This window comes from Nitrososphaera sp., assembly GCA_039938515.1.
Taxonomy (GTDB): domain Archaea; phylum Thermoproteota; class Nitrososphaeria; order Nitrososphaerales; family Nitrososphaeraceae; genus Nitrososphaera.
Genome location: JBDUUL010000015.1, coordinates 1 through 114,268 on the forward strand (window position 1 = coordinate 1; position 114,268 = coordinate 114,268).

At 50.3% G+C, this 114,268-nt stretch carries 128 protein-coding genes and 1 tRNA gene (1 of these 129 cut by a window edge); 63 read left to right on the forward strand and 66 right to left on the reverse strand.

Going from position 1 to position 114,268, the window contains the following annotated elements; all coding sequences use genetic code 11:
- Positions 1-199, reverse strand: a 199-nt coding sequence (locus tag ABI361_08000; GenBank protein ID MEO9320597.1) for a hypothetical protein, incomplete at its 3' end; no start/stop codon positions are given.
- A 127-nt stretch (positions 200-326) separates the two neighbouring features.
- Here ABI361_08000 and ABI361_08005 point away from each other — a divergent pair.
- A complete protein-coding gene (locus tag ABI361_08005; protein ID MEO9320598.1) occupies positions 327-2,264 on the forward strand; it encodes a heavy metal translocating P-type ATPase in 1,938 nt (645 codons plus the stop codon).
- Between the two features lie 164 nt (positions 2,265-2,428).
- Here the strand turns inward: ABI361_08005 and ABI361_08010 are convergent, their stop codons facing one another.
- Entirely contained in the window at positions 2,429-2,863 is a 435-nt protein-coding gene (locus tag ABI361_08010) for a DUF6328 family protein (protein ID MEO9320599.1), read from the reverse strand.
- Between the two features lie 134 nt (positions 2,864-2,997).
- Between ABI361_08010 and ABI361_08015 the strand changes: the two genes are divergently transcribed.
- Positions 2,998-3,504 carry an Hsp20/alpha crystallin family protein gene (locus ABI361_08015; protein MEO9320600.1) on the forward strand — a complete coding sequence of 169 codons (507 nt, stop codon included), beginning with the start codon at positions 2,998-3,000 and terminating at the stop codon, positions 3,502-3,504.
- A 174-nt stretch (positions 3,505-3,678) separates the two neighbouring features.
- Here the strand turns inward: ABI361_08015 and ABI361_08020 are convergent, their stop codons facing one another.
- Positions 3,679-3,849: a hypothetical protein gene (locus ABI361_08020; protein MEO9320601.1), complete on the reverse strand. Its 171-nt coding sequence runs from the start codon at positions 3,847-3,849 to the stop codon at positions 3,679-3,681.
- 60 nt (positions 3,850-3,909) lie between these two features.
- Between ABI361_08020 and ABI361_08025 the strand changes: the two genes are divergently transcribed.
- The 3 genes from ABI361_08025 (at position 3,910) to ABI361_08035 (ending at position 5,225) form a co-directional block, all read left to right on the forward strand.
- Complete coding sequence (locus ABI361_08025) at positions 3,910-4,113, forward strand: hypothetical protein (GenBank protein ID MEO9320602.1); 204 nt, start codon at positions 3,910-3,912, stop codon at positions 4,111-4,113.
- 99 nt (positions 4,114-4,212) lie between these two features.
- A complete protein-coding gene (locus ABI361_08030; protein MEO9320603.1) occupies positions 4,213-4,722 on the forward strand; it encodes an OsmC family protein in 510 nt (169 codons plus the stop codon).
- Positions 4,719-5,225: a universal stress protein gene (locus ABI361_08035; protein ID MEO9320604.1), complete on the forward strand. Its 507-nt coding sequence runs from the start codon at positions 4,719-4,721 to the stop codon at positions 5,223-5,225. The genes ABI361_08030 and ABI361_08035 overlap by 4 nt, the downstream gene beginning before the upstream one ends.
- Before the next feature lie 63 nt (positions 5,226-5,288).
- On the opposite strand, the gene ABI361_08040 is transcribed toward ABI361_08035, so the two are convergent.
- Positions 5,289-5,699 (reverse strand): hypothetical protein, encoded by a 411-nt coding sequence (locus ABI361_08040; protein MEO9320605.1) that lies wholly within the window; start codon positions 5,697-5,699, stop codon positions 5,289-5,291.
- A 167-nt stretch (positions 5,700-5,866) separates the two neighbouring features.
- Here ABI361_08040 and ABI361_08045 point away from each other — a divergent pair, with 167 nt between their 5' ends.
- Positions 5,867-6,763 carry a hypothetical protein gene (locus tag ABI361_08045; protein MEO9320606.1) on the forward strand — a complete coding sequence of 299 codons (897 nt, stop codon included), beginning with the start codon at positions 5,867-5,869 and terminating at the stop codon, positions 6,761-6,763.
- 133 nt (positions 6,764-6,896) lie between these two features.
- Here the strand turns inward: ABI361_08045 and ABI361_08050 are convergent, their stop codons facing one another.
- Positions 6,897-7,244 (reverse strand): hypothetical protein, encoded by a 348-nt coding sequence (locus ABI361_08050; protein ID MEO9320607.1) that lies wholly within the window; start codon positions 7,242-7,244, stop codon positions 6,897-6,899.
- A 258-nt stretch (positions 7,245-7,502) separates the two neighbouring features.
- On the opposite strand from ABI361_08050, the gene ABI361_08055 reads away from it, so the two are divergent.
- Positions 7,503-8,081, forward strand: coding sequence for a hypothetical protein (locus ABI361_08055; protein MEO9320608.1), 579 nt, complete (start codon positions 7,503-7,505; stop codon positions 8,079-8,081).
- 66 nt (positions 8,082-8,147) lie between these two features.
- On the opposite strand, the gene ABI361_08060 is transcribed toward ABI361_08055, so the two are convergent.
- Positions 8,148-8,723 carry a hypothetical protein gene (locus ABI361_08060; protein MEO9320609.1) on the reverse strand — a complete coding sequence of 192 codons (576 nt, stop codon included), beginning with the start codon at positions 8,721-8,723 and terminating at the stop codon, positions 8,148-8,150.
- A gap of 256 nt (positions 8,724-8,979) precedes the next feature.
- Positions 8,980-9,378 (reverse strand): nuclear transport factor 2 family protein, encoded by a 399-nt coding sequence (locus tag ABI361_08065; protein MEO9320610.1) that lies wholly within the window; start codon positions 9,376-9,378, stop codon positions 8,980-8,982.
- A gap of 117 nt (positions 9,379-9,495) precedes the next feature.
- Here ABI361_08065 and ABI361_08070 point away from each other — a divergent pair, with 117 nt between their 5' ends.
- The 6 genes from ABI361_08070 (at position 9,496) to ABI361_08095 (ending at position 15,465) form a co-directional block, all read left to right on the forward strand.
- Positions 9,496-11,034, forward strand: coding sequence for a carboxyl transferase domain-containing protein (locus ABI361_08070; protein ID MEO9320611.1), 1,539 nt, complete (start codon positions 9,496-9,498; stop codon positions 11,032-11,034).
- A 70-nt stretch (positions 11,035-11,104) separates the two neighbouring features.
- Entirely contained in the window at positions 11,105-12,667 is a 1,563-nt protein-coding gene (locus ABI361_08075; protein MEO9320612.1) for a biotin carboxylase N-terminal domain-containing protein, read from the forward strand.
- On the forward strand, positions 12,649-13,107 hold the full coding sequence (locus tag ABI361_08080) for a biotin/lipoyl-containing protein (GenBank protein ID MEO9320613.1): 459 nt from the start codon (positions 12,649-12,651) through the stop codon (positions 13,105-13,107). The genes ABI361_08075 and ABI361_08080 overlap by 19 nt, the downstream gene beginning before the upstream one ends.
- A gap of 149 nt (positions 13,108-13,256) precedes the next feature.
- A complete protein-coding gene (locus tag ABI361_08085) occupies positions 13,257-13,748 on the forward strand; it encodes a cupredoxin domain-containing protein (protein ID MEO9320614.1) in 492 nt (163 codons plus the stop codon).
- A 136-nt stretch (positions 13,749-13,884) separates the two neighbouring features.
- On the forward strand, positions 13,885-14,691 hold the full coding sequence (locus ABI361_08090; protein MEO9320615.1) for an SDR family NAD(P)-dependent oxidoreductase: 807 nt from the start codon (positions 13,885-13,887) through the stop codon (positions 14,689-14,691).
- Between the two features lie 303 nt (positions 14,692-14,994).
- On the forward strand, positions 14,995-15,465 hold the full coding sequence (locus tag ABI361_08095; protein ID MEO9320616.1) for a CBS domain-containing protein: 471 nt from the start codon (positions 14,995-14,997) through the stop codon (positions 15,463-15,465).
- A gap of 95 nt (positions 15,466-15,560) precedes the next feature.
- Here the strand turns inward: ABI361_08095 and ABI361_08100 are convergent, their stop codons facing one another.
- Entirely contained in the window at positions 15,561-17,258 is a 1,698-nt protein-coding gene (locus ABI361_08100) for a CoA-transferase (protein ID MEO9320617.1), read from the reverse strand.
- Between the two features lie 111 nt (positions 17,259-17,369).
- Positions 17,370-18,719, reverse strand: a complete 1,350-nt coding sequence (locus ABI361_08105) for an alpha/beta fold hydrolase (GenBank protein MEO9320618.1) — start codon at positions 18,717-18,719, stop codon at positions 17,370-17,372.
- Positions 18,720-18,776: 57 nt separating this feature from the next.
- Between ABI361_08105 and ABI361_08110 the strand changes: the two genes are divergently transcribed.
- The 6 genes from ABI361_08110 to ABI361_08135 all read left to right on the forward strand — a co-directional run bounded on the left by ABI361_08110 (position 18,777) and on the right by ABI361_08135 (position 24,746).
- Positions 18,777-19,244 carry a hypothetical protein gene (locus ABI361_08110; GenBank protein MEO9320619.1) on the forward strand — a complete coding sequence of 156 codons (468 nt, stop codon included), beginning with the start codon at positions 18,777-18,779 and terminating at the stop codon, positions 19,242-19,244.
- A 171-nt stretch (positions 19,245-19,415) separates the two neighbouring features.
- Positions 19,416-19,649: a DUF2171 domain-containing protein gene (locus tag ABI361_08115; protein MEO9320620.1), complete on the forward strand. Its 234-nt coding sequence runs from the start codon at positions 19,416-19,418 to the stop codon at positions 19,647-19,649.
- Positions 19,650-19,764: 115 nt separating this feature from the next.
- Positions 19,765-20,604, forward strand: coding sequence for an ABC transporter ATP-binding protein (locus ABI361_08120; GenBank protein MEO9320621.1), 840 nt, complete (start codon positions 19,765-19,767; stop codon positions 20,602-20,604).
- Between the two features lie 146 nt (positions 20,605-20,750).
- Entirely contained in the window at positions 20,751-21,581 is an 831-nt protein-coding gene (locus ABI361_08125; protein ID MEO9320622.1) for a cation transporter dimerization domain-containing protein, read from the forward strand.
- 117 nt (positions 21,582-21,698) lie between these two features.
- Positions 21,699-24,365: a magnesium-translocating P-type ATPase gene (gene mgtA, locus ABI361_08130; GenBank protein MEO9320623.1), complete on the forward strand. Its 2,667-nt coding sequence runs from the start codon at positions 21,699-21,701 to the stop codon at positions 24,363-24,365.
- A gap of 81 nt (positions 24,366-24,446) precedes the next feature.
- Positions 24,447-24,746 carry a hypothetical protein gene (locus tag ABI361_08135; GenBank protein MEO9320624.1) on the forward strand — a complete coding sequence of 100 codons (300 nt, stop codon included), beginning with the start codon at positions 24,447-24,449 and terminating at the stop codon, positions 24,744-24,746.
- A gap of 31 nt (positions 24,747-24,777) precedes the next feature.
- On the opposite strand, the gene ABI361_08140 is transcribed toward ABI361_08135, so the two are convergent.
- On the reverse strand, positions 24,778-25,296 hold the full coding sequence (locus ABI361_08140; protein MEO9320625.1) for a CBS domain-containing protein: 519 nt from the start codon (positions 25,294-25,296) through the stop codon (positions 24,778-24,780).
- A 75-nt stretch (positions 25,297-25,371) separates the two neighbouring features.
- Here ABI361_08140 and ABI361_08145 point away from each other — a divergent pair, with 75 nt between their 5' ends.
- The 3 genes from ABI361_08145 to ABI361_08155 all read left to right on the forward strand — a co-directional run bounded on the left by ABI361_08145 (position 25,372) and on the right by ABI361_08155 (position 27,210).
- Entirely contained in the window at positions 25,372-25,980 is a 609-nt protein-coding gene (locus ABI361_08145) for a CBS domain-containing protein (protein ID MEO9320626.1), read from the forward strand.
- A 111-nt stretch (positions 25,981-26,091) separates the two neighbouring features.
- Positions 26,092-26,709, forward strand: coding sequence for a hypothetical protein (locus ABI361_08150; GenBank protein ID MEO9320627.1), 618 nt, complete (start codon positions 26,092-26,094; stop codon positions 26,707-26,709).
- Positions 26,710-26,754: 45 nt separating this feature from the next.
- Positions 26,755-27,210: a nuclear transport factor 2 family protein gene (locus ABI361_08155; protein MEO9320628.1), complete on the forward strand. Its 456-nt coding sequence runs from the start codon at positions 26,755-26,757 to the stop codon at positions 27,208-27,210.
- Between the two features lie 4 nt (positions 27,211-27,214).
- On the opposite strand, the gene ABI361_08160 is transcribed toward ABI361_08155, so the two are convergent.
- Positions 27,215-27,613, reverse strand: a complete 399-nt coding sequence (locus tag ABI361_08160; GenBank protein MEO9320629.1) for a nuclear transport factor 2 family protein — start codon at positions 27,611-27,613, stop codon at positions 27,215-27,217.
- A gap of 151 nt (positions 27,614-27,764) precedes the next feature.
- On the opposite strand from ABI361_08160, the gene ABI361_08165 reads away from it, so the two are divergent.
- Entirely contained in the window at positions 27,765-28,106 is a 342-nt protein-coding gene (locus ABI361_08165) for a P-II family nitrogen regulator (GenBank protein MEO9320630.1), read from the forward strand.
- A 13-nt stretch (positions 28,107-28,119) separates the two neighbouring features.
- On the opposite strand, the gene ABI361_08170 is transcribed toward ABI361_08165, so the two are convergent.
- Positions 28,120-28,584, reverse strand: a complete 465-nt coding sequence (locus tag ABI361_08170) for a universal stress protein (protein ID MEO9320631.1) — start codon at positions 28,582-28,584, stop codon at positions 28,120-28,122.
- A 103-nt stretch (positions 28,585-28,687) separates the two neighbouring features.
- Between ABI361_08170 and ABI361_08175 the strand changes: the two genes are divergently transcribed.
- The 3 genes from ABI361_08175 (at position 28,688) to ABI361_08185 (ending at position 30,102) form a co-directional block, all read left to right on the forward strand.
- Entirely contained in the window at positions 28,688-28,987 is a 300-nt protein-coding gene (locus ABI361_08175) for a hypothetical protein (GenBank protein MEO9320632.1), read from the forward strand.
- Between the two features lie 60 nt (positions 28,988-29,047).
- Positions 29,048-29,515: a hypothetical protein gene (locus tag ABI361_08180; protein ID MEO9320633.1), complete on the forward strand. Its 468-nt coding sequence runs from the start codon at positions 29,048-29,050 to the stop codon at positions 29,513-29,515.
- 71 nt (positions 29,516-29,586) lie between these two features.
- The gene (locus ABI361_08185) at positions 29,587-30,102 is read left to right on the forward strand and encodes an Hsp20/alpha crystallin family protein (GenBank protein MEO9320634.1); all 516 of its coding nucleotides are present in this window, start codon (positions 29,587-29,589) and stop codon (positions 30,100-30,102) included.
- Positions 30,103-30,343: 241 nt separating this feature from the next.
- Here the strand turns inward: ABI361_08185 and ABI361_08190 are convergent, their stop codons facing one another.
- The 4 genes from ABI361_08190 to ABI361_08205 form a co-directional block, all read right to left on the reverse strand.
- Positions 30,344-31,405, reverse strand: a complete 1,062-nt coding sequence (locus ABI361_08190) for a hypothetical protein (GenBank protein MEO9320635.1) — start codon at positions 31,403-31,405, stop codon at positions 30,344-30,346.
- A gap of 120 nt (positions 31,406-31,525) precedes the next feature.
- Positions 31,526-32,881: a multicopper oxidase domain-containing protein gene (locus ABI361_08195; GenBank protein ID MEO9320636.1), complete on the reverse strand. Its 1,356-nt coding sequence runs from the start codon at positions 32,879-32,881 to the stop codon at positions 31,526-31,528.
- Between the two features lie 279 nt (positions 32,882-33,160).
- Positions 33,161-33,889: a hypothetical protein gene (locus tag ABI361_08200; protein ID MEO9320637.1), complete on the reverse strand. Its 729-nt coding sequence runs from the start codon at positions 33,887-33,889 to the stop codon at positions 33,161-33,163.
- Positions 33,890-33,981: 92 nt separating this feature from the next.
- Positions 33,982-34,578, reverse strand: a complete 597-nt coding sequence (locus tag ABI361_08205) for an NUDIX hydrolase (protein MEO9320638.1) — start codon at positions 34,576-34,578, stop codon at positions 33,982-33,984.
- A gap of 157 nt (positions 34,579-34,735) precedes the next feature.
- Between ABI361_08205 and ABI361_08210 the strand changes: the two genes are divergently transcribed.
- From ABI361_08210 to ABI361_08225, 4 genes are all read left to right on the forward strand, one after another.
- The gene (locus tag ABI361_08210; protein MEO9320639.1) at positions 34,736-34,876 is read left to right on the forward strand and encodes a hypothetical protein; all 141 of its coding nucleotides are present in this window, start codon (positions 34,736-34,738) and stop codon (positions 34,874-34,876) included.
- 175 nt (positions 34,877-35,051) lie between these two features.
- A complete protein-coding gene (locus tag ABI361_08215; GenBank protein MEO9320640.1) occupies positions 35,052-35,978 on the forward strand; it encodes a hypothetical protein in 927 nt (308 codons plus the stop codon).
- A 35-nt stretch (positions 35,979-36,013) separates the two neighbouring features.
- The gene (locus ABI361_08220; protein MEO9320641.1) at positions 36,014-36,364 is read left to right on the forward strand and encodes a hypothetical protein; all 351 of its coding nucleotides are present in this window, start codon (positions 36,014-36,016) and stop codon (positions 36,362-36,364) included.
- A gap of 83 nt (positions 36,365-36,447) precedes the next feature.
- Positions 36,448-36,606, forward strand: a complete 159-nt coding sequence (locus tag ABI361_08225) for a hypothetical protein (GenBank protein MEO9320642.1) — start codon at positions 36,448-36,450, stop codon at positions 36,604-36,606.
- A 28-nt stretch (positions 36,607-36,634) separates the two neighbouring features.
- Here the strand turns inward: ABI361_08225 and ABI361_08230 are convergent, their stop codons facing one another.
- Complete coding sequence (locus ABI361_08230; GenBank protein MEO9320643.1) at positions 36,635-36,892, reverse strand: hypothetical protein; 258 nt, start codon at positions 36,890-36,892, stop codon at positions 36,635-36,637.
- Positions 36,893-37,060: 168 nt separating this feature from the next.
- Here ABI361_08230 and asnS point away from each other — a divergent pair, with 168 nt between their 5' ends.
- On the forward strand, positions 37,061-38,380 hold the full coding sequence (gene asnS / locus ABI361_08235; protein ID MEO9320644.1) for an asparagine--tRNA ligase: 1,320 nt from the start codon (positions 37,061-37,063) through the stop codon (positions 38,378-38,380).
- On the opposite strand, the gene ABI361_08240 is transcribed toward asnS, so the two are convergent.
- The gene (locus tag ABI361_08240; GenBank protein MEO9320645.1) at positions 38,377-38,922 is read right to left on the reverse strand and encodes a hypothetical protein; all 546 of its coding nucleotides are present in this window, start codon (positions 38,920-38,922) and stop codon (positions 38,377-38,379) included. The two genes, asnS and ABI361_08240, sit on opposite strands and share 4 nt — an antisense overlap.
- A gap of 103 nt (positions 38,923-39,025) precedes the next feature.
- Between ABI361_08240 and ABI361_08245 the strand changes: the two genes are divergently transcribed.
- A complete protein-coding gene (locus ABI361_08245) occupies positions 39,026-39,985 on the forward strand; it encodes a homocysteine S-methyltransferase family protein (protein ID MEO9320646.1) in 960 nt (319 codons plus the stop codon).
- On the opposite strand, the gene ABI361_08250 is transcribed toward ABI361_08245, so the two are convergent.
- The gene (locus ABI361_08250; protein MEO9320647.1) at positions 39,982-40,263 is read right to left on the reverse strand and encodes a hypothetical protein; all 282 of its coding nucleotides are present in this window, start codon (positions 40,261-40,263) and stop codon (positions 39,982-39,984) included. The genes ABI361_08245 and ABI361_08250 overlap by 4 nt on opposite strands.
- Before the next feature lie 160 nt (positions 40,264-40,423).
- On the opposite strand from ABI361_08250, the gene ABI361_08255 reads away from it, so the two are divergent.
- Positions 40,424-42,880 carry a dihydropteroate synthase gene (locus ABI361_08255; GenBank protein ID MEO9320648.1) on the forward strand — a complete coding sequence of 819 codons (2,457 nt, stop codon included), beginning with the start codon at positions 40,424-40,426 and terminating at the stop codon, positions 42,878-42,880.
- Between the two features lie 7 nt (positions 42,881-42,887).
- Here the strand turns inward: ABI361_08255 and ABI361_08260 are convergent, their stop codons facing one another.
- Positions 42,888-43,271, reverse strand: a complete 384-nt coding sequence (locus tag ABI361_08260) for a hypothetical protein (GenBank protein ID MEO9320649.1) — start codon at positions 43,269-43,271, stop codon at positions 42,888-42,890.
- A gap of 169 nt (positions 43,272-43,440) precedes the next feature.
- Here ABI361_08260 and ABI361_08265 point away from each other — a divergent pair, with 169 nt between their 5' ends.
- Positions 43,441-43,959: a hypothetical protein gene (locus ABI361_08265; GenBank protein ID MEO9320650.1), complete on the forward strand. Its 519-nt coding sequence runs from the start codon at positions 43,441-43,443 to the stop codon at positions 43,957-43,959.
- Between the two features lie 62 nt (positions 43,960-44,021).
- Positions 44,022-44,753: an ABC transporter ATP-binding protein gene (locus ABI361_08270; protein ID MEO9320651.1), complete on the forward strand. Its 732-nt coding sequence runs from the start codon at positions 44,022-44,024 to the stop codon at positions 44,751-44,753.
- 12 nt (positions 44,754-44,765) lie between these two features.
- Here ABI361_08270 and ABI361_08275 read toward each other — a convergent pair whose 3' ends face one another.
- Entirely contained in the window at positions 44,766-45,545 is a 780-nt protein-coding gene (locus ABI361_08275) for a hypothetical protein (GenBank protein ID MEO9320652.1), read from the reverse strand.
- Between the two features lie 79 nt (positions 45,546-45,624).
- Between ABI361_08275 and ABI361_08280 the strand changes: the two genes are divergently transcribed.
- The 3 genes from ABI361_08280 (at position 45,625) to ABI361_08290 (ending at position 48,594) form a co-directional block, all read left to right on the forward strand.
- Positions 45,625-46,242, forward strand: coding sequence for a CoA pyrophosphatase (locus ABI361_08280; GenBank protein MEO9320653.1), 618 nt, complete (start codon positions 45,625-45,627; stop codon positions 46,240-46,242).
- Between the two features lie 251 nt (positions 46,243-46,493).
- Complete coding sequence (locus ABI361_08285; protein MEO9320654.1) at positions 46,494-47,999, forward strand: MFS transporter; 1,506 nt, start codon at positions 46,494-46,496, stop codon at positions 47,997-47,999.
- A 214-nt stretch (positions 48,000-48,213) separates the two neighbouring features.
- Entirely contained in the window at positions 48,214-48,594 is a 381-nt protein-coding gene (locus ABI361_08290) for a hypothetical protein (protein MEO9320655.1), read from the forward strand.
- Here ABI361_08290 and ABI361_08295 read toward each other — a convergent pair.
- A complete protein-coding gene (locus ABI361_08295) occupies positions 48,591-49,028 on the reverse strand; it encodes a hypothetical protein (GenBank protein MEO9320656.1) in 438 nt (145 codons plus the stop codon). The genes ABI361_08290 and ABI361_08295 overlap by 4 nt on opposite strands.
- Positions 49,029-49,235: 207 nt before the next feature.
- Positions 49,236-49,706: a hypothetical protein gene (locus tag ABI361_08300; GenBank protein MEO9320657.1), complete on the reverse strand. Its 471-nt coding sequence runs from the start codon at positions 49,704-49,706 to the stop codon at positions 49,236-49,238.
- A 253-nt stretch (positions 49,707-49,959) separates the two neighbouring features.
- On the opposite strand from ABI361_08300, the gene ABI361_08305 reads away from it, so the two are divergent.
- Positions 49,960-50,562, forward strand: coding sequence for a hypothetical protein (locus ABI361_08305; GenBank protein MEO9320658.1), 603 nt, complete (start codon positions 49,960-49,962; stop codon positions 50,560-50,562).
- A 144-nt stretch (positions 50,563-50,706) separates the two neighbouring features.
- A complete protein-coding gene (locus tag ABI361_08310) occupies positions 50,707-52,212 on the forward strand; it encodes an NAD(P)-dependent oxidoreductase (GenBank protein MEO9320659.1) in 1,506 nt (501 codons plus the stop codon).
- 177 nt (positions 52,213-52,389) lie between these two features.
- Here the strand turns inward: ABI361_08310 and ABI361_08315 are convergent, their stop codons facing one another.
- Positions 52,390-52,620, reverse strand: coding sequence for a hypothetical protein (locus tag ABI361_08315; protein MEO9320660.1), 231 nt, complete (start codon positions 52,618-52,620; stop codon positions 52,390-52,392).
- Between the two features lie 762 nt (positions 52,621-53,382).
- On the opposite strand from ABI361_08315, the gene ABI361_08320 reads away from it, so the two are divergent.
- Positions 53,383-54,171, forward strand: coding sequence for a hypothetical protein (locus tag ABI361_08320; GenBank protein ID MEO9320661.1), 789 nt, complete (start codon positions 53,383-53,385; stop codon positions 54,169-54,171).
- Between the two features lie 5 nt (positions 54,172-54,176).
- Here the strand turns inward: ABI361_08320 and ABI361_08325 are convergent, their stop codons facing one another.
- Positions 54,177-54,350, reverse strand: a complete 174-nt coding sequence (locus ABI361_08325; GenBank protein ID MEO9320662.1) for a hypothetical protein — start codon at positions 54,348-54,350, stop codon at positions 54,177-54,179.
- A gap of 208 nt (positions 54,351-54,558) precedes the next feature.
- Between ABI361_08325 and ABI361_08330 the strand changes: the two genes are divergently transcribed.
- Positions 54,559-54,720 carry a hypothetical protein gene (locus ABI361_08330; GenBank protein ID MEO9320663.1) on the forward strand — a complete coding sequence of 54 codons (162 nt, stop codon included), beginning with the start codon at positions 54,559-54,561 and terminating at the stop codon, positions 54,718-54,720.
- Between the two features lie 157 nt (positions 54,721-54,877).
- Entirely contained in the window at positions 54,878-55,234 is a 357-nt protein-coding gene (locus ABI361_08335) for a response regulator (protein ID MEO9320664.1), read from the forward strand.
- Between the two features lie 29 nt (positions 55,235-55,263).
- Here ABI361_08335 and ABI361_08340 read toward each other — a convergent pair whose 3' ends face one another.
- The 4 genes from ABI361_08340 to ABI361_08355 form a co-directional block, all read right to left on the reverse strand.
- Positions 55,264-55,638, reverse strand: a complete 375-nt coding sequence (locus ABI361_08340; GenBank protein ID MEO9320665.1) for a hypothetical protein — start codon at positions 55,636-55,638, stop codon at positions 55,264-55,266.
- 30 nt (positions 55,639-55,668) lie between these two features.
- The gene (locus ABI361_08345) at positions 55,669-57,135 is read right to left on the reverse strand and encodes a tetratricopeptide repeat protein (GenBank protein ID MEO9320666.1); all 1,467 of its coding nucleotides are present in this window, start codon (positions 57,133-57,135) and stop codon (positions 55,669-55,671) included.
- 66 nt (positions 57,136-57,201) lie between these two features.
- Complete coding sequence (locus ABI361_08350; protein ID MEO9320667.1) at positions 57,202-58,662, reverse strand: MFS transporter; 1,461 nt, start codon at positions 58,660-58,662, stop codon at positions 57,202-57,204.
- A 175-nt stretch (positions 58,663-58,837) separates the two neighbouring features.
- Positions 58,838-59,677: an SIMPL domain-containing protein gene (locus ABI361_08355; GenBank protein MEO9320668.1), complete on the reverse strand. Its 840-nt coding sequence runs from the start codon at positions 59,675-59,677 to the stop codon at positions 58,838-58,840.
- Positions 59,678-59,821: 144 nt separating this feature from the next.
- Here ABI361_08355 and ABI361_08360 point away from each other — a divergent pair, with 144 nt between their 5' ends.
- Positions 59,822-60,187 carry a hypothetical protein gene (locus ABI361_08360; protein MEO9320669.1) on the forward strand — a complete coding sequence of 122 codons (366 nt, stop codon included), beginning with the start codon at positions 59,822-59,824 and terminating at the stop codon, positions 60,185-60,187.
- 87 nt (positions 60,188-60,274) lie between these two features.
- On the opposite strand, the gene ABI361_08365 is transcribed toward ABI361_08360, so the two are convergent.
- The 4 genes from ABI361_08365 to ABI361_08380 all read right to left on the reverse strand — a co-directional run bounded on the left by ABI361_08365 (position 60,275) and on the right by ABI361_08380 (position 63,544).
- Complete coding sequence (locus ABI361_08365) at positions 60,275-61,366, reverse strand: ABC transporter substrate-binding protein (GenBank protein ID MEO9320670.1); 1,092 nt, start codon at positions 61,364-61,366, stop codon at positions 60,275-60,277.
- A gap of 529 nt (positions 61,367-61,895) precedes the next feature.
- On the reverse strand, positions 61,896-62,270 hold the full coding sequence (locus ABI361_08370; GenBank protein MEO9320671.1) for a hypothetical protein: 375 nt from the start codon (positions 62,268-62,270) through the stop codon (positions 61,896-61,898).
- Positions 62,271-62,648: 378 nt separating this feature from the next.
- The gene (locus tag ABI361_08375; protein MEO9320672.1) at positions 62,649-62,816 is read right to left on the reverse strand and encodes a hypothetical protein; all 168 of its coding nucleotides are present in this window, start codon (positions 62,814-62,816) and stop codon (positions 62,649-62,651) included.
- 509 nt (positions 62,817-63,325) lie between these two features.
- Positions 63,326-63,544: a hypothetical protein gene (locus tag ABI361_08380; GenBank protein MEO9320673.1), complete on the reverse strand. Its 219-nt coding sequence runs from the start codon at positions 63,542-63,544 to the stop codon at positions 63,326-63,328.
- Between the two features lie 397 nt (positions 63,545-63,941).
- On the opposite strand from ABI361_08380, the gene ABI361_08385 reads away from it, so the two are divergent.
- The gene (locus tag ABI361_08385) at positions 63,942-64,712 is read left to right on the forward strand and encodes a hypothetical protein (GenBank protein MEO9320674.1); all 771 of its coding nucleotides are present in this window, start codon (positions 63,942-63,944) and stop codon (positions 64,710-64,712) included.
- Between the two features lie 211 nt (positions 64,713-64,923).
- Positions 64,924-65,520: a rhomboid family intramembrane serine protease gene (locus ABI361_08390; protein ID MEO9320675.1), complete on the forward strand. Its 597-nt coding sequence runs from the start codon at positions 64,924-64,926 to the stop codon at positions 65,518-65,520.
- Positions 65,521-65,599: 79 nt separating this feature from the next.
- On the opposite strand, the gene ABI361_08395 is transcribed toward ABI361_08390, so the two are convergent.
- Positions 65,600-66,736, reverse strand: a complete 1,137-nt coding sequence (locus ABI361_08395) for a hypothetical protein (protein MEO9320676.1) — start codon at positions 66,734-66,736, stop codon at positions 65,600-65,602.
- Between the two features lie 383 nt (positions 66,737-67,119).
- Here ABI361_08395 and ABI361_08400 point away from each other — a divergent pair, with 383 nt between their 5' ends.
- Both ABI361_08400 and ABI361_08405 read left to right on the forward strand, forming a co-directional pair.
- Entirely contained in the window at positions 67,120-67,347 is a 228-nt protein-coding gene (locus ABI361_08400; GenBank protein MEO9320677.1) for a hypothetical protein, read from the forward strand.
- A 137-nt stretch (positions 67,348-67,484) separates the two neighbouring features.
- On the forward strand, positions 67,485-68,846 hold the full coding sequence (locus ABI361_08405) for a radical SAM protein (GenBank protein MEO9320678.1): 1,362 nt from the start codon (positions 67,485-67,487) through the stop codon (positions 68,844-68,846).
- 63 nt (positions 68,847-68,909) lie between these two features.
- On the opposite strand, the gene ABI361_08410 is transcribed toward ABI361_08405, so the two are convergent.
- From ABI361_08410 to ABI361_08425, 4 genes are all read right to left on the reverse strand, one after another.
- Entirely contained in the window at positions 68,910-69,140 is a 231-nt protein-coding gene (locus ABI361_08410) for a hypothetical protein (GenBank protein MEO9320679.1), read from the reverse strand.
- Positions 69,141-69,638: 498 nt separating this feature from the next.
- Complete coding sequence (locus ABI361_08415) at positions 69,639-71,060, reverse strand: ATPase domain-containing protein (GenBank protein MEO9320680.1); 1,422 nt, start codon at positions 71,058-71,060, stop codon at positions 69,639-69,641.
- Between the two features lie 19 nt (positions 71,061-71,079).
- Positions 71,080-71,940: an AAA family ATPase gene (locus tag ABI361_08420; GenBank protein ID MEO9320681.1), complete on the reverse strand. Its 861-nt coding sequence runs from the start codon at positions 71,938-71,940 to the stop codon at positions 71,080-71,082.
- Between the two features lie 51 nt (positions 71,941-71,991).
- Positions 71,992-73,029, reverse strand: a complete 1,038-nt coding sequence (locus ABI361_08425) for a hypothetical protein (GenBank protein ID MEO9320682.1) — start codon at positions 73,027-73,029, stop codon at positions 71,992-71,994.
- 89 nt (positions 73,030-73,118) lie between these two features.
- On the opposite strand from ABI361_08425, the gene ABI361_08430 reads away from it, so the two are divergent.
- The 3 genes from ABI361_08430 to ABI361_08440 all read left to right on the forward strand — a co-directional run bounded on the left by ABI361_08430 (position 73,119) and on the right by ABI361_08440 (position 75,316).
- On the forward strand, positions 73,119-73,382 hold the full coding sequence (locus ABI361_08430; protein MEO9320683.1) for a nickel-binding protein: 264 nt from the start codon (positions 73,119-73,121) through the stop codon (positions 73,380-73,382).
- 81 nt (positions 73,383-73,463) lie between these two features.
- Positions 73,464-74,246, forward strand: coding sequence for an FprA family A-type flavoprotein (locus ABI361_08435; GenBank protein MEO9320684.1), 783 nt, complete (start codon positions 73,464-73,466; stop codon positions 74,244-74,246).
- A 749-nt stretch (positions 74,247-74,995) separates the two neighbouring features.
- The gene (locus ABI361_08440; GenBank protein MEO9320685.1) at positions 74,996-75,316 is read left to right on the forward strand and encodes a DUF2795 domain-containing protein; all 321 of its coding nucleotides are present in this window, start codon (positions 74,996-74,998) and stop codon (positions 75,314-75,316) included.
- 119 nt (positions 75,317-75,435) lie between these two features.
- On the opposite strand, the gene ABI361_08445 is transcribed toward ABI361_08440, so the two are convergent.
- The 3 genes from ABI361_08445 to ABI361_08455 all read right to left on the reverse strand — a co-directional run bounded on the left by ABI361_08445 (position 75,436) and on the right by ABI361_08455 (position 77,381).
- Entirely contained in the window at positions 75,436-76,026 is a 591-nt protein-coding gene (locus ABI361_08445) for a hypothetical protein (protein ID MEO9320686.1), read from the reverse strand.
- Between the two features lie 157 nt (positions 76,027-76,183).
- Entirely contained in the window at positions 76,184-76,819 is a 636-nt protein-coding gene (locus tag ABI361_08450; GenBank protein MEO9320687.1) for a hypothetical protein, read from the reverse strand.
- 253 nt (positions 76,820-77,072) lie between these two features.
- Positions 77,073-77,381, reverse strand: a complete 309-nt coding sequence (locus ABI361_08455; GenBank protein MEO9320688.1) for a hypothetical protein — start codon at positions 77,379-77,381, stop codon at positions 77,073-77,075.
- Positions 77,382-77,684: 303 nt separating this feature from the next.
- Here ABI361_08455 and ABI361_08460 point away from each other — a divergent pair, with 303 nt between their 5' ends.
- On the forward strand, positions 77,685-78,962 hold the full coding sequence (locus ABI361_08460) for a hypothetical protein (GenBank protein MEO9320689.1): 1,278 nt from the start codon (positions 77,685-77,687) through the stop codon (positions 78,960-78,962).
- A gap of 323 nt (positions 78,963-79,285) precedes the next feature.
- Positions 79,286-80,680 carry a PQQ-binding-like beta-propeller repeat protein gene (locus ABI361_08465; protein MEO9320690.1) on the forward strand — a complete coding sequence of 465 codons (1,395 nt, stop codon included), beginning with the start codon at positions 79,286-79,288 and terminating at the stop codon, positions 80,678-80,680.
- Positions 80,681-80,705: 25 nt separating this feature from the next.
- Here the strand turns inward: ABI361_08465 and ABI361_08470 are convergent, their stop codons facing one another.
- The 5 genes from ABI361_08470 to ABI361_08490 form a co-directional block, all read right to left on the reverse strand.
- Positions 80,706-81,443 (reverse strand): DUF2334 domain-containing protein, encoded by a 738-nt coding sequence (locus tag ABI361_08470; protein MEO9320691.1) that lies wholly within the window; start codon positions 81,441-81,443, stop codon positions 80,706-80,708.
- A 142-nt stretch (positions 81,444-81,585) separates the two neighbouring features.
- Entirely contained in the window at positions 81,586-82,254 is a 669-nt protein-coding gene (locus ABI361_08475) for a hypothetical protein (GenBank protein MEO9320692.1), read from the reverse strand.
- Positions 82,255-82,348: 94 nt separating this feature from the next.
- Positions 82,349-82,624: a hypothetical protein gene (locus tag ABI361_08480; protein MEO9320693.1), complete on the reverse strand. Its 276-nt coding sequence runs from the start codon at positions 82,622-82,624 to the stop codon at positions 82,349-82,351.
- Positions 82,625-82,875: 251 nt separating this feature from the next.
- Entirely contained in the window at positions 82,876-83,796 is a 921-nt protein-coding gene (locus ABI361_08485) for a polysaccharide deacetylase family protein (protein MEO9320694.1), read from the reverse strand.
- Positions 83,797-84,063: 267 nt separating this feature from the next.
- The gene (locus tag ABI361_08490; protein MEO9320695.1) at positions 84,064-84,285 is read right to left on the reverse strand and encodes a hypothetical protein; all 222 of its coding nucleotides are present in this window, start codon (positions 84,283-84,285) and stop codon (positions 84,064-84,066) included.
- Positions 84,286-84,490: 205 nt separating this feature from the next.
- Here ABI361_08490 and ABI361_08495 point away from each other — a divergent pair, with 205 nt between their 5' ends.
- Complete coding sequence (locus tag ABI361_08495) at positions 84,491-84,853, forward strand: hypothetical protein (protein MEO9320696.1); 363 nt, start codon at positions 84,491-84,493, stop codon at positions 84,851-84,853.
- A gap of 97 nt (positions 84,854-84,950) precedes the next feature.
- Here the strand turns inward: ABI361_08495 and ABI361_08500 are convergent, their stop codons facing one another.
- Entirely contained in the window at positions 84,951-85,307 is a 357-nt protein-coding gene (locus tag ABI361_08500) for a hypothetical protein (protein MEO9320697.1), read from the reverse strand.
- 198 nt (positions 85,308-85,505) lie between these two features.
- Between ABI361_08500 and ABI361_08505 the strand changes: the two genes are divergently transcribed.
- Positions 85,506-85,646 carry a hypothetical protein gene (locus tag ABI361_08505; GenBank protein ID MEO9320698.1) on the forward strand — a complete coding sequence of 47 codons (141 nt, stop codon included), beginning with the start codon at positions 85,506-85,508 and terminating at the stop codon, positions 85,644-85,646.
- On the opposite strand, the gene ABI361_08510 is transcribed toward ABI361_08505, so the two are convergent.
- A complete protein-coding gene (locus tag ABI361_08510; GenBank protein MEO9320699.1) occupies positions 85,633-86,418 on the reverse strand; it encodes a DUF72 domain-containing protein in 786 nt (261 codons plus the stop codon). The two genes, ABI361_08505 and ABI361_08510, sit on opposite strands and share 14 nt — an antisense overlap.
- Positions 86,419-86,514: 96 nt before the next feature.
- Between ABI361_08510 and ABI361_08515 the strand changes: the two genes are divergently transcribed.
- The gene (locus ABI361_08515) at positions 86,515-86,823 is read left to right on the forward strand and encodes a hypothetical protein (GenBank protein ID MEO9320700.1); all 309 of its coding nucleotides are present in this window, start codon (positions 86,515-86,517) and stop codon (positions 86,821-86,823) included.
- 318 nt (positions 86,824-87,141) lie between these two features.
- Here ABI361_08515 and ABI361_08520 read toward each other — a convergent pair whose 3' ends face one another.
- The gene (locus ABI361_08520) at positions 87,142-87,384 is read right to left on the reverse strand and encodes a hypothetical protein (GenBank protein ID MEO9320701.1); all 243 of its coding nucleotides are present in this window, start codon (positions 87,382-87,384) and stop codon (positions 87,142-87,144) included.
- Between the two features lie 815 nt (positions 87,385-88,199).
- Between ABI361_08520 and ABI361_08525 the strand changes: the two genes are divergently transcribed.
- A complete protein-coding gene (locus tag ABI361_08525; GenBank protein ID MEO9320702.1) occupies positions 88,200-88,850 on the forward strand; it encodes a hypothetical protein in 651 nt (216 codons plus the stop codon).
- 400 nt (positions 88,851-89,250) lie between these two features.
- Here ABI361_08525 and ABI361_08530 read toward each other — a convergent pair whose 3' ends face one another.
- Both ABI361_08530 and ABI361_08535 read right to left on the reverse strand, forming a co-directional pair.
- Positions 89,251-90,486 carry a PAS domain-containing sensor histidine kinase gene (locus ABI361_08530; protein ID MEO9320703.1) on the reverse strand — a complete coding sequence of 412 codons (1,236 nt, stop codon included), beginning with the start codon at positions 90,484-90,486 and terminating at the stop codon, positions 89,251-89,253.
- Between the two features lie 339 nt (positions 90,487-90,825).
- Positions 90,826-91,194 carry a hypothetical protein gene (locus ABI361_08535; protein MEO9320704.1) on the reverse strand — a complete coding sequence of 123 codons (369 nt, stop codon included), beginning with the start codon at positions 91,192-91,194 and terminating at the stop codon, positions 90,826-90,828.
- 1,886 nt (positions 91,195-93,080) lie between these two features.
- Between ABI361_08535 and ABI361_08540 the strand changes: the two genes are divergently transcribed.
- Positions 93,081-93,557, forward strand: coding sequence for a hypothetical protein (locus ABI361_08540; GenBank protein MEO9320705.1), 477 nt, complete (start codon positions 93,081-93,083; stop codon positions 93,555-93,557).
- Positions 93,558-93,978: 421 nt separating this feature from the next.
- Here ABI361_08540 and ABI361_08545 read toward each other — a convergent pair whose 3' ends face one another.
- From ABI361_08545 to ABI361_08555, 3 genes are all read right to left on the reverse strand, one after another.
- Positions 93,979-94,239 (reverse strand): hypothetical protein, encoded by a 261-nt coding sequence (locus ABI361_08545; GenBank protein ID MEO9320706.1) that lies wholly within the window; start codon positions 94,237-94,239, stop codon positions 93,979-93,981.
- Between the two features lie 108 nt (positions 94,240-94,347).
- A complete protein-coding gene (locus ABI361_08550; GenBank protein ID MEO9320707.1) occupies positions 94,348-94,656 on the reverse strand; it encodes a hypothetical protein in 309 nt (102 codons plus the stop codon).
- Between the two features lie 388 nt (positions 94,657-95,044).
- Positions 95,045-95,311 (reverse strand): Lrp/AsnC ligand binding domain-containing protein, encoded by a 267-nt coding sequence (locus tag ABI361_08555; GenBank protein ID MEO9320708.1) that lies wholly within the window; start codon positions 95,309-95,311, stop codon positions 95,045-95,047.
- An 818-nt stretch (positions 95,312-96,129) separates the two neighbouring features.
- On the opposite strand from ABI361_08555, the gene ABI361_08560 reads away from it, so the two are divergent.
- Positions 96,130-98,040, forward strand: a complete 1,911-nt coding sequence (locus ABI361_08560; protein MEO9320709.1) for a sensor histidine kinase — start codon at positions 96,130-96,132, stop codon at positions 98,038-98,040.
- An 811-nt stretch (positions 98,041-98,851) separates the two neighbouring features.
- Here the strand turns inward: ABI361_08560 and ABI361_08565 are convergent.
- The 3 genes from ABI361_08565 to ABI361_08575 form a co-directional block, all read right to left on the reverse strand.
- A complete protein-coding gene (locus tag ABI361_08565) occupies positions 98,852-99,136 on the reverse strand; it encodes an Lrp/AsnC ligand binding domain-containing protein (protein MEO9320710.1) in 285 nt (94 codons plus the stop codon).
- Between the two features lie 334 nt (positions 99,137-99,470).
- A tRNA-Phe gene (locus tag ABI361_08570) sits at positions 99,471-99,586 on the reverse strand.
- Between the two features lie 65 nt (positions 99,587-99,651).
- On the reverse strand, positions 99,652-99,840 hold the full coding sequence (locus ABI361_08575; protein MEO9320711.1) for a hypothetical protein: 189 nt from the start codon (positions 99,838-99,840) through the stop codon (positions 99,652-99,654).
- A gap of 129 nt (positions 99,841-99,969) precedes the next feature.
- On the opposite strand from ABI361_08575, the gene ABI361_08580 reads away from it, so the two are divergent.
- On the forward strand, positions 99,970-101,241 hold the full coding sequence (locus tag ABI361_08580) for a hypothetical protein (protein MEO9320712.1): 1,272 nt from the start codon (positions 99,970-99,972) through the stop codon (positions 101,239-101,241).
- Positions 101,242-102,023: 782 nt separating this feature from the next.
- Here ABI361_08580 and ABI361_08585 read toward each other — a convergent pair.
- The 4 genes from ABI361_08585 to ABI361_08600 all read right to left on the reverse strand — a co-directional run bounded on the left by ABI361_08585 (position 102,024) and on the right by ABI361_08600 (position 105,426).
- Positions 102,024-102,299: a hypothetical protein gene (locus ABI361_08585; GenBank protein MEO9320713.1), complete on the reverse strand. Its 276-nt coding sequence runs from the start codon at positions 102,297-102,299 to the stop codon at positions 102,024-102,026.
- A gap of 98 nt (positions 102,300-102,397) precedes the next feature.
- A complete protein-coding gene (locus tag ABI361_08590) occupies positions 102,398-103,066 on the reverse strand; it encodes a hypothetical protein (protein ID MEO9320714.1) in 669 nt (222 codons plus the stop codon).
- 268 nt (positions 103,067-103,334) lie between these two features.
- Positions 103,335-104,498, reverse strand: coding sequence for a DUF2252 family protein (locus tag ABI361_08595; GenBank protein MEO9320715.1), 1,164 nt, complete (start codon positions 104,496-104,498; stop codon positions 103,335-103,337).
- A 154-nt stretch (positions 104,499-104,652) separates the two neighbouring features.
- Positions 104,653-105,426: a hypothetical protein gene (locus ABI361_08600; protein MEO9320716.1), complete on the reverse strand. Its 774-nt coding sequence runs from the start codon at positions 105,424-105,426 to the stop codon at positions 104,653-104,655.
- 420 nt (positions 105,427-105,846) lie between these two features.
- Between ABI361_08600 and ABI361_08605 the strand changes: the two genes are divergently transcribed.
- The gene (locus tag ABI361_08605; protein ID MEO9320717.1) at positions 105,847-107,088 is read left to right on the forward strand and encodes a glutamate-cysteine ligase family protein; all 1,242 of its coding nucleotides are present in this window, start codon (positions 105,847-105,849) and stop codon (positions 107,086-107,088) included.
- A 31-nt stretch (positions 107,089-107,119) separates the two neighbouring features.
- On the opposite strand, the gene ABI361_08610 is transcribed toward ABI361_08605, so the two are convergent.
- Positions 107,120-110,764, reverse strand: a complete 3,645-nt coding sequence (locus ABI361_08610; protein ID MEO9320718.1) for a hypothetical protein — start codon at positions 110,762-110,764, stop codon at positions 107,120-107,122.
- Between the two features lie 199 nt (positions 110,765-110,963).
- Between ABI361_08610 and dinB the strand changes: the two genes are divergently transcribed.
- Complete coding sequence (dinB, locus tag ABI361_08615) at positions 110,964-112,100, forward strand: DNA polymerase IV (GenBank protein MEO9320719.1); 1,137 nt, start codon at positions 110,964-110,966, stop codon at positions 112,098-112,100.
- A 214-nt stretch (positions 112,101-112,314) separates the two neighbouring features.
- Here dinB and ABI361_08620 read toward each other — a convergent pair whose 3' ends face one another.
- From ABI361_08620 to ABI361_08635, 4 genes are read right to left on the reverse strand one after another with little or no spacing between them, the layout of a single operon-like run.
- Entirely contained in the window at positions 112,315-112,569 is a 255-nt protein-coding gene (locus tag ABI361_08620) for a pirin-like C-terminal cupin domain-containing protein (protein MEO9320720.1), read from the reverse strand.
- A complete protein-coding gene (locus ABI361_08625) occupies positions 112,493-112,822 on the reverse strand; it encodes a hypothetical protein (GenBank protein MEO9320721.1) in 330 nt (109 codons plus the stop codon). The genes ABI361_08620 and ABI361_08625 overlap by 77 nt, the downstream gene beginning before the upstream one ends.
- Positions 112,822-112,998, reverse strand: a complete 177-nt coding sequence (locus ABI361_08630; GenBank protein MEO9320722.1) for a hypothetical protein — start codon at positions 112,996-112,998, stop codon at positions 112,822-112,824. Before ABI361_08630 ends, ABI361_08625 begins: the two co-directional genes overlap by 1 nt.
- A 13-nt stretch (positions 112,999-113,011) precedes the next feature.
- Positions 113,012-113,467: a PIN domain-containing protein gene (locus ABI361_08635; protein ID MEO9320723.1), complete on the reverse strand. Its 456-nt coding sequence runs from the start codon at positions 113,465-113,467 to the stop codon at positions 113,012-113,014.
- A 93-nt stretch (positions 113,468-113,560) separates the two neighbouring features.
- Between ABI361_08635 and ABI361_08640 the strand changes: the two genes are divergently transcribed.
- Positions 113,561-114,268: the 5' portion of a DUF6293 family protein gene (locus ABI361_08640; GenBank protein ID MEO9320724.1), read on the forward strand. Its footprint extends 30 nt past the window's final position; only the first 708 of its 738 coding nucleotides appear in the window; it begins with the start codon at positions 113,561-113,563; the stop codon falls past the right edge of the window.

Here is a 114,268-nt window from a genome sequence, read left to right on the forward strand (position 1 = left end):
CCGGGCTTCCGTCAATTCCCTGGAGAAATGCAAGCGGGGCATAGACTATTGCAAAGAGAACCTCAAATGCCACGGTTACTATGATAAAATCGACAAGCCATGCCCAGAACCTTGTGGACCACCTGGCCAGCACTATTTCCCTTGTTGGCTGTGGTTCCTTTGCTCCTGCAGGATTATTACCTGTTGGTTCAAGTGCCATAAGCGTCAATCTGCGATTACATATTAGAACATGGAGATTTCTTTGCAATGCACTGCACGCGGAAGTATTAAGCACCATTGTCTCCTTGTTTTAAGTATTGGTCAGAGAAGGGTCTGCGTCAACCCGCTTGGATAGGGCTAAGTCTAATCTGAAGTCTTACCTGAACCAGACATCAGAGGTGGAGGCACCGCCGGCCCAAGCAAGCATTACCAAAAAGGTCAGTGCATTTGTGCGCAGGTACCCTATGCCGGTCTTCAGTTTCATTGGTCTTGTCGTCGGCACGGTACTCCAATGGGGACTTGGGCTCTCGGAGCAGGCCCAGTGGATTTGGCTTGCCACCCTTGTTATTGGCGGCGTCCCCGTCGTCTGGGAAACCGCGAAAGGGATTGCCAGTAAGCACTTTGCATCCGACATCGTCGCCACGCTTGCCATAATCGCCGCCCTCCTGCTAAATGACGGCTTTCCAGGGGTAGTCATTGTACTTATGCAGACTGGTGGGAAGGCACTTGAAGACTATGCATTTGGCAGAGCGTCGTCATCGCTTGATGTGCTTCTTGCACGATCGCCAAGGCTGGCCCACAGAAAAGGCAATGGTGCAATTAAAGACATAGCAGTCGAGGATGTTAGGATAGGCGACATCCTGTTAATCAGGCAGGGCGACTTGATCCCAGTCGACGGCCGGATAATCAGCGGGGCAACACTGATAGACGAATCTTCGCTTACAGGAGAGCCGCTTCCTAAAGCAAAAACAGCAGGCGACGGAGTGTTTAGCGGCACTGTCAATACCCAGAGCGTAATAGAAATAGAGGCTGAAAAGCCCAGCAGCGAAAGCCAGTACGCAAAGATCGTAGAGCTTGTTCGGAAGGCTCAGCAAGATAAGGCGCCTCTTCAGAGGCTTGCAAGTAAATACGCCGTTTGGTTCACGCCAATCACCGTAGCAGTCGCGCTTGTCGGGTATCTTGTTACCGGCCGCGTTGAAACAATCCTGTCAGTACTTGTCGTTGCTACGCCCTGCGCGCTGATATTTGCGACACCGGTTGCAATAATCAGCGGCATAAATCGCGCCGCAAAGCACGGAATTATCATAAAACACGGAGCAGCGATAGAGCAGGTTGGCAAGGCCGAATTGGTAGTCTTTGACAAGACCGGCACCATTACTTCCGGCTCTCTTTCAGTTACCGCTGTACTTCCGCTAGGCAAACGAACATCAGACGATCTTCTTTTCAAGGCCTCAAGCGTTGAGCAGCTTTCTTCGCATCCTGCAGCTCGCGTCCTTGCGGCCAAGGGATTTGAGAAATTCAGGACACTGCAGATTCCCTCGGATTTCACTGAAATTCCAGGCGCAGGTGTGCAGGGCAGAGTAAACGGCGAATTCGTGAAGGTAGGTTCAAGGCAGCTATTCGAAGAGAATTTTAATGCGGCTGAGGTCAATCAGCAGCTCAGGACTATTGGCAGGCTGGAATCTGTCCCTGCTGACGGCAGCATGCTGGCCTATGTCAGCATAAACGACAATTTAGAAGGAGCGATTGTCTTTGGCGATACAATAAGACCGGGGGTACGCAAAATGATAAACGATCTGCACCTCATGGGTGTTAGAGAGACGGTGTTGCTTACTGGCGACAATGAGAGAAACGCAGTAACCATAGCGCGCAATGCGGGAATTGAAAGAGCAGAGTGGGACCTGCTTCCGCAGGACAAGGTCTCATCCGTAAAAAAGCTGAAGGAGGTCTATCGCGACATTGTGATGGTCGGCGACGGCATCAATGATGCGCCGGCTCTCGCAACAGCGACTGTTGGCATCGCCATGGGTGCCAAGGGGACCGCGATCTCGGCAGAATCTGCAGACATTGTCCTGCTTGTCGACGACGTGACTAAGGTCGCTGACGTGATGAGGATAAGCCAGAGGACGATTTCAATTGCAAAGCAGAGCATATTCATTGGTCTTGGAGTCAGTATATTTTTGATGGCGGTTGCAAGCACCGGGGCAATCCCGCCCGCGCTGGGCGCGATGCTTCAGGAAATTCTGGATGTGGCTGTTATCCTTAACGCAGTCCGCGCCAGGTGAAAAGGATTAGCAAGCTTGATGGTACTTGCTGCTAAGTGTAAGTTGCTTGTCATCCAACGCAAAGAATGGATTGCAATTGAACTTTCACACATAACCGAAGGAACGCAAAAGTTTTCGCGATCCTGACGCGGGGGCGGTAATTGGGCCCTTTGCTATTAAGCGTCTCACTTACTCTTCAAGTAAAGCAAGTAAACGAGAACAAACGGCACCAAACCGATTGCAAGTGAAGCGTAGCCCAGAAAAGATGAAAGCGCTATTGCCAGACTCATGTACAGGGTAAGGCCTGTTGGAACAAACCCGTAAAGCATGAAGCGATGTGCACGCCTTTTGAATTTCTCGAGGTCTCTGTAGGGATATTCAACATGGTGATAAATTACCGGCAGGATAAAGAGCGAAATTGCAACCGTAATGGAAATTATTGCTATCATTACCAGAATCCTGTCAATGGGCGTGAGTCTATCAGTATAAGCAATAGAGATGTTCAGCAAAAAACCAAAGAGGATTCCGGTGAACGCGATGAGAAGCGAACTTTCCCTAATGATTGCGTTGTAATCAGTCAAAAGCTTGTCTCGTTCGTTCTTCGGCGGATCGGAATCCAACTAGCATCCCGGGTATGGCTGCAACCATTCTTATTCCTAGCCCCGCCTGGTGAGACTGACACAAACTAGCAGAATGCTAGCTAGTGCACTGCATTCCATCTACTTAAATAATCTCTGTCGGATTAGAATTTGATATGTCTGCATCAAGCAGCGAAAGAAAGGACCGAGAAGAGGAAAGCGGCATTACCCCGAGGAGATTTGACACGATGTTCGACAATTTCAGGAAGGACATGGAGAGAATGATGGCAAGGCCCTGGAGCTTTCCCATGGACTGGAGCTTCCCGTCAATGTTCGAGGCAAGGGATATGCGCACTGCGATGTACGAGCTGACGGACAGGGGCGACCGATATGAAGTCCTGGCAGAGCTTCCTGGAATTGACAAGGACAAGGTAGACATCAAGGCAACAAAGTATTCTGTCGAGGTTTCAGCCAAGCATTCCGAGAAGACAGAAGACAAGGGCAAAAAGTACGTATACACCGAGAGAATTTTCAGGTCGTTCTACCGAAATATTCCAGTTCCTGAAGAAATAGTCCCTTCAAAAGTTTCTGCAAAGCTTGAGAACGGCATCTTGAAACTCGACCTGCCAAAGAAGGTTCCAACCAAGGGAGAAACAGAATCAACGAAGGTTGAGGTAAAGTAGTAGAGGGAAGCAGCGCCCTACCTTGTTTGAGGCGAGTGGCCGGCCCGCTACTTTTTTATCAGCTCATTCGAGCAATTTTTTGAAGGATATCATATTCTATTGAAAGTACGCAAAACTGCGAAAACCGGGGGCTCGCAGGAATCAAAATAAATTCAAGGTGGCTTGGAACGAGCTTTATCTCTTCTTTGTGACGCCTTTGAGTCTCTTATGGTTCTGGGAGGTTTCGACCGACGGAAGGCCTGGGCTTCCTAATTTCTTGGTCGGCTTTGGCTGCTCGTCAAGGTCAAGGTTCTTGACCTCTTCTGTATCCAGCGGATGGCGGTCAAGCTGTGATTTGTGTTTCATTGTTGTAGAGATTCACTGCATCCGTTATTATGCTGTCAGATTTCTCTGTAATGCAGTGCGTTGCAAAAGAAGTCCGCCCTGATAAATAGACATGGTGCAAATCCGCAGGTTGGTCCACTTGACACTCAGATCGGAACGTCCATTCTCCAGTCTGGCTGGCAGCCGCATACAACGCTCAAGGCAAACCTTCAGTCCGACTATCTTTCTGATTCAGCCTATAACTCGTATGGCATTCACCTCATGGTCTTTCCACTAACGAGCTGAGCGGGATTTAACCACCACAAAATGCTGAAACATTTCTGGGAATCTCTTTAACGGAGGGCTGTGGTGTTAAATAGCATGACCGAAAATATCCTGAACCATGTGGATTTGCAAAAGACCTCGGCAACGATTGAATCGGGCGTGAAGGACAGATCGACCTTGAGAAGGCCGGTCAAGCTGCACGGCGACTGGATTCTCGACCCATCAACGCCTTTCCAGTTCAGGAGCGAGATGTCGTTTGAGAAGGGCAAGCAGGTAGTCGAAATCGACTCGCCGTCGTTTCTTGGCGGCAATGGCAACAGGCTTGGTCCCATGGCATACTGCGTCGCCGGAATTACTTCTTGTTTTATCAGCACCTTTGCTTCAGTCGCGGCAATGCACGGGATCAAGCTAACGAAATTAAGCGTAAATACGGAATGCAAAATCAATTTCTCCAAGACCTTTGACATCTCTGAAGATCCAATCACTGAGGGCATTAGGTTTGACATAGAGGCAAGCGCAGAGAACGCGGACAAGGGCAGGCTTGAAGAGATTCTCAGAATGGCAGAGGAAAGATGTCCTGCCGTGTATAGTATGACCCATCTCATCCAGGTTAGTGCTAGAATAAAATGACAACAATAGAGAGCAAAAGCGCAGCTCTCGCCGGACAGGATAGGCCTTTGCTGTTCTCAAAGGTATTGGTGCCAGTCGACAGGTCAGACAACGCGGACAGGGCGTTTGATTGTGCATTGAGGCTCGCCAAGGCAATTTCGGCTCAGGTAATCCTTCTGGCAGTTGTTGAGGACATTCCCGCCATGACAGAATCATACTTTCCCAGGTATGAACTCCAGAAGGTGGCAGAGGAGGGCATGGACCAGTACATAGAAGGTTTGCTTCACAAAGCAGAGAAACAATACGGCGTTAGACCAAGAGGTCTTGTCAGAAACGGGCACCCGGTGAAAGTCATTCTGGAGGTGGCTGGGGAAGAGAAGGCGAGTTCGGGAACCCAGAGCCAGTCCGATCTGCTAATCGTAATGGGAAGCAGGGGGCTCGGATCTTTCAAACAAATGCTCCTAGGCAGTGTCTCTCACGGTGTAATCAGCCACGGGGGATTTCCGGTTTTGATTGTAAAGTAGCCGCTATACCAAAGGGGAAAATCAGTTCCAGATGTGGCCTGGGAGCCAGGGAGAATGTAGGTTTCAACCCGGTCCATGCTGAAAGTCTGGCGGAGAAAACGTTTCCGGTCCGACCATCTGGCGAGCCTTGTCAAGTACTTCCCATTCCTGTTCCTCGCCCCTTAGGCTAGAGAGGATGTACCTGCCGAGCTCGGTGAGGCGGACCTTGCTATTAAGGAACTTGAAATAAAGATCGCCTGCGACAAGCATATTCTCGGCAGACGAGTGCGAGCTTGACTCCTCGGCTGCGGGCAGCGTTGACTTGTCAATTTCTATCACACCATTTGCAAGCGCATGGTTGATGTCGGATCTTGAAATTTCGTATTCTAGCAATTCGAGGATCGAGAGGCTGGCGATGTCAAGGATGCTAACCATTCTAATTATCCGGGGGTCTTTTAGCAGGACACTGACGGTAGCCATATCGATCTGAGTCATTCGACCAGGAGTCTCCACAATTACTAGCGCGTCTCCCTATCTAAAACATATTGGCGATATTGCTGCATTTTTGAAAACAGGACCGCGATCGCCGGAGAGTTGCAATGCTTTGCAATGCAGTGCAACGGTCGTCGCTAAATAATACATCCGATTTGTCATTCGCAGCGATGACCTCAACTCCGCTTAGCTTGGGACAGAGGGCAAGCGAGCTAACGATAGGGGACGCGTTTGGGAGCGACTTGACGCGAGTATCATGCGTTAACATCAGCCACCGCAGAGACGCCTGGGTGGCGACCATCATGTGCGCGCAGTACCTAGAGTCTGTAATTGATTCGATAGTTGTACGCGACGATGAATTCGCCCCCGTTGGGATAATTGGTGGATTTGACATCCTCAGCTACCTGCGAAAAAATCCATCCAAGAATGCGCTATACGAGACGAGCGTCTCCGAGATCATGTTTCGTGATCTCTTTAGAATTGAAAACAAAGACTCTACCCTTGGAGGAGTGATCGAGACTTGGCGACGACTGGGTCGCGCCTTTGCCATCGTTCCAAACGAATATGGCGATTTTTCGTCCCTATCGGCGAGGAGGATGCTAGAGGTCGGTACACGGTATAACTTTGATTTCACGGTGGATTCTATTTCCAAAAAGAAGGCGATCACATTTGAGAGGGATTCAAACTTGGGGAATATTCTTGAGGTAATGTTTCAAAACAGGACCCGAAAGCTTTTGCTTGAGGGTACCTCAACTTACCTCAGCGACCGGCTCATACTTGCCTCGATAGCCAAGCTCCTGAACTCTCAGAAGGATATTGACAATTTCTTTGAGATTCCTGTTGACCAGCTTGACCTTGAAACCGTAGAGTCGGTGCAGCCCGAGACCAGTTTTAGCGAGCTCTGCTACATTATGAACTCCATGGAGCACCCCTATGTCAAATGCGGTGACGCAATCATAACGTCTTGGGATGTCTGCACTGCGCTTCTTACTGCGTCGTTCACTGAACACACCCCGTGGGTCGAAGAAGAATCTCCAACTGAGCCCGAAGATAGCTACATTACATAGCTCCCTAAACGGCCTTCATCTGTAGATTCAGATGAAGAGCATTTCTGGCAATCTGATGTTTGTTTCCGGTCGAGATGCATTAAGCGGCTCATGACAGCTTGAACAGCGTAAGGCGAAAAGAGACGGCGTCCGTTCAGGCGGAAATTGGAAATACGTCGCCTGAAACTCGGACAAGGTCGCTGTCGTCGGATAGTGCCAACAGCGTATCGAGAGTACCATCAAAGTCTATTACAAAATGAAAGTGTCCATGATACAATGGGAATCTGCCAACTTGCGAGAAAATCATTGCGCTCTTTTCATCGGTGTTAGTATTCTCTTTGTATTGCAATTCGAGCCAGAAGTGCTGTTTCTTCTCGGTGGGATATTTCCTGGCAAGCATTGCAGATTTGATAAGCAGAAACGGATCGATGTTCTTGTACTCGGAATTCAGGTCAGACACGACCGTATCGTATTCCCTGTAGATTAGTTCCGATGTAGACATCAAAGGCCAAGGGAGCAAGCTGACTCTTAAGCACTAGGTGTACAGTGCATGGCAAAAATACAGCGGCGGAACACACAACCTTTGTTACTTTTCGCTATGGCTCAAGCCATTTCATCCCAAGCGCTCACACGATCGCAAGAACGGCGGCATGAAGTTCAGAACTCTATCCCTGCGACCTAATTTGAAGATGGACGCTGGCTTTTCTGCCAATAAGGGTAATATAGACACGAAGCGAATGAGTATTGGAATAGAAATTGAATGAGCGCTGACGGCGGCATGCCTCTCCGAGACTTTACTTTGGATAAGGAAATCTACCGCGCATTAACGAAAATAAAGTTCGCCAGCGCTGATTCAGAACTTTCAATTTCCAAAATAATCAACGAGATGCTCGCAGAATACCTTCATACATACATCCTATCCAAGCGCATGGGTCACATACTTGTGTCAAGGGACACTATCAGGATTGCGTTTAGCAGGCTGACCGATGAGCAGATAATGCATGCGGCTCATGCAAACGCTGTTCGGTACAAGGATGGTGCGCTGCTTGAATACGGCAAGCCCTCATTGAATGGCTATCTTGAACTCATAAAGTCATTTGCAAAGGCAAACAAGTTTGAATTCGAGATTAGCAAGGAACCGGAAACTGAAAATTACGTGCTGATTATGAGGTTCGGATTTCTCGGCCCGAACTTTACGAAATTCAAGGGTGAAACGTACAAGATGCTTATCCAGGAATATGCAGACATTGTTGGCACGGAATTTTCGGATACTGCTCTCTTTGTCAAGTATGCGCCTCGAAAAGAGCAGGTATCCAAAGAGCAGCAGCCTTTGACGTAGCCACCAGCTCCTAAATACCGAATTCTGGTTCGGTGCTGTTTGGCAACAGGGCGCAAGCCACCGCGGCTAGAGCACAACCTCGGCAACGACAGTGTTCGGCGTGGACATGACATTTGCCCGGACGTTTGCCAGTTCTTCAAAAATCATCTTTATCAACTGCGCCGTAAATTCAGACCAGTTCTGCCCGAGCTCGTGCTGTATGATAAAGACATGTTTGCCGCCAGCCTCAATCTTGTGATCAGAGTTTATGCCGGAGACTTTCATGTACTCTTGCAATACTGCTAACACTGTCCAGAGATTATAGCTTTTTTTCATCAAAAGAACGGAATCTTTCATCAAGTCAAGCGCAGCCTTTGCTGCTTCTTTCGTAAAGAGCTCCCTATATCCTGCAATGTCCTTGTCCTTTAGGCCGTTTTCCTTTGCGACGGAAATTGTCCTGTCAATCAGAGTAGAGAGCATTACCTTCGGCACCGGCATCATGCCAATCTTGTTTTCATACCTGTCCCACTCTGAATAGCGTCGGAGGATTTGGTTTGTCAAGACATTGAGCGAGATTTCTCGCTGATCCGCCTCCTTTTGCAGCTCGCCTAGAACAGAATCATCTAGCCTAAAGGTCAGGCTCTTTGTCTCTCGTGTGGACATGGCGCTAATACCAGCCCTTCATGCGGTCGCTGGTGCAAAGTGTAATACAAAACCCGTCTCTTTGTTGCTTAAAGTTACCATTTGCAGAGGACACTAGATCCAGTGTCAGATCGCTAGGATATTACAATTACGAATCCTAGTTCCTTGATTCCCGGCATAAGCCATCATTCCGAGTGCAGAACGCTCCTGGATGGTCTTATTTCGGAGGCACTCCGCAACCTGCCTAGGTTGCGGTAAGGATATGAGCCCTTGGTGTTTATTCCTTGAATCGTATTCTTAGCTCTCTGATATTCTTGCCTGTCTCGTCGGTAACAAAATGGAAGGCAAATCTGCCGGTTATCTCATCCCCACGCTCAAAAGTTACGACGGCTGTTATAGAGTCATCAGTGTTTTCAGTCAGCTTGATGGTTCTTTTCATGCCCGCATTGGCCATCACCGCGATCCGGAGGAAGTTTTCGATTGCAGTCTTGCCATGCAGACCATCAGGTACATTGCTAAAAGGCTCGTAGAGTACCGCGTCTTCAGAGAACAAATCAAGCAGGCCACGCACATCCTTCTGACTTATGAGCCGAAAGTATTTCTGGACCATCTGCTCGTTGCTAATAGTGATTATGCTCTTTGGCAAATTAGACGTTGAATCTTCATTTCTTGCCATGCACGAATTCCGGCGAACGCCTACTTAAGGCGCGGGTATGCACTGCATTGCAGTGCTACGCACTTTCCGGTGGCGCTTTTGAAAAGTTTTTTTACGCTTGGGACTGCAAGCAGCCCTATGAGCTTTGGCGACCTTGCCCGGAAGAGAGAAGAACACCTGCTTGGAGGGGGACACGAAAAGCAGGAGGAGCAAAGAAAAAAAGGAAAAATGACAGCTCCGGACCGCGCGAACCTGCTGTTTGACCCGGAGACCTTTGTGGAGCTTGACCAGTTCGTGCTTCATGACTGCAGCGACTTTGGGATGGATAAGAAGAAGGTTCTCGGAGACGGGGTGATGACAGGCTATGGCAATATCGACGGCAGGCTCGTCTATTCATTCATACACGACTTTACCGTGTTTGGGGGTTCGCTTGGCTGGGGCTTTGCTTCCAAGGTCTGCAAAGTAATGGACTTGGCCTTAAAGCAAGGCGTGCCGGTTGTCGGCATTAACGACTCAGGAGGCGCCCGAATCCAAGAAGGCATCATGAGCCTTGCAGGCTATGCGGAAATATTTCACCGAAACGTCAGGTCATCCGGTGTCGTGCCGCAGATCTCTCTTATAATGGGACCCTGCGCAGGCGGCGCCGTCTACTCGCCTGCAATCACCGACTTTATCATCATGACCAGGTCAGCTTTCATGTTTGTCACCGGGCCGGAGGTGGTAAAGGAGGTTACAAAGGAAGACGTGAGCTTTACCGAGCTTGGTGGAGCACACGTTCACAACGAGAAAAGCGGCGTGGCGCATTTTATCGCCGAAGACGAACAGGAGTGCTTCAGCATCTGCCGCAAGCTGCTCTCCTTTATTCCTTCAAATAACTTGGAGGAACCGCCGAGGGCCGCGCCAAATGACGATCCGCAGAGGCAGGACGACGAGCTCAATTCAGTCATGCCAGATAGCCCCAACAAGCCGTATGACATGGGGGGTTCGGTCATCCGGCACATAGTTGACAGAGGGGAATTTCTTGAGGTGCAGAAACACTGGGCAAAAAACATAATCGTCGGGTTTGCACGGCTTGACGGATACCCAATAGGCGTCGTCGCGAATAATCCCGAGGCGCTTGCAGGGGTGCTGGACATTGAGTCCTGCGAAAAGGCAGCGCGGTTTGTACGATTCTGCGACTGCTTTAACATTCCGCTGCTGGCAATGGTCGATGTGCCGGGGTTTCTTCCGGGCACGGGACAGGAATGGGGCGGAATAATCAGGCATGGCGCAAAGCTGCTTTACGCGTTCTCGGAGGCGACTGTGCCCAGGCTGACAGTAATTACTCGCAAAGCATATGGCGGAGCCTACTGCGTTATGAACAGCAAGCACATTGGCGCGGACTATAACTTTGCGTGGCCGTCAGCCGAGATTGCGGTAATGGGTCCGGAGGGGGCATCCAATATTATCTTCAAAAAAGAAATAATGCAGGCAAACGACCCGGTTTCAAAGAAGGCAGAACTTGTAAACGAGTTCAGGGACAGGTTCTCAAGTCCATACGTAGCTGCCTCCAGAGGATACATTGACATGGTTATCGAGCCAAGGGAAACACGGCCGCGCCTAATCTCTGCATTAAGGTCAATTTACAGAAAGCGGGAAAGCCTTCCAAAGAGAAAGCACGGCAACATTCCGCTGTAGGGGTCGGGCGACTTTACCTTAAGTTTCTAATTGGTACATAGCCATGACTTTTAAGCCAACTTCCTCTACAGTGAGTCGCTTGACCAAGAAAAGAGTCCTTATTGCAAACAGAGGTGAGATTGTTCTGCGCGTGGCGCGAACTTGCAACAGGCTCGGCTACTCCCCATGCGGCATTTACTCTGAAGCCGACAAGGACTCGCTTCACATCAAGTCCTGCCAGGAGGCGATTAGTATCGGGGGATTCACACCCACCGAGAGCTATCTACGCGTTGACAAGGTGATCGATGCCGCGACAAAGCTTGGCTGCGAGATGATACACCCGGGATACGGCTTTCTTGCGGAAAATTCCAGCTTTGCGGCTTCCTGCGAGCGGTCAGGGTTTACGTTCATTGGGCCGTCCTCATCGACTCTGGAGCTATCAGGCGACAAGGCAAGGGCAAGGGAAGTTGCTTCCTCAATAGCGCCTGTGTTGCCCGGGAAGGAAGTATCGAATGAATCAGAGGCACTCGGGTTTGCGGAAAAGATAGGTTTTCCGATAATAGTAAAGGCAGTAAAAGGGGGCGGCGGGAGGGGCCTGCGGACTGTCTATTCGGCAGAGGAGCTTAAGCAGGCATTTGCCTCATCTCGCGACGAGGCACTGATAAGTTTCGGGTCCGGCCGTGTCTATATCGAGAAGTACCTTGAGAACCCAAGGCACATCGAGGTGCAGATTCTCGGTGATAGCAAAACCGGCGAAAATGGCGGAGCCATCAATCTGGGCGAGCGGGAGTGCTCGGTGCAGCGCAGGCATCAGAAGCTGATAGAGGAGACACCTTCGGCAGCGCTTACCCCGGACAATCGGGCAAAATTGCTTGAAACCGCCACGGCGATTGCAGCAAAAATGAAATACGACAATGCAGGGACCGTCGAGTTTCTGTTCAAGGGCGGTGCGTTCTATTTCATGGAGCTGAACTCAAGGATTCAAGTCGAGCATCCGATTACAGAAATGGTTACTGGTGTAGACATTGTTGAACAACAGCTGCGAATCGCCTCCGGCGACGGAATTGCGTTCAAGCAGGGCGATGTCAGCTTTCACGGGCATGCAATAGAGTGCAGGCTAAACGCAGAGCACCCGATGACCTTTGCCCCGTTTCCGGGTGTTGTTGAAAAGTTTGTTCCACCCTTGTCAGGTACTGCAAGCGGCGACAAGTCTGTGAGGATTGATACGGCGCTTTACAGCGGGTATTCCATTCCGCCATACTATGACTCTCTTATAGCCAAGCTGATATGCCATGCGGCAGACAGAGGACAAGCGATTCAGACAATGAGAGAGGCGTTAATTTCGACTAGAATAACCGGAGTGCCTACAACGATACCATTCCACCTGTCGGCCCTCAACGACAGCCGATTTCTGCAGGGAAATTACGACACGTCCTTCGTTTCGGATCTAAAGCCGTATTCTGTCAAGAGCGGCGAAAAGGCAGCTGCGTTATTTGCTGTGCTTCCAAGGAGATTGCGCAAAGGCAGCGCAGAATCGGCCGCGGCTGGGACGCGGCCAATGCACACAGCCGATGCTTGGCACGGAGCGGCACTCTTTGAGGCAGTGACGGCAAGATCGGATAGCTTTGGGCAGAAATGGAGGTCAGATACCTGAAACTCCAGGTCAATGACACCGATTACGATATTGAGGTACTTTCTGATGGCAGGGCGCGAGTGAACGGCAAGGAAATCACGTTTGAATCAAGCAAGGATGGAGACGCGCTCTTGATCGGTGGCGAGAAGTATTTTCTCGATTTTGCACAGGAAGGCGACCAGCCTTTTCTTATCGTAAATGGCATGGTATACCTTGTCACAAAAACAGACCAGGCGGAAGGAGATGCAGAACGCGAACTGAGGGCTCCGATGAGCGGACAGGTTGTCGAGGTCGCAGTGGCGCAGGGGAGCGAAGTAAAGAAAGGTCAGTTGCTTTTGGTGCTTGAGGCCATGAAGATGGAGAACCAGATAAAGGCACCCTTCAAGGGCCGAGTAGCACAGATAAAGACATCAAAGGGCGAACACGTAAAGCTGGGAGATCTACTCATCACGTTTGAGTGATCGCAAAAACCGGGCAGGGATACCGGCTCTAACTCGACTTGCGCTAACCGGCAGTAGAGCGTAGCGGCAAGCCTTGCGGGGAAGTGAATGCACTGCATTGCAGAACAATCCTACACGATATATCCTAAAGACGGAGAGCATGACTGCAGATGTCGACAAGCAGGACACTTAAAAATTATGGGCTCGTGATTGCAGCTGCAATCTCTGTTGTTTTGGTTCTATCTATCGCAGTAGCTGCGATTTCAAACAAGCCCGCTGACGCAACCAGGTACAAAGGCGTAAACCGGGAATTCTGGATCGCAAACATGGACAACACCAAGATTAACGAAACAAAGGTGCTGCTGCCAGCAGACATGTTCACTACAAGTACACTCGTTGTCAAGAAGGGCGACAACGTTACAATACACTTCTTCAACGTCGAGGATAAGCCAACAGACAGGCATTCATTTTCAATAGACGGCAAACCCTATGCGATGAATGTCGTTCTTAACGGCGGTCAGAACGCAACCATCAACTTTATTGCAAATCAGACAGGAGTGTGGACGTACTATTGCATATACCACGAACCCATGATGAAAGGCCAGTTGGTGGTAGAGGCGCCAACGCTGGATGAGCTTCTGGCTCTGGCGCACCAGAGGTAGCCCCCTCCTTGGATTTTCTTTGGGCAACGGGTAGGCAGGGGTATAGAAGAGGTTTGACAGGATTTCTTATCCGCAGTACGTGGCCGGCTTATCAGTCGACTCTGCTGTCTCTTTGGGCGACCGGTGAACCTTATCCATGCTGCTAAAATCCATAAAGGATCTGATCGACCTCTCAGGCAAGACGGCGATTGTCACTGGCGCTGTCGGAATAGGGTATGGAATTGCTTATCGGCTAGCAGAGGCCGGCGCTAATGTAGTCGTTGCCAGCCTGTTAGGAGACCAAGCGGATGTCACTGCAAATGACTTGACCAAGAGAGGATGGCATGCCAAGTCAGTAGTTGCCGACGTTTCGAAAGAAACGGACGCCAAGAGGATGGTGAGCGAGACTGTCTCAGCATATGGTGGCTTGGACATCCTGGTCAACAATGCTGGGATATATCCGTCGATTCCTGTATTGAAAATGACCAGTGAGGATTTTGAGCGCGTCCTTGCGGTGAACCTAAAGGGCGTTTTCCTTTGCTCCAAGTACGCCGTGGAACAGATGATAAAGCAGGGCAGCGGAGGCAAGATAATCAATATCACTTCCATTGATGCGCTCCATCCCTCTTCAGTCGGGCTTGCACACTATGACGCTTCAAAACACGGAGTCTGGGGCTTTACGAAGAATCTTGCACTGGAAGTTGCACCCCATAACATCACGGTAAATGCGATTGCTCCAGGGGGCATACTGACCCCGGGCGTAAAGGACATGCAACAGTCAATGCCTGCACCGCAAGGAATCGACCCCGGCAAAATGCTTGAAGGCTTTATGTCCAAGATCCCTATGCACAGGCTGGGCGAACCTGACGAGATAGGAAAGGTTGCACTGTTCCTTGCCTCGGAAATGTCTTCGTACATGACCGGAAGTCAGGTGGTGGTTGACGGCGGAGCACTTCTGTCTTGATGTACCAGCCAACAGCGAATTGGCTATCATTGAACTAGGGGCATCAGTTGCTTGGCCGCATCATATGCTCCCGTTTTCCTTGCAGCGATTTGTGAAACCTTGTGGTGAAACGATCGTGTGTCTGGAACAGTATTGAGGCGAGCGGGTAGCGTACGCTCCATAATTGGAAGTACCTGCGCCTTTGCGCCGTTCCTCCTCCTTTCAAGCATCGCTCCGCTAGCCAGATGAAGACAGCATTGTTGGATTGTTCTGCAATGCAGTGCATTCTACGTGGTTATATAGCAAGCCTCCACTTTGTCCGGCATGGAAAATTCAGTAGAAGCTATAATGTCAAGAAATCTGGAAACTATAGACGCAGCAGCTTCTTCACTTGAAGCGGCAAGAAAGATGCGTGATAAGAAAATCAGCTCGCTCCTTGTGGTCAACAAGAAGAACAAGGATGAAATGCCGCTCGGAATCGTTACAGAACGCGATCTCGTTTGCAGGATATGCGCTCAGGGATCAAGCGGAAAGGATGTCTACATAAGAGACATAATGTCCTCTCCAATAGCAACCATCGATCCACAAACCACTGTCGAGGGCGCAGCAGACATTATGCTAAGCAACAAGGTAAGGCACCTCTTGGTGGTTGACCGGAACGCAAAGGCAACCCCGGTTGGAATCGTTGCGCCGACTGACCTCAACAAGTACCTGCAAGCAAACATTGACATGGACGAAGTCCAGGCTAGAATCCTAAAGGCTGTCCAGTACAGCGAGGAGATAGGCTGGGCGTAGCAAGGGCCAGCATGATTGGATTTGTTGCAGCTATAGTTACTCGCATAACCCACGTTGTGTGTAGAACAACGATATCGTAGATCGCTACCTTTCAGCTAAGCGCGAATTGTGCGAAGCACTTCCTCGCGGATATTCGTTTTTTCTTGTTTAAACAGCCTTTTGTCCATCTCAATGGCACGAGAGTCTCTGACCGGGGCAAAATCCATCTTTTGCAAGATGTCCTTGTCCACATCAATCCCGGGCGCAAACTCGAGGAGCGATATGCCGTCCCTGCCCAAGCCAAAAACTGCCCTCTCTGTGACATAGAGTATTTCTTTTCCGAACTTTACGGCCTGGTGTCCGCTAAATACAATCTTGTAAACTGATTCGACAAATTTGCGAATATTACCGTCCTGTTCTATTCTCAGCTCTTTTCCAGCAGCCACCGTTATTTTGCTCTGACCTCCAGTAAAGGCACCGGCAAAGTACGTCTTTGGCGCTCCGCCCGCGATTACGGGAAATCCGCCGGGTCCAAAGGCGCGGTTTGGAAGCATCGATGGGTTGACGTTGCCGAATCTGTCAATTTGCAAAAATCCAAGTGAGGCGGCGTCGATTATCCCTCCTTCAAAATTTGAAAACATGTCCGGAATTGTTGAAAGGGCAAACGGGCTCATTGCCAGACCAAAATCCGGGCCGGACAGCGCCAATCCTCCCCAGGGACCCGACTCAAGAACGGTTATGATAAACTCTGTAACGTGCTCTTCGGCAGCCACCGCCGACACAAAGGCTGGAATGCCTATCCCCAGATTTACCAGCACTGGCTTGCCCTTGTCTTCTAGAACTTTCACCAACTCCAGCAGCACCCTTCTCGCGATTACCTTTTCATAATCAGCTGGAGGTGTCCCTCCGCTGGAGATGTCGCGCACAAGCGCGTCAGTGATCGGCGGCAGAACTGAATAAGAAATCCGGGGATCATATTCGATGCTGCCACCCTGCCAGTGGTGCTGTTTTGGGGAAACCACCACCGAGTCGACAATCGGGCCCGGGACATCCACATCCCAAGGATCGATTGAACCGGCCTGGGTGAGCCAACGGACCTGCGCGATAACCCTTCCCGAGTTCGGTCGGGCTTTTGCCGCCTGTGCAATGCTCAGAGTTGTTCCTCTGATGCCTTCGTCTCTCATTGATAGGTTGCCGTTTTCGTCCGCGACCGAAGCGCGTATGAGCGCATAATCAGGTTTTGGAGCCCGGTAAAGGAGGAACTCTTCGCCTTCGATATTTATAAGACTGACCCTGCAGGACTGGGCATGGTGGCCAGACAGATTGGCCGGTCCTTCCCGGCTTATGCTTTTGCTTGCCTTGTCATTTAGTGCAGCGCCATCCTGACGCGGGTCGAGAAAGGTTTCAAGGCCTATCTTTGTTATGAGGCCCGGTCTCCCGGACGCAACTTCCCTGAACCAGTAGGCAGCTATCCCAAGCGGCCAGCCGTATGATTCAATCCTGTTGTCGGTGACCATTTTTTGGAGCCATGGCGAGAAGCCGAGAAAAGGCATCAGCATGCCGCGCATGAAATTCTGATTTGGGTCGGCATACAATTTCTCTGCCACGAAATCAAGTGCTCGGCCGGGCATGGCCGGCAGAGCGTCAGAAATTATGAACAAGTTGCATGGGTGGCCGGTCTTTGTGTAACTGTCAAAGAGTTGCAGTATCAGATGCTCCGGCGCTGTGGCTAGGTTGAACCCAGATATCGCTACTATGCTCGAGTCCTTTATTGCGGCTGCCTCAGCGGCCCCTTCTGCAACCTTGGAAAGCAACGCGTTGCGATAATTGGCCGCATATTAAATACATTGACCATCAGCAGCTTGCATTGTAACGCGGTTCTTGGTCGAACCGTTCGCGCTGGCTGTTCGTCTTGGCTAGCTACGTCAGCTTCTCTGGGCCAGCCATTTTCCCACTTCTGGCCACAGCTTTTCGTGAGCTTGCTGACTGGTGCACAACCCAACGTGTCCAATTGGAAATTCAATAAGCCTTTTGTCCTTGCTTCCTATTACATCGATAACCGACCTGCTTGACTGTGGAGGTACTAGGTCGTCTGTCTTGCCCACGATGTCAAGTACTGGCATCGCAACCTTTGACAGGTCTATATTCTTGCCGCCAACCTGCATTTTGTTCTTTATCAGGAGGTTTTGCCTGTATACCTGGTCTACGATCTCTCGGTAGACCTCGCCAATGATAGGCGGGCTGTCATATAGCCACGCCTCGATAGAGAAAAATTCCAAGGTTTCTTCAATAGTTCTTGGTCTGCTAAAGTACCTTGGATACTTTAGTGCCGCCTCGACCGGATTTCGAAGGAGGAATGCCGCATTTAAAATCCACCCAGGCACGTTGCCGCAGGCTTTGACCAGATTGTCCGCGTCCAGATGCGAAGTCCAGTGCTCGATTATTGTCGCACCCTTTTGGATGTCTACGGGTGTGGCGTGAAGTATCAGAGCATTGACATTTTCCGGGTGCATTGCGGAATAGACTAGAGTAAAGAGGCCGCCCCAGCAATATCCAAATAGCGATACCTTGTCTGCGCCTGTTATCTCTTTGATCTTTTTTACGGCGTTTCCAACGTACTGTTCAGAATAGTTTTCGAGCGTAAGGTCCTTGTCATACGACATGGGGGTGCCCCAGTCGGTGGCGTATATGTCAAATCCTTGGTTTAAGAGATTATTAATAACGCTATTCTCTGGCAGAAGATCCAGGATATAGTAGCGATTGATAAGCGAGTAAATAACGAGGATTGGAGTCTTGTGCTTCGGTTCCACCTTGGACTTGTAGTGGAGCAGATTGAACCTGCCTTCCATCTCGATCACCTCTGATGGCGTCCTGTTGACAGTGTCGCGAAACGGCTCCAGCTGCCTGCTGAAAAAAGAAAGCAGATCAGAGTAGCTCCGGGAAATTTGATTGTGGTCCATGAGGTTTAGGACATCGGCCCATGAATCCACGGCCGACGCCAAGCTTGTTGTCATGGTTTCGTCATTTAGCCGCTCAGAAAGCTTTGCGCCGTACGCAGCCCTCATGGAACCTTGTATGTCTTCTATAGATTTCTTAGCGCCCGGTGTAAAGGCAGTCTGCAGCGCCTGCATGGTGGCCTCAAAGTTTGCTTCACCGTATTTCTGCGCGAATTCAGACCAGTTACGATAATAGTTGTACCACACCTGCGGAGCGTTTAACAGTTTGCCGGCATCATAACCATTGATTGGCAAGTTTGTTAATTGTATTTCAGTCATTAATTGTCGGCTTTGCTGAGCAGCTCATTTGCTATTAAGCATCTCGGTTGCACTGCAATGCAAAGCGAAGGCTCCGGGCCGGCCAGCTCTATGAAGAGGCCGGAGTCAGGTCAGGCTGCGTCTCGCGTCGACAAACGAAATGTCAAGGCACGTAAAATGGACGCTGCTAAAGATTCGTGCATGCCGTGGAATGCACTGCATTCAATCTCGTTAAATACCGCGGGTAAATCAGCACAACAGACCAAAGCCGTGGAAACTGCAATGAGAAGGTGGAAAACTGAGGGCGAAGAATGTGATCTAGAGGCGCCGGTCATTCTCAATGGTTGCGCTTTTGTCATTTGCGAATCATGCCAATGGACTGCAACAGTGTCTAGGACAAATGAGGGTCGCCTGCTGCTAGACGAGTGCCCGTTATGTAAGGCTGACAGTTTTCTTTCGTTTATCCCGCTCGCAAAGAGCGAGTCGTATCGCTTTACAATAGACCAGACTCGCGGCCTGGATGTCCAGTTTCGCACAATATTCTAGGGCAGGCACGCTTTTTTCGTTGTGAATTCTACTCATGCAACAGCATTGATGCTTCGTAGCAATACGCATCTAATCCGGCCTTATCACATGCCAGTCTGGCAGCCATGGGTTGCATTGTAATGCACTGCATTCCTCATGCTTAACTATCGTCGCGCCTCTTCGACCATTGAAATGTCTGAACCTATACCAAATTGGGAAGCAATAGTTCACAAGAACGTGAGGTCAAGAGACGGCGTCGACATGGGCAATGTTGCAGAAGTGGACGAAAAGAACTTGGTAATAATTCAAGGCGTTGCCTCTGAAAAAGAGTACAACGTTCCCCACTCTGCAGTCGAGGAATTCAATGGCGCCGAAGTAAGACTGAACGTCCCCTACTCGCAGGTAAAACAATTCCTCGTAAAATAAGGCTTAACTGCCTATTTTCGCGGAATTCCATTACCCTTTTTTGTCAATGTTCTTGCATGCACTGCATTGCAAAGCAGTCTGCCTTCTGAAATACTAAAGAAACAAACATCAGGCTATGATGATAGCAGACGCAGTTGATTCTGGACCAGAGCCCAAAGAGGAAATAATAACTGGGCAGCAAAGCGAATTTACTTCTAATGACAGTACTGCAGGTCCAGGGAAATTCCGAAGTGCAGATGCTGTGCTTCAGACTGTCAATCTTTCCAAGGTTTACCGCTCGTCTGCGGGACAAGTTATTGCTCTCAATAATGTCAACCTTGCAATAAGAAAGGGAGAGCTTGTCTCGATAGTTGGACCTTCTGGCAGCGGCAAGTCCACGCTGCTTAGCATTATCGGCGGTCTTGATAGGCCGACCGGAGGAAGGGTCATAATCAGAGGCCAAGACTTGTTTTCTTTAAATGACAACGAACTTGCGACCGTTCGAAACAAGCTGATCGGATTTGTTTTTCAATCATACAATCTCGTAAACAGATCGACTGTTCTAAGAAATGTTGAGCTGCCGGCCATGATTTCAGAGATGGACAGTGATGAGCGCCGCATCCGAGCGATGAAACTGTTAGGAATACTGGGAATAGCGAAACGGGCTCAATATAGGCCCACAACTCTTAGTGGCGGTGAGCAGCAACGGGTTGCAATCGCAAGGGCACTGATGAATAACCCCGCAATAATACTGGCAGACGAGCCCACGGGGAACCTTGATACAAAGACTGGCAACGAAATATTCAACCTCCTAAAGATGCTGTCCGGGAGATATAACAGGACAATAGTGGTAGTGACGCACAATGCCGAGCTGGCATCTGCCACGGACCGGATTGTCTATTTGCGAGACGGGGAGATCGAGCGAGAGGTACTGACAAGCAAGAGGCAGCTGGATAAAGGTTCTGCCGCAGCCTGATAGTTGCGGGCAGGGTATCGATAGTCCTCCACATTTATTCGCCAACAGGCAATTCATCAAGTAATCAACTAGATGATTTGTTAATCGCTAACACGTCATGCTCACTGGGATGTTTATATTTCGAGTAGGCGAAAGCATTCTCGCTATTGCCACTTCCGCTGGTTGAACGGTCAGAGAAGGAGATCCAGCGGCGCATAAAAAGGAGCGTTGAGGCCGTGAAAGCGGTAAGCGACTGCCGTCAGATTTTCATAACATGGTCGAGAAAAAAGCCAAATGTTCATCTCCATCTCTGGCTCCATCAGGCCCTCGCATTCGAGCAACTGCATACCGTTTCCGAAGAAATTGAAAGGGCTGTCAGGGTCGTCCTCCCTAATGCCAGGGTGTCGCTTCGCATAGAACCCAGAGGCGCCGACTACGAATCGATCTGGAAGCTGGTAAAGGATGTCGCTGAGAAACAACCGGGCTCAAGAGGCGCGCACAACATCCACGTAGTAGTGGGCGAAGACGGAAGAATCAGCATTGACTTTCACCTCGAGGTTGGCGCAGGCATGACAGTACAGGAAGCCCATCGCGTTGCCATGCAACTGGAGCAAAAGCTGAAGGAGGCGGATTCTAGCATTTCCGAAGTGATTATCCACGAGGAATCGGTTGTTGATGTCGTCTACAATGAAAAGTCCGGCACGGGAACGCAAACCAAGTCTTACATAGAACACGTCGCAAGACGTTTTCCCGGAATAAAGCTTGTCCGCAGGCCCACAGTGCTGCATTCAGACGAGCGCGGAGGTGGACGCCTGCACGTCATCCTGAAATGTGCTCTCGACCCCGCGCTAAGCGTAGAAAAAGCGAACGAGCTTACGGCCAAGTTTGAACGCGAGCTAAAAATCGGCAACCCGAAAATATCGCGAATAGACATTAGTGAGGAGCCGGACGGAAAAGGACACTCGACAAGGGAGCACGCAAAGTCAGGCAGAGACTAATAGGCTGGCGAGCGCGCATAAGGATCTGAATCCTCTGTCGGGATTCTTAAATACCGAGCATAATTAGCGAATAGCGGGTGCCCTGAAATCAGGGCAATAAGTAAGAGAGAACGGGCCATGACAAAAACCACGCAGGAACTATCTTCTAGAGACACCGACTACTGGTCGCTTCCTGCCTCAGAGGTCTTTTCTGCACTCAAGACAGGTCCGCAGGGCCTAAGCTCAGACGAGGCCAAGTCCCGCCTTGCAGCATACGGGCTCAACAGCCTCCCACAACAACGCTCCAGGATTGCAGGGATTATTTTTCGGCAGCTCAAGAGTCCCATGATAGTAATTCTTGCAGGGGCGACAATCCTTTCCGCACTTTTCGGCCAGCTGGACCAGTCGGCCATAATGATTATCGTAATAGTCTTGAGCGTCGGGATCGGAGTCTATAACGAGTCAAGTTCAGAGAGAATTGTCGAAGATCTACGAAAGCGAGTGTCAATAAGGTCAGTGGTTGTACGAGATCAGGGCAAGGTTTCCGAAACGGATTCCACTCTTCTCGTACCCGGCGACGTAGTTGTCGTCAATATCGGTGACATTGTCTCAGCAGACATGAGAATAGTAGAGTCAAATAACCTCGAGGCCGATCAATCCGTCCTTACGGGCGAGTCATTTCCTGCAGAGAAGAGCTCGGACAAATCCACCTCGAACCCATCGTCAAGCCCCAGTGAGGCAGCCAATTACCTTTTCGCCGGCACCGTCATAGTCCGTGGAACGGGCCGTGCAGTAGTTGTATCGACGGGCAGGAATACGCAGTTTGGCCTGATTTCTGTTCGCCTGGAACGCGCCAGGCCGGCAACGGACTTTCAGAAGGGTGTCAAGAGTTATGGCAACCTGCTCATTACGCTGACTGTCGCCCTTGCCGGCGGCATTTTCATACTAAATGCCGTGGTCGGCCATTCACTGATAAACTCGCTCCTCTTTTCGCTGGCAATAGCCATAGGCTTGGTGCCGGAACTGATGCCAGCGATAGTAACCGTCACCCTTTCAAGGGGAGCGCACAGGATGGCAAAACAGGAAGTCATTGTCAAACGCCTTGTGTCTATGGAAAATTTTGGTAACATTGACATCCTTTGCACGGATAAAACTGGCACCCTCACCGAAGGAAAGGTCGTGTTAAAAGAGTACCTCTATCCAGATGGCCGGGCTGATGGCAGCGCATCTGGGAGCAAGATATCCAAGGTCCTATTGTACGGTCTTTTGTGCAATGATGCAATAGTCGGCGGCTTGGATGACAAGAGCGGAAATGAGGCGTCTGTATCGGGAAATCCGCTTGATGTCGGAATTTGGAAGTATGCAATGGGTCAAGGTTTTAAGGATGTCACAAGGTCTTTTCGAAGAATAGGCGAGGTTCCATTTGATTATCACCGAAGAATTCTTTCAGTCGTGGTGGCGCCTGCAGACGACGTCCCTCCCAGTGACCGGCCAAATACTAATGCGCTTCTAATATCAAAGGGAGCCCCTGAAGCAATCTTGGGCCAGTGCGTCAAGGCCGAGCGGGGGTCCGAAGGCAAGGAAGAGCCGCTCACCACAGAAATAGCAGGTTCGGTCAACGCGCAGCTTGCCGAGCTGTCAAGAGCCGGCTACAGGACTATCGCCGTTGCTTACAAACACCTAGAAGCTGAAAAAGAAGGGTACACAACCGATGACGAGAACGGACTTTCTTTTCTGGGACTCCTGGTTTTCTCTGACCCTCCGAAAGCCGGGGCAAAGGAGGCTATCGATAAACTCAAGGGGCTTGCAGTGGATCTCAAGGTAGTAACCGGCGACAACGAGGCAGTCGCGCTAAAGGTGTGCGAAGACCTTGGGGTGACGGTAAAAAAGTCCGTCATCGGTTCAGACCTCGTGCGAATGAGCCTTGCCGAGCTAAAGGCTACGGTTGAGGAGGCGACGCTCTTTGCTAGGGTCAACCCCGAGCAAAAACTTGACATCATCAAGGCATTGAAGGACAACGGTCATACGGTCGGCTTTATGGGCGATGGGGTGAACGACGCCCCAGCACTCTACGAGGCGGACACCGGCATTTCCGTTGACGAGGCTGTGGACGTAGCAAAGGACGCGGCCGACATCGTGCTTCTGAAAAAAGATCTCCAGGTCATTGCAAACGGCATAGCCGAAGGCCGCAGAACTTTTGGAAACACAATGAAGTACATCCTGATGGCGACAAGCTCAAACTTTGGCAACATGTTCAGCGCAGCCGCGGCGTCGGTGTTTCTGCCCTTCTTGCCAATGCTTCCAATGCAGATCCTTTTCATGAACCTGCTCTACGACCTTGTGAACATGACCATCCCCACGGACAACGTAGACGAGGAATATACCAAGGCTCCCAAGCACTGGGACATTAGTTTTGTGAGAAAGTTTACTCTGTTCTTTGGGCCCTTTAGTTCGCTGTACGACTTTCTCACATTCGGGATTATGCTTTTTATCTTTGGCGCATCGGCAGGACTATTCCAGACAGGATGGTTCATTGAATCGTTCTGGACGGAGGTGCTCGTGATTTTTGTGATAAGAACTAGGCGAATTCCATTCTTTAGCAGCAAGCCCGGCAAGTGGCTGACTATTGTTACTTTAGCAGCTGTGGTATTTGGGACGGTGCTGCCTTTCACCCCCGTTGGCGCTTTCCTCCAGTTCACACCGCCACCAGTGCAGTACTGGGCGCTATTGGTGGTCATGGTTGCGACATATCTGTTGCTGGTTGACGCAGGCAAGGTCTTCTTTTACAGGGTGTGCGGGTTTTGACGGCGACCGGCAGTGCTCTCACTAAGGGGAGCCCTTGGACCGCAGCCGTTGAAAGCCGACAGGAGAGGTGTTAGCAGCACCTTGGCAAATTACAGCGAACTGTTTGGATGGTGGACCGCAATGATAAGCTGGAGCATCGCATTTCTTGTAATGGTTAGCGTCTACCTTTACCACAAGCGAAGGCACGTGGTGACTTCTGGGAGGCAGGGCTTGCAGTCGCTTCTAGAGCGGTTTGATTTTGTCTGGGTTCTCGCAGGCTTGCTTGCGATTTACATAATTTCGATAAAGCTTGCCTCGTCGCTTATTTTTGTAGCAGGAAACGTCGCCGTAGAGCTGCTATTGATAACATACATCATGAGAAATAAAAGCGCCGGCGGATGAGGCTTGGAGAAGAAAAGGTATGAGCCAGCGCTCACTGGTTCTTGTCGGGAAAGAGAATCTCGCTTTGCATGAATTCCCCGAGTTTCTCGTACATCGGCCGGTATTCGACAACGAGCCGCTCGCTCAAAAAGCTAGAGACAAGGGTCTGGCTCTTGACTATTGCCCTGAAAATGTCCTTGTCGGTGATAATGCCGACGAGCCGGTCTCTTTGCATGACAGGTAGCCTCCTGATGTCCTTAAGCTGCATGGTCTGCATGGCATCCTTGAGAGAGCTCTGGGGCTCGATAGTTATCACTGGTTTGCTCATTATTTCTCGGGCTGTCACAGAGTCTTTATTGTGATTGGAAGTTCCGGCTGCCATGTACTTGACCAGGTCCCGCTCTGTGACTATTCCAGCGGGCCTGTTTTCCTCGTCGCTTCCCACAATCACCACGCTTCCTATGCCATTATCCACCATGGTTTTTGCAATGACCTTGATGCTCTGGTTCTCTTTGGCAGTCTTGACATCCCGTATCATGACGCTTGCCACGGGTACGATTTCTATGCTCATTTGCGCGTTTTACCGCTTGGCAGTTCGGTGGCATAGTATATGATTACTATGAATTCGGTGCATTGCACTGCATTCATGGACAATATATCCATCTTGGCGGTTAGCACTTACATCAAGGTGACAAATATGCTGACAGTTGAGAACGATATGCTGGATGAAAACGCAGGCAAGGTTGCAGACAGGAATCTGGTAATGCTCGACGTATCTTCAAGCGTCGCAGATGCAGCGAGACTAATGAAAAAGCGCAACACGACAAGCATGTTTGTCAGTGTTGCCGACTCTGACACTCCCGTGGGCATCGTTACGGAGCGGGACATCCTATACAAGGTCGTCGCCGAGGGCAGGGGGCCGTACAAGGTGACCCTCGGCGAGATAATGAGCTCACCACTCGTGAGTGTGCCTGAAGGCGCGACTGTGCGAGAAGCAGTCGCCCTGATGAGAGCAAGATCGATAAGGAGAATAGCAGTCGTTTCCGATGGCAAAGTTGTCGGCCTGCTTACCCTGATGGCGATTGTGGGCGGCAGCACTGATTCAGGCAGGGTCGAGCTGGCCGAGGTTGAGCTGCCAAAAACCGCATGCCCCTATTGCGGCTCAAAATTTGACGACAGGGATGAAATGTCAAAGCACATCGACAGGTTGCACCTTGGAAGCGGCCTTCTTGAAGGCGACCCAAGACGATGGTAGGATAAGCACATTCATGTACAAGATCCATTGCCCAAATGAACTAATGTGGCACCGGCTCTCAGTCGCATACAGCGTGAAATCCTTTTATTCCCAAAACTTTAATCACGCATGATGGTAGCCGACGAAGGCGAAAAAGGCATGGAAAATGCCTCGCTGCAGCAAACAAAGAAGACGCGCAGCGTGACGTTTAGGATTGATTCTTCCGTCATAGATGAGCTGCAGGCCGAGTCGGACAACCGCGAAGTATCGCTTAACGTCCTTGTCAACCAGATCCTAAAGCGCTACTCTGAATGGGACAGGTATGAAAACAAGATTGGCATGATGCCTGTGCCAAAGATAATGCTCTCAACTCTCATTGACCGGGCGATAGGCGTGGCAAAGACAAGCGGCATAAAGGATGTCGAGCGCTATCGCAGCGAGATAGTCAAAGAGGCCGCCCAAATAGCATTCGGCCTCATTAAAGACTCGGTGCTGTTTATGAAAAAGCAGTACAACCTATGGGTCGTTCTATCGGTTCTTGAGGAGTACATGAAAGTGTCCGGCATCAACGCCGACCATCGACTTGAAGGGTCAAGGAAGCATGTCTTTGTCCTACAGCACGAGCTTGGCGAGAACTGGTCACTGTTCACAAAGGAGCTGTTATCGCTCATTTTCGAAAAGCTGGCCAACGTCAAGGCCGAGATCAGCGTAACGCCGAATACGACTATCGCAGAAGTGGTTCTGCGATAAGGCCGCAACCTGCATTGCACTGCATTCACTGAGCTTATTTACCTCTTGACGATAGAGCAAATGACCGGAAGAAAAATGGCGACGAATGTGGGAGCAAATCGGCAAACCCCGGTTACATCAAATGAACAGGCCGTGTTCCACTATTTCAACTGCATTGGAAGCAAAGACCTTGACGGTCTGCTAAACCTGTTTGCCGAGGATGCAGAGCTTATTGAGCCTTTCAGCAAGGAGAAGGGCCTCAGGGGGCACTCTGCCATCGAGCCCTTTCTCAAGGTCGCCTTTATGGCAAACTCGGAGCTAAAGCGGCAGATTACCATAGAAAGAAATTCTCTTCAAGGCAGGCGCAAGAACACTGTGATGGCGCGCGTTTATTTTGAAAAAGGCGAGTCACTTGAAGGGTCCTTTACCTTTGAATTTGCTGATGAGGTTTCCGCTGCGAGCAGCGGTACCTCAACGCGAGTGTATCCAAAGATCAAAAAGCTGACAATCAAGTTTGACTGAAAACTCAGCTGGCAGGCTCTATCCTAAGCGCCATTATTTTCGGAATTTCCAGGGCATCGTCCGGAGCTTCAAGATCAAATGTGAATCTAAAGTTGGTCTTGCTGCCCTTCAGAAATATCACGTCTGCAAGCACTTTCAACTGGGCGCTGTCCCCAGAGGCAGTGTTATTATTGTCAGGCGCTACTGAGGAAATGTAGTAATCAAGTGAGCTGTTTCCTTCTGTTACAAACCGCAGAAAGGGTGCAATCTCTCTTTTTCCCTTCAGCAACCCCTGCTTGCTGAAAGGTTCGTAGATTATCGCATCGTCATCAAACATTTCAAGTATCCCGGGAACATCCTTGCGGTAAAACCTCCTCATACAGACTTCCACCAGCGAGTTAGCGGCGTCTTTCGTTGACGACAAGTTCGCTCTGTGTACTCGCAGGAGACACTAAAGCACCACGTCTGCAGTGCATGGCAAATTTCAAAGATATTGCAGCCCGATTGCCTATCCTGCAAACCTGCACATTAGCTATATAGAAGGCGGTCTAGGAAAGTAAGCCGCTCGGCCAGACATGAAAAAGATCGAGATAATCATACCGGACCGCTACCTAAACGATGTGAACGAGATACTGAAGGAAATGCACACCGGCGGGATGAGCCACTACCGCGTGGATGGGAGGGGAAAGGTGAAGGCGCAGCCTGTTGCTATCGACAGGGGCACCAGGCAGTTTGTGCCCGAGTTTGTTCCCAGGACAAAGATGGAGGTAGTAGTCCGCGATGACCAGGTCGATGCGATAGTCGCCAGAATCTCGGAAAAGATCAAAGACCCCGCTACGGGTGGCAAGATGTTTATCAGCGACGTTTCAGCCGCGATTGACCTTGGAACCAATGAAAAGGGAGACAGCGCGCTATAACAGCCTCGCTTTTTCAGTGAACTATCATTACAGGGCACGCGGAGATTTCAGAGACCCTTCTCGCTACGCTGCCAAGCGGCGTCAGCTTTTCCTTTCCTATCTGTTTGCTTCCCATCACTATGAGGCCGGCGTGCTCGCCTTTTGCTATCGACACAATCTCATCTGCTGGCGACCCCACCCCCAGAACAAACCGGACAGGCACGCCCTGCTGCCGGACATTTCGGATCTTTTGATCAAGCATCGCCTGCGCGCCTGTCTTTAGTATTCTAATCAATTGGACCTTGGCGTCTTCCAGGCTCGTTGTATCGCTGATAAACCCCAGCGTCGCGCTTGGCGGAACGAATCTGCTGTCGACTATGTGAACAATCAGTATTTCCGACTTCATGGCGCGGGCAAGTTCGGTAGCTTTTTCCAGCGCCCGATCTGACATTTCTGTGCCGTCGTGGGGAACAAGTATGGTGGACATTGTACCTGACATTGTATTGGCAATAGTTGAATCCGTTATTTAGCTCGTCGATTATAGTGCAATGCAGTGCATTCTTGCAGCTTAACTAGCTTTGAGTCGCACTTTCTGTGTAACCATGGGAAAAAAGAGTGCATTTCACGAGTCTCCCGAGAGCTCTGTGAGACCGTATGAGGACCTGAGCACCATGCAGCGGGACATCAGCGGCGAGGCTATTGCCGGCCCTGCACTCGGGATCTGTGATGCCTGTTTCTGGAGCTACACCGCAATCAACCACAAGGGAGTGATGGAGAAGTGTGCATTGTGCGGCGGACGTGTTTCAGTAATTCCGCTGTCAGCAGAAGAGACGACCCGGTTCGAGTATTCGTCAAAGAGAGGCTTGACGCTGCGCTTTGGGCGCAAGCTGCCGCTCAGATAATTTCAGTGCAGTACAGTGCAGACCTACACCTCTTACCTAGCTTCTGATCAATGTCATTAGATGGCTCTAGATTCGAGGAATCAAAAGAGGATAAGTGAAGGCAAGCTTGTTCTAGCCGCGGTCGCGGGAGGACTTGCGACTATTGCTCTTCTTTTCATGTTTGTAAGCGGAGGGATTGTCAGGCAGGCCCAGATATTTCTGCCTGAAAAGGGAGGCGATACTGTGGCGTTTCAGAATGTCGATGGTAAGGTCGCAATAGTTGGGATTACCGGCATAAAGGGCGTCAACCCCACCCTTACCATGAGGACCGGCGAGTATATCCTGGAAATTACCGTGATAAATCAGGACACGGTCCCTCATTCACTCTTTATAGACAGGGCCAATGTCTCCACGGTAGTGCTTCAGCCCGGCGAGAAGGGTGTTATTGATCTGCGGTCGACAGTGCCGGCCATTTTTAACTACTATGAGCAGGGAAACTCGACTCCTCTAGGCCACATCGAGGCATTCAAGGTGGGCGGTTATGACTGATACTGGGCAATAATGCATTGCACTGCACTGCAAACTGACTTTTGATATACGCTTGCAGCAAAATCAGTTGCATGGCATCACGCAAAAACAGAATCACGGTTCACAAAGGCACGCATAAATCTGCAAAGCGGCTCGACGATGTTTTTGAAGACTTTAGGCAGGAAATCGAGAGGATGGTTTCCGGCTCTCTTCCAGCCCTGGCTTTTCCGGCGCCCGGGTTTGCCGGGTCTGCGCTCATTGAAAGAGACCTGCCCAGGCTTCCGCTCTGCGACATGGTCGATAGGGGCAGCAAGTACGAACTGTATGTAGAAGTCCCGGGGATAGACAGAGAGAAAATAAAAGTGCATGGAACGAGGGGTGGAGTAGAGATATCAGGCGAGCAATCAGAAGCAAGCTCGGAGAAGGCAAGGAACTATGTCTACAACGAGAGGTCGTTCAAGTCGTTTTACAGAAACATTGCGACGCCTGAAGAAATAATTCCTTCCAAAATAGCCGCCAGAATGGCAAACGGAATCCTTACGGTTGAAATGCCAAAAAGCCCGTCAGCCGCTGTAAAAGAAAGGGGCGTCAGGGTAGAGATAAAATGACCCGCGTTAGATCTGCACACAACTTTCACGAAGTAAAGGTTCTAAATCCAGAGACTGTATGCGCAAAGTGCGGCAATGCAACGCCGCATGTATGCGAATGGTGTGGGGCATGTAGGACGTGCCACAAAGGGCCTGACGCGGAAAAGCTGTACTGATTCTGGAGGCACCCAACTCTACCACCTGGTGGAGTTGATGCCGAATCTTCGGATAGAACTATGCCGCAAATAGGATATTTAGCAGGTTATCCGGTCCCGCTGCCATTTGACGCGCTGCGACTTCTCACGAAGCCTAACATCACGGCCACAGCGAGCCCCGACAGCATCATTGAGTGGGCGATGGGAAATTCCGGCATGGTAGATGTCGCGACCATGGAAATAGTGTTGACTCCGTACGGAAATACTACATCGACATGCCTGTAAAATCTCCCCGGAGAAAGCTCCGATGATGAGACCGATGCCTTTGTCGTGTTTTGCCCATTCACAAGTACTGTATAGTTAGAGTCAACTATCGAATTTGGGCCAGCAATGAACATCACCGCGACCCATCCTCCGCCGCGAAAGATCCCCTGCGCGTCAAAGTTTATGCTGTGAGTTGCTTTATCGTATGTCACGTTTCTTATTTTGGCGTCGCTTCCTACTTCGATCTGCACAGTCTGGTTGTCCTCTATTGGAAGGGTGAAATTGAGTCCGGATTGTGAGGGCACAAAGCAGCTATAATATCCCACTTGGCCTGCTATCGACTTCATGGGAACCAGGGTAAATGGCGAGGAGGAATTGCCTGGGATACGCGGAATGACTTTGCTTTCCACGACGTCGAGTATTTTTGCATTCTTGTCAATGGCTATGGCACTTACTCTTACGCCGTAGGCATCAACCGGCGATTTATTGTCGAGCATGCCGGAAATGGAATGAGTTTCATTATCCATTACAAGCGTGTCATAATTTACCGCCAAGAGGGATTTGTCCCGCGCGGGCTGCGGAACTGCAACTATTCTTGACGAGACTTTGATAGCCGAAGGGCTTGGTTCTACGTTGCCATCAGGAGCCGCGTGCACAGGAATTTTGAAGGGTATTCCCATGCCCGCGGTTATTTGGCCCATGTACTTTGAATAGCTGACAGATTCATTTGAAAAGTAGACGGTCGATTCTATTGTCCTGTTGTTTGGGTCGTTGTTTGTAACTTCACCAATGAGATATTTACTGCCGTCTATGTCTGTTACTATATGTTTGAATGTAAGCGTGCCCAGGTTATCTCTCTGCATCATGTCTGAAGAGGCGGCAAGGCACGAAAGTGGCCCGCCCATGAGTGAAAATCCAATGACAGCATACAGAGCTAGAAAAGTAAGCCGCAATATTATATCCCCTTGGCATTGCGAGTTTCATATAACGATTTAGTCAAAAAAAGGGAAAGGTAGTTGTGCTACCTAGTTTGTGGTGTCGAAGCAGGGCGATAGAGCCTTGCTATACGGCTGTTCATAACACGGCAGTGTCGAAGTTCCGTTCCAGTGATTGAATGGTGTCCCGAATGTGTATGGAGTCGTGGTCTGCGCAATGCTGTCCATTCCCATAGGAGGTACTGCGTTGGATGGATTGGAAACTGAGGTGCCTTGCGGAGACACTAGTACGACCGCGACCTGACCCTTGAACAACTGCGAATAGTCGTGATTCACGATGACGAATGCGCCGGGTTGCTGGAAGGTTACATCAATGATTGCAGTGTTTGCAGCACCTATCATGAATGTCTGGACGCCTTGCTGGACCACACCTCCTTGCGTTACTTGGTCGAGAATCTCGCCTACGATGTGGAAGTTGACTGGATAGTCGCCGCTATTAAGAACGAAGAATCGGACATGGTCTCCTTGGTTGAACTGCAGTGGCGTCGCCCCAGTGACGGTCGGCAGGTTTCCTGTGGTTGGGTTCAGCGCAAGTGGCTGGTAGCCGTATGGAATACCGTTGATAGTCGCATATGTCACGTCATGGTTGTACATTGCGGTCCAATCAAAGTCGCCATCCTTAGTCGCGTCTGCGTTCTGAGTGAGGTAGTATTCTCCAAAGTCAAGAGCAACTTCCTTTGCGTCCGCAGAGACCGGATGATTCCTAGTAGTATTTCCAACCGTCGTTGTGAGCTTGTAGCCTTGGTAACCATTTGCTGGATCTACTATAACTATTCCATGCATTCCTCTGAAAGCGTGCTCTGCAAGGTCGTTTACGTGGCCCTCACAGTGGTATTCCCATGCACCTGGTTGAGTTGCAACAAAGTAGTAAGTCTGAACTGCCGGGGCAGAAGCCGGTGCGACGAAGTTGAGTGCGCTAATTACAGAAGCGTGGTTGTCAATGCTATGCGTATCCGTGTTTGTTGCCGGGTCTGTGATTGTTGCAATGATGACATCGCCTTGGGTTGCCCTGATTACTGGTCCGGGGATAGTCCCGTTGAAGGTGTAGGCAATAACATGGCTGGCGAGATTTCCGCCGTCACCGCCAGAAGCACCAGTAGGCAAGGTGATTGTCTTCTCAAACGCCACCAAGTTCATGTGGACGACGTGTCCGCTTAATGCAAAGGCTTGCTGTGGAGTGATTTGCATAAAAGAGGCTGGTAATTGCAGGTTCAGTCCGTCAAGTGCCGAGTGATGGTTGTTGTCTGTCAGTGGAACTGACGTGGATTTTGTGGTTTCTTGTGTCGTTGAGGATCCAGATAATCCGAGGCCAGGTACAAAAATCAAGGCCACGACCAAGATCGCCGCGACTGAAGCGGCTCCTATTGAGAGCACATTTTGGTTCAATTGAGCTCATATCGAGCTGAGAAAACTATTATTTAACAAATTACCGAAGAATTTATCTATAACTTAAATTCTCGGACTCTCTCACGTGATTTCTTTGGTTGGTCGTTTTTCATTATTTGAAATAATGCATGCCGTCAACCAGTCGTGCGTCGGTTGATCGGACGCATTGCATTTAGCTGGCAATATGATGTGCTATGCCGCAATGGGCCCATTATTTGATTGCAAACCTATCAGAAAGTGAGAAAAAGAGAGAAGATGGAAAACCTGTCTCAAGCTTTCCTAATGGACGATAACCTTGCCCGTCATCCACGGGTGCACCAGGCAGACATAGTTGTATGTTCCCGGCTTTGTGAACTTGACAGCAAAGGTCTCTATCGGCTGCGTACCCGGTGGGTTCATTCCTTTCGGCCAAATCCAGCCCGAATTTACATATCGCTCGTCGGAGTTCATGGTATAGTTTGAGTTTGGTGGCATGTACTTGACATTACCGGCCTTGTCAATCGCCACAGGCGCGTCAACTCGAGCATTTGCAATTATGGCAGTAGTCTTGCCCGGAGGCCCGGCCGGAATCGTCACCGGATCAGCATTTGCAGCCGGATTCAGAGGTGTGATATTGCTACTATTGGATATTACAAACGGAGCCTCGATATCCGCAAAGTATGACTGGTTTGTTATAAACGACACAGTGTGCGGCTCACCAACACGGGTTGGATTGTACCAGACAACGGTTTCGCCTGCCTTTATTTCGGCTACCTTTGGAAAGAACTGGGTCAGCGGGGCTATCGCGCCTCCGGCTCCGGCCCTGACTTTGAACACGCCGTTGCTATAGTCCATGTACTTTCTGGACTCAGAGTATGCAATTGCGGGTTTGTCTGACGATGATGGAGATGATGATTGCGCAAGTGCGGATGCGCCTGTCATGACAACAACTGCAGCGACTAAAATCCCGGCTGCAGCGATGCCGCCAAAAAGTGCACTAGTTTTTCTGTTTGAAGTTTTGCCAAACATCCCCTCGCGGCAAGAACAAGGGGGATTTAAGCATACTTGCAAACGTCCGCGGTTGTGCAATGGCCGCCTACCGCAACGCGCCTTTCTATTTGCTATAGCGCCGATTCGCTGTTTCGCTGTTCCGTCATTGCCAGACCCGTGCAGCAGAGCAGGAACGAGATCAGTGTCCCAGCATTCTCTACCTTGTTTTGCATGATAAGCTCGCGCAGGTGTTGGACAGGCATTAGCTCCACGCTGATGCTTTCCGTGCCATCAAGGCTCGCCTTACCCGGAGCAAGCTCGCTTGCCCGAAAGACGTAAACCACTTGCTTGGACTTGCTCACCGACGGGTGGTACTGGTAAACCAACTCCATCTTACCTGCACGGTAGCCCGTCTCTTCCTGCAGCTCTCGCATAGCTGTCGCACGCGGGTCCTCACCATTTTCAATGTGCCCAGCGGGAAACTCGAGCATGAGTTTGTCAAGCGGGTATCGGTACTGCCTTATCATTACCATGCGCCCGTCGTCTAGAAAGGGAACGACCAGAACTACATCAGAGGAATAGTACCTTGCATAGTTGATGACCTTGCCGGTACCAGTTAGTACCCTGTCCTGAAAGACTTCCATGTAGACGGTGTGATCGTCTTTGGCCTCGAAAACCTTGACACTGTCAAGGCACTTCCAACGCTCGCTTTCGCTTAGGTCGCCCATACGTGATTCAGCCAGCTTGCCGCAATTATAACAATATTCTTGCCCATCAAAAATGGAGTTGAGCAATACTGTCCCCTTGTGAGCGATTGTAACCCGACAGGACTGCTTTGGTGCCGCTTTTAGCATCGCTTATTGTTCGGGGCCACAAACACAGGGTATGGAAATAGCGGAAATCCTGATGTATATCGTCGCGGGATTTGCCCCGACTATGCTGGCAATGGAAGTTAGCTGGAGGCTGGCTTTCAGGCGCGTGGTGGCAGGCAGGCCTGCGGCAAGTGCCGAGATAGGGTTGCAGTGAGGGCAGCATGTCTGCGCCGGGATCAACGGCGCGGCAGCCGCCTAGTGTGCAGGCGGGCCTTACAGTCGTCAACTACCGAACAACGGGGACACAAAGGTGTGTTTCAGTAGTAGAACGCGACTGTTTAACGGTTCACCTTAAATGAAACGGCCTTGCTTTGTACTGTACCAAGAACATGCCGGATTCTCCTGACGACCTTGAGTACAAGCTTCAGGGCAGAACACTGGAAGTGTACCTTTACCTTGTGCGAAAAAAACATCCCGTGGGAATCCGGGAGCTTCAGCGGGAGATTGGCCTTTCAAGCCCAAGCGTAGCTGAATACCACGTTGAAAAGCTCGTGGCAATGGATATAGCGCAAAAGGACGCCTTTGGCCGGACCCGGATTACAAGAAAGGTAAAGGTCAAGGCGCTTTCAGACTATGTAGAGCTGGGCTCTCACATCCTGCCAAGGCTCGTACTTTACGCAGCTGCATTTACGGCGGTCTCGATTGCAATAGTTGTGGCGAGCTGGAAGTCGGTCAACATTTACGGGCTGGCAGTCTCGTTCGCAGCTGCCTGCATATTCTGGCTCGAGGCGCTCAAGAACAGAAAGACGTTCCTGCACAGCTCGGCAAAAAGCAAAGGCATTCAGGCCACTGAAACAAGCCCGCTACAAAAGAGCCATTTTTGGGTGTCACTTGCGCCGGGGGTCATTGCCCTTGCAGCGTTTGCTGGCACTATCGCGTTTCTGTACTACTATATCACTCCAGCACCCCCGGACACACATACTGTCCAGATGCCGCCTGTACTAGGCTATGGCGACGACCCTTCCGCGCCGCCTCCGCTCTCATCATCGAGCCCAAGCGTTGAATACTCCAAGGAAATGTCCGCCAAGAAAGTCCAGGAGGCAGGGCCGGCAGACAGGTTGATTCCGTCGCCTGCGCCTGAACTCTATGCGGTCCTCGCCTTTGCCAGCGCACTTGTCATTGGATTCATTGCTTATCTTATAGTCAGATACAGGTGCGGTGAACTGGAACGCGTGGCTGTTCTGCCGCAAGAACACATGAAGATATTTGCGTTCGGAGACCAGGATTATCCCGCACGCCGTCAAAAGCGCATCTGATGAAAAGAACAACCTTAATTCTGGCATCAGCGGCCATGGCATTGGTCGCAATTCTGGCAGTCCAGGGCAACAGGCTGGCCTTTGCGCAGTCCCTGTACGGTGGCGGTGACACTCCTTCTGTAGGAGGAGTGACGAACGCGACGCTTCAAAAGTGCGAGCAGCTCGGCATTGCAAGGAGCCAGTGCAACGATCAGACGATTCTTGCGAAAGAAAGGATCGGCATCAAGGGACAAGGTTCAGGCACCCCGATGATAGCAACACAATCCGGACAAATGTTGATTTTTGTAGGAGTGCTGGGCGTGATTTTCGGAGGCGTGGCGGCAGCGTTTCTGCTTCAGAGCAGGCGTTCAGGAGTCAGGGAGAAGAGTGCGGAGCGGCAGAGATAGGTCCCTTTTTTTAGTTCCCGCAGAATCTCCTAGAGACCTTGCTGCAATTCTTGATATCTTTTGTCGCTCAGAGTCTGGACAGTATGAGTGAATCAGAAGAAAAGAACCTAGAAGGAGCACAGAGAGATCAGAGGCAGGTTGGAGACGCGGCCTCAAACCCCAAGACTGCCGGCCCGGCAGAGAACCTGCGCGAAAAGGCAGCCGAAATGAATTCAGACGAGGACTCGCGCGAGCCTGCGTGAGCCCGAGATTTTTTTATTCCTAGTTCCCTCAGCCCAGCTTGGCGAGCTCGGTATCAAAGGCCTTCATCACCAAGTCAGCACCCCTTCCGAAAATTTGGCCGAGCGCAAACTCAATCTCTTTTCGCGTTAGAGGCCTGGTGCCGGACCTTGTTATGTGAAAGTCGGTTTCCAGCTGCCTCCAAGCAGCCGTCCTTGAAAATTCTCCGAACATCTTTAGTGCCTCGTTGAGGGCTGTGCGAGTACTGTCCGGGGCCTGGTTCTCTTCACCGGTTTCGCCCGTCGTCAATCACCAATTAACACTATGCGGCTGCAAGTTTTACCATGCTGAGAACCGGATAAGGAAAAGTGGCCAGTATATTAAAAATTTGCTGAGCGAATTCAAAGAAAGCAACTATGTTTCTGCCTTCCAATCAAAGAGCAGATTTTTTAGGAGCTCGGCAGAATCGTAAAGCCATTGGGCGCATTTAGGGCCGGGGAAATAAAGTCCCCGCAGTTTGAAGGCCGGGAGGTCACTGTCCGGGGATGGGTTCACAGGCTAAGAAAACAAAAGGAGAACACGTTTGTGCTTGTCCGGGACGATCGCGGTGGCATTATACAGTGCGTCTTTCCAACCGACAAGGCGTCGCAGCTTACCATCGAGTCGTCGGTACAGGTGACAGGCGTTTTGGCCAGAGACCCGAGAGCGCCTGAAGGCGGATATGAGATAAAGGGCAGGGAACTTGATGTCTTTAACATAGCATCCGCGGACTACCCTATTGGTGAGTACCAGAGTGACGAGCTCCTGCTTGACAAACGTCATCTTGCCCTTCGCACAAGAAAAATGATAGCCGTTGCAAAACTCAGGGCCTCTGTCCTGCAATACGCCCGCGAGTGGTTCGTAGATAACGGGTGGATTGAAGTGACGGCTCCGGTGATAGTAAAGGGAGCCGTAGAAGGCGGCTCGACTCTTTTCAAGCTAAAGTACTTTGACACCGAGGCGTACCTTTCTCAGAGCGCCCAGCTGTATCTGGAAGCAATGATTTTTTCGCTCGGGCCGGTGTGGAGCCTCACGCCGTCTTTTAGGGCTGAAAAGTCGCGGACCGCCAGGCACCTGGCAGAGTTTGCGCACCTTGAGGCCGAGGCGCCATGGGTGACTCTTGAAGACATAATGCAGGTGCAGGAGAACCTGCTGTCGCACATTGTGCAAAACGTGGTCAGGGACCGAAAGGAGGACCTGGCCATACTGCAGCGGGACACCTCAGAGCTCGTACAGGTCGTGCCTCCCTTTGACAGGATACCGTACGGAAAAGCAATAGAGACTCTGCGCTCAAAGGGATTTACCATCGAAGAGGAGAGCGGGGGCCAAAGAAAGACCCGCCTAATCGAATACGGCGACGACCTTTCCATAGAGTCTGAGCGGGAACTGACAAAAGACTCGACGAGGCCGATTTTTGTGGTCGGCTATCCGATTGCAATAAAGCCGTTTTACGTGAAGGAAGATCCTCAGGGCCCGGGCGCAGGGCTTGCAGCTGACATGCTTGCACCGCGGGGGTTTGGCGAGCTTACAAGCGGTGGAATGAGGGAAGACGACATTGAGTCGATAACTGCCAGAATAAAGCGCGAGGGTCTTGACCCGGCCGCCTATGAATGGTACCTTGACCTTCGCAGGTACGGTTCCGTCCCGCATGGGGGTTTCGGACTTGGGATCGAGCGGCTAGTGCGCTGGATAGCAAACGCGCAGGACATCAAGGACACTGTGCTGTTTCCGCGCACAATGTCCCGCGTTGAACCCTAGGCGGTCTTTTTCTTGCGTGTCTTTTTTGCAGGGCTTGCACGCGCTGCCTTTTTCTTTTTCTCCGGCGCCGCGGCTTTTGCAAGGAGCAGGCGATCAACCACCGAAGCCGGATCCTGCTCAACAAAAGTCGTGGCCGCCACGGAGGCTTGGACTATATTTTCACCGCTATAGTCATCGTGCTCTTGGGCCGGCGCGGGAAGGTTTGCGATAATCGCCGGCTCCGCCTCTTTTGACAGCGCGATTTCCATGGTAGACATTCTCCTGATAGAGCCGTTGACAGCAACTTCGTCGGTCCCGACGGAGATCGAGCGGGTTGCAAGGTGCCCGACGTTTCGCTTTACGAGCTCTGCGACGTCCACAGCGGTCGAGATGCTCAGGCTTCCCCTCGCCCTGATCTCTAGGCCGCCTGTGTTGTGAATCCTAAAGAGCGCCGGCGCAAGGTATTCGCTGGCGCGTTTTTTACCGATAATGAGAACTGAAGCCGGGATTACAGAGTCCAGAGCATGACTCGGAGTGGTTTGGACCGTGGGTGCTGTCATCATATCTGGCCTGCCTCACACTCTCTGCTCTAGAGTCCGAGTGTCAAGATTTTTCGCCTTCTGGGTGTAAAATATGAAGTGTGATCCCAACAGATATTACCATTCCATGCACAAGTCTTCCCTATTGCCGGAAAGCTTCCTTGAGGCGCTCAAGAAAAGGGTCCTTGTCTTTGACGGGGCGATGGGCACAGAGATACAAAAGCTCACGCCAAGGCCAGAGGACTTTCCGGAAGGCAAGGACGGCTTTAACGACGGCCTGATACTGTCAAGGCCCGAGTGGATTATGCAGATACACAGGAGCTACCTGGCTGCCGGCGCGGACTGCATCGAAACCAATACCTTTGGCTCAAACAAGCTGAAGCTTGACGAGTACGGATACGGAGGACAGACTGTGGAATTCAATCGCAGGGCCGCCGAGCTTGCAAGAAAGTCGTGCAGTGAGTTCGACAAGCCACGGTACGTAATAGGCTCCATGGGCCCATCCGGCTTTCTGCCAAGCTCAAACGACCCCGACCTGGGCCAAAAGCCGCTTGATGAAATACAGGAGGCCTTCTCTCTTCAGGCGGAAGGACTGATACTTGGGGGAGCCGACGCGCTTCTGATAGAGACAAGTCAGGACATACTCGAGGTCAAGCTCGCCATTCAGGGCTGCCATGCAGCGTTTGATAGGACTGGAAAAAGGATCCCAATTATTGCAAATGTGACTCTTGACCAGTATGGCAAGATGCTGCTCGGCACTAGCGTCCAGGCAGCGTATGTCACCGCAACCGGCATGGGGATCGACGCCTTTGGCCTGAACTGCTCGACCGGCCCGGCCGAAATGGAGCCAAGCGTACGTTGGCTCGGCGAGCAGGGAGAGATCCCCGTACTTGTGATGCCAAACGCTGGAATGCCGCAGAACGAGGGCGGCAGGGCTGTTTACAAGATGGGCCCGGAGGCGATATCCTCATCGCTTGCCGAGTTTGTCAGCAGATACCCCGCAGTAAGGATGGTCGGTGGGTGCTGCGGGACAACGCCGGACCACATCAGGGAGCTGCGACGCGCAATAGACGGAAAAAATAGCTAGTGGAATGCCCGCCGCGGGCTGACGGTCTGGCCGCCTTCTGCAACATCCTTGTAAAAATACTCGATGCCAATCCTTCCAAAGCCTCTCACCCTCTTTATCCTTCCCTGAACTGTAAGCCTTGTAATAGCGAACCGGACGTCCTGCTTGTTGCCTATAATATCGTCAAGGTCCTTGCTTGTCACCTTGCCCGAGCGGCTCTTTATAATAGCATAAACCGCCTCTACAAGGCCAGTATTGCCGTTCCTTACCCTGAATTGTTGTTGAACTATGCTAGCCATGTTTCTTACTTCGGTTTATGCTATAAATCAGGTTAGGTAGAATTTTCGGTATAAGGGCTACTTTTTTTGACCTGTTGCATAGAAAATATAGGCGCCTGACAATAGCTCCGCTGTTTCTCTCGTGATCCCAAGGCTAAGCTCGGCTTTAAAGGCTGTTGACATGGCGCAGAGCCCGCCCCCACTGATAATAGGCGAGCGCCTTAACACTCAGGGCTCAAGGAAGGCCAAGCAGCTTGTGCTTGACTGCGACTTTGACGGCCTTGTGGAACTGGCACGGGGCCAGGTGGAGGACGGGGCCCACTGCCTCGACGTATGCGTGGCGCTCACCGAGAGGCCCGACGAGCTGGCGTTCATGCAAAAGCTGGTAAAAAGGCTCAGCCTCGAGGTCGATGCGCCGCTTGTAATTGACTCGACTGATCCCGCCGTGATTTCCGCGGCAGTAAGGCAGATTCCGGGCAGGCCGATGATTAATTCCATAAACCTTGAAGGCGACGGCAGCAGGTTTCACTCGCTTGCACCGATAATGGCAGAATACGGGGTGCCGGCCGTGGCAATGTGCATCGGGCCAAAGGGCATGGCCAAGTCGGCTGAAGAAAAGCTGCAGGTGGCAAGGCTTCTCTACGATACAGGCGCAAAGTACGGCCTGAAGCCCTGGCAATACGTGTTTGACGTCCTGACGTTCACGCTTGCGACAGGCGAGCAAGAGTATGCCGATTCGGCAAAAAGCACCCTGGAGGGCATCAGGCTTGTCAAGCAGGAGCTGCCCGGCTCGTTTACGGTCCTTGGGCTGAGCAACGTGAGCTTTGGCCTGTCGGCCGCGGCCAGAAAAGTGGTAAACTCGGTATTCCTTTACCACGCGCTGCGAGCCGGTCTTGACATGGTGATAATAAACGCAAGAGATATCATGCCGTTTCCTGAGATCCCGGCAGAGCAGCGAAGGCTGGCCGAGGACCTGATATTTAACAGGCATCCAAACGCCCTTGCCGAGCTTATCGCTTTCTTTCAGGAAGCGGGTGCATCTGGAGCCCAGGGGGCGCAGTCAAGGCGCACTGAGGTTGACCCGTCCTGGGATGCAGGGCGGAGATGCTACTTTCGCATAGTAAACAGACTCAAGGAGGGGATACAGGAGGACGTGGTGCAGGCTATTTCTGACAGGACAGACGGCGCTTCCGAGTCGCGGGCTGAAGCTGCCCACAGGGCAGCGGTGCAGACGCTAAACGAGGTGCTTCTGCCGGCAATGAAGGAGGTCGGCGACAAGTTTGGCGCCGGTGAACTTATCCTGCCGTTTGTGCTCAAGTCGGCGGAGTGCATGAAGGCAGCTGTAGCAGAGCTTGAGAAATACCTCATCAAGCAGGAGGGAGTCAGCAAGGGCAAGCTGGTGTTGTGCACCGTGTATGGCGACGTGCATGATATCGGCAAGAATCTTGTCAAGACGATATTTGTCAACAACGGCTATACCGTCTATGACCTTGGCAAGCAGGTCCCCATGCAGCGGATAATTGAAAAGATAGCCGAGGTCGGCGCCGACGCGGTCGGGCTGTCTGCCCTGCTCGTCTCGACGTCAAAGCAGATGCAGTATTTTGTCGAGTACGCACGCGAGAACAATCTGCAGGTGCCCGTGCTCTGCGGAGGGGCCGCGATAAACAGCAGCTTTGTAAACAGGATAGCAAAAGGCGGGGGGACAGTCTACCAGCCCGGCGTGTTCTACTGCAAGACGGCCTTTGACGGGCTTCGGACAATGAACGAGCTGGTCTCGCAGAGCCGTGGTGGCTTTTTGCAGGACTGGCGGGCGAGAATTGAAAAGTGGGAGGACAGGCCTCAGGCCGAGCCGTCCTCGAACTTGGCGCTGCCCAATAGCGGCATTGAGCCGGTGTCTCCACCAGAGCCGCCCCAGATTGCCCGCGCGATAAGACTCGAGCCGTCGGAGATCGACCTCGAGCAGGTATGGAAGTACGTGAACAAGAAGTCGCTTGCAGTATTGCAGTGGGGAATCCGCGGGAGCAGCGCAAAGGAGCATGACCCCGAAGCGCTCTTTGCGGAGTGGAAGGACAGGGTGCTCAGGGAGCGGCTGTTCGAGCCGAGGGCAGTATACGGGTATTTCCGCTGCCACAACCTTTCACCCGGCGAGCCCGGCAGCGGCAGGCTTGCAGTAGACCTGCATGCCACGGGTACGGAGAAGGTCGTCTTTGAGTTTCCGCGCTCGTCAAAGGAAAAGCACCTGTGTCTTGCAGATTATTTTGGAAAGGATGACGTTGCGGCATTTCAGGCAGTCACGGTAGGAAACCGGGCCACCGCGGTGATTGACATGTGGAACAAGGAAGACAGGTACTCCGACGCATACCATCTTCACGGGCTGGCCGTCGAGACAGCGGAGGCGATGGCCGAATGGGTAAACGCGAAGATAAGACAGGAGCTTGGAATAGGCGCGGGCCGCGGCCTGAGGTACAGCTGGGGGTATCCAAGCTGCCCGGACATCTCGCAGCACCACCTGGTGTGGAAGCTGTTAAGGCCCGACCTTTCGGGCATGACGCTGACTGAAGCAGGACAGATAGTGCCTGACCAATCGACTGCTGCCATAGTGGTGCACCACCCAAAGGCAGAGTATTTCGTACTCTGACGCGGGTCTAGTTATAAAACCAGAACTCGGATGACTTTCTGACGTAAATAACGTCTGCAGCCTTTTGCTGTTCCTTGCCTGCACCTTCGGCCTTTGCCGGGGAGTCCTTTGTGCCCTCGGCTCCGGTTGCCTGAGGCTCTCGAGGCTGGCGCAATTCTGCCAGCTGCGCGGCCAGCTTGTCAACCTTGGCGTTAAGCTCGGCGATTGCTTTGTCAAGCTGCTGCCCGGATTCGTCACCGGGGACTGCTGCGTCCCTGACCTTGTTTAGTGAAACCGCGGCTGCAATTCCTGCGCCTACCGCCGCCACGTTAATTGCTGTCAGAATAAGATTGTCGATGCTGCTTCTGGTCTGCCGCGGGGAACCGTCCTTCTGGGAATTCGTATCGTCCATCTTTTCAGACCAGCTCCGCAGTAGCGACTTATACATATTGTTCTGTAACTATCACCTTGCTACATTTTTTAGTTCTGTGAAATGTAGGCTTTTTCCGAGTCTTGATAGGATTATTAGTTACCTTTCGTCTAGTTCCACCAGATTGCGCCTAAGAAGGGGGCATATCCTGATGATCGCCGGCTGCATCGTGTTTGCCATTAGCATCACGGCATTTTCCGCAAAATTAATTGCGGTTGTCCAGACGGGCGAAAAATACACGATAGCCCCGGGCAGCAGGCTGGTGCTCTCCTCGTACATCAATTCGACCTCGGGCGCATACTTTGTGGATCCGAACGAGACATCGATGAACTACCCTGTCCTAACCGTGGTAGGTCCGCTGAACAACACCCTTATTGCAAACCGGCATGTTGACGTGTACACCGCGATGGGCCAGTTCCCGGCTTCGCGCGCCGGCAACTACAGCCTCGTCCTTGCAAACCCGACTGGAGGCAACCTGCTGGTGGGCGCAATATTTGGTGCATCAGAGGACGTGTTTTCACAGACGTTTTACATCGGGCTGATTCCCGTCATTTACGCAGGCGCTTATTCGGGCATTGCGTCGGTTGCCATCGGAGCTGTTGTCACGGTGCTTGACCGGCGCAAAATGACGAAAATGAAGCAGTTCGGGGACATGAGCGATCTTGTATGACGCAGGGCGGAAGGCCATTGGCCAAACTTGAGGCCAACAACATCACCAAGTCCTACGGAGGCATGGACGACAAAGGTCCAGTGGCGGCCATCAAGGACGTGAGCTTGTCGATTGGCGACGGCGAGTTTGTTTGCTTTGTCGGCCCCTCGGGCTGCGGCAAGACCACTCTTTTGAATATCCTCGCGGGGCTTGACAGGCCGACCTCGGGCCAGGTAATGCTTGACGGAAGGCCGGTGTCCGCAACGGGCCCGGACAGGATAATGGTCTTTCAGGAGAGCGCACTGTACCCCTGGCTCAAGGTCATCGACAATGTCGAGTTCGGCCTGAAGATAAAAGGAGTCGATAAGGAAAAACGCGAGCAACAGGCTTCGCGGTATCTGGACATGATGCAGCTTGCCAAGTTCTCGGACGCTTACGTCTACCAGCTATCAGGCGGCATGAAGCAGCGAGTGGCGATAGCAAGGGCCCTGGTGATGGACCCGGAGGTGCTGTTCATGGACGAGCCGTTTGCGGCCCTTGACAGCCAGACGCGCGACCTTTTGCTAGTCGAGCTCCAGCTAATCTGGGCGCGGACAAAAAAGACCATTGTGTTTATCACCCACAACATCATCGAGTCCGTGTGCCTGGGCGACAGGGTAATAGTCTTCACCGGCAGGCCCGGCTCGATAAAAAAGGAGATAAGGATTGACTACAAGAGGCCGAGGCTGCCGGAAGACGAGGGCCTGCAGCCGTATTACCACGAGATTGTAGATGCCATGCGCGGCACTCTCGGGCACCACGAAGAGGACCTCTAGGTTCGCAGGATGCTAGCCGGCCTTTTGCAGCTGCCGCAGGAGATCAAGCCCTGATGAAAAGCTGTTAGGCGAGGTCAGGAGTATGCAATCTGCCATTTCAGCTGCCGCTCGAACAAAGTCGGCGGGGTTTTTCTCGTATGCGCTCCAGTCAAGACCGATGAGCGAGGCAGACTGCCTGTTCTTCTCAGACGGCACCATGATGCAGGCTGTTACTTTGGTTGAGCGGGCTTTTGCAAGGTCGACTATTTCGCCAAGGTCCTCAAGCGTTGCAATGGACTGAGTGACCAGGCTATGCGGACGGGTGGCGAGTTTCTTCATGATCGCGTTTGAGTCGCGGTCCGTTATCCTTGCGGGGAATGAAAGTTCCAGTCTTATCTGGGAGTCAAAGCCCTCCTTTTTGAGCATCTGGAGCGCAGTGGAGGGCGCGATGCCGCACCCGCTTCCTTGGGAATGTGAGGGCTCGTCTCCGAGCAAGAGCAGGATCGAATCAATGCCCATGAGGATTGCATCGGACACGGCTTGGGCGAGCGCTGCAAAGTTTCTGTCCCTGCACCGCAGGCTGCAGCTCAATTTTGTCGAGGAGCTTATTTCCTGCTTGACAAAGGCCGCTGCCGTCAGTCCGGATATGCGGGGGATGCCGAGGACCGAGTCGGTAAGGTGTATGCCGTCAACAAGCCGGTGCACCTGGACAGCCCTGTCGATCATTCCCTGCAGATCCTGCCGCAAAATGTCAAGGTCAAAGCGCTCGCCCTTGACAATCTTGGGCGGGTTCAGTTCGTAGATTATCTTCATGATGTTTTCCGGTCTTTTTTGCCGACTTGAATGGAAGACCGACGGCTATAAAGCTAGGTGGAAAACGAAACAGAAATAGTTGTCTGCAGCAGCTGAGCGTGCACCACCGATGCAAACGGAGGAGCTGACAAGGCGGCTTATGGAGGGAGTTAGGAAGAATCGTGCTTATGGTCTGCATCATGCAGCAGCAAGCATTCCGTCGGCCGTCCTTGTAATATTGCACTACCACCACGCGGGCAGCGATTCGCGGGGGCCGTACATGATCCTGACAAAGAGGAGTCCCAGCGTCAGGACGCACAAGAGCGAAATATCCTTCCCCGGCGGAAGGCATGCTGAAGGCGACAGGTCCCTTCTCCATACGGCGCTGAGGGAGACCGAGGAGGAAATAGGAATCCGTTTTTCCGAAAAGGACATCGCCGGCAACCTCATGGCGGTCAGGACAATTACGTCGAACCACTTTGTCGTCCCGTTTATCACAATCCAGCAGGAGCTGGCCGAGCGCAGGATAGAACCCAGGGAGGTGGAGGCGATAATCGATGTCCCCCTGCTTGAAGTCCTTGCCAGCATGTCAAAGGACATCGAGCACTTCAAGCTGGCAAAAGACGCGGTCAAGTTCGAGTGCGAGGGCGGAATAATCTGGGGGGCCACTGCAAGAATTATGCGGCAGCTGCATGATATTCTCATCAGACCGTCGTGATGAACTCATCGCTAATGCTCGTACGGATAACAGGTCATCATTTGAGAATGTCCTGCTAGCTGCAAATGGGCTTTTATTGCTATTGCCGATGCATGAGGTCAGCTGTATGCAACTGGGTAAGCAGTTTGATACTAAAGGGTTTATTAGGAATGCGAGTGGCTCTCTAAGTCAATCATGCTAAGCAGTTTATCTGATTATTTCGCCACTCTGGCGGCCGGGCTTTTCACTTTCTGAGAATCGATGGATGGAAGATGGTCGAAGTGGAAAGGAGCACCGCGGGAAATTCCCCGTGGGTCACGCTTGTTGTCCTGAGTTCGCTTGGGCTTATCACGATGTACGGCGAGACCATGGTCTTGCCGGCGATTCCGGATTTCATCAAGGACTTTAGCATATCATACAGCACATCATCATGGATACTTTCCTCGTACTTGATTGCCGGCGCCGTCATGACGCCCATAGCAGGCAAGCTCTCCGATACGCATGGGAAAAAGCGAGTAATGCTTGCCGTCATGTCAGTCTACGCGGCGGGGATTCTGCTTGGGGGCTTTTCAAATTCAATCGGAATGCTGCTTGTCGCACGCGTAATGCAGGGGGTTGGAATGTCCATGTTCCCCATAGCGTTTGGGATAATCAGGGAAATACTGCCTGAGAAAAAGCTGGCAGTCGGCCAGACGATATTCAGCTCGACATTTTCCGGTGGCGCGGTAGTGGGGCTTATCGCCGGCGCGAGCATTATCCAGAACTTTGGATGGCAGGCCACGTTCTTTACGATATTTCCAATAGCCGTAGGGCTCGGGCTTGTCATCAGAAAGATTGTCAGGGTAAGGAGCGACGAGCAGAAATCAAAGACGGGACATGGCGGCAGCCAGTTTATCGATCTCAAGGGAACGCTCGCGCTTGCAACTACGATCGTGTCCTTCCTTGGAGGGCTTTCCTCGCTCGAGAGCAGCGGGCCCGGGGGCGGCCAGACAGCACTGGCACTGTTTGCAGTCGCCGCGGTCGCCCTTGCGGCATTTATCATGGTTGAGAAGAGAGTCAGGTGGCCGCTTGTTGACCTAAAGCTCATGACCAACAGGATGTTGCTGCCGGCCATGGTTATCCTCATGGTCGTCTTCCTGTGCATCTTTATGGTCTACCAGACTATACCCATAATGGTGCGGAGCCCCAAGCCGCTTGGGTTTGGAGGCGACGCGGTAGTGACTGCGGGCGTCCAGCTCCCGTTCATGGTGGTGCTCCTGATTGGCACTGTGACCTCGGGGTTTGCAATCAACAGAGTAGGCAACATACGCCTGGTCGCGATAGGCACGATAATCAGCACTGCCGGCTTTTTCAGCCTCCTTCTATTTCACTCCACCGAGTTCATGGTTTCTGCGGCGCTTGCGGTAATTGCAGCCGGCCTGTCACTTTCAATTTCCGGCTGCTTTAACGTCGTACTGCTGTCTGCTCCCATCCAGTCCACAGGAATTGCGCTTGGAATGACGCTTCTTTTGAACCTCATAGGGATGTCCATAGGGCCGTCCATCGCAGGTCTGTACCAGCAGATTAACCAGGGTTCGGTGCCCGGCGTGCCGGGGACATTCCCAAACCAGGCCGCATACAACCTGATATTTTTAACCGCCGCAATAGTGTCCATGGTATCAGTCGCGCTCGCACTTGCACTTGGGAGGATAAGGTCAAAGTCAGTGATGCCCGCAGTTTCGGCGGACTGGAACCGCAACCCGGAAGAGCATGACGGCAAGACCGGCGGACCGCAGTAGAGTATTATTTTATTATACCTCCGAGAGCCGAAATACCCGCCTTCATTATGGTAATTCTGTTTTCAGGCGAGGGGGAATCGCTTGGAACCACCAACCAACATCTCAACAACTTCTAGGACCGGACGGGCGTGTGGACGGTAGTGCCCACACGCCTCAATCTTTTCCAAAACGCCGGCTGCGGCTTAAATACCAAGAGGCTCCTTCTTAAGGGACGTTGGATCCGGCCAGGCTTTGCCAAAAGATAATTGCGGCTGACCAGTCGATAAGGTACGCGGCCCTTGTTAGCAGGATGGGCAGGATAGTTGCAAGCGAGCTCCGTAGCGGCCTTGAGCCCATACTCACAGAGCAGGAGCGCGAGAGCTTTGCAATGAAGGCAGTGCTTGGCAAGATGACCATGGAGGATTTTGCATACAAGCTCGGGCCACTTCTCTACACGGCTGCAATCTTCAAGCGCGTCAAGCGTATAGAGATCCCGCTTGGTGGCGCCGACGGCGAAGGGCTGGCGCTCCTAATCCTGTCTTTTGATTTTAGCTCCGACCACGAAGGCATTATTCTGCGGAAAATACTGCCGCTGCTGGCGCAGGGCAGGGGCTAGATGTAAAAAACTTTCTTGACACCTTCGGCGACGACTGGCAGAAAGTACGGCGAATTGGCCCTTACGTACTCGAGAATTCCCCTTGCCTGTGCCTTCATGTCCTCGCTCACGTGCTTTGAGGAATTTACGAGCCTGACAGCTTCTTCATAGGCGTCCAGCGTTGTCGCAGAGCCGGCGAAGGTCTGCCTCGGCGTTCGGGGAGGCGCCATTTGCACGCTAGGAGCTGTGACAGCTCCAGAGCGAGCCCTCGCGATCTTGAGCGCACCTGTGCTGCGGTCAACTTCGATGCTAATCCGGCGGCTGCACCACCTTTTGGATCTCGCCGGAGCAAGTCCGCCATTGCAAATTATCTCGAAAGCACTTCCGCGCACCTCGTGCTCCTGAGGCGCACCGCACCATGGGCAATTGATTAAAACTGTCTCTGCCTTTTTCAAGCCATGCGGATATCTCGCTCACGGTCTATAAGCACCTGTACGTTTTGGCGGTTAACAACCGATTTTCTTTTCGGAGTGGCAGTGGGGAGTTGCAAAAGACTGCTGTTCTTTTCCGGCTACGCCTGGGACGAAAATACCTGCCGGCGAATAGATAGAAATTTGCGGCTGACCAAGATTTCAGCAAAAAAAGGAAAAAAGGCCTGATGCTTATTGCGGCCTTAACATCTGCTGCGCCTGTTGCTGCTGTTGGGTTGCCCACGCATTCCAGGCTCTGAGGATGTTTGTGTTAAAGTCAGTCACGGCATCGACCGTGCGGTTGTAGATCTTTAGGTTCTCGCGGCCGGCATCCATCGCGTTGACGGTGAGCTGCTGGTAGATCCCAATAGAGCGGATTGCGTTGTTTGTCATTTCGGTTGATTGCTTTGAAACCTGCTCGTTTGCCTCTGGAAACTGCGGAAGGTTGAGTGCCTGTGCCATTTGCTTCTTGTATGCATAGTAGGTGCTGATGGTGTTCTTCATGGTCTGGAAGTAATCCAGCTGCAGGTTGGAGACTGACTGTGCAAGGAGTGGCTGCACCTTGGCCGTCTCGTCGAATACTCGCATGGTATTATCTCTGAGAGTATCAGCTATCTGGTCGGTTGTCCGTTGTTCTTCTCGCGGGTTACGCTTATCTGACATGCCAGTACTATTGGCAGCGGAGTATATAAGCATTGGTATTAAATGGCAATTACTGCCGCTGGACACCATTGACTGGAAGGCGGTTGACAGGCACATGTCAAGGCTGAATGCGGGTTTGTGGGCGAGTATGTCAAAGGTATGCTGCTGCACAGACAAGGCATTTCACTTGCAGGCCCGGCGCAACCGGCCAGGACCTGCACCGTCCAGCTGCCCTGACAACGCATAAATTTTTCCGCGCTGATAATCTCGTCAGTTGAGCGAGTACGTTGTCAAAAAATTTCCCGCGCCGCTTGAGGCAAAGGTGTTCTTGGGCGGAAAAGAGGTCGCAGAGATAGAAAGAAGCAACGACTCTACCTTTACGCTTACAAGGCAAAGTGACAGCAAGAAGTGGGTGCTTTCAAACCGGGTGCACGGGCAGCCCAGGCCTTTTTCGCTCTCGGTAAGGGAAGCCGGCGCGGAAGATATGGCCGGTAAGAGCTCTCATCATGACTACCTTGACCTTGACGATCATTCTGGCGACGTCCTGACAATCAACAGGCATGTCTTCAGGCACGATGGCAAGTTCTACATGATGACAAACAAGCCGGCCGGTCATTCACCACAAAGTTATCTGAAAGGTCCCAGGTACATATCGCGGCTTGACAATTTTCCCCACGAGCAGCTCGCCGAGGTGGGCGTGCACGACAGGCACGGAGGGTCCAGCCACAGGCTCAAGCGATTCCGCGGGGTGCCAGTCGGCGAGGCGACTGGACTTGGAATCAGCGACACGGGCCACAGGGTGAAGGTAGGTGCGGAACTGGAAGACATTGGCCTGTTTGTCGCGGCCTCTTCGTACCTGATGTATGCAATGGCCTGACAACCATTGCCGAACGGTGCAGGGCTCCGAATTTGGAAATTGCTCCCGCGTCAGGCCATAAATCCATGGCCGCGGGTTATGTGTCTAGCATCGGACATGCGATAGCATAATATTTCATTCCCGGCATGTTTTATGTTTGAACAATTGAAAGTAGAGCCTGACCGTGTAGGCGGTTTTCCTTTTCGCAAGGCCGACCCTGACAAGCGCAGGGACGGGTTTTCCGAAGTCCAGCAGCCATACTCCGAGGAGGAGGCGATGAAAGAGGCCGAACGATGCCTCCTGTGTGGTACGCCAGTCTGCATCGATGCATGCCCCGTGCTGCTCGACGTCCGCGGTATGAATGAGGCAGTGGCACGAGGTGACTTCAAGACCGCTCATGAGAGGATAAGGGAGACCAACCCATTGATAGGCGTCACGGCCCGCTGCTGCCCGCAATTGTCGGGGCTCTGCGAGGATGCGTGTGTCCTCCGCTGGTCAGGCCAGCCTATAGGAATCGGGCTAATACAGCGCTATGTGGCCGACTGGGAGCGCAAGAACAGCGGCAAGGATACCCTCCCGACGGTGGCCAAGGACAGCGGAAAAAAAGTATCGGTTATCGGTGCAGGGCCATCGGGGCTTGCAGCGGCTGAGCTTCTGCGCAGGTACGGCCATGCAGTCACGGTTTATGACGAGCTTCCGCTGGCAGGAGGCACCGCGAGGTACGGCATACCCGACTACCACCTGCCAAAAGACGTGCTCCAGCACGAGGTGGATAGGATTGTCTCGATGGGCGTCACGATAAAGAACGGCGTGCGGGTTGGAGGCAATAACTCAGGCGACGTTTCGCTCGACGCGCTCGTAGACGAGTCCGACGCAGTGCTTATCACCACGGGCTCCCGCGACCCGATAAAGCTGCGCTGCCAGGGAGCGGACCTCAAGGGGGTAATGAGTGGTTATGATTTTTTGAGAGACGTGTTCTCAAATGGGCTTGACAATTATCTACGAAACCCCAAGTACGAGCTTGGCAGGGACATCATAGTTGTTGGCGGCGGAGACTCGGCGCTGGATTGCGCACGCACCGCCCTAAGGCTGTCTGACGGAGGAAACGTGACTGTCGCATACAGGCGCACCGAAGCGGACATGCCTGCTGACCCGATAATGCTCGAAGAGGCCCACGAGGAAGGAGTCAGGTTTCTCTACCTTGCCGAGCCAAAGGCGTTTGAAGGTTCCGGCAAAGTGACAACCGCAGTGTTTGACACAATGGAGATGGGGCCGCCTGACGAGTCAGGGAGAAGCAAGCCCGAGGCAGTGCCTGGAAAGGAATTTCGCCTTGATTGCTCCTCCGTTCTGATGGCCATAGGAAGGGGGCCGAACTCATTTCTTCAGAAAAACGTGCCCAAGCTTGAGACCGGCGAAAAGGGGGCGATAGCGATAGGCGACCACCACGAGACATCGATCCCCGGCGTGTTTGCATCCGGAGACGTGACGACAGGCGAAACACTGGTAGTAAAAGCGATGGCGTCGGGCCGAGATGGGGCGCAGCGGGTGCACGAGTATCTAATGAAGGTTCCGGAGGGGCAGCACCTTTCGTTCTATGAAAAGTACTACCTTGGCAGGTCGTACGACAGGATGATGGAAGGGCTCTCCGGCATGGGCGCGCCTCCAGCATAGTTTAGACTCTAACGCTGGATTGCTCGCGGAGGCCGCAAGACCGCTAAAGCCTCTGGCATTGATTCTGATCGGAAAGAATAGAAACGCGAAAGATGGCGCCTAATTTTTGGTGTTCTAGAAGGCAGCTGCAAGCCCTCGGGCTAGGTATGGACCTTTAGATACAAACGATCTGCGAATCTAGGAGACTTTGAACTTTAGCATGTAGTTGTAGGTCAGGCTCAGGGTGACCTCGCTTCCGTTGAAGCCTTCTACAAAGTCCTTGGGGACTCTGTACTCGCGGCTTGCCCCCGATAGGATGGTAAATGTCTCGCCCGACTCGGCGATGATATTGCCGGCATCCACTCCGTCGCTTGACCTTACGTTTTTGTGCATGACCCTCTCCCAGTTCAGGATTACAGGCTCTGACACGTTTCTTCAATAATTATATGAACACTGGCTGTTTATCAATATTATGGTGAGATTATCCAGTCAAAGGCAAGTCTTTTTCAGAATCTTCCACATTGCATAAAAAACTCGTATTTATAAACTAGTTCCTCGTATAATACTACAGGTGAATTAGGAGACGGCATTTGAAATCTGGGGCGGTTGGCTTGCCTATGGGGTAGGCTGCACGATGACGGCAGTATTTCTAATCGCCTACAGAAAAGAGCTGTTCGGAAGAACGAGAAAGCCCTCCGATGTGCCACACGAATACAAACACGCGACCGCAGCATAAGGGAACGGGACTTGGTTCCGTTCTTTTCCCACTTTTGGCAGCGCGACGGTCTTAAGAATCTCCGCGCCTAACTATGCAAAATGCTGGCCAATGAAATATCGATCCGGTTAACGGGTTCGCTGCATATGGGACAAGATTTGATTTCGACAGTTCTAAAACTTACAGCCGATGCGGTCCAATAGCATGCGTCACAAATCAGGAACTCTGCTCGCTTTTTCCTTCGCTGTTGATGTCTTTCAACCGCGAGAAGCTGCGTCATGCAACAACCGCTTGCAGGGGCGTGATGTCGTATAAAGCGTTGGCGGTAATGTGTTAGAAGTAAAGGTACTAGGTTAGTTTTATAGAAATCCATTTCAGTTTTGACTTCATAAAAACCCCAGCATTCGACAATTGTGCTGCCAACCTTCTTGCTATTTCTATACTCATAAATACGAGCCATCAAAGAACACTTGTTCATGGCTCCCAAGAGATCGGCAGTATTTGCGGTCGCGGGAGTCGTTATAGCTGCAGCCTTTGTAGCGGGACTCGTTGCGTCTGACGGCTGGAAATTCAATTCGCCAATCGCCCTTTCAGACGAACCCCGTTCAAATACAGCGCTGGGGGCGCCGGAACTGGAAAGCGGCAACCCCGGCCAAAACTTGGGTAATGGAGGGCCGATTTACAATGCCCAGCCAGCAGCGCCACAAATCGCTGCCGGCACTAATCTGGTCACGCTACTCCCGTCGCATTCTCAGATCGGAGCAGAGTGGGCCATCCAGCCCGTGGTTGCTCCTCCTCCGCACTCGGTAAATGCATCGGATTACGAGAATAGCAGGCTCAGCCCCGGCAAGCTGATAAAATTTAACACCAACCCAAGTACAAATTCCGTGGTAGAGGGGGGCTACTTCAAGTCGGCAAAATCAGGAAGCACGTCAGTTTCGGTTTTTCTCGCAGCCTACAACTCGACGCAAAGCCCGCTAGAAGCGTACTCGAGCAGCACGCAGTTTTCTATTGAAGGCTATCAAAAGTTCGATACTTCATCAGTTTCAAACTCTGTTTGCTTTGGAGCCTTTTACGGCAACCTCGACCCAGGGCAGAGAACTGAGATATTCTGCTACAAGGGCAACGTATACTATGAAGTGGCAGCCGACAGTGACGCTGACGGGGATACAAAAGCAACGGCGCTGATGTTTGCCAAGTCAGTTGCGAATAACTTGGGCCCGAATATTCCTGCAAATAGCCAGATTTCCGTTCCACAGAGCTAGGTTCCTCAATCGACCGTACCTTCGCCCAGTGAATTCTGGCCGCCCTTGGTCGATTCTACCTCCCACTCCTGCATCTCTTTGTCAAGTTTCGACTTTGGCTTTGTCACTGGCTGGAGGGTTTCCTTCGTTATCTTGTCCTGCACCCTCTGCTGATCGTTAACTTCATGATCCGAAGACATGCGCTGCTTCTGACATAGGCAACAAGGTTAATTGCAGTTGCGATTTGGTTCAAAGGCCCTGCCGCATACTGTGGTATTGCGAGTCGCCCATCCCAAAAAGCCTAGTAATATCTGGCAAGCAGCCGTTATCCATAGCGCTCACGTGCAATGAGGTCTGTCGCAAGAATCCAGGCAGCCTTCTTAAACTATAATGTGCATGTACGACTCGATGACAGACCTTAGAAAAGATGCAAAGAATATGGCTCAGGATATTGAAGCCAAGGTCAGAACTGCCGAGGACCATGCCGAAGGCAAGCCTAGCTTTGAAACATGGAACAAGGCCAAGATAAAGGCGAGGGACGCTGCAGACGATCTGAAGCGAGACCTCTAGCCTCCAATCTTTTTGACGCGGCAGTCATCGAAAATTCTTGCGTCCTGTTCCATGAAATGGAGCCGAGCCTTCAGAAGCCCGGAAAGGTATATACTTTAGAATTCTGCTGGAAACCCTTGCACTGGACTCGCTGGCCAAAAATCAAAAGATAATGGTCGTGGACGACGACCCAGATGTTCTCACAGTCATTCAAAAGGCATTGCAAAAGTGGGACTTGATCTCTGACGGCTTTACCGACCCGGAAAAGGCGCTGGATCATTTCACCCGGAATTCGCAAATGTACTCCCTTGTGATAAGCGACGTAAAGATGCCCGAAATGAACGGCTTTGCGTTTTTGGAAAGGGTTACAGAAATCAATCCGCAGGTCAAAGTAATGATGATGACTGCCTATTTTTCTGACATGCTCGAGATTCCAAAGGTCCTTGAAGGAATTTTGAGGATCGACGCAATACTTGAAAAGCCAAGCGGCATCAAGACGATCTGCAAGCACGTTCAAAAGCAACTCAGGAGATAAGCCGGGCTCACTATGATAGTTTGCCGGAGCTAGAATGCGAAGCCAAACAGATGCGAACGCTCGTGCACCACTTTCTCCTCCTTGCTCCCAAATATCATCGCGCACAGGCTGCAGAGATAAAGGCCGAGCTCCTCGATATCTCCCTGCCTTAGAACGCTGATCCGCGTTTCGTCGCCGGCATTGTCTACAACGAGATAATCGTCTTTTTTTGGAGATTTGGAAAGCGCGTCGCTGATGAGTTCCCTGACCGTCTGGATGTCGGGCGTGTCGGGCAGGTTGATTGCGGCCTTGCCTGCATCAAAGTTGTATGCAACGGATTTATCGCCAAGGGCCTTTAGCACAATATCGGCCGTATCGATGCATAAACGCGAGATATCTATCCAGAGCACGCGGTATGTGGGCACCCGACTAATATCAGGCTATTCCGGCCTGGATTATTGAATAAAGCTCGGGGAGTGACCGTTTTGGAATTGCACCTTGTTCATGCCGACGACCTCGCGCAGGTACTTGAAATTGGCGTCTGCCGTCCTCAAGCTCAGCAATTGCCTGCCGCTGACGTGCCTGATTTTCCCCGCAGACAGATCCTTTTCGAGCTGCACGACGAACCTGAGTCCCATGTCGATGTTCCTCCCCGCCTGCTCCAGCTTTATGACGACGTTTTGGTTCATGCGGTTCCTGTAGTTAATTCGCGCAATTGAAATGTCGACAAGGCTTTTGTAGAGAAAGTTGTGGGCATAGGCTAGGCGCGCCTCGACAAAATTCACGTCATCCGGCGCTGCCGTGAGGCCAAAGTTGTCAAAGTGAATCCTTTCTGCCAGTTCAAGGTATTCCAGAGCCTCTCTCTCCCTGCCGTCCGAGGCGAGTGCCACGCTCCTGCCCATCATGGCGTATGCAAGGTTCAGCTTCAAAGTCACGTGATCCCAGCTTTTCCATGATGGAAGTTTGCTTGGAGAGCTGCTCGGTTCAGACCAGGATTTCTTGCCAAATTGTGCGCCGGTGCTTTTGATTTCAGTAATTCTGTCCTCAAACAGCCGGATTGCCCTGTCATAGCTGTCAAGTGCAAGGGTGTAAACGCCTGACCGCTGGTACATCAGACCCATTATTGCGTGCGCCGGCGCGTGGTTTGGGTCAAACTCTACCGCCTTGTTGACGGCCAGCTTTATCTCGTCGAAATCGCCCCTGTCTGCATAACCCGGTTCGAGAATTTCAAGAATGATCCCGCCCTTGAGTACCAGTGCGTCGATGTCATGAGGCCTTACCTTGAGGTAATCATCAAGAAGTTCCTTGGCCTGGCGAAACGCCTTCCTGTACGATTCTCCTTCCTCGCTCTTTTCGACAGGAGCCTGCGCCTGGCGGGAGTCTCCAAGCCCCAGGTAGGAAACAATGGACATTATCAGACCCTCTACGTACTTGCCGTCAAACTCGGGGTTCTCCAGCGCAAGCCTTGGATAGTACTTTGAAACCATGCTGAATGCATTTGCGGCCTCGGCTGTCCTTGCCAGCTTCATGAGTATCGAGCCTTTCAGCTGGTAAGCCCGTGCTAGCTGCTCCATTATCTCATTTTCCCTATCGCTTTCTTTTCTAGTCCTGTACTCCCTGTGTAAGATTTCGCGCAGCTTGACTGCATCTTCGGCGGGCTTTAAGGCCTCGTCAAATCTGCCCAGTCTGAAGAGCGCGTCAGCCTTGTAATAATGTGCATGTTCGTGCCGGCGGTCGTTCTGGATAGCTTTTTCAAACGCCGGCAAGGCCTCGTCATACTTTGATGCTTCGTAAAGGCGCAGGCCATCGCTAAACGGATCGCTGCTGACACCGGCAAAAGCATCCGCGCTTGCAGGGGGCTTGCCTTCTGCTTTAGGATCGTCCGAAGCAGGCTTGTCCTTTGTCTTCCACCGATCGAACACCATAAACGGTAAGGAGGGATGATAATAAAGACTATTTCGCCTGCAAGGCGCTCTGGAGAAACAGAATTACTCGTCTGCGCGCACGGCTTCGTTGGGAATTGCGTCGCTCTTTTGCTCCTTGAGAAAGGCGGCAAAGACAATACCAATCCCGGTGAGAAAGGCCGCCGCCAGAAACGCATAGTCAAATCCCGTCACCATCGCTGGCACCGGCTGGGCGCCTCCCGGCCTCGCCCCCGCAATATCCGCAGCGGTTAGAAGCACGGCCAGGCCAATGGGCCCGCCAATCTGACGCGATGTATTAACCAGGCCGGAGGCAAGGCCTTCCTCGCCCTTTCTCGTTCCGGCTAGGGCCGCGATATTTACGGCCGTAAAACTCAGCCCCGTCCCGACTGCGACAACTATCATTGGCGCGAGCAGGCTGGCAGCATAGTCAGCCATGGGCGAGATTCTCGAGAGCAGTAAATATCCTGCGGTCTGGAGCGCCATCCCTGAGATTATAACCGGTTTGACCCCGAGCCGGTTTGCAAGACGTGCGGAAAGAAACGCGGAAACGGCAAGAAATACGATGCTCATGGGGATAAATGCCAGCCCTGTGGCAAGCGCCGAATAGCCGTCTACCTGCTGGAAATAGTTCGTCAGGATAAACACCATCCCGACGTACCCTGCAAGCTGAAGCAGAGCCAGTGCGTTTGCCGCAAAGACAGAGCCTCGGCGCAAAAATCCAAGCGGCACAAGAGGCATCTTTGAGCCATACTCTATAAAGAAAAAAGCCGCAATGACAATGCCTGACAGCAAGAGAAGTCCAACCGAGGCTGGAGACCCGACTCCAGTAGCCTGCACGACGCTCAGGGCGTAAACGAGCAGCATAAGCCCGGCAGTCACGCTGACCGCGCCAATGATGTCCAGGTGCCTGCTTTTGTTCGAAGATGATCCTGCCTGTGAAACAGACTTTGCCGCAAGGACGGCTATGAACAGCCCCACCGGGACATTGATGTCAAACACCCATCTCCACCCAAGGGACGCCGTGATCACGCCTCCGGCTATCATTCCTGCAGCAGACCCAAGCCCGGTCACCGCCGCAAATACGCTGAGCGCGCGGTTTCTTTCCCTGCCTTCGGGAAATGTGGCGGTGAGAATCGACAGCCCTGTCGAAGATGCCATGGCTGCTGCAAGGCCCTGGACAATCCTGGCAGCTATAAGCACACTTTCAGAGTTGGCAAGACCAGCCGCCAGTGAGGCGGTGGAAAAGACAATCACGCCGGCGATGAATAGTTTCTTGTGGCCGTAGAGGTCCCCCGCCCGTCCGCTGAGAAGCAGAAAGCCGGCCAGAGTCAGACCGTAGGCGGTAACTATCCACTGGAGCCCGTTGATTGATATGCCAAACTCCTTTCCGATTGACGGAATGGCGATCTGTACGATGGTAAAATCAAGTACCACCATGAACTGGGCCAGAACCACTGCGGCAAGTACAAGGCCCTTGCGGGAAAGTCCCGCACCTGCCCTGGAAGACTCTTTCTGACCCGCCAATCCAGTCTACCAATTGGTCAGCACAGTATTTCAAGCAGACGCCTTCCTTGCAGTAAGGGCAGGTCGCGATGAACCGCCTTTACGGTTCAGCATTCAATGGATGCAAGCAGGCGACGGATCCAGTGTGCTCTGATCCATTGGCACATTGTATTGGCGCGGCCGGGACTGATGCAGCCTAGCTGATATAGTAGACAACCTCGACCGTCATTGTTACGTCCTGCTGGCCCGGCAGGATCTGGGTGTTGGCTGAAGCCGCCGCTTCGGGCGCAAGGGAATATGCAGGAAACGGCGACTCGCTCATTACAATTGACTGTACCCCGGAGACGGTCATTCCGACGGCTTTGGCCGCGACGTCAGCGCTGTGCCTTGCATTTGAAATGGCGTCCTGAATCAGGCTGTCGCGCACCTGCTGCTGTTTTTCGTCGGACAGGAAGAAGGTTACCTGGGTTATGCTGTTTGCCCCCGCATGGACTGCTGTATCTATGAGTTTGCCGGCGTCGACTGCCCCGGCAGTGTCGAGAGTTACGGTCAGCGCATTGACTGCTATGTAACCGGTAATGCTGCTTCCTTGCTGGCACCCGGGGGGCGCTGGTGAAATGGCAGGGCACTGTCCGCCAGGCGTCTGCGATTGCGCATATACCGGCGAGATGGTGTACGAGTTTGTGCTAATCTGGCTTTGAGGTATGCCAAGGGCTTCTACGGCTGAAATGACCCGGGCGCTGGCATTAGCATTGTCCCCTTCTGCCGCTTCCGCAGTGGTGCCATTGGTCTCAACGGCAAGGGTGACTGAGAATTTATCGGGCTTGATTTTGCTCGTGGCGGTGCCTGACGTTGACACCGTTGCCTTGGTGTGATTGCCAAGGTTGCCAGTGGCACCTGGAGCTGCCTGCGAACCGTTAAGGCTCTGAGCGCTGGCGACCGTAGGGCCAGCGCTCCAGAACGAAATAGCTGAAACACCTGCAACGATTCCTGCTGCAAGGAGAGCAATCAGTACCCTCTGTCGAGAGATTTGCATAGTAGAAACAAGGTGTTGCAATTTTGTACTTCTTGGTTTTGAAACAGGGTTCAGGTTTGGTCTTATCGTAAACTGTAGCCGATCCCATGAGGGCCAGGCAGGAGTTAGCGGAAACTTTATCAAAAAGATTCTAGTAAGTATCCTATGAGCGGCAAGAGTGCTGAAAGCACTGTCAAGGTGCAGAGACACGAGGCCAGCATAAGTTCTGAAGCATTGAACCACTCCACGGAACGCGTGATGCGGGAAGCCGACTTTCTTGATGCCGCCATGGGGCTACTCCGCGGCCTGAGTTTGCCGGCATTCAGGGCAGAGATAATCGACCATATTCGGTCTAATTCCAAAGACCTGGAGTACATTGCCCTCTTTGAAACGCTGGACCACTACATACGATACGACGACGAGGAACAGATAAGGGCTGCATTTGAGGTAAACCTGCCTTATGGCCAGCACCATGCAACGCCCTGGAGAAGGGACGAAGCAGGGGCTATCAAGACGACGCCTACCACCTGACTGGCAGACGAGCAGATTGCACGAGGAGTGCAGGCCGGACACGGCACAGAATGCTTGCCCCTAGAAGCAGAAAGATGTTTTATCCGTCTAGTTAATCTGGGGCAGTCCCCTTTCTGCAAGCACCTGGTTTAGTATCGTCAAGTCGTATATGTTCGACAGGTCAGGCTTGCTGTTGAAGAATCCAATCTGGTATGCATCGTCCGCAGCCTTGAAAAGAGACGATTTGATTGGGTCGTAGGTCAGCTTTAGCCTTGAGAAGGCATCGCTAAACTCGTCCTGTGGGATTGCCTTGCCTGTTAGCTTGACTAGTTGATCATTGAATGCTTGCTGCGCTTCAGCTGGATGGCTGTTTATCCAGACAGTCTCGTTGACGTTTGCGTCTAGCAGCTTCTTTATCACGTCCGGGTTATTCTGTACATAGGAAGGATCGGCCACAATCTGTGCCGTTACAAAGTCGCCGTTTGGCCACAGAGTCCGCTCGTCAACAAATACGTGCGCGTTGGCCTCGTGCACTAATTTAGCTCCCCATGGCTCCGGGACCCACGCGCCGTCGATTTCCTTCTTGAGCATCAGGGTGACAATGTCGGCATTTGTTGCAGGGATCACGGTAACATTTCCGCCCTTGTCTGCCGTCTGGTAGCCGTTGTCAAGCAAATACTTTCGCAACGCCACATCCTGCGTATTGCCAAGCTGCGGCGAGGCAAACTTTTTGCCCGCAAAGTCCTTGACCGTTTGAATTCCCGAATCGTTTCTAACTACGAAGACAGCACCTCCGCTAGCAGCTCCGGAAATAATTCTAACTGATTCGCCGTTCGACTTGATATAGCCGTTAATCGCGGGGTTGGGTCCAACGTAGGTAACGTCAATTTGCTTTGCGAATATTGCCTCGATTGCCGAAGGCCCCGCGTTGAAAATCTGCGTCTTTACCTCTACGCTATCGCCTAGCATCTTTTGAAAATCCCCATTGCCAAGGCCAATCACTGCTTGTGCATGGTTAATGTTTGGAAAATAGCCGATTCGGAGCACTTTGTGCTGTACAGGAGTTGAAACAGGCTGTGTAGAGTTGTTGTCGCTTACACCGCTTGAGGGTTTTGCATGTGGAATGGTAGTTGCTATTGCCGATGCAATTACCGCAGCTATTATTGCTCCAGCTATCGCAAATTTGATAGAGTTATTCACGATAATCGGCAGCCGAGGCGCAAATAATACTGCTATTGTATGTGCAAATCAAGCGCGTTTTACGCAAAATACGTTGATTTCTGATATACTCGACCTGATTCAGGCATCGTTCACAGCCAAAAATAGGTGCACTTTATGGCATGCCTGCGGTCCGCAGATGCTAGAATCGAAAACGACGCAGTGAGGTCAGAACATCTAGATAGGCGGCACGAGCCTGAGCCTGCCTCTTGAGGCAGTCTAGACATTCGGGTAAACTTTTCAGAGCTGCTGCCTGCGCTTCCTATGTCAAGCTTCTGCGTGGGATAAGCACTAATACTCGGCATGATGTAAGGCAGGTATGGAAATATGCAGTACATGCCACACAACAATCCACCCGAACTATTCGGGACACCATAAATGCGGATATTCAAATTGCCCGGTATGCAAAGAGCCGGTAACTACGTCAGGCTACTGGAGGCACATTCAAACTCATCCGGGGCATGAGAACGATACTTCAAAGTACCCCGCCCGAAGGCCCGCTTAAGCGAAGCTACTGCTGGTACAGCTGCACGCTGCCAACCACTCGGAACTGGTACTGGCCCGCATACTCGTTTCTGTACATGCGGGCATAACTTTCGGCAGCATCGTAGGTCTTGAACCGCGTGCGCAGCCCGTCAACCCTTGCATCCTGGCTGAACACATCAGTAATTTCAATTGAATACGAGTTCGGGAGTTTCTTTGCCTGCCGCAGCATCAGGAACACGCTCAGGACAAAAAACGATATGCCGACTATCAGTATGATGGCAAACTCAAAGCCCTTTGCAAAACTGACAAATGGGCTAATCAAGCTGTGGTCCAACGCCTTGTAGACGATAGCGTAGACCTGCATTAGAATATCTGTAAGGAGGCCGATGGACACTGCCAATACTTACAGAGTCTCCCCTCTTAAAGTTAGAGGTTTATACCTCGCCTCCCAGAAAGCCAGAAGAATCAAAACGGGGAAAAAGAAAGAGAAAAGGTGTTCTTTGGTAACTACCTCTTAAATGACGTCCGTCCGGTATGCGAGGGCGAGCAGTAGCCGCAATAATCGGTGTTTGGCCTGCTATGACAATTGCACTCGCACTTCTGGCCTGATGAAAAACTTCTTCTTTTCAATAAATAACGCTGTATAAAGCGGATATTTAACTTGCAGCGAAGAATCAGATGTCAACTCTACGCAGTACATGCCAGGATTTTGGTGGAACTCAGGTCCCATCCGAGCGGAATGAATTGGCGAGACGAATAGCTTGTTCGCGGTCCCCGCTTATCTCGAGGCGTTTACTATGCACTTGTCGCAGTACCGTTCAACGATTACGACACCGGATTCCTTAAAGTGCGCTTCGACCGTTGCCGGTGCGGCACATTTAATGCAGAAGCCAGGTTGCTTTCTTGCGCCAGTAATTATTGGCTTGGTGGTGGTAGGCTTGCCCATGTTGGCTCGTTACCAGTCAGCTACTAATGCTTTGCGCTTGACCTAATCGGTCCTTCTGCACTCAGAGTTTACTTTCTTCTTGCACCCAGAATTATTATGACGCCAGCTGCCGTTCATGAAGTACTCGAGGTGACTGGCGCCGTCTCGATCCACGGTCACTCTCTCCTGACCATTTTTTGGTGCTCCCGAGGGCGCGGGTCCAATCGAGGGTCGAACGTAGGGCAAGTCTAGATGCCCTTTCCAACCATACTTCCACTAAAGCCGGCCGATGCCTCGGTTGCGCATCTAGTGCAGTACCTTTGGATCAGCGTTATCCCGTCGCCGGAGGCAAACAACAAATCTTTAGTGGCTGGTTCATTACACGTCTTGCAGTTTCTCGGGTTAGTTAAAACAGCCTTGTAATCGCGAACACCGATAAGAGGTTTATGAGCCATCACTTACTGGTGCTTTCTCACGTATAAGAATGCTATGCAAGCAAGTCACACGTCAATGAAATGCGGCTTCCCGGATTAGCCTGAATTGTCAGGGTCATCCAGCACGGTTCTAAGACGGGTCGCTTTGTCGGTCTTTGCCGCAACCATCCGCTGAAAAGTGTAATAGATGTTATGATCGTTCTTAAGATGGCTCAGAAAAGCCAGTCCATCGTTGACGTTGTCCTTTACTATCAGACGCCTGCCGCAATAGCTGCACGCTATCAAGTGCTCGTCTGTCTGCGCGTCGTGTTCCAACTATTACCATGTATTTGCACTCAAATAAGAGGATTGCAGGAATTGCCATCCGCCCCCACAGCCTTTCATTCTTGTTGACCAGACAGATGTCTGAGCGCTCGCCTTATACTGCGGGCCGCCGTTCCTGTCCTAATGGATGCTAAAGACGTGCGGATTGTTTGCGAGATGGCATTCGGCGCTGCAGGCCGGAGCACCGTTCTTGACAGGCACGTGAGTCCTTGGGCAGCAGGCAGCGCCCTAGCCTCCGCCGCTTCTTTCGGGCAGGAGCCATTTTTTGCATAAACTCTTGATAACCTTTGAGAACTATCACTTGAATGCTTCACAGGTTTTTACAGATTAGAGCCATGATAATGAGATGACAAAAGGCGTATTAATGGCACGCCTGCTGATTCACCTATTGTCCGTTGCCAAGTTATGCAGAAATGAAAACCACATCATGCTGTTAGCCGTTATAGACAAGCTGGACAAGGAAGGCACCAGCGCCGACATTGAAAAGCTGGCAGAGCTTGGCAAGTTCTTTAAAATTCACGTTGAATACATGCTTGATAATCTGCTCGACGAGGGGCTGATATCAATCGATGACAGGGGCAAAATAAGGCCGACTGATTCCGACACGGGCACATCGGGCAAACCAAACGATGCAAAGCCGGAGATGCACGGGTCCTCCCCATCAGTAACGATAACACTGCCAAAGCGCAAGACAGACGTTGCAGTACACCATTTCTCGCTCACAGCGGCAGGCCAAAAACTTCTTCAGGAGAGAAAGCAGGAGCTTGGCAGACTGTCTGTTGCAATGCAGCGGCTGTATCATTCAAGGAATATTGACGAGCTCTACCGCACCATATCCTGGAATCGAGAGTGGATTCCTCTAATGCTTTACACGGGAGTCATTACGCCTGATTACCTCAAGGCCATGTTAAAGTACCTCGGCGTGGACGCGGGCAAGCTTTCCATGACTGAACTGCAGCAAGCAGCATCGGATCTCGGGATTGGACCTGACTTTTTTGACCTGGGGCAGGTGCTCTATTGGGGCATACATCCGATAATTTCGTTTATACTCACCCACCTGTTGATTGGCAAGCTGCACGACAAGCATTCCGAAAAGGCAAGACAGGCCGGCAAGAAGAACAATCCTGACGAAGACATGTACTTTCCACAACAAAGCTAGTACGTGAGGCTCGCCAGGGTCCTGCCTTTACGATAGCCCACCTCATTGCGCTGACGGATGTAGGCCTCAGGCCGGAACTGTCAGAGAGGACTATGCCAAGAGTACGAACAACGGAAATCCGTGTTCTAATGCATATCTTGTATGATTGGTGGATATCTGGAGTGCAGCGCACGATTGGCAGCATTACGCCAGGTAGCGAGGGACCGGCGAAATGAGCGCGAGTGGAGGATTGCCGGTTGTTGTAATTGCGCTGGTCGTACTAAATATCGCAGCCTACCTTGTGAGCATTGACGCCTCTTATGGCATAAGTAAGAGGGCGCTCCTAAATTACGCCTTTGTTCCTGCTTATCTCTTCAGCGATCCGAGCAGAGCAATCCTTACGATATTTACCTCAATGTTTCTCCACGCCAATGTCGCACACATTGCACTCAACATGATGGCCCTTGTTGCGGTTGGTCGGTATGTGGAAGCCAGTTTAGGCCACTGGAGGTTCCTTTTAATCTACGTTATTTCAGGCGTAGCTGCGGCACTGCTGTTTGGTGCGGTTCAGTTTGGGCTGAGCGATCCTTCTACCCACCTTGTAGGAGCCTCCGGAGCGATATCAGGAATAATCGGAACTTCGGTAATTCTCGGAAACAGAGGCGCCTTTGGCTGGTTCGCGATGCAGTTAATCCTTGGCTTTGTCTCGCTTGGGGGAACTGGGTTTGGGGGAATTGCCTTTATGGCTCACGTCGGGGGGTTTCTAGCAGGCATTGGGATGACAAGGCTATTGATACTGCGGGAAAAAGCCAGCAGGCAGCTTGCATAGCAGGCAATCTCAAACTCGGCCTGCGTACATGTTGGACCTTGTTTGCGGTCGCTAGACCTGCAGGCATCGCTTGTGTGGCTTACGGCGCAGGATTTGTCTTTGTGGATTTCGCCGGAGGCATCTGGTGGGGCATTATCTCTGTCACGTTGGATCCTTCGTACGGCACTATTGTGATAGTGGTATTACTGCCAGGAACGCTGACTCCAGTGCTCGCCTCCGTTCCATTGGCCGCGGAGGTGACAGTTGTTATGTTGTTCACGCGCGGCGGTAGAATAAACTGGTCTATTATAGGGGGCTCGTTAAGCGGCTTGCCGTCTTTGGTCAGTATCCGAACTGTCAGAAAATACTGCGTTGGATCAGTCATGATAGGCCCCTTGATGTGGTAAGTGCCTGTGGTGTGACCATTCACTCCTATGATGTCCGGTCCCCACGTCTTGAATTGGCTCGCGCCAGGGTTTGTGGAATTGCCCGTTGATTTTGCGGAAGGCAAAAGCTCCAGGTCGAGAATTCCTGAATTCGTGGCAAACGTATGTGCGTAGAACTTGGACGTAGAATTTGAGATGGTGACGTTGTACAGCATCGAATCGTAAGGAGGGATTCCCACGTCCTTGGGGATGAAGGAAACCACGAAACTCTGCGGCCGGGATGGATTGAAGGGAAGTACTCCAAGGCCGCCTATCATCATGTTCATGTGCTTGCCGGTCGCCATCCCGTTGCCAACGTTAATGACGCCGGATATGTTTGGGTGGTGGCCGTCAACATAATGGTATGTTCCAACCTGCTTGAAACTGTATACAAACGTGCCGCCGTCCGGCTCCAAGAGCTTGGAAGCGAATGCCTCGGGCGGCGAATACGTGGCATTTGAGACAGTGGTGATGGAATGGACGTCATTGTCGTTATTCGTCCAGATTACTGTCATGTCCGCTGGGATTGACACCTCCCGCGGGGTGAACTGGGTCGTGTCGTTAGAAGACACCTCGGGTATGATGATTGCGTAGGACGGATTCTCACGCAACTTGTAGTACTTGTCCGGCGGGAAATTGGTTTGAGCATCTTGTTCATACGATTTTGAGGGAAGCAGGACCAGAGACAGTGAAGCTGGCACGAGAATTAATGCGATAAGGGCCACCGCAGGATAGGGGATCTTGACTATCATATTTTGCAACAAGGAGGAAAAGGGAACTGTCATGGCCTCGCTGCTGTTGATAATTTGCACAATGGTAATATCTCATGCGAACGATTCTTACACCATCAAGTGGGAGAGGTTTTTGATGACAGCATCGCTACTGCAATTCTTGGCGAAAAGGTCCTCCCAGCTAGAAATCCAGGGACTTTTGTAATTTTCTGGGCGCAGAATATCAGCAAAGTTTGGCACACCAGTCGGCTCTACCCGAGTGTTCACGACGATTCAGGAGAAAGTCCCAATCTCGACTATTGCGCCAGCGCTCGACTTGCCTGCACGAAAAACAGGAGAATATGCGTCGATTCGGTCTCGACAGCCCTGCGCCATCGATGACGCGCAATTGACCGCTGGGACGGTATGGTCACTACGGAAAAGTGTGAAGCATTCCTAAAATGCGTCATTGCAAGCCTCGTTTCATGGAGCAAGTTCCAAACTGGGAAGCGGTAATACACAAGAGCGTTAGAGCAGCAGACGGTCAGGGCGCAGGAATTGTAGCTGCAGTTGAAGAAGATGCCATTGTCATCGAGTCGGCAGGGGATCGAGTTCATGCCCGGTACCCCAAATCAATAGTTGAAGGCTTTAACGGCGCAGAGGTCATTCTCAACAAGCCATTTGCTGAGCTTTGGCAGTATGTACAGCCTTGACTTGGCAGTAGCTGACGTAGAATCAGTCGCGTAGAGAATTAATCATCGGTTGGGAAAGTACTGATCATTAGCATCCCATAGAATGATTTGCCGATACGAGATCCATATATGCTCGTGAACCGTATTCCTAGCCATAGATGCAGCTTTTAGACCCGCGCTCCTCAGTAAAGACTGCCCAGCCCTCCAGTCGCATCCCGCGTGACTGGAAAATAGTCCTAGTGTCCCCGCGCTCAAGTTCAGAAACGCCCAACTTTATCACCAAAATCGACAAGCGCGGCAGGCACCGGTGGCTCAACGCTTACACCCCGGCAATGGGGATACGCTTTCTCTCTGAAAATTTTGAGGGAGTTGATGTTTTAGAGTATCCTTCAATCGGTGAAATAGAGAAGGTTCTTGATACCGGCGTTGACGTCCTGGGGGTCAGCTTTCTTACTTCACAGACAGGGGAGGCAAAAAAGATCGTGCAGCTTGCCAGATCGCACGGCGTAAAGGAAGTCTGGGGCGGCGGATGGGGAATAGATACCCCGGGTGCAAAGGAATTCTTTGACAGGTCGTTTAGCGGCTACGGAGAGCAGCGCCTGATGCCAGTGATTGGCGACAGGATAAGGGGCACGGGTATCCGCCATCCGGCTCTAATAGGAGAAGCTCATTTTTTCAAGTTCAAGGCCAAGGTGGGTTACCTTTACTCAATCCGGGGCTGCAAGTACAAGTGCGAGTACTGCCCCACGCCTGCGGTGATTCCGGAACTAATGACGCTTGAACTTGCAGAGATTGAGCGAATTCTGGACGTGTATGCAAAGGAAAAGGTTCACGCCGTGGTGATTTACGACGAAACCTTTCTTCAAAACCCGCTGCATTCCTGGCAGGTAATCGAGATGCTTGCCGAACGCGGGCTGATGTGGTTCTGCCTGACCAGTTCGTCTGAACTTAACGGCAACGTCTCTCGCCTCCGCGACAAGGGGTTCCTTGGGTGTCTCATGGGAATTGAGTCACTGCGCGACAAGACCTTGAATGACTACCGCAGAGGCAGGCTCTCAGGTGCCAACATCAAGGTTATCAAGGAAATGAGGGATAACAGCTGCTTTGTCCTTGGGACCTACATGTTCTGCCACGAGCTTGACACAAAGGAGTCGATGCGAAAAGACATTGAAAAACTGGCCAGCTTGGAAATCCCCGCCGTTCTCCCCGTAATCTTTACGCCTTTTGCACCGACGCCGCTATTTCAAAAATATGAGGACAGAATAACAGACTGGGACTGGAGCCACTGGGATGACGGGCACCTAGTCTGGAAGCACCCCGAGGTCACTCCGGAAGAAGCACGTGAGCTATTGTTTGAGTGTGATACTCTTTGCAACACCCTGTCGCGAAACGCGGGCTTTGCAGTCAGGGAGGCTGTCAGAAATGTGATTCCGTTCGTGTTTCGAAAGATGGTGTCAAGGCGCTCCGTGACAAGGCGGTTTCAGCCTAATTTGGATGCTACCGGACCATCCGTCGCATAAGATGTGAAGGCTCTGCCAGTGTGAAATAGAGAGGGTAGTTGATCTTTATCAGACCAACGATTGCTATACCTGATACTGTTGCGCTTCCTTTCTTGTTATGTTGAGCCGGACTTCTGCGCCGTTAAAGCCCTCGACTGCGGTATGCGGAAGGCTGTACTCATGCTCCTTGATCACACCCTGAATTGTGATCACCTTTTCTTCGTCCACTTCTACCACGTTTCCGAGTTCTAGCCCGTCCTTTGACCTGACGGTCTTGTGCACTATAGCTTCCCAGTTCTCTATTGCGTCGGTCAATTTCTATCAACGTAGGCAATGTCCGGATGATAGATAAGGAGGCTGAATGCAGTGCCATGCAAAGCAGCCCTGCACCTTTTACCTTCAGGACATCAGGCTAAGTTGGCTCAGGCAGTTCAAAAACCGCTTGCGCGCTGGATTATGCCTGCATACTAGATCAGAATACAGAACATTTTCGGATTAATCTTCAAGCACTACCCGTCAAACCCTTGTGGCCGGCTATGCCGAGACAGCCCGAGAACTGCAGTCTGGCAGCCGCGTTTAACTTAATTTGTGCCTCTGCAGACAAGTGCCATAGGATCGTGAATGGTCAGAAGAAAGAGATCATCCCGGCCAAATTCGCTGGCCTGTCATGCCTGCGGACGGTCGATTTCTAGGACTGATTCGAAAATGTCTGTGATTATTGACAAGTCATGCTACCGGTTCGATTCGGAGGACTGCCTTACAATATTCAGAAAACTGGAATTGACCCACGGCAGGGCATATCTGAAGAGGCTGTTAACTTAGGTCCAGGCGCGCAGGCACCGCGGAGTTACCAAATTCTTCAGAATGTGCCGAGTATATCTTGAGTGCCTGGCCGTGCTTCAGCTTTTGTGCTTCTTTCAGAAGTCTTATCTCTTTTCTGTATTCGTCTTTGATCCCGATAAGCGTCTCCGCAATGTTGTCTGCAAGAAGTACATGGCCGTCATCCCCAAAGTCCATCACTCTCCTTGCAAGTATGATTCCCGGACCCCAGACGTTTTGATTATTATTCACGTCGCGCACAACAAAGACCGGCCCCGTGCTGAGTCCGATTCTAACCCCCAAATGATCTTCAGGGCTCTTGCCGGCGTTAAATTGCCGGAGCTTCTTGTGAAGCTGGATGCTGAGTTGCATGGGGAGCTCCGGATCCAGCAGGAATCCCACGGCCATTCCGTCGCCCGTGGGAAGCACAATCTTCCTGTCCTTGGCCACCTTGGAGAAAGCTTCGCATGAGAGGATGAGCGAATTCAAGTCCCTTATCTTATTGATCTGCTTTTCGACAGATAACAGCGGATTTGACAAACCAACGATGTCGATAAAAAAGAAACTTGCATTTACCACACCGGGCTCGAGAGAATAAAGCATGTGCGATCCATAAAGTTCGCCAATCTTTCGGTATGTATCAAAGCAGTGTGGATGAAACGGCGATTGCCCCGAATCTGCATAGGCCACTTCACCTATAATCTGGCGGTCGCACAGCTTGCAGTATACCGCCTTGGGCCTTGACGAGTCGCCGTCTGGGGCAATGAAGTGAAGGCTGCCGTTGGCGTCTATCGTGTATTTGACCCATCTCGAGTTGCCCTGTCCGCTTTGGAGAGAGAAGAGCCGCATGCTTCTCTGCACCTCATTTCCTGAATCCTCCACCTTCAGCTGGATTATTCCGTCTACAAGTGATCCCAAGGTATCTAGCATGGGGGCGGTTGGGCTGTTCCCTGCAATTGTCAGGATGGCAGCTGAATTGCTTGCACTGAGCTTGTCATATAGCTCCGCAACGAGCCTTGTCACTTCATCAAACGCGAACCGAACTGTGAGATCCGTGATTGAGTCAATCACTATCCGGGTCTTTGATGTGTCGACCTGCGCGTCCAGCCAGCTCAAAAGGAATCCTGAAAGATTTTGAAGCGTCTTCAGCTTGTTGGTTTTCTCATCAAGAAGACTTTCGAATTGGGGCTTCGCTTCGCCACCGAAAAATGACTCGAATCGCTCTCGCCTCAAGCGGGAAGAGCAATTCATGTAGAGGCACTTTTCTCCTGCTGATAGGCCACTACGCAAGAACTCGAGGCTGTATGCTGTCTTGCCAGAGCCAGCAGTCCCCAGAACCAGAAGCACTGATCTTGGGATATGGTTCCCGCTTGCCAAGATAAATTCCTGTCCTGGAAGAAGAGTGTTTGATTCCATTCTCCGCAGCCCCAGCGCCCTACAGCTTTGCAGTCAATGAGCCTGCGAGGTTCTCAAGCTGTCTCGTAAACGGATGCAAAGGATATCTCAGGGCCGTCAGAAACTCTTTCTTGCTGAATTGTATGTCACAGTAGCATGGGATGGCAGAGATAACTTCCATTTTTGTCTGCATGGAAAGCGCGTCCTGCGGATTTTCTGCATACGTGCCGTTTACCGCGGAACTTTGCTCTTTTCCTATTGAAGTATGATGATCTGGGACGCAATAGCCTGCGACTCTGTTGAAAAGGAGAAACGATTTTGTTCCATACTTTGCCAGTGACCCGTAAATTTCTGAAGCCAGCTTCATCGTTCCCTCGATGTCGATATCGCCCTGTTTTAGGGTAAGGAAAAGTATGTCTGCAACGGCGAGTGCATTCATTGACCAGTATCGTATGCCCGGGCTGGTGTCGATTATGATATAATCAAGTTCATAGTCTCGGATCAGATTCTGCCTAAGTAGTATGAACTTTCTGAGCTGGGACTTGGTGTCTTCTGAAGTCCCGGCCTCTATCTTGTAAATGTCCTCTTTTTTCACGCTGCTAAACCCCACCCACAACTTTCCGTTAATGTCACGGTTGCCATGTTGCCTCTCATGTTCAAGCAGAGTATCGGTCACCGGTATCATTACATCCTCAACCTCTGCTTCACCAAACAGGTAGTCATTCAGCCATTTCCTCGGCTTCTTTTCAAAATATGCTAGCAGACTCGGAGCATATACATCAAGGTCAAGTAGTCCAACCTTGAAACCTTTGACGGCCAAAAGTGCCGCGATATTTGAGGCAATGGTCGTCTTCCCAGTGCCGCCCTTGTATGAGTGAAAGGCGACACATTTCGTAGCCATGGCAGCAATTCAGACCACTGGAATATAGCATTTCTCACGATGAGTGTTGCTTTATTTCTCGTCCCGTTCGCCTTCGCCGCTAGTCCAGCGGCGAGTATAAACCTCATCTTTCAGCTTGAAACCCTTGAAAAGCTGGAAGTAGGTCTGCCGGGCTTGGGTCTGCTTGTCAACTTCGGACTGGATCCACAGCGATTCAAAGATGGAAGCATCCGAATATACGGTGGACTCGCTGTTAGAATATGTCGATAGACCTACAGCATCCTGAAACGTTGCATCAGCGACGTCCTTGACCTCGACGGCCAAGGAAATTGCCTGGTCAACTATAAGCGTCGTAATTCGAGCCAGGATGAGCTGCTGCAGAAAATTTATCCTAACGTTTGGATATTCCGCCTTGAGTTTTGTATTGGTTATTTCTTTGACCGCGTCATCATGCATCACGAGTAGCCTGACTTTTATGCCGCTTTCCGAAGCCCTGCCGATCTCCTCTAGAATGCCTTCTCGTTCTGCCATCAAAAATGAGTTCTTTGTCGAGAAGAGGATCGAAATCTCATAGACTGCATCTTTGAGAAGTTCAGATATCAGATTTCTTACATATGCCGGATCCCTCAGCGTTTCCTTGAACTCGTTTCCTGTGCCTCTGCCAATCTCCTTGATTCTCTGGTTTGCAGGGAGCGCGTCCTTAATGGCGAGGCTCATAAAGAAATTCTGCGAGTCCAGGTAATCCTTGTTTGTGACTTTCAAGAGTCTGTTGCTGCCATTCAAGTAAGCAACGTATTGTTGCCCGTCTGAAATCAGGAAGCTGCCTGAAAGTGCAGGGGTATGAAAGAGTTCGAAATCCTTCATGAGCTCTTTGCACAATGATAGATTTTCTTTGCTAATCTCAGTAACGCATCTGAACTTCACGCCATTTGCTTTCTGAGACGCTATCTCGCTCAGGTTTTCTGATCTGATCTTTGATAATGTCCCCAGACTCCGGGCATCAAAAAGGCAATCGAGGCTTTTTTTGGCCCGCGTAACCATCCCAGACAGATAGTTGTCGGCGCTCTGGTTGCCTAGGACTTCAATATCGTTGACATCTGCTGGGTCCAATGCTGAAGGTGAGACTAGAGTGAATTATAACACTTATGCGCTAATGACAGCACAAATATTATTAATATGAGCTATTTCATCAGAGTCAATTGCCGATCTTTCTGGACGTACACAAGGTGCCGTTTAGCGAGGATAATCTGAGAGAACTCTGCAAATCTCCTCCAGACGAATTTGGCGTATCACACGTAAACCTCTTTTACAACAAGGAATCAAGCGTCTGCTTTTGCTTGCTCAATGCACCAGACCTGGATGCCGTTGAACGACACCACAAAAAGGTGAATATTGAGTGCGAGTGGATAACTGAAGTCACTAATATCGTGAATGACGCGTTCAAACAGGATCAAATGAAATAGAAAGTCCACGCTAGACTTTCTGCATTCTGCGCTTGCTTTTGTGATGATTTATCTTAAATACTTCGGTCTGAATACGCCTTTATGCCCGAAGTCAGCCGCACCTTTTACTTCCCCAAAGGAAAAGAGGCCGAGATTTCAGAGATCAGTGACGGCATTTATCGCATCTCTGCGTTTGTTGAGGAGTATGGAATAACCTTCAACCAGTTCCTAATCGACGACGACTCCCCGACGCTTATCCATACTGGGCCAATCGGGATGTATGATGCGATTGAGCAAAAGGTTAGGGAAGTCATGCCCGTGGAGAAGCTCTCCTACGTCGCATTTCTGCACTTTGAAAGCGACGAATGGGGAGGCATCGACTTTCTCAAAGCGCCCAAGGCAAAGCTGGTTTGCAGCGACCTCAGCTCGAAATTGAATCTTATGGGCTGGAAAGGCGTCCCGTCCGACCACATATCATTCTGGGATAATGAGAGTCTGAAAACCGGCAAGAGGAACTTCAAATTCATAATGACACCCCATGTGCACCACTGGGACAGTATGATGATGTTTGAAGAAACAACGGGTACGCTATTCCCTTCAGACCTCTTTATTCAGCCGGGCAATAACGGCCCATTTGTCTCTGAAGACAGGTCAGAGTCGATGCTTGGACTTTACAGGGCGATTGGAATATTCTCTTCTGAAAAGCCCGTAAGGCAGACGTCCCGTAGGTTGACCAAGCTTGACCCCAAAACTGTTTGTCCAATGCACGGGTCATGCATCGACAGGTCAATGTTTTCAAGATATGTCGATGCTATACTGAAGGAGGATTTTGCGTACAGCGGCAAGGTTTTGGGCCAGGATGTACAGGTTGTGGATGAGGTATGACGGCCACGCAGGACCTCTAGCAGAATATAGAATTTCCCATGATGCTCGCGGAATTGGTCATGAACTATGAAAGACCCGCGGAGGTTTAGCGTTTGAAATCCGAAGCATTTCCATGCGGATGCTCTATCCAGTGGGATGGAAAAAAGGCAACCGTGAACATTTGCGAGCGGCATCGTGCCGAGACTAGAAACCTCAAAATCAAAGAACGCTAGGTCAGGGTAGTCTGGAAATTCCACTCTGGCATTGGCACGGTTCGCTTCGATCCATTTCTCCATATTTTTATACTCCGTACTACATCAGAGTAGCTGAAATTGGTATCTGTAGGAAACCCGCTAAGCAGAACGCAATGTTTGAACTGCGGTAAAAGGTACCCGCCGAGCAATACCAAATGTCTTGAATGCGGTCACGAACTCACTCTTATCGAGGATCATTAGCACAGCTTACTAGTGACCGAATTGCTTTAGAATGAGTGAAGACCGCCAGCGAACCGCAATAAGCTTACTTTTGACTTGCCAGCCACTTCTCGACGAACTCCTTGAACCCTTGAGAATCAAAAGGCTGGTGGCACCGACACTGGCAATTGTTGTTACCGTTGCAGGTCCAGTGACTGCAGCCGTTTGAGCCTTGGATATCCGGACTTGTAGTCAAGAAATGCAATAGCCTTTTCCAAAGTCTGCTTTGAACCTTTGCCTCGAATGCAAAAAGCATTTTCTATAACCGTAATGAGGTATGCAGGGATGCCATAGCTCATGTCATCAGATGAGCGCGAACACCCCGAGCAAATCCCGAGCAGGGCAAATGAGGGATTAACTAGCAAAGCGGTCAGCGAACAGGGAGGCATTGAAGGCATGAGAAAAGAAGTGGACGTCAAGTCATATCCAAAAGCAGCGGCCGTCGGTCAATTGCTAAAGGATCTGCAGTTTCCAACAAGCAAGCAGCAGATACTGGACTATGCAAACAGGGCCAGGCCGCAAAGTGAGGAGATACTTTCTGCGCTGCAGAGAATTCAGGACAGGCAGTATAGCAATGTTGCAGATGTGGCAGAAGCCGCGGGCCTCGTAAGGCAGTAGCAGGCTAGAATACTGCATATTCAGCCAAAGGGCAAACGGCTAGCCACTCTTGCCGCGCCCTGCCTTTTTCCCCTTGTTTATTCAGCTCTTCGGCATGCCGGTTCGGAGGGCATCGGCTTTTACGAATCGAACTTTATGGAATGGACTGATTTATCAAACTGCAGCGCTGCAGAGGGGCAGTCGGGGTCGCTGCATGCTAGAGTGATGTCAAACGCGCTGGGGCCGTCGGCAATGATATACGTTTCATCCGTGGCAAATCCGCTGGTGCCTTTGAAATGAGCGACCACGTAGTAAGCTGGCAGGCCGTTCAGTCGGGTCTGTGATACCGTCCTGATTTCAAAGTCATACTTGCTAGGCACAGCAGCCTGCTCATGCGCAATCCTGGAAGCTACAAAGTCATCAAACGTCTTGTCGTGCAGCGGGATTTTTTCAATAGCTATTGCAGAACTGCCGTTGTGGAACGCTACAGCTGCGGTGTAATTGTCTTCAGGCGCAAGTGTCCTCACCTTGTAATTTTCCCGGGCGTGCCAGCCATCCGGGTACTTGATGGAAAAGCCGTACTGGTGATTGACGTAAGGATTAGGAAGCGGCATGCTAGCATAAATCTCGGGAATCAAGGTTATCCCCATGAATACCACCAGACCTACGAACATGAGAACAAGTTCGTCATTTAGGCGCGGGGTCTTCTTGCGTGCAGTGGGCGAGGACAAACATCAAAGCCACCTGCCGGTATTATTTTAAGATACTACATCAGGGTTTTGCTGGGACCGTCGATTTGGGAGATTGAACATGGCAATAACGTCCAGCGGTTTAACGGCCCAGACTTTTGCCAGGTTGCGACTCCGCAAAAAAATAAACGGGCTGCGTTTACCTGCGCGGTCCGCTGCCGCCTGTCCTTTCTCTTTCCTTGTCGGTGCCAGACGACCTTGAAGTACCTGTTGCTGCCGTCCTTTCAAACGTCATTGCTGTGTTTGAATTGATTTTTGAAATGTCCCTTGACGACTCTCGCGCGCGTGTTAGGTAGGCCTTGGATGCATCCATATTTGCCAGGACCGCTCTGTTCCATATCCTGCTAGCGGAAACCGCATTGTCTGCGAAATTGCTCACCGACTGGGTGTACATTTCGGCCAGTTTTCTTGGTGACATCCACCAGTAGACTGTATCAAGGTAGTTGGACCACATTTCCTGAGTCGAGCTGATGACCTGCTTCTGCGAATCAAGAAAATTATTTGAAATTTCTTCTGCACTGTCCATCGCCTGCTGATGATAGTCAGTTACGCTCTGGGCATACTGTGGAATCTCCCTTCTTGCCTCCTCGATCGACCGCCTCACGCTTTCCTTTGTCCTGTCAATCGCTCTGGAGGTCTGGAGCTCCTGCTCCTGCAATTGTCGTTGTGAACTCGATTCATACTCTGCTGACTGCATGCCTGACCTTGCCCCTGCACCGGCAGAGGTCCCTGATGTGCTTGACGACAACTCCGACTCGTCTCTTTTAGATGCCATACATAATCACTGACGAAGAGAGCGGTTTGACACTTGAACTCTTTGCAAGATATCATCATATCAAATTGCGCAAGAGCAACGACAGAAACTTCTTGCGTTCAAAGCGGCTTGCTTTATTGGCGTGGCTCTGGCTGCCTTGGACGCCACTTACGAGCAGCTCTCCAGCTACCTGTCGAATTGTCTAATCCCAGCTTCGCGAATAGAATCAAAGTCTGTAGTCTATGATACGGGGCTGGCTAAAAAATTGCCAGATTTACTTTAATTTATGCTTCTCGATTGAGGGGTAGGCGTTAATGTTGTGCGCCGGAAACACCTCAAATTTCGGTGGAGTATACTTTAGCTTTTGAAAGACTGGCTGAAGCCGAGTATCGACGAACTTTTTAAAATCGCCTTCCGACTCCCATACGTCCGCAATACGCACGGTCTTTTTTGCTGCGTCATAAGACATCCCATGAAATACGCCTCCCTGCGGGTGCTTGTGTTCCCAGTCGACTTCTTTTCTTACCGTCTCATACATTTCCTTCGTAAAGCCTTCTCCTGTGACAAAGACAAGGACTGCCATTGTGAACTAACCGGTTCTGGTCGTATTTCACTTTTTCTGGGTAGATCATGTTTTATTGTTGATGATAATGCATAGACCTACCAACATTATCATTCTCGTTCGACAAATCATAGAGGCACAGGTTATGGCGCTGAAAATAACCAAGCCCTAATCCCCACTGAACGCGTTTGAGCAGGCAAGTCTGCCGATTTGAATGCTACAGATTTAGTTTGGTAACAATCAGCAATCGAATTGGAATAAGTCATTCTTATGATTTTTGTGACGAATCTCATAATTCTCATGCTGCCACTCCGAATCGTTGCAATGAACGCAAAAATGACGGCAATGGCAGCATCTGTTGCTGTTGCAATTCTAATGACTGCGCTGGTCGCAGTCGGTTTCAGTCCAGTTGCAAACAACGCACTGGCACAAGTGACAAATTCAAGCACAACCAGTACACCGGCAACTACTGCCAGCACGGGTGCCAGTTTTCAACTCAATCCGACATCCGGTAAGGCAGGGACTTCGGTCACAGTAACCGGCTCCGGGTTTACCGCTAATAGCACAGTTTCGCTGACATTCGATTCCTCCGCTCTGACAACCAGTCCAAGTCCGGTAAAAGCCAGTTCAGGTGGGACGTTCTCCGCAGTCTTTACAATCCCGTCAAATGCAACGTCTGCAGGTTCACATGAAATAATGGCAAAGGACGCAACTCATTCAGCCTCCGCTATCCTGAGCGTATTGGCATCCACCTCCGCCAACAGTACGTCTACAGCATCAACATCAGCGACAACGTCGTCATCCGCTAGCACCACGAGCGCGGCTGGCAGCTCAATAGTGCAGCAGGGCACCGTGGCAAGTACAAACGGCAACGTCACAATCCTGTCTCCCAGAAGCGACGGGGCAGTGTTCACAGGTACCATTTCATATGCTGCTGGCACTTCGGTGCAGCTCTTTGTCCTCCACGCGTACGGGCTTGCTTCTGGCCAGACGGTAAGCGGCATATCAGCAACACCTCATACCATCATGGGTCCTGACGGAAAGACCTATGCAGTCACGGAAATTAGCAACGCAGGATCTACTACAGGCGATTCCGGCTCGATAGTATTTAGCGGAAACGGGCTCATGCTGAGCGCGACTGGCAGCAGCTCGTTCATAGCAACATACACGCTCAAGGCCTCGATAGACACGCCAAATATTGTGAACAGCCTTGCTTCAACTACGGCTACCGCATCCTCTACCAGTACGGCGACAAGTTCCAGCTCGGCCGCCGCTAATTCGACATCCGCGCCGGTGAGCAACAGCACTGCGACTAACAGCACGACCAGCTCTTCATCGTCTGCTGCAAGCATCACTCCAACCGCAGGCTCAGCCAATAACACAATAACGGTCAAAGGCCAGGGCTTCCCGCCAAACGCTTCCATAGTAACGAGGGAGACGATCAATGGGGCTACAACTGGACCGCAGGTCAGCGCCAGCGCTGATTCTTCAGGGTCATTCCAAATTCAGTTGCCGCTCGTTTCGACAATCCACGGCGCGTCAATAAGCATCCAGAGTTCAAGCGGGTCTGTTATAGCCAGGGGCACTTACATCGTACCCTAGTTAGGGGCAACGCCCTTCTTTTCTTTTTAATTCAATCACAAAATCACTTAGGCTTGTAATAAGCACGGCAGAAGGCCGGCTAGAACCTCTTGCATCTAGCGCTCAAATTCGATTTATGAAATTGATTCAGAGAGAGCCCCTCACCCAGATCTATGAAAAAAGCCAAATGTTGGAGAGGTGGGAGGACAAGGCTAGAGAAATTCTTGCCAATCGTCCACAGAATCAAGACCGCCGATTTCATGGTAAATAACTCCCGATAGTCTTTATGCTACGTTGCACACTAAACTGTCTTAAAATTGAAACTCAAACCCATGTCACTGGCTTTGATCGCAGGCTTCGCAATTGCGGCAGTTGCTCTCTCGCTGTATTTTGCAGCGGAGTCCGGAGCACAGCATGCAAGCACTATTTCTCAAACTCCAGTTAGCAACATTAGCCTCAACTCTTCACTTGCTGCAGCAAACTCGTATTTTGACTGGCCGATGTACCACAGGGACCCTGCACATACGGGGTTTATTCCAATCAATGTTACAACCGTCAGGCAGGGCTGGACCTCCGAAAGGCTGGATGGCGCGATATATGCGGAGCCCCTTGTCATGGGCAAGAGCGTCTTTGTGGCGACAGAGAACAACTCGGTTTATTCCCTTGATGCAGGCAGCGGAGCCGTGAATTGGAAGGCTAACATGGGCCAGCCGGTGGCCGCAGACACTCTGCCCTGCGGCAACATTGACCCAAGCGGGATTACCGGCACCCCTGTAATCGACAACTCTACGCGCACCCTTTACGCGGTTGCACACCTCGCCGGGTCCCGGAGCCACGAGCTGTTTGGAGTAAACATTGACACCGGCAAGGTTGTGATGAAGCGAAATGTCGACCCGGAGGGCATGAACCCCGTAGTCCAGCAGGAGAGAGGGGCGCTGACGATGCACAACGGCACGGTCTATGTCCCGTTTGGCGGCCTGCTAGGCGACTGCGGGAATTACCTTGGCTGGGTGATGGGCGCAAGGGCTGACAGTCCGGGCGCCAGCCTTGTCACATACATGGTGCCGGCAAACCGGGAAGCGGGATTCTGGGCTACTCCGGGGCCTTCGGTTGACCCGGCAGGCTATCTCTACGTTGCAAGCGGCAACGGCGACTCTGTGACCAAATACGATCATGGAAATTCCATAATCAAGCTCTCCCCGTCTCTTTCAGAGGCAAGCTCGTTTGCCCCTTCCGACTGGGCGTCGCTAAATGCTGCAGACACCGACATCGGCTCTATCAGCCCCGCAATCGTGGGACACGGCCTTCTCTTCCAGTCGGGCAAGGCCGGAGTCGGCTATCTTGTCAACTCGAGTTCTCTTGGCGGGATTGGCGGCGAGCTGTTCGCGGGGAAGGTGTGCGCTGCGTCGTTTGGCGGTACGGCATTCGCGGACCCCTATCTCATGGTGCCGTGCACCGACGGGCTGTACATGTTGAAGGTCAACGCCGCATCAAGCTCGTTTAGCGTCGCGTGGCACTCGCAGCCGTTCTTTGCCGGCTCGCCGATAGTGACTGGCAACGTTGTCTGGGTGATAGACGTGAACTCTGCAACGCTGCACGCATACAACATAAAGACCGGGATCGAGGTATGGAAGTCCAGCTTGCAAAGCGTGCCCCACTTTGTCACGCCTGCTGCCTCCGGCGGAAGGCTGTTTTCGGTGTATGATACCAGCAGGATTGCCTCCTTTGACCTGTCGTAAGGAGTCCATAGCGGGCTATTTCATTTCAAAGAGCGGCCAACTCTTCCAGCTGGGGTACAAGTTCTGCGTACGTTGGAATTTCATAGTCATGTTCGAGGAGTGTCGAGATTATCTTCTTCTGGTCTTTAGGCGCATCGGGAGGGTCTCTTGGGTGCAAGGCGACCCTGATTATCTTTTGATTCTGTTCAATGTCGCGCTTGAATGCGCGCTCGTCTCTGCCCATGTTCACAACGTTTTTTTCAGGAAAGCCGGTCGAGTCCCAGTTCAGAACCTTTGCAAGCTTTATTTCCTTGCACTCTTTTGACGGGTACAGCAGCAGGTATTCCTCCTGCTCCTCGGCCAGCCGGAATTTCAATTTTTCCAGCACACTGATGGCGCTTTGATTCAGCTTCCATGCTGGCGGTATGAACACGTTGGTGCTGATTCCTATCTCGCCAAATATCTCGATGGCCGCGCGTATTCTCACTTCAGCACTTGCCTTTCTTGCGGCATGAAAGTTGTCAAACCGGCCGTTTCTCATTTCATGGTACAGGCCATGCATGACAAGCTGGCAGTTCTTGAAAGACTTTATCTTGTCCACAAATTCCGGGTACCTGGGAAGGTCCTGCTCTTCGTTAAAAAATGGAATCAGTGCAATGTTGAATTTTATGCCCAGCTGCTCCAGCATGTAGGCCAATGCAAATATCTTGTCAGAAAACGCCGGGCAGGCATCGTGGATGGTGACGACTCCTATTCGAGCACCTGGCAAAGGCTCTTGTTTCAATGAAAAATGATCGCCAAAATCGGATTTAACATTATTGAAAGTTTGAAAACAATGATTTTCCGGATTTCCTGCCTGGCTGGTTTATCCAAAATTCAGGGGATAAGGTGGTCTGAAAATCCCATACCCTGTCGGCTCTCTTCGCCTAGAACCTCTCGTTGACAAGCATTTGCAGGTCCAGCAGGCAGCGCCGGGCGTACCTGCGGTCCCGGGGGTACTGCTTTTCCACCTGCCTTAGGTAATAGTCGTAGACCTGGTCGATGCTTGCGTCCGGGGTGCCAAGCACAGAGCGCGCCCACTCCCTTTTGCTCCTCATTCTCACAAATGGATAGTTCATGAGAAAAAGCCAGCAGTCGCTATCAGACCTGCTGGCGGTGGATTCGTATCCGACTAGCGGCAGGTTCTTTGTCACAAGCCTGGCGCGCCTTGAGCCAAATAGCGTCTTGAATTGCTGGACTGTATCCTCGCCCTCGTTCAGGCTGTAAAAGACTACGGTCGCGTCCTCCAGGTCGTAAAAGTAGCCGGTCTCTTCCTCGTCCAGCGTGCTCAGGTTGCCGAACCAGAAATCGCACCTCTTGAGCTGGTCCTTTGACAGTTCATTTATCGCCCTCAGCCGTCCCTCCTCGTACAGGTCCAGGTCTATCTCGATTCCTATCGCCTTGTCTGCCCTGGTGGTCTTGGCGACCTCTATGACAACCCTGCCCGAGCCGGAGCCCAGGTCGTAGAAAACGTCGTGAGAGCGGATTCGCGCAAGCTTGACAAGTTCGGCTATCTGACTCGGCTTCAGCTCAAATGAATTGCCGGCATCCTGCACTGCATGAGGCTCAAGCTCGGGAGCTATTATACGTACCAGCGGGTTTGGGCAGTCAAAATTGAGCCGGCAGGCACAAGTTGAAATCTATGAACAGCTATTTGCCAGAATGCTTGCCCGAGGGCGGTTCCTTACTCAAGTCGTCAAAGATATCATCAATGATCATCTCCGCGCCGGGCCCAATCAACCCCTCAACCGCGGCATAAACTGAGCCACGATTGGCGATATCGGTCCCCCTTGATGCAAGATGACATCTTATCGTCCTTGCAATCGGGCCTCGAAGCGAATCAATATGGTCGTCTGGTCCGTCGCCTGCTCCGCCGGATGCTGTACGTGATTCCTTTGGAGGAATACCCCCAGGAGAGCCTGGCAATGCAACTAGAAGATGATTTGCAGTGTGGTAATAACTGGTTGTATGTCAGGACTTTAATTTACTGTCTCGCAGAAAGTAACATTTTCTTCCAAAACGACTGCAGCGCTAGTTTAGCGCAGCGCTTTGTGTCATCGGTAGCCCTTGCTATTTGCGAATCACTGATCGAAAGATGAGCAAGCTAAAAGGAGAGCCGCCTGCGAACTGCCGACGATACGATAAGTGTTAATCGGCTTTTTCCTGGCAGTCCTCTCTTATGGTTCCCGCCCAGCTACGTACTCCATCGGCACGAATCTGATTCCCTGGGCAGTCAGGTTATCGATTAGCGAACCTAATTGATCAAGCTTTGTCATATTTATGGAATTTTCAAGCTGCCTTGATACGGCGTCCTGGTTTGCAAAATCCTGTGGATGTAGCGTTAGTACTGAAAATCCTCTCTTTTGCGTGCTCCCGTAATTCAAAAGGCCGTTAACAATCACGGAATTGGCTCTTGCCTGCCAGAATCCATGCGAGTCGATATATGAAAATTCTATGGTTTCAGGTATGTGTTTTATTCCGTACTTGTCCACCCCGAGGGGCCACATGATGACATGATCCTTGTCCAGTCCGGAACTTATGACCTTGTATCCGTCTTCATACAGAGCCTGTAGCGTGTCATTGTTCAATCCATTGTACGGCATCAGGGAAACAGCAGGTGTGGTGTTGTACAGCTGGCGCAGCTTGTCCCTTGCCATTGCAAAATCCTGAACCTGCTGGTTTTCAGGCACCTTCGAATAGTCAACATGATGCCATCCATGGATATCGAATTCGGCCAGGTCCTTCTTGTGCGCTTCTCCCAGTTTGTTGGTGATTAGCGGATCGCTTCCAAAGTCAGCCATAATAAGCCCTGCAGAAAATGGCTGGCTCTTGTTCTCCAAGAGTTGCACTAGGCCCACCTGCACCTTGTCCAGCCAGTAGTCCTGAAAGTCGTCAATCCTTATCACTATACATCTGCAGGTCCCCTGATGAACGCTCTGACTTTCATTTGCCAGGATCTTGTCTGTCGCATTTCCATCTGCAGGCTCGACCGCGTTGACGTTCTCAATGGAAAAGCCGCTGGTATCGTTTTCGAGGGCCGCCTGAGTCTCATTTTTACTCTGGGTTGCATTGCCGCTTTCAGGCGGGTTTGCGTTCACATTTTCAATGCAGCTGCTGTTTGTGGCCTGTTGATGTTGGCCCGGCGGGCAGACAGGTACTTGATTTTCCGATGCCGGTTTGGACCGCGCAGGATAGCTGTTATTGAGAAGAATTAAGGCTGCAGCTACAACTACCCCAATTCCAATTGCTGGTGCAAGATATCGCATTTTTGCCATATTAGACAATCAACGTTCTTTGTATGCGCAAGAATCTGTCGCACGGCGAGATAAGCATTTTCTTTTTCCAAGGGCTGAAAAGTTAAGGGATCAGGCTTTGTTCAAGCTCAACCCATTCCAATGTCCGTTTCCATGAGGAACGTAGACTGGGCTGCTGTCCTGCTGGCTTGGCAGAAGGTAACTGATAGCCTGAGATATAGTGTGTCCTGCCTTCTCAACGCCTAATGTCAAGCCTGACCATACTGTATGCCATCCAAGACCGAGAACTAGCAGTATTAGCGCCATTCCAAGTATGCCTGCCAGCAGGCTCATAATTGGCTGAATTGAAGGTGGAAATAAAATTATTGTGCAAGGCGAGTGTAGAGTCAGGCTCTAATCTCCGGTTGGCTTGGCAAATGCAGGATGTTCGCTTCGGTCTTTGGGCTGCAGGGATAACAGAATCATTACCCGGCTTGCCCTTTAGATTGGTATCGTATATGTTAAAATAAACAGGCGAGACCAGTCTTTTGGATTTTTGTTGATAGACATACAATGGTTCAGCGGGATCGGCGCTGACAGGGTTTCTGCAGACGACCCTACGGGAGAGCCTGTATCGGACGTTGTGTTATGGTTTGCTGATGACACCGAGTTTTCAGTCCGCCAATGGGCAGGCAGGGTGGTAAAATGCACAAGAGTGCAGGTGATAGAGCAGGACTCTCCTGCCGAGGCAGTGGCACCAATAATTGCTGTGAAGTATTTCCGCCAGGATGCGACAAAGCCATCGCTATACCAGCGGTTTAACAAGCTTGCAGTTTCATGCGTGGAGCTTGAGGTCGACAATGACCTTTACACGAGACGGCAAAAGCCTGCCGGAAGAAGCGGAAGGAGAAGGCAGGTTTAGTCATCAATCTTTACAAAGGTCGCAATCCCGGGTGTATCAATTGAATTAGGTAGTGTTAACTTGCAGGCGGTTGCTCGCAAGGTTCTTCCTGCTCCTGTCATTTGTTGAGGGCTTTGCGTATCAGATTCGCTGATGCTTCCTTGTCTTCAACCTCGAAAATGATTTTCTTGTATTTCTCGTCCTTCAGGCCGACAGTCACGCACTTGTCGGGGTCATGCATCTCGTAAAAGAACCACCCTTCCTTTGATACATATCGGCCGTCCTTCACCACGCCGGGTATGGCCGTTCCACCCATCCTCAACTGGTTGTACATTTTCCAGTCTGCCTTTTCAGTAGAGACGTCAACTATGTGCTCAATTGGAATCGTGAGCTGGTTCTTGATGGCAAGCACCCTGTCTATGCCTTTTAACTTGAAAACTACTGAATTGCCTTCAAGCGCAATTTCGCCTGCCATTTCAGCCTAGGCCACCTGGTTCCTTCCGTATATGCCGGCTGTCATATTTGCATGGACCTCTCCCTCCCCCCAAGGTGCCAGCTCTGATATAAGATGTGCTTATTTCCCTCAGACGTGGGCTGCACCGGATTATGCGAAAGGTTTGGCTGCAAGAACAAGCACTATCGCAACGGCTGGAGATACTGTAGCAGGTGTGCCGTGTTCGACCAGACCGAATCGGTCCGGTGCAGATGCTGCAACAACAGGCTGAGGTTTTCAAATGTCAAGCCAAAGGATGAGATGCAGGTTCTTGGCATCCTTGTCAGCGAGGTACCGGCCTTGGAAGCTAGACCAGCCTAGCCTGCTTCATTTCCTCAAACGTTGCTTCTGGCAGTCCGACCATCCTTCTGAACATGTTTGCCGAGCCGGGGCCAAAGCCTGCATAGTGGTTGTTCTGCACTACAATTGCCAGCGGTGCCTCCTTTGTCTTTTTGACCTTTGCAGCCCAGGACTTCATTTCCTTTGCCCGGTCGCGCTGAATCATCCCAAAGTCCTTTTCGTCTATCGACCTGTCGCCTATGAACCGGAGGTAGATAAAATCAGTCGTGACCTTTGGGGGAATCTTTATCGAATCAAGCACGCTCCAGGCCATGCAGATGTTGTTTGATGCGAGCAGGTCATACGTGTCCTGCTCAAACCATGAGTCGTGCCGGAATTCCACCGCATACCGGTAGCCTCTGTCCAGCTGACCTGCGAGAAGTTCAAGTTTCTTGAATGCCTCCTTCTTTGAAAGTGAAGGCGGCAGCTGTATCAGAAAGGCTGCCATCTTGTCTCGCAGCGGCCGAAATGAAGCATAAAGGTAGTCAAGGTCTTTTTCCGGCTCTGCCAGCCGCCTTTCATGGGTTATGGTCTTTGGGAATTTGGCGGTGAAGCGAAAATTATCGGGTGTTGCCTTGGCCCACTTTTGGGTCATGAACGCATTTGGTATCCTATAGTACGACGAGTCAATCTCGACCGTATCAAAGACGCCCGAATAATACTTCAGATAGTCCTTGCTCTCAAGGCTTGCAGGGTAAAAGTGGCCGGCCCATGCAGGATAGCTCCAGCCGGAGCACCCTATGCGGTATTCCACAATGGTCCAATGGTTTATGCCAGAGGATAAGCATAGCTCCCCTCTCCCCCGGGTGACATCGCTGTTAAATCATCCAGTCTTTAGCATTTGGCAGTTATGCCAGACGAGCAGGAACTTGAAGCGGCAATAAACAGAGTATTGGCAAGCGAGCGCAAGGACATAAATCCGCTGTACAGCATTGCCCTTAATCGTACTGCAACGCTCTTTATCAAGACCATCGAGAGTGCGCCAAGAGACTATGACAGGCTAACAGAGATGATAAGGCAAAAAGAAGCCGCTATAGCTCAGGCGGAGGACTGCTTTGATATAGACGTCCTGGATACAGAGCGCGATGCTCTGGACAGGCTGCGCGGAATTGTTCAGGCATGGCAGATGGGAAGAAACCTTGACTCTATAGCCTACTGAGCAATTAGCGATGAGATATGAGCCTTGAATAACCGCGATGCGGCTTGATTGAAGCCGACAAGTACAATCACTGCCTAGTCAACCGATAGTCTTCCAGTTACTGTCGCGGGTCTGGACTAGCTTTCTGCGGGATTACGCCTGATGATGCCTGAAGTGTCACGGTCACATTCGCCGGTCTGCCCTGCGGGGCTTGAGGAGACGGGCCTGCCGGTGTATGTTTGGCTACCGATTCCGCCAAGCCCAGCCTTGCACGCTCTGTAAAGTGCAACGGCGGATGCAGGGAACTGGATATTAAATATAGTAGATTGGCTTTGATTCTCAGTTCAGCGGCTTTCTTTTCAATTCGTCTTCCACCATCGAAATAATCACTTTGGCCGTTGGCGCTCCGACTATTTCTGACAGCGGTAATTGCAGCTGCTGAAGTACAAATGCTCCTGATTGAAACACTATTCCTTTCTTTCTAAGCTGTTCCATTATCCCGTTTGTTTTTTCTTCACCAAGTACTGACAGTGACTTTTTCAAAGCTCTATGTACATCAAGTCCATCTACAGGTGCGTCCAATGAACTGACAATGAACTATTGCGCTTGGATTAAAATCTATGGTACTCTATGGCCACTGCGATACTTTGCCTTGTATCGAGCAGTTCTAGGACCAAGCCGGAGCTTGACGTTGCAGCAGGGACACGAATTTTCTGGCCAAACAAGGTAGACATCGCATGTATTGCAGCGCTTCTGTCCGTGACCATATCTAAGATGACTAACTGACTTGTACCGAGAACAGATGCGCTTGCAGGCCACTTGCTAGTCGATTACTGGGCTAGGATAAAAGATTGCTGTCGTGCACTAAAAAGGGCTAGGGAGAGCCACGTCGTCCGAGGGCTCTGTGCAAACACAGAATGGGCGTTCTGGCTCACTTCTAGCCCCGAAATTGGTGTACACTTGACAGCGTTTTGAATAAATTAAGCATTGTCTTAAATTTGCCCAGCTCATTTTGCTGAAAGAAAATTATTCAAAGTGGGAGAGAGGAGCCTTTGATGAGAAGGCAACCGCGCAGGAGTAGCATGATTGTAAATCTCCTCTCTTCCCGCCTTACAATTATCCGGGAAAATCTTAAACTTTGCTCTTCGATCACTGATTAGTAGATAAGTTGCTTAGAGGCCAGGGGAGACGCCCGTATGGAAGGCTAATGTCGAGCGCGCTCAGCCTGACCCCGATGTCTTGAGCAGATTCACATTGGAGGAAAAAGATAAGGTTATTGAAAACTTCAACTAGTAAATTGTTATCGAAAACGTCCTGGGTGAAATTCAAGGCATCAGAAGAAAAGCGGGTAACAAAGGACCAAACACAAGATATCCATTCCAAATAAGAAACGAGTGTTGACCGGAAATTCGGTATTGCTGATGTGGAACCAAGAGCAGATGTATGACAGGATAGTAAAGTTACTTGAAAATTCAAAATTTGAAGTATTTGCCTTTCTAAGTGAATATACTCTAACCTTGACAACTGATGAACAGATATTCCAAACTCCAAAGAAAGAGGCTCGCAAGAGAGGAGTAAAGTTACGATACGTCACCGAGATAACAAAAGACAATCTTTCGGACTGCAAAAAGCAGCTGGACATGGTAGATGAATTAAGGCATCTTGGCAGGATAAGCGGCAACTTTCTAATGAATGAAAGTGAATTTATGGCATCGCAGGAAATATCGGCTCGGCATCCAATCACAGAGGGATTCTACACAGACATTAAAAAGCTGGTAAAGCTGCAGGGTTATGTTTTTGAAACGTTATGGGAGAATGCGATACCAGCTCATGAGAGAATCAAACAGATAGAGGCAACAGAAAGTTATAATCGTGACAATTCAGTTTATGAGGTCTCTCAAACAGAAGAGGAGAAGAAACAGGTAATTGACAGATTCTATGTATGTCCAAAATGCAGATCTACGTCCATCTTTGCTCCAGAGGCAGAACAGCACAGTCATGCGACAGGCCATGGCATGGCAAAGGAATTTCCATTTTTTGACAAGTGATATGATTGCAAAAGACGGTCACATTGCCAATGGAAGGCACTTATAAAGAAGAACAAGGGAGGCTTTCAAAGCTCTCCCCTCAAGTGCCAGCTCCGACATAAGATACGCTTTTTTTGCTTGAACAGATGAATTGCCGCAATCTCTGCGAGCGAATAGGTTCAATGCAAAAGTCCTATAGGAATGGATGGCGCCACTGTTCTTGATGTGCTTATTATTTCAAGACTCAGGCTGTTCGCTGCGAGTGCTGCCTCAACAAGCTGCGATATGGCAAATTAAAGCCAGAACCAATAAGAAATGACCTTCCCGGACTCTTGATAAATGAGCATTAAGGCTTATGATGAGTTACGCTTTGCCCGGTCAATCATGCCATGATATTTACCGTCTTTGTCCAGGAAGTGTCTTACGACGCAACGGGCAGTCTTACCTGAAATATCGCGCCCTGTGTGCCATCTACACGATTAGATCCTACAATATGACCTCCATGAGCCTGTACTATTTCGTTCGCAATGAACAGACCCAAGCCCGTGCCCTTGCCGCGAGTATGCTCATCAGTTTTTGAGGCGAATTTTTCAAACAGTTTTGGAAAGATTTCTGGAGGTATGCCGCAGCCAGTGTCGGTAATGTCTATCTGGTAAAGGCCCTTATTTGGAATGAGCGATGACGTTATTCCAATTTGGCCCTTATCGGTGAACTTGATTGCGTTGTTGACAATATTTTGCAGTGCTTGCATTAACCGTTTTTCATCGATCTTCAGTTCTGTATCTGTTTGGAGGGAGCTCTGCATCCCATCGCTAGCTGGTGCGCCTGAAACGACGATAACGTCCTTGGTCTTCCCATAACTCTCGATGGTCATTTCTGCATGTATGACAAGATTGTTTAGTATCGAGCTGGCTTTGACGTGCTGTAAATTGTATCTAAACTGGCCACTCTGGATTGCGGCTACATCTAGTAAATCATTGGCAAGCTCTCTTAACCGGATTGCAGACTCGCGTATTCCCTCTACCATTTTCTCGGCGTTAATGATGCCTTTTTCCAATAGCTCAGTGTAGCCCAAGATGGGTTGAATCGGTGTTCTCAGTTCATGGGCTGCAATGTTGAGAAATTGCTCCTTCATCTCTAACGCCGTCTTTAATTCTTCGGTTGCCTTTTCCTTGAGCCGCCTTGCTTCGCATATTTCCGTGAGGTCTGTAATGACGGTATTGCTTCCGATAAAATTTCCTCTTGCGTCATGGAGATCATTAGCGCTTAGGAGGGCAGGAAAGCTGCTCCCGTCTTTTCTTTTCAGCCATGTTTCATGGCTATTTATGTTGCCATTCTTCCTCCATTCCTCAAAGCCTTTCCGCTTCTCCGTCATGTATTCCTCAGGAGTGTGATCAAAAATAGTGTGGCCGATTACTTCTGACTTGCTACTGTAACCCAGCCTTTCGACATACGTATTGTTGCAATCGAGTATTACTCCGTCTCTGTTTATAGTTCGTAGCAGTACTGGCGCATTTTCATATAACGCTCTGTATTTTGATTCTAGCTCCTTCAGCTCCTCATATTGTTTCTCGATGATCTCCTCTCTACGTGAGCCGAAAAAAGCTCTAATTCCTCGAGGTGTATTTGATGGAGGCGGCGTGTCGGCAACAGCCAATCGACAACCGTTACATACTGCAGCCGGAGCATTTGTTATGTCATCGGGTGTATTGACAAATACACATGGCCAACTGCCTCCAAAAAGACGTTCGGAATCCTGTAACCTGTAATGTTACGTTTTACATGAAAATCGTTCGCCGACAAAAGGGGAAAAGGGAGCGGCCCTCTCCCGGCTGTTGCATTTCTCCGGGAGGACTTTAACTTATCGTTTAATCCGTGGCTGGATATGGAGCTAAGCTCGTTTGCACAACTGGCTCTGCTCCAAGCATCCGATTTAACTTGTCGTTACTTTCAAGCAACGCCATCATTGTCAGATTCGCTTGATGACATGGTACTGTTACCGACCTATACTCCGTCGAAGCTCAGATTCGGTTTTGAACAAGTCTTCCAACATGGCGATTATTTGAGGAGTATTCCATACGCCGCCATCCGATTCAACTTTGAGAAATTCTATAGTCTCTCTTAGTCGCTTGACCACTTTGCCATCAGAAACCACCAATCCAGCGCATTTTGAAGCCATGGTCATATCTTGATGATCCATTAGCCATTTCCTTGCTTTGTCAGTAATGGCTAACTTTCCGCTCATGTCCGGCTCAAGCCAGCGCTTATGAATCAGAAACGAGGTCCAAATATCGACAAGCGGCCAGTCCCCTTCAAAGCGCGACACAATTTCCTCTTTGGCAATACCTCGGTCAATGCAAAACATGACGTAGATTGCTTGACTTAGGCCTTTCAGAGAAAGAGGATCGGTTGCTCTATCGACAAAGCCCGACGAGATTGCTCAACTTACCCACCATAATCATGATATGCAATCGATTCCTCAAATAGGAGTAGGTATGCCAAGTATTTAGATTGTTGCTTTGTCCTCGGCATTTCTTGGACCAAGACGCAGTTTAGATTCGCAGCTCGGGCATACGTTGGTCTCATTCATTGACCAGTCTAATGTACGCTTTCAAAATAATCGCGGTGCGATGGGCCTGCCGGTGTGAATATGGCAAACGCATCCGGCAAGCCCCGCCTATTACGCGCTCTGTAAAGCGCGTATCCAAAGGCTGAGAACTTGATTATAAGTATAGTAGAATGACTCGACAGATGGAAAGAAATCTTGACTCCATGGCGTACTGAGCATAGTTAGCTAACATGAGATCCAAGGGTTCAATATCCTCGGCACTTATAGACTGTCGTGAAGCCAATAAGCACAAGACCGGCATCGACAAGCAACAAAAAGGCTGCAGGATTTTGCATTTCGTGCAGCGCTCCTGCAACGACTGAGGCGCTATTCCAAGAGGAAGGGGCAGTAATCATTCAGAGATACTGTGACAAATGCATAGCAAAGGCTAGTCGTTAGGTCTGCAATATGTCAGGTTAATTGCATAACTGCATCAGATAACCTTTGATTAGAGTGGGAGAGAGGAGCCTTTGATAAGGCAACCATGCAGGACTGGCATGATTGTAAATCTCCTCTCTTCCCGCCTGTTGCATTTATCCGGGAGAGTCTTATACCTTACTCTGTAGTCACCGATTAGTAGACAAGTTGCTTAGGGGCCAGGGGAGACGCCTAAAACCGCTGGTGGGAGAGAGAAGGGCGCTCAGCCTGACCCCGATATCTCAAGTTCACTCGTGCTGCGAAAGATAAGGTCATTGCAAACTTCAACTAGTAAATTGTTGCCGAGAAAAATCAATCCCCAAATATCCACTGATCGGGCAATAAGCAATTCAAAAAAGGCGGGCACGTGGTCCTGAATTACAGGAGTCGGACTCCTTATGGCAAGTTACCCTGCCATTGGACCGTTACCCGCCTTAGTTACTCTCACAGCTAGGTGAGAGCAAGCTGCAATAGGCAGACATGCGATATAGCATTAGCAGCTGCGACAAGTGTGAACTTCGTAAAATGGATGGCGGTCTCAAGGAAGAGCCGAAAGGTCTCTGCGACGGAGAGGCAAGACGCTGACGTGATGTCGCGGCGATTCTGCGGGACATAACGCCCCGGCTACAGCATGCAAAATAACGTATTTCAAGGCGTGATTATCGAACTGCTGTTATCCCTCTGTCTTAGCCTCGACCATACCACAAGTGACATTAGGGTAGCCGTTTCGATGACTAATGTGCATACAATCAGCCAACCCAGGGCATTTACCACAAGGCGCTATGATTCACCAGACAAGCACAAGCCTGTCTTCTGCTTAACCTGCGATGGGGTTGCAACAACAGAATTTGTCTTTGAGGAATACGGCGTAATAGTAGTTAGGCGGTATTGTGACACATGCCTGCCCAGAACATTGTAAAAGGGGAAAAAGAATGCGCTAGTTGGACTGCTAGATTCTGAAATGAAAGTTAGCCTCGCCAAAGCTGCGCTGTGTATGCCTCTGTACCGCCCGTAATTTTCAAGACGTACCATTGCCACTGATTGGTAGTCCAGCTTTTTGAGCCGTCGAAAAGGATGGTCGCGCAATCATCCAATTCAAAGATGGATTATCCTGATTTCCCGTACATAGAACTACTGAAACAATCCCTAGGCCAATAGACCACCATCGCAAATCGCCTCTTTAAGTACTACTCCCACCTAATGAGAGTGGTAGTAGATGGGGGATTTTGCAGAAATTTGATATTGAAAATGCACTCTCGGAATACCCCTCAAGAGCCGAGATTTTGCAATTTCTAGACGCTTATAATTCCATACAAGCCGCTGAATCAGCATACAAGTGGCTACTTGACAAATCATTTCATGAACAACAAATAGAGGAAGTTGCTGCAGGAGGAGCGCATACAGTGCTTGGTGCTCGCATGGCAGGGAACCTGTGGGATATTCTGTCGAACCTCGCAAAAATTGGAACACACGCAGGTTTTAGTATTGACACTAGCATCCAAAATGAAGAGTTGGTATTTGTAGTTGGGAATATCCCTGATGATAAATACTCATCTAGCTTTGTAGAGGATTTACTAGCGCTAATCTTTGCAAGACTCTCCAACTTAGCATCATGTATTACTCACACCAACAACACTACAACAGCCAGGATTTCAATGGTCCGACACAGGAAGAACTCAATTATGACTTTTGTTCCTGAGTAGCCGGAATTAGAACGACTCTGCACACACTTTATTACTCCAAATGCACGAGGCATTGCCACATGCTAGCCGGAAGACAGCTTATGAAATGTAAGGAAATCGATGAAGTCTCGTGGTACATTCATCGCAGGATAAGTACCATAGGGCCTTTATTATTTCTCGACTGGAATGGCTGAGAAGGTTGTACGCCGACATGTGTTCTTTTTCATAAGGACGTCCGAGCTGGAGCCCGGTGACTATGCGACTTCGTAACTACTCGCTTTCCATTAAAGGCCTGCATGCGCCGCAACTAATCGACTCTAGGTTCTGAATAGGACCGGTAAAGCCTGCCTCCACAACACCAACACTCTGTTTCAAATAACGGGTAATCAACGCCGCATGCATAGCATAGAGTATTCTTGTTAGGTTCACCTAGCTCGTTCAACTAGCGCATCGTCCACCGTTCGCCCTTCGTACTCATTTTCCATCCTCGTTCTGTTCTTGCCATCCATCCATTATGCTGCAGAAATATTTTCCACATATTGTAAAGCTGCTGGTCGTCGCCCAAGTTCTTTACAATATTGCTTTCAGTGTCATTTCTGACAAGGCATTGCATAACATACACCGCTTGTTTCAAGCCCGATAGCTTTGTGGGATCAATCCGCGCACTCATCTTGCCTCTGATACTACTAGTTGATGCGAGCATAACTATCATTGCACCAAGAGCGAGCTAGTGAAAGCGTGCTTGGTTCAATAACAATATTGGACTGGACAATAAGACCAGTAATTGAGCATTATCATACGAGTTATTTGTCTAATAGCTGTTGCCCCTTAACGTCTCGATGTTTTTGTCTATCTGCATGAGAAGTATTTGATTTTGTTGGAGTACTGCCTGATTCTGCTGCAAGACAGCCTTGATTTCGTCTAGCAACTGGTTGTTAAAAGTGGAAAGCATTATCATTTCTCCTTGAAACAACCGGGTAAGGGCATCTTGGCCTGCGTCTTCTGACATGGTGTACTGTATGCGCAGGTCGCTTATACGCAATTGGTTGAATCTGAATCTGGAGTGCTGGCCAAGAAAGGCAGGCACATGGCCGGAATACAGGAGTTGAGGGCTCCTCATGGCAAGTTACCAAGCCAAACAACCGTTACCCACCTTTGTGAACCATTCTTTAAGTCGCGCCATTATGCGCGTGTATTACTACAGTGCTGCTTCCTTTTATCCTCGGCAGTAAGTTCTTGGCAGCTTCGACAGTTTGGGGCCTTGCATTCCTGAGCAGCTGAGTGCAGCACGGACACCTCAAAGAATCAGGCGGCCTTCGCAAAGGCTGCTCCTTAGATGCAAGCATTGAATAATGTGAACTGCAGACGACTAACGCAATGTTATGCTCAAACTGCGGTCATTCAGTTGAAGAATACTCCGCTAACTCGGATAGTGTACTCCATTGGGGCCATGTTGTCTATTGTCAGATGTTTAGATGCGGATGTTTAAAGCCGCAAAGATAAGACAATTAGGCTGCTTGCGTGTCTGCATCTTGCCTGTAAATGACATTGGTCAAGACTGACTGGACGTAGTGAGCTGACCTGATTTCCTTTACCACTTTCTGCAGCTGCTGTTCGTCTGCAGCCTGAACCTTGACAACAAGGTCATAGACTCCATGCGTCCTGTGAACTTCGAGCACACCCTGGATTTGCCTTATTGCCGTTTCAGCAAGATAATCTTGATCTAGGTAGCAATTTACAAGGACGAGGCCGGAAATCACGAGTATACTATACAAGTCGAGTACTAAAGCACGTCACGATATCTGCTGCTAGTTTGACAATCTCTAGCGACTAAGCGAACTTCATTTATACGTAGGCAAATGTAGAAGTATAAAGAACGTTGTTTCATAATGGCTGCGACTCAGAAAACGATAGAACAAATTCATAGATTGATTGCTCAAAGAAGCGGCTCAATTACTATGCAAGAGCTTGTTGGTATCGTAGGAAATGCTAGAGCGGTGCAGAAAGCAATCACGCGGCTTGTTCTTTTAGGCAAGGTAGGGAGGCGCAAGAGCTTTCTTCCAGGGTCAAGTGGGATATCTTACGTCTACATAGACTTGGGAGCCAATGACCAAAAGCTACTGGCCGCCAGCCCGATATCTTCTCTATTGCCCTTAGTACTTCGGCACACCAGCTGATTTCCTTCATGACCTTCTCAAATGGCATGAGCTCGGTATTACCATCTAGCCTCTGGCTGGCTGATTGGCAAGGCCCTCTCGTCTACTCTAACGTGAATAGGCAGGACATAGGCTGTTGGAAATAGACTGATAAACTCATGCAGTCAGACCTCCTTTAAGCACTAAAGTGATGTCCAGTTCGTCTTCAACCAGCAAGATGCGTGTCGATTATCAGACATCCTTTTGTAGACCGTGGGCTTGGCTTACTGCGTAATTTAATCTCAAGATAGCAAGCAGAACTTGCTGCAAATCAGGGTTTGTATAGAAATAGATCGGCTTTGAAACTACAAAACTCGATTTTCGGTGGGTATACATTTATCTACCATAACATTACTTCGTGGGAAGTTAAATAGTCGCTTTTCTAGAAGACTGTTAGCTTGCACATTGCCAAATTTGTCGCAGGCTTTGGCATTATTGCTATTCTTGGGATCTCGTTTGTAGCTTACTTTGTCCTTCAATCAAACTATGAACAGGAGCTACGCTCGACAATGTTTGAGCAGTACAAACAGACACAGGTACAGTACGCAAGGTCTGTATCTCAGAACACTGGCTCAGACCTTGATTCGCTAATGCATAGGCTGCAGACGCTGTCTGCATATCCAACTATTCAATACGGTGACTTTACAGGTGCCAAGGCAGATCAGCTCTTGCAAGCGACGTACAACCAAACGCTTCAAAGCACCAATGTTGATGGCCTATTTTTGGTTGACCGGAATGACAAGATTGTGAACTATGTAAGCAATTCGACACATAAGCCCAACCTTGTCGGATATGACCTTTCGCATGCTGGTGCATATCGTGAGTATCTGGCGAACAGTCGCAAGCCGATCTTTTCTAATGCATACATCTTGCCTGAAGACGGCAGACTAAGAGTTGCTCTTTTTTACCCCATATACAATCAAGACACTGGCGAATATCTGGGAGCGACAAGGATGCCACTAGTGCTTCACGATTTTCTAAGCAAGTACGGCAATCTAGATGACATCAATTCGCAGTATATAGTCGTGCTTGACAAGAATGCAACCTTTCTTTCCACTCCTCTCAAATCAAACATTGGAGCCAACTACTTTAGCAAGCAAAATCAAGCAATCATAGCCAACCCATTAGACGTTGAACACTTTAGAACAGTATTGTCAGGCAAGGAGCACACGGCATTATTTGCAATCAAGAACTATGGAGAGAGGCTAAACACTGGTGAGCCTGTTATCCTGGATGGAAAGCAGCAATATTCAGTATTTGTCGTCACTCCAACTGCGGCCATCTACTCACAGATAGACACTGTCATTGCACAGCAGAGAACAGTATTTTATGTACTGCAGGCAGGAATTGCAGCTGGCATCGGTATAGCAGTATTCTTTCTGCTTCGATGGAACAGTGCGCTAGAGAGAGCAGTAAAGAAAAGGACAGCTGATTTGCAGGATGCTAACAAGGACTTGGAAGACGCCAACCAGAAATTAAGGCAGCAAGACCAGATGCAGCGCGAGTTTATCAATATAGCAGCTCACGAGCTTCGAACGCCAATACAGCCAATCATTGTTACAACAGAATTACTCGGTATTTCGCCAGAAGTAAAAGAAAGTGAAGCAGAGCAGGTGGTTGAGGTGACCAAGGGAGACTTGAGCATAATAGCTCGAAACGCAAAGCGCCTTGAAAGGCTGTCTTCAGATATTCTCGATGTAACCAGAATTGAAAGCAGTTCCTTTAGATTGCAAAAGCAAGAGTTTGACCTAAGCATGTTGGTCAAGCAAGTAGTGGAAGATTCAAGGCGTCAGGCTACTGAAGGGGTTGAAATAAGATTAGCAAATGATCAGCATATCAGCGTCTTTGCAGACAAACAAAGAATTACACAAGTACTATCAAACTTGCTAAACAATGCCATCCGGTTTACAAAGCCCCAAGGAACGATATATGTCGCAGTCCAGCCTATTCAAGGTAAAGATGAGAATAATCAGGTCAAGGTTACAGTTACAGATACCGGCTCTGGGATTGACAGAGCAATACTGCCAAGACTGTTTACCAAGTTCTCAAGCACTGTGAAGGCAGATTCTGGAACAGGCCTTGGACTGTATATTTGCAAGTCAATTATTGATGCTCATGGCGGTATTATTTGGGGTGAGAACAATCCGGACAACAAAGGCGCTGCCTTTGGCTTTATCATTCCAACCAAGCCAATTTCAGAGAATCAGAGTCATGCAGACGTACTTGCACGAGCTGTGGAGAAGCATGAAAGCCTTCAGTCAGATTCTGTTTACAGTTTGGCAAGAAAAGCATTTGGTAATGCGGATTAGGCAGTCTTGTGGACTATCTTCTTTTGCCGCTTCTTCAAGTTTGTTCGACTAGTGCTTCTGCGATTCTGTCATTGCGATGATCTCACTTTATTTACAATGACTGCGGCTCGTTCGTCGGGCTTTAAACGACCGCAGGAGGTAGCTGGTCCCTAATCTCGATTCTGTTGCGTCTTTTCTGGTGAGTCATTGTTAGCTCTCTAACTTGCTAGAAGCGTCTATAGAGATGAGCCAATCAACTATAGGCCATTACTGGTGCCGCGGGCGGGTTTATTTGGCGGGTAATTGGGAGCATCAACCCGGACGCAACAATGCTGTTAAGATGCCCGAACTGCGGGAGAAAAGAGCAAGTGCCCGATAACTTTTGGCATGAACTATACTGCTCTGATTGCGGTTCAAAATGCCTTGCTGTGCCGGAATAGTCCTTGCTGCACGGTTCACGCTGACACTGTCACGTTTATCTTCTGAGCGTCAAAGTAACCTTTTGGGAGACATTCAAGGCTAAAGCCGTTCGATTAAATAATGCAGCTCGCTCATTCAGCATGTAAGCATCCAAGATGCGTTTGTAGACACGACCTAGCTCTTGTTCCAATGATAACGCAAGATTTAGCGAAATGCGTTATTTGTGGTGCAAGAATGAGAATTGTAGAATCCGTATCTATCCACATATTGTCGTAGCGGATAAGGTAACTCAAGAGGGTAGATCACAGATTGAACAATTTATCACAAGTTAGAAGGAATAATCCATTGTTAACTTCCTTAACGATATCGGGTTCTACAAATCCATCCATGGCAAGAGTTAGTCGCCTGTATTTCACGCAGCATCTGTGCTGATTATTGGCCCCATTCCAGCCTGGGCGTTATAGACAATGTTTGTAAAGGTAGACAAGATTCCTGAAGTGCCTTTTATCCTTCTTACGATTTCACGCAATTTGTACAAATTCTCCGCTTCGACTCTGACAATCAAGTCGTAAATGCCAGCGGTTCGATAGACTTCTGACACCCCATTAATGCGCCATATGGCCTTTAGTGCTGATTCACTTTTGTCTAACCAGCAATTTGCAAGAACAAGGCCTGATATCATGGGTACACTAACCATGTCGAGTACTAAAGCATGTTACAATGCCTGCGCTGCGTTTTTGCGTGTTATTGGCTTGATGAACAGGCTTAGCTTTATCAGTAGCTGACCTATCCTGGGCTCTTGTTTGGGCAAGTTTGACTGCAACGAGCAGTGTCCGCATTCTCCAATGTTTATACGCAAAGGCCAGCCCAGCAAGACCACTTACGGTTATGGCCGAAAATACTGCAGCAGATGTGTGGCTATTTTCAAATCAGCGATAAATTCATGTCCATGCTGCAAGGCAATATTGCGCTCCTCTCCTAGAAAATCAGCCTCTGTTAGTGCAAGTAAAAGAGAATACAAAAGGTACTAGTGCCGCCGGTAAGATTTGAACTTACGACAGCTCGGTCTTCAGCTTCACTCCTTTCTTCTCTTCGTTTAAGAAAAGAAAGAAAGGTCGAGTGCTCTCCCGGGCTGAGCTACAGCGGCTTACTTGGTACTTTGCTATTACTATAAAGTCACTAGTTTGCTCGTTGCACTGATTTGACTTTGGATTAGCCTGCGATGGCGTTTAGTTTTGAATACTCGTCCGGCGAGAGGCGATGAAAAAGTAGCCCATAGAGCGCCTGCCTTAACTCTTCGCTATCTTTGAGAGAGGACGTCAAGGCACTGCAATCAATACCCAGACTATTCAAGTGAACGACAAAGTCGTCAATTGAGAGAATGCTTCCAGCAGAGTTCAAGATGGATTGCTCACGTATGAGCATAGATAAATAGCGCGGAAGAAAGTTCCATTAGCAGGCCAACTCTTAGTTTTCATATCCAATCACGGATTCTCAACTTTTTATACAACCTAAAGTGGTTCCAGAATATTGAGAACGAGCGAAAACGCAAAGAAGACTCTAATAGCATCATCACTTGCAGCTGTCCTTCTTGTGTCAGTTGTGACTTTGTCATTCGGTCCTAGACTTGCAAACGCCGCAGCATATACTCTGGATGAAAATACGTGCACGAGTGCGCTAGCGGGAACATGGGCAAGTAACACTTGCGAGGTTTCCGGACTTAACATTCAGCCCGCTGATTCATTGAAAATTCCCGCAGGAGTTATTCTGACTTTGGACGACGCAAATAACTTCAACCAAGGCATAATCGATAACAGCGGTGCCATTATTGTATCAACTGAGGCACTGTTAGTGAACACAGGAGAAATCCGCAACTATAATACAATAGTAATACAACCCGCGGTAGGTACTTTTGGTCCTGGAATCCTCGACGACACAAACGGCTCAATCTTCAATTTCTGTGCGCTTCCAATAACCGTTCATGGTACTCTACAAGGCCATTTGCCAGTATCAATTTGCTCAAGTATTTCAGTCTCGCCCATCGGAGCACCAGTAGGCGCTACGGTGAGAATAAGCGGTGTTAATCTTGCTCCAGACACACAGGTAACAGTCAAACTTGGCAACGTGGTTGCCACGACTTTACCAAGCACAATAACAACAGATTCGAGAGGAACATTCACCGCAACCTTTACTGTTCCTATAATGGCAGGCGGACCGACTGTCGTTAGTGCAGGTGAAGGCAGTACAGCATTTACTGTTCTTTCTACCATTTCATCAGGTGCCAACTCTGCTACAACTGGTGGAACAGTTTCTCTCAGCGGAACGGGCTTTGGATCAGATTCTGTTGTTGCCCTGACGCTTGACGGCGTGGCCCAGCCGACAACGCCTGTCATAGTATCTACAAATGCAAATGGTTTGTTTAACGCAACGCTCATAGTCCCGCTTACGGGAGAAGTCGCAGGCATTCATGAGATTGTAGCAGTTGACAGTTCGTCGCATTCTGCCTTCAGGCCACTCAGGATCGTACCATCAATATCTCTATCACCTGGCGCAAACACTGCCAACTCGACAGTAACTGTCAACGGAACGGGCTTTGCTGCATCTTCGACAATAACCCTGTCATTTGGAGCTTTGACACTTTCGAACACAACACCAAGTACCATAACAACAGACAGCACCGGCTCGTTTAGTGCAAGCTTTACAGTGCCGGCAAATGCACAGGCACGGACTTTCAATGTCAGGGCAATAGACGGCTCGGGAGATGCTGCAAGAAGTCCATTTACCGTGGTAACTGGCAGCTGAGGTGAGTTATGGAGCGTTACCATAGCTCTCCCAAATCTTTTTTACGCTACTTTAGCTCACTCCCGTTGTCTTTCATGCTTGACCTGTTTGCTATTCTTCTCCTCTAATAGCGAGTCTACCTTCTTAATCTGATACTCCTGGACCCTTTCAATGAAAGTGTGCTCGCTATTTCGTGATTCTTTTTCCAGGCGTATGTAATATCGACTTCTTTGTCCGGTCAGTAATTGGAAATAGTGAGTTGGATCTTTTGCGAAATCCCGTCTCGAATTATCAACTCAGTCGAGTACCCTAATCCTTAATCTTCTGCTGCATTTCTCGGGAAATTGTACATCTCAGGTTTAAGTTGATTGTCGACCACGCAAGAGAATTGAGTTCATGGGAAGATTCCGGCACAGGCCAAGCCATAGAAGGCATGACAGGTATCCAGTCAAAGATGCAAACGGCATCATTCATAGAATTGAATGGCTGTGCGACAAATGCAACCAGGTATTTTCAAACCACGAGAAACTAATTAGCCATCGGTGGGAAAAACACGCATACGTCTTTGCATTGCTGCTTCTTGGATGTGAGATTAATCGGATCTGCATATCACTTTCCTGCTGACTGCCAATGGTAAATCTCAAAAAGGGCCAGGGAGGCGCCATCCAAAGGCGGAAGTGATAGGTGGAATATTATGCGCTTGGCCTGGCCCTGATGCCTTGAGAATGATCTCAAGCGAACAAAAGATTAGGAGTGCGAGCAGTAGTACCGGTGGATTATGGTAGAACAGGCTTTGCCGTCAGCTATTCTTCGCGCCTTAAATAATAGTCAAGTGAGCCCTTTTCTCTTGCTTCCTGCTTGCGTCTTGCTACCTTTTCCTCCAGCTCTGCAATCATTCTTTGATTTGCCAAGATTACAGTCATGAGAAACGCTTCCTGCGGCATCTGTTCTTTTGCGTTGAATGCCGGTAGGAACTGCTCGGTTTCAGATAGCATTTGCTTGAACAGCTGCCTGTTTTCGTTCTTTAGAAACACCGAAAAGTTAGCCCAGCTTGCGAGCTCTTTTTCGTAGGTAGACATTGGCTAGATAGAATGCGAGGTATCAAATTAGTCGGATAGTCAGAAAAAAGAAGGGGTTTTGACCCCGCGTGCGAAGTCGGTTTGAGCAGCATACACTGCTATTCTACTAGAAAGACCGGCAGTTTTGTGCTAACATTGGTGCTGTTCTGGTATTGGATTACACCGCCAAACTGGAAAGAACCGTTAACGGTGTCGTGGTTAATGGCGGCCATTGTAAGTGATGCACAAGCAAAGTCAGTGTTCAGGCTGTCTATTCCATTGAGGCCACTGTGATTGAAAAGAACGACGCCCCCGCCGGGAGTATTGCAGATAATGTTAACATCCGTCTTTGCAAGAATTGCTTCAAAACTCATTGTAATGTGACCGCTGTAAGTTCTGTTGTTCACCTGAGGAAGGAATACTACCTGCAGGTTGTTACCAACTGAGCCAAATGGAGTAAGAGTAGTAGCGTTAGAGATGGCAAGCGAGTTGGGGCTTGAATTTAGTCCCTTGACCGAAGTTTGCAAGTTGTTGACCGAGTTTTGAATGTTATTTGCGCTATTTTGCAAGTTGTTTACAGACGACTGGCTTGCTTTTGTATTGACATTGTTTTGAATTGCCTGCAAACCATTTGTCGGGTCAGAAATCGCAGTCTGAATACCTGTCACAATAGACAATACGTCTTTGGTTCCAGCGGCAAAGGCTTGTGGCGCGATAAAGCCAGTTACCAGAATAGCCATCAGGCCGAAGGATAGCAGCTTCCATTTGTACTTAGAGAGTTCAAACATCTCATGCAGGCAAAGAGAAATCTAATATAAAAATATAACAAGGAGGCTAAGCTCTTTCTTGATATCAAGAATTTGCCGGGCCAGTCTGTATTAACCGGTCTGCGCATCGCGTGAGCTTGGCCATTTCATTTGTATCTGCGTTGTCTTTGACAAGTACCATGGAGTCAGTGGCGTCTATCTGCTCAATCCATACTTCGAAGCAAAAAGGGATGGCCCCACTGCATGCATACCATTAAACCACTCGGTATTAGCCGCAGGGTCCGCGAAGTCAGGCCTTGAACTTGTCTCTGAAGGATTGCCAGTCGGTGGTTATTTCTTGAACCACTGTCTTGCAGGCGCTGTAAAGCCACTCACTGTCACGCGAACCCAAATCATCGGCAATGGCACCAAGATGGCCGCGGGAAGAATTGGCCCGGAGGTGAACGTTGCCCAGCTCAGCACCCATCGAGCACAACAAAAGCGATTTCTTTCTTATGGCAGGCAGCATTGTCAGTTCTAGTTTCACGCAGTCCGGCGCAATGCGCCTGACAAGCCATCCTTCTGCAATCTGGCGCGACGCGTCGTCTGTCATTTCAAGAGTACGCTGCAAAACCTTCCTGTCCCACTTTCTCCCCTCCTGCCAGCAAGTTGCCGGCGGCCCAAGTTCCTTGAGTTCCTGGGCACAGTACCCCGGCTCTTCTCTAGAATCGTCCTTCTTTTGGCCCTGATAAATTGCGACAAACCTCAGATGGCCCAGGCTTCCCATTCCGGCCACCCGCCTGTGAAGCACAAATCCATCACGGCTTGCTTTAGAAACAATCGTTTTGAGGAGCCTGGCACGGGCTGCCGGAAGCACCTTGGGGCCGGCATAAGGCAGGCTGCGCATGTTCCGCCAAAAGCTTTCCGGATCGTCGAATGAACGCCTGGCTAATTTTGTCATAAAAGGTTCCTTTCGCTTTTTGAGCACAAACGGTTTGATTGACCCTCGCCGGATGCGTCGCAGGTATCCGTCCAGAATCGCCTGGCAGGCTTTGATGGGAGTGATTGCAAGCTTGTCTTCGCTGATTGCAATGATGGCGCTGGCAGAAAGCCGGAGAAGGTCATTCAGGTATGGAAGGGAATCGACCTCGTCAAAGTCGTTAATGCCCCACTCCAAGAGTCCTTTTGAGTTGCGGAATGTTCCGAAATTCTCGACGTGCACGTCTCCTACGCAGGCCAGGCGTGGGACATCCATTAATTTTGGAAATAGCTTTGGAAAAAGCTCTGCCCAGCGGTAATATGTTGCCCGGAAGAACAAAAATTTGCTCTCCCGCATTCTGATGTGTTTGAGCGTCAAGTCGTCTTCAACCAGCAGGATACTTCTCCTCAGGAATTCTTCATATTCCAAGGTTGACTGGACGATGCTTCTCAGGTTGTAGTCACTCCTGCAGGCACCGTCACTGTCAAAGTGCATCGCGAGATTAAAAGTAATGAATGGACGGGTCTGTCAAGTAAGGGGCGGATCATAAATATTGAGAAATTGGGGATTCGCCGCAGATTTGACATCGCCGAAAATTATATCTGACTTGCCATGTGAGAAGTGGCTACTATTATCTGCAATTACAACTTTAGTTACTCAGCTCTTCGAAGTGCTCCAGTATCCAGAGCATCTGTGCATTTGTGATGCAACCCAGCTGAGGAGACAAATCTAATGCTCGTAAGGCATCTAACAGGTGCATACCGAGCGGGCCATTAAAGGCCGTCTGATAGTCAGTTGTTGAATAGCTCGAAGGCAACGTGTCTTTTGTATAATTCGATAATCCGTGAGCAAGGGCAATTGCAGTACTCCAATCCACAGTTCGATTTAGCGTATCATTGAATGGATAGGTATTATCTCCTGCGCCTGTATTTCCTTGGTCTCCCGATGTCGAGTTGGAACTTGGATTGCCGGTATCATTACCACCGCCATTGTTTAGGTCACCGTTGCCGTCACTTGGTAACGCAAGTATTGTAAACTGGCATGTCAAGATTTGGTTTGGCGGGCTGGGAGGATTTCCTGCTTTGACTTTAACAGGATACGTACCTGCTTGGTCCGAACTGCATACAGAGTGCACACCCTTCAATTTGTGAAAGTCAGATGGGAACACCATCGAAACCGACTCGCCATAAGATACACGATGAGCTTGTGCCATACAGACGCCGTCAGGCGTGGAAACGAAAAACGACACTGTGCCAAGGCTCCCGTGCAAATTGTTTCTGAAAGTTATCGTCACTGACTGTAATTGAAAGATTGAATCGTGGCTAACCAAAAGCGCCTGTGACGTTGCGTATGCTTGTAAATGCGAAGGGAGTCCTGCAACAAGCAAGGCCACAATTGCAGCTAAGCAGGAACCTGCAATCATAGATCTAGGCTGAGTTAGTACACGGCGCACGCGTCAATTCCACCTCCTCAAACTAAACAACGCGTCAAAGATAAGGAGGACTTCTGGAATTTAGAACTACTAGAGCGGAATTCCTATTCGGGGGATAAAATACACGACTATAACGAGCCACCGCCATGTAGCCCGTAACAATTTACGTTCAGGAGGCTTCTCAAAATAAGGTCATTCTATCAAGGACATTCCTTATGAAATGAAATAAAACTAAGTCAGCGGTCGCAACCGACTTTCAAACAACCAGAACAAATTCAATACTATCTGTTTTGAAAAATGCATGAGGAAAAGGTGTATACTGGATATCTTTATCTCGATCTCTTATCCGAGTGGGAGTAGCCAAAGAAGAGCTTAAAGCATATGTGTTTCAAATGACTATCAGATTTTGCCTTGCAAGCTCGTACCTTAATAAAAAAACAAGCGCATGAGCTCAAATCAAAGGTCAAGCTACATGCAGGCAAATACGACGAAAATTTTCGTATTGGTGTAGAGGTTGAAATTTGTCTTTTAGACGATAAAGCCCAGCCTGTCAATGCCGCACCTCTTATCGAATCATTATCCGCAAAAGGCCATTCGGTTGACTTTGAATACGGAGAATCACAGCTTGAGTTCAGAACTGAGCCAGTTTCAATGAGAGATATTGAAACGCTCAATCTGCAGCTTGAAGACTTTGTTGGAGACCTCGACAGGGCGCTTAAGAAGATAAACGGGCATGTAATACCTGCATTTCTTGGAGCAAACCCATCTCCGTTCATATTGCAAGGATTAGTTGCTGACAAGCCAAGATACCGCCGGCTCGCTCGTTGGCAGAGTGATTTTCCTGATGTTGAGGTAGAGGGATACAAGTTTCCAGCCCTTCAGGTTGCAACCGCAATCCAAGGGTTTCATTTGCACTTGCAGGGCAGAGATCCAAATTATTCTGCCCAGATGTTCAACCACATTCTCAACCTAATCCCATCTGCTATCTTGCTTGGTGCTAATAGTCGTCTGTTTGCAGGCCATGTTTTTTCACTGCATGAGCCAAGGCTCTTCATGTATGACCAATCAGAACAACAAAACTCGGGCTTTCCACACGTACCCCGCTACCTCTCCGGAGTCGAAGATTACATAAACTACATTACGTCGCACAAGCCCGTAATCGCCAAGAATTACTTTGACTTGGAAAAAGAGCGACACGATGATGTAAGGATAAGGATGAACTCCGGCTCGTATCGTGTAGAAACACGTGTGATGTCAGTGCAACCCACGCCAAGAGCAATGATGGCAATAATAGAATTCTTTATTGGATACTTGCACATGGCAATTCATGCAGGTCACAAGCTGCGTCCACTCTGGATGCTCAGAGAAGAGCGACAGGAGGTTGTACGAGCAGGGTTTGGCGCTGATAAGCACCTAAGTCTCATTCGCACTATAAACGGACAGCTGGCGTTTGCGCGTAAGGGGCTAAAAGACTTGGGAATTAATCCTGCCTTTTTGGAGATACTCGAGACCAGGGTTGGAAGCAGGTCGAGCCCCAGTGACTACGTTGCGCGCAAATGGAAGTCTTGCTACGATGGCAACTTTGCAAAAGCAGTCGTAGAAGTAGTCTCTCATGTCTGGGAAAGAACACGCCATAACAGGGCGATTTATTGAATCAAGCACGCTCTGAATTAACAGGGCCTTGCTATGTATCCACTATCCCAATGCTTTCCATCGTTCCGTCATCCAATTTCGCTATTATGGAATGATTTCCTTTTGCAAGCTTCATTGTGCCAAGACTGAGGTTGAATGTGTAATCGTTCGATGTCGCATCGTATCTAAAGTAGTTGCCAAAGTTTGATTTACCGCTACTTATTCCGGGATTGTTCAGGTTGTCAACAAAGATAGTCGCATTTGCATTCCTTATCAAATGATTACCTGAATCAAAGAGCTGGAATTGCACCGGGATTGTCCTTGCGGAATTGTACGAGCCACCGCTAGTTAACGGAGCAACAAAGCCACCGAACGTGTAATGGACGTTGTATGTGATTGTCCTTTTAGCAACATTGCCGGCATTGTCGGTTGCCGTCACGTTGTAAGAGTGTACGCCAACCGTGCTCGTATCCAGGGTTGAAACGGACGCCACACAACTCGCGATTCCTGAAGTCACATCGTTGCATTTGAAAACTGGTGCTATCCCGGCTTGACGAAGTGTGAAGTTCTGTCCCTGTTGTGGAGAAGTAATTGTTGACGGAGTGGAATCGTAGTTGAAACTGAAACTACCTGTGGCAGTATTTCCCGCCCTATCAATGCATTGTCCATGAACAATGACCGGCGCGCCGTCAGGCCCTGGGTAATTCGAGGAAGGATCGCATGAAGCAATTCCGGACAAAGAGTCGTTTCCTGACCAGCTTATCAAAATCGTATGATTATACCAGCCACTTGTATCCGGCAGTCTGCTGGGTAGACCACTGACCAGTGGCCGCGTCTTGTCGATATTAATTCCAGAAATCAGCACGGTCGCGTTATTTCCAGCATTATCGATAGCGATACCTTGAGCAGTTTGGTTGGCCCCTTCTGCAGATAGCGTTATGGCCGGTGTTACAAAAGAAATCGTAGACGATGCATCACTTGCATTGAAGTAGATTGACACACTGGTGTTGTACCAGCCGGCTTGATTTGCGGGTTTACTCAGTGAGGCGGATATTTTCGGACCGCAGTCATTTTTGGCCAGATTTCCATTCAAGATTCCGGAATCGTTGAGTGATCCGCCGCAGGCATCACTGAAGGTCCCGGTGTTGTTAATCGTGGCGCCGGCCTCGTTATTGATTATGCCACTGTTTACAATGTTGGCACCGGCGGGGTTATTTATGATCCCAGAATTGTTGATAGTGCCAGAGTTGGTAATGGTCCCCGGTCCATCAAAGTTAGTTATGGTGCCCGAGTTGGTCAGAGTTCCAGAGTTTGTGAGGTTGCCAGAGTTTGCGATGTGAGCAGCGGCGTTGTTTGTGATGGTTCCGTCCGCGGCGTTATAGATTGTGCCGACCGCGTCGTTGGTCATGTTGCCGGAGTTGCTAACGGCGCCAGAGTTTGTGATGGTGCCATTTGTAGTTATGGTACCGTAGCTGATGAGAGTGCCGCCTGGCGTGCCGATAACCTCATTGTTGTTGAATATGCCATAATTTGTGAGGTTTCCTTCGAGGTTGTTGGTGATAGTAGCTTCATTAACGATGAGGCCGGCACTGGTGAAATTACTGTAATTTGTAATGTTGCCGCCAGGGTTGTTGGCTATCACACTTCCACGGTTGCCCATGAAGGTGCCAAAGTTGGCAATGAAACTCGAGCTTGAGATAAGTCCAGAGTTGTCAAGATTGCCGAGATTTACCGTGCCTCCAGAGTTTGAAATTGAGCCGGAATTAGAGAGGCTGCCGTAGTTGGTCAGCTGCCCCCCTGACTGGATAGTAAGCGTATTTCCTTTACTGATGGTGAGTGTCTGGCCAGGATTTATCGTAATAGTTACACTGGTGGGTACCTGGGCGTTGTAGTTTAGCATATAGCCTGAAGAGAACGTGGTGCTTGCAGCGGTTACGGTACCTGTGATTGTTCCGGCGTTTGTAATTGAACGAAGATCAGAGGTGAGTGACCCGAGATTTTTGATAAGGCCGCCAGAGTTCACGGCTATCGTTCCGCCGGCATTGTTCTTCATAGTTCCAGAGTTTGAGATAGTGCCCGAGTCAGAAATAGCGCCCGAGTTGATAAATTTGCCGCCAGAGTTCACGGTTATTGTACCTCCAGCATCGTTGGCAATGGTACTGCCTGCATAGCTGGTAATGGTGCTGCCAAGAAAGTTGGTAAGTGCAGCGCCGTTGTTGTTATGAATACTGCCGTGGTTGTTGATAAAGCCGGCGTCGTTGAACAGATTGCCAGAGTTGAAAATTTTGCCAAAGTTGTCGTTATTGACGCTTGCGCCAAAGCTGTTGTCTATGGTACCGCCGGAATTTGTGAGGCTAGCATCGTTGGTAATATTACCTCCGATAGTGTTGGAAATGATCCCTCCCGGGCTGTTCGCTAAGAGACCGCCGGCGTTGGTAATGGTACCGCCGGTATTGGAGATCGTGCCGGAGCTGGTAATGTTGCCGAGATTGTATATGAAGAGGCCGGGGTTGATGGGGATGCTGCCTCCCGAGGCAATGTAGAAAGTAGCGCCTGCATTGTTGTTGAGGCTGTAGCCCGAAAAGCTGCCCGAGTTGTTGATGGTGCCCCAGTTGTCGATTGTTCCTCCAAATTTGTTGTTGATGCTTCCACCGGGGTTGACGGTCAGGGTGCCGCCTAAGAAATTGGAGATTTGTCCACCGTTTATGGTACCAGAATTGGTGATGGTGGCGAAGTTATTATTAAAAATCGTGCCTGAGCTGGTAAGCGTACCCCCAACGCCATTTTTGATATCGCCGGCATTGTTCGTAATTGTCCCCGAGTTGGTCAGATCAAAGTTGTTGGTGATGGTGGCAAATGGGTTATTTGTTATCGTACCAGAGTTGGTGAGCGTACCGTTGTTGATTATGAAGGCAGAATTGGAGATGGCACCGGACTTGGTATTGGTAACTGATCCAGCGCTGGTGATTTTGAGGAAATTGGAGTTTGCTATCGTACCGGAATTAGTAATGTTACCTGAATTGGTGAATCCGCTGCCTGAACTGGTGATTGTTATCGTACCGGAATTAGTGATGGTACCCGAATTGGTGAATCCGCTGCCTGAACTGGTGATTGTAGCCGAGTTGGTAATGACACCCCCAATCCCGTTGTTGAATTTGCCAAAGTCGTTGTTTATTATGGCAGAATTTGAGACTGTGCCAAAGTTGCCAAACGTGCCGGTACTGTTGTTGCGGAGAATTCCGCCATAGCTGAGATTGATGCTGCCGCCAGAATTATTGATAAGCGAGCCGTTGTATGCGGTCTCGATGGCGGCGGTCTCGATATTGATAATACCCCCAGAGTTGTTGATTATGGTACCATTGACTACGGTGTCGCCAACGATGTCGATGGCGCTCCCATCTACAGCAGTAATATTGCCGCCATTGTTGTTAATTGTGCCTCCAAAGATATCAAAAGTTACTCCGCCGTTAATTGTAAGAGAATCTCCGCTGTTAAGTGTCAGCGTAAATTCGCTAACTAGGCACCTGTGCATAGTTTGATCCCAGCTAGGATTGCCAAATGGCAACGATTCGCACGTGAATTTGTCTACAACGTAGTAACTTGAAGACGCTGAAGCATTATTTGCCGGCATCGACAGCAATGCCATAGCGATTACCGCGAAAACAACTGCCGACAATAGTACCGTAAGATTTTTCATAACCGCCTTGAGTTAGTATAACTCTTTTATATAATTATGATCTTCCTCGGCTCTCGTAACTTGGCGGGGCATGGATGGAATTTCGTGCGGTGATTTCGAATCATGTCATCAGATATCATCCGCGTAAGTTAATGCGCTATGCCGCCTGAGTTACCCGCTGATATTATATCTCACGGCAACTCCCCATAGCAGTAGACGCTTGGCCTCGCCTGCAGACCATAGGACTATAATCTGCGTTGACCTTAACGCGTTCTATCCCTCATGTGAGGAGCTCCGAAATCCTTCACTAATCGGAAAGGCCCATGCTGTGATAATGACTGACCAGCAAAAGGGGAGCATCACAAAAGGCGTCGTGTCTTCATGCTCGTATGAAGCACGCAAGTACGGCGTCAGGTCTGCAATGCCGCTATCAAAGGCACTTGCCCTGTGCCCGTCGCTTGAACTATTGCCTGTCGATATTCCGTACTACTCCAAAGTATCAGAGCAGGTAATGGCCGTCCTGGAAGGCTTTGCAGACGTTCTGGAAGAAGCAAGCATTGACGAGGCGTACCTGGATTGTACGTCCAGAGTAAAGCAGGACAGCCTGGCAGACTATGCGGCAGGCATCAAAAAAGCAGTCAGAGACAGGTGCGGCCTGCTGTGCTCGGTAGGCGTTGCACCGACCAAGTCTGCAGCCAAGCTGGCATCTGACTATCAAAAGCCGGATGGACTGACGATAGTCAGTGCCGAAAAACTGCGAGAGTTCCTCTCGCCCATGCAGGTCGGGGGCGTTGCCGGCATTGGCCCAAAGACAGAGGCTGCGCTTCACGCAGTGGGCATTGCAACGCTTGGCCAGCTGGCAGGCGCGGACGTGCAGGTGCTGACAGAGCGCTTTGGCAAAAACGGCCTCTGGATGTGGAAGGTCGCAAACGGGACGGACGACGAGCCGGTAGTGCCTAGAGGCGACCACGTGTCGATAAGCACAGAGACAACGCTTGATTTGTTTACAAGGGACAAAAAGCAGCTTTATGCCATGCTGCTCGAGCTGGCTGACGAGATATCCAACAGGGCAACCAGATACGGCTACACTTACAGGACCGTCGGGATAAAGCTGATGAGGTCGGACTTTGGCATAGAGACGCGCGAGACGACGTTTTCGCAGGCCCGCAGCGACAAGGCGGCTATCGAGCAGGCCATTGAACTTTTGCTGGACAAGTTCAAGCTGTCCCATGAACTGCCTGCGATAAGAAAGATTGGATTGAAGCTGAGTCATCTTGCCAGAAAGGAAGCGCAAACAAGCGAACGGCCAGAAACAAAAGAACCTGCGATGCAGAGGACGCTGCTGGATTATTTATGATTTCTGTATCAGTTCGATGGAGCTGCCAGCGGATTGTCGGAGGCTATCGTTAGCCGGTTCGCATCTCTAAACAAAACATTTGATCAGGCATAAGCTCTGTGAGATAGCATGTGCTGCAAGCCAGAAGAGTCGAGGAGACGTCTGCCCGCATCGGCTGCAAGCAGGCGCCTCGGGGCTTCAATACGCCTCTATCTCAACCCCAGCGGATTCTGCTTTAGGCAGGTATCGGGCCGAACAACCCGTTATTGTAATCCGCAAAGGCCTCGGCAATCTGGCTTTGTGTATTCATGACAAACGGGCCGTGAGCTACTACCGGCTGCCGCAACGGCCTGCCCGTCCATAGCAGAAAGCGCATTGGCTCATTCGCAGTTACGCTGAGGCGCGTAGGCGCATCACTGCCGGCGCGGCTGAGATGGCCTATTTGACCTGCGCTTACCAGTTTGCCCTCTGAGCCAAACCGCCCCGGCATAAAAGACCAGCATGTCCATCTCCCGGTCCTCGGACTCGGTTCCGTCAATCGCGACAAACTTGACTCTGTTTGTCCCAAACAGCGACATGGCAGCCTCATAGGCCTTTTGCCTGTCGTACCCCTCCCTCATAAGTTTCCGGATGTCCCCCGAGGACTGGCGCAAAAGACCTGTCTTTTCCCGGAACGACTCCATCAAGTTCCTTGTGGAGGATTGCACGAGCCTGATTACCCTGTCCGGGTCCTGCCGAAGCACTAGCCGTCAAATCTCCCGGGATTATTTGAATATACTTGGCTCCCGCAATTGTCGCAGTATTTCGAAAGATTTCCCCAGCCGTCATAGTATTCTTCGAGCATCGAGTCGCAATCCGGACACAGCTCTGTTTCTTCGCTTTCTGCCGCAGAAATTACTACAACAAGCTCTTGTTCCACTTTTACAACCCCCTTATTTCCGGAAAGTCCGCGGAGTCGACACCATCACGCCTTCCAGGTCTGCCACCCGGTGGAGGTTGCTGTCGTATGTTACAAGAACGGCTCCTTCATTCCTGCAGTGGACAAGGTAGTGGTTGTCAGGGTAATGGCAGTACTCCGGGTACTTGGCCGACAGCGCCTTTGCTTCACGGGCAAGTCTTTCATTTTCCTCAATGTAATCAATCTGGCCCATTTCGGAAAACGACTCGATTAGGGCAAGTGCCTGCTCCTGGTTTATCCCGGCGACCTTGGCCACCTCTCTTATCAAGAGGCGGGGGACGATAATCCTGATGTCCTTGCGTTTTGCTATCCTGCTCCGAAGTGCAACCGCGTCAGGCTTGCCGGCATAGGCGTTGATTATCGTGCATGTGTCCAAGAGTACAAGGGTCTGTCTTTCGGCCGATATCAGCTGAGCGAACTGGTTCATCATTTCATCATTAGCAAAGTGAAAAGATTACTTAATGTTGTTGACGTTAATAATGTGAACAACGTTAATATGGTGAACATATTGAACGTCTAATAGTTGAGCAGTAACCTTCGTGTGCACCTCTCACCGGTAGGCTTTGATCCTGCAGAGAGAGTAACAGAGGCTCTAGTCAACCATAGGGCTGACAGGGTCTACCTGGTCTCCAGGAGCAAGGAGGACAGCGCTCTGGACACCATGAGGCAGGTAAGAAAGATTCTGGAAAAGCACCAGCACATCGAGGTCCGAGATGCATACGTGAACATCTGGGACCTGTTCAGCTGCCTGGAGAAATTCAGGGAGATCTTTGAAGCAGAAAAGGAAAACCACCTCTATGTCAACGTCTCGACCGGCAGCAAAATCACGTCAATCGCGGGCATGATAGCCTGCATGCTCTGGGGCGGCACGCCCTACTATGCCAACCTGAATTATGACGAAGGCGGCGCCTCGGTAAAATCCGAAAGGCGAAAGGTTACCAGGATAGAGTTCCTTCCAGTGTATCAGATAACCATGCCAAGCCCGGAATCGCTAAAGGTCCTTCAGGTTATAGACGATAAAGCCGGCACGATAAGCAAGAAGGAGCTCATTGAAGCACTGCAGGAAATAAAGATAATTCCCGTTTATGCGCCGTCGCAGCCCAGAAGCGCACCCCACAGCAGGCTTCGGGCAATACTTGAGCCACTTGAGAGCCACTGGAAGTTTGTCAAGGTTGAGTCGAGAGGGAGAAAGAGTGTTGTGACACTTACCGAGCAGGGCAAGAGCGCGCTG

Coding starts and splice junctions, on each gene's coding strand:
- ABI361_08015 (MEO9320600.1), top strand. CDS start 2,998: ATGTCTGCATCAAGCAGCGAAAGAAAGGACCGAGAAGAGGAAAGCGGC.
- ABI361_08020 (MEO9320601.1), bottom strand. CDS start 3,849: ATGAAACACAAATCACAGCTTGACCGCCATCCGCTGGATACAGAAGAG.
- ABI361_08035 (MEO9320604.1), top strand. CDS start 4,719: ATGACAACAATAGAGAGCAAAAGCGCAGCTCTCGCCGGACAGGATAGG.
- ABI361_08040 (MEO9320605.1), bottom strand. CDS start 5,699: ATGACTCAGATCGATATGGCTACCGTCAGTGTCCTGCTAAAAGACCCC.
- ABI361_08045 (MEO9320606.1), top strand. CDS start 5,867: ATGACCTCAACTCCGCTTAGCTTGGGACAGAGGGCAAGCGAGCTAACG.
- ABI361_08050 (MEO9320607.1), bottom strand. CDS start 7,244: ATGTCTACATCGGAACTAATCTACAGGGAATACGATACGGTCGTGTCT.
- ABI361_08055 (MEO9320608.1), top strand. CDS start 7,503: ATGAGCGCTGACGGCGGCATGCCTCTCCGAGACTTTACTTTGGATAAG.
- ABI361_08060 (MEO9320609.1), bottom strand. CDS start 8,723: ATGTCCACACGAGAGACAAAGAGCCTGACCTTTAGGCTAGATGATTCT.
- ABI361_08065 (MEO9320610.1), bottom strand. CDS start 9,378: ATGGCAAGAAATGAAGATTCAACGTCTAATTTGCCAAAGAGCATAATC.
- ABI361_08070 (MEO9320611.1), top strand. CDS start 9,496: ATGAGCTTTGGCGACCTTGCCCGGAAGAGAGAAGAACACCTGCTTGGA.
- ABI361_08080 (MEO9320613.1), top strand. CDS start 12,649: ATGGAGGTCAGATACCTGAAACTCCAGGTCAATGACACCGATTACGAT.
- ABI361_08085 (MEO9320614.1), top strand. CDS start 13,257: ATGTCGACAAGCAGGACACTTAAAAATTATGGGCTCGTGATTGCAGCT.
- ABI361_08090 (MEO9320615.1), top strand. CDS start 13,885: ATGCTGCTAAAATCCATAAAGGATCTGATCGACCTCTCAGGCAAGACG.
- ABI361_08095 (MEO9320616.1), top strand. CDS start 14,995: ATGGAAAATTCAGTAGAAGCTATAATGTCAAGAAATCTGGAAACTATA.
- ABI361_08105 (MEO9320618.1), bottom strand. CDS start 18,719: ATGACTGAAATACAATTAACAAACTTGCCAATCAATGGTTATGATGCC.
- ABI361_08110 (MEO9320619.1), top strand. CDS start 18,777: ATGCAAAGCGAAGGCTCCGGGCCGGCCAGCTCTATGAAGAGGCCGGAG.
- ABI361_08115 (MEO9320620.1), top strand. CDS start 19,416: ATGTCTGAACCTATACCAAATTGGGAAGCAATAGTTCACAAGAACGTG.
- ABI361_08120 (MEO9320621.1), top strand. CDS start 19,765: ATGATGATAGCAGACGCAGTTGATTCTGGACCAGAGCCCAAAGAGGAA.
- mgtA (MEO9320623.1), top strand. CDS start 21,699: ATGACAAAAACCACGCAGGAACTATCTTCTAGAGACACCGACTACTGG.
- ABI361_08140 (MEO9320625.1), bottom strand. CDS start 25,296: ATGAGCATAGAAATCGTACCCGTGGCAAGCGTCATGATACGGGATGTC.
- ABI361_08145 (MEO9320626.1), top strand. CDS start 25,372: ATGGACAATATATCCATCTTGGCGGTTAGCACTTACATCAAGGTGACA.
- ABI361_08150 (MEO9320627.1), top strand. CDS start 26,092: ATGGTAGCCGACGAAGGCGAAAAAGGCATGGAAAATGCCTCGCTGCAG.
- ABI361_08165 (MEO9320630.1), top strand. CDS start 27,765: ATGAAAAAGATCGAGATAATCATACCGGACCGCTACCTAAACGATGTG.
- ABI361_08170 (MEO9320631.1), bottom strand. CDS start 28,584: ATGTCAGGTACAATGTCCACCATACTTGTTCCCCACGACGGCACAGAA.
- ABI361_08175 (MEO9320632.1), top strand. CDS start 28,688: ATGGGAAAAAAGAGTGCATTTCACGAGTCTCCCGAGAGCTCTGTGAGA.
- ABI361_08180 (MEO9320633.1), top strand. CDS start 29,048: ATGGCTCTAGATTCGAGGAATCAAAAGAGGATAAGTGAAGGCAAGCTT.
- ABI361_08185 (MEO9320634.1), top strand. CDS start 29,587: ATGGCATCACGCAAAAACAGAATCACGGTTCACAAAGGCACGCATAAA.
- ABI361_08190 (MEO9320635.1), bottom strand. CDS start 31,405: ATGGGCGGGCCACTTTCGTGCCTTGCCGCCTCTTCAGACATGATGCAG.
- ABI361_08200 (MEO9320637.1), bottom strand. CDS start 33,889: ATGTTTGGCAAAACTTCAAACAGAAAAACTAGTGCACTTTTTGGCGGC.
- ABI361_08205 (MEO9320638.1), bottom strand. CDS start 34,578: ATGGGCGACCTAAGCGAAAGCGAGCGTTGGAAGTGCCTTGACAGTGTC.
- ABI361_08210 (MEO9320639.1), top strand. CDS start 34,736: ATGGAAATAGCGGAAATCCTGATGTATATCGTCGCGGGATTTGCCCCG.
- ABI361_08215 (MEO9320640.1), top strand. CDS start 35,052: ATGCCGGATTCTCCTGACGACCTTGAGTACAAGCTTCAGGGCAGAACA.
- ABI361_08220 (MEO9320641.1), top strand. CDS start 36,014: ATGGCATTGGTCGCAATTCTGGCAGTCCAGGGCAACAGGCTGGCCTTT.
- ABI361_08225 (MEO9320642.1), top strand. CDS start 36,448: ATGAGTGAATCAGAAGAAAAGAACCTAGAAGGAGCACAGAGAGATCAG.
- ABI361_08240 (MEO9320645.1), bottom strand. CDS start 38,922: ATGATGACAGCACCCACGGTCCAAACCACTCCGAGTCATGCTCTGGAC.
- ABI361_08245 (MEO9320646.1), top strand. CDS start 39,026: ATGCACAAGTCTTCCCTATTGCCGGAAAGCTTCCTTGAGGCGCTCAAG.
- ABI361_08250 (MEO9320647.1), bottom strand. CDS start 40,263: ATGGCTAGCATAGTTCAACAACAATTCAGGGTAAGGAACGGCAATACT.
- ABI361_08255 (MEO9320648.1), top strand. CDS start 40,424: ATGGCGCAGAGCCCGCCCCCACTGATAATAGGCGAGCGCCTTAACACT.
- ABI361_08260 (MEO9320649.1), bottom strand. CDS start 43,271: ATGGACGATACGAATTCCCAGAAGGACGGTTCCCCGCGGCAGACCAGA.
- ABI361_08265 (MEO9320650.1), top strand. CDS start 43,441: ATGATCGCCGGCTGCATCGTGTTTGCCATTAGCATCACGGCATTTTCC.
- ABI361_08270 (MEO9320651.1), top strand. CDS start 44,022: ATGGACGACAAAGGTCCAGTGGCGGCCATCAAGGACGTGAGCTTGTCG.
- ABI361_08275 (MEO9320652.1), bottom strand. CDS start 45,545: ATGAAGATAATCTACGAACTGAACCCGCCCAAGATTGTCAAGGGCGAG.
- ABI361_08285 (MEO9320654.1), top strand. CDS start 46,494: ATGGTCGAAGTGGAAAGGAGCACCGCGGGAAATTCCCCGTGGGTCACG.
- ABI361_08300 (MEO9320657.1), bottom strand. CDS start 49,706: ATGTCAGATAAGCGTAACCCGCGAGAAGAACAACGGACAACCGACCAG.
- ABI361_08320 (MEO9320661.1), top strand. CDS start 53,383: ATGGCTCCCAAGAGATCGGCAGTATTTGCGGTCGCGGGAGTCGTTATA.
- ABI361_08325 (MEO9320662.1), bottom strand. CDS start 54,350: ATGTCTTCGGATCATGAAGTTAACGATCAGCAGAGGGTGCAGGACAAG.
- ABI361_08330 (MEO9320663.1), top strand. CDS start 54,559: ATGACAGACCTTAGAAAAGATGCAAAGAATATGGCTCAGGATATTGAA.
- ABI361_08355 (MEO9320668.1), bottom strand. CDS start 59,677: ATGCAAATCTCTCGACAGAGGGTACTGATTGCTCTCCTTGCAGCAGGA.
- ABI361_08360 (MEO9320669.1), top strand. CDS start 59,822: ATGAGCGGCAAGAGTGCTGAAAGCACTGTCAAGGTGCAGAGACACGAG.
- ABI361_08375 (MEO9320672.1), bottom strand. CDS start 62,816: ATGGGCAAGCCTACCACCACCAAGCCAATAATTACTGGCGCAAGAAAG.
- ABI361_08390 (MEO9320675.1), top strand. CDS start 64,924: ATGAGCGCGAGTGGAGGATTGCCGGTTGTTGTAATTGCGCTGGTCGTA.
- ABI361_08400 (MEO9320677.1), top strand. CDS start 67,120: ATGGAGCAAGTTCCAAACTGGGAAGCGGTAATACACAAGAGCGTTAGA.
- ABI361_08405 (MEO9320678.1), top strand. CDS start 67,485: ATGCAGCTTTTAGACCCGCGCTCCTCAGTAAAGACTGCCCAGCCCTCC.
- ABI361_08415 (MEO9320680.1), bottom strand. CDS start 71,060: ATGGAATCAAACACTCTTCTTCCAGGACAGGAATTTATCTTGGCAAGC.
- ABI361_08420 (MEO9320681.1), bottom strand. CDS start 71,940: ATGGCTACGAAATGTGTCGCCTTTCACTCATACAAGGGCGGCACTGGG.
- ABI361_08435 (MEO9320684.1), top strand. CDS start 73,464: ATGCCCGAAGTCAGCCGCACCTTTTACTTCCCCAAAGGAAAAGAGGCC.
- ABI361_08440 (MEO9320685.1), top strand. CDS start 74,996: ATGTCATCAGATGAGCGCGAACACCCCGAGCAAATCCCGAGCAGGGCA.
- ABI361_08450 (MEO9320687.1), bottom strand. CDS start 76,819: ATGGCATCTAAAAGAGACGAGTCGGAGTTGTCGTCAAGCACATCAGGG.
- ABI361_08455 (MEO9320688.1), bottom strand. CDS start 77,381: ATGGCAGTCCTTGTCTTTGTCACAGGAGAAGGCTTTACGAAGGAAATG.
- ABI361_08460 (MEO9320689.1), top strand. CDS start 77,685: ATGAACGCAAAAATGACGGCAATGGCAGCATCTGTTGCTGTTGCAATT.
- ABI361_08490 (MEO9320695.1), bottom strand. CDS start 84,285: ATGAGCCTGCTGGCAGGCATACTTGGAATGGCGCTAATACTGCTAGTT.
- ABI361_08500 (MEO9320697.1), bottom strand. CDS start 85,307: ATGGCAGGCGAAATTGCGCTTGAAGGCAATTCAGTAGTTTTCAAGTTA.
- ABI361_08515 (MEO9320700.1), top strand. CDS start 86,515: ATGCCAGACGAGCAGGAACTTGAAGCGGCAATAAACAGAGTATTGGCA.
- ABI361_08535 (MEO9320704.1), bottom strand. CDS start 91,194: ATGTTTTGCATTGACCGAGGTATTGCCAAAGAGGAAATTGTGTCGCGC.
- ABI361_08545 (MEO9320706.1), bottom strand. CDS start 94,239: ATGCTCGCATCAACTAGTAGTATCAGAGGCAAGATGAGTGCGCGGATT.
- ABI361_08550 (MEO9320707.1), bottom strand. CDS start 94,656: ATGAGGAGCCCTCAACTCCTGTATTCCGGCCATGTGCCTGCCTTTCTT.
- ABI361_08565 (MEO9320710.1), bottom strand. CDS start 99,136: ATGGTTAGTGTACCCATGATATCAGGCCTTGTTCTTGCAAATTGCTGG.
- ABI361_08585 (MEO9320713.1), bottom strand. CDS start 102,299: ATGTCTACCTACGAAAAAGAGCTCGCAAGCTGGGCTAACTTTTCGGTG.
- ABI361_08590 (MEO9320714.1), bottom strand. CDS start 103,066: ATGTTTGAACTCTCTAAGTACAAATGGAAGCTGCTATCCTTCGGCCTG.
- ABI361_08595 (MEO9320715.1), bottom strand. CDS start 104,498: ATGCACTTTGACAGTGACGGTGCCTGCAGGAGTGACTACAACCTGAGA.
- ABI361_08600 (MEO9320716.1), bottom strand. CDS start 105,426: ATGATTGCAGGTTCCTGCTTAGCTGCAATTGTGGCCTTGCTTGTTGCA.
- ABI361_08610 (MEO9320718.1), bottom strand. CDS start 110,764: ATGAAAAATCTTACGGTACTATTGTCGGCAGTTGTTTTCGCGGTAATC.
- ABI361_08620 (MEO9320720.1), bottom strand. CDS start 112,569: ATGCCGGGGCGGTTTGGCTCAGAGGGCAAACTGGTAAGCGCAGGTCAA.
- ABI361_08635 (MEO9320723.1), bottom strand. CDS start 113,467: ATGATGAACCAGTTCGCTCAGCTGATATCGGCCGAAAGACAGACCCTT.